The 114,043-nt window shown below is 55.5% G+C and carries 109 protein-coding genes (1 of these 109 only partly in view); 64 read left to right on the top strand and 45 right to left on the bottom strand.

Translation table 11 applies throughout. From position 1 onward, the window contains the following. A protein-coding gene (locus CTZ24_RS19025) for an APC family permease (protein ID WP_036626733.1) crosses the window boundary here: on the bottom strand, positions 1–153 show its 5' end (the start). 1,245 nt of this gene lie to the left of the window's left edge; the window shows 153 of its 1,398 coding nt (coding positions 1–153); the start codon lies at positions 151–153; its stop codon lies beyond the left edge, outside the window. A 149-nt stretch (positions 154–302) separates the two neighbouring features. Beyond that, the gene (locus tag CTZ24_RS19020; protein ID WP_208724345.1) at positions 303–1,136 is read right to left on the bottom strand and encodes a helix-turn-helix domain-containing protein; all 834 of its coding nucleotides are present in this window, start codon (positions 1,134–1,136) and stop codon (positions 303–305) included. Between the two features lie 178 nt (positions 1,137–1,314). Here CTZ24_RS19020 and CTZ24_RS19015 point away from each other — a divergent pair, with 178 nt between their 5' ends. Genes CTZ24_RS19015 through CTZ24_RS19005 form a run of 3 tightly spaced genes read left to right on the top strand, consistent with a single transcriptional unit; the run spans position 1,315 to position 4,204 of the window. Next, on the top strand, positions 1,315–2,454 hold the full coding sequence (locus tag CTZ24_RS19015; protein ID WP_208724344.1) for an ornithine cyclodeaminase family protein: 1,140 nt from the start codon (positions 1,315–1,317) through the stop codon (positions 2,452–2,454). A gap of 14 nt (positions 2,455–2,468) precedes the next feature. Beyond that, a complete protein-coding gene (locus CTZ24_RS19010) occupies positions 2,469–2,891 on the top strand; it encodes a RidA family protein (protein ID WP_208724343.1) in 423 nt (140 codons plus the stop codon). Positions 2,892–2,911: 20 nt separating this feature from the next. Continuing rightward, positions 2,912–4,204 (top strand): NAD(P)/FAD-dependent oxidoreductase, encoded by a 1,293-nt coding sequence (locus CTZ24_RS19005; protein ID WP_208724342.1) that lies wholly within the window; start codon positions 2,912–2,914, stop codon positions 4,202–4,204. A gap of 61 nt (positions 4,205–4,265) precedes the next feature. Here the strand turns inward: CTZ24_RS19005 and CTZ24_RS19000 are convergent, their stop codons facing one another. Continuing rightward, entirely contained in the window at positions 4,266–4,541 is a 276-nt protein-coding gene (locus CTZ24_RS19000; RefSeq protein WP_208724341.1) for a metal/formaldehyde-sensitive transcriptional repressor, read from the bottom strand. Positions 4,542–4,635: 94 nt separating this feature from the next. Here CTZ24_RS19000 and CTZ24_RS18995 point away from each other — a divergent pair, with 94 nt between their 5' ends. The 3 genes from CTZ24_RS18995 to CTZ24_RS18985 all read left to right on the top strand — a co-directional run bounded on the left by CTZ24_RS18995 (position 4,636) and on the right by CTZ24_RS18985 (position 6,519). Next, complete coding sequence (locus CTZ24_RS18995; protein WP_208724340.1) at positions 4,636–5,712, top strand: nickel/cobalt efflux transporter; 1,077 nt, start codon at positions 4,636–4,638, stop codon at positions 5,710–5,712. A 60-nt stretch (positions 5,713–5,772) separates the two neighbouring features. Further along, positions 5,773–6,123, top strand: a complete 351-nt coding sequence (locus tag CTZ24_RS18990) for a hypothetical protein (protein ID WP_021184898.1) — start codon at positions 5,773–5,775, stop codon at positions 6,121–6,123. 123 nt (positions 6,124–6,246) lie between these two features. Then, a complete protein-coding gene (locus CTZ24_RS18985; protein WP_021184897.1) occupies positions 6,247–6,519 on the top strand; it encodes a YdgH/BhsA/McbA family protein in 273 nt (90 codons plus the stop codon). A 75-nt stretch (positions 6,520–6,594) separates the two neighbouring features. Here the strand turns inward: CTZ24_RS18985 and CTZ24_RS18980 are convergent, their stop codons facing one another. Beyond that, entirely contained in the window at positions 6,595–7,089 is a 495-nt protein-coding gene (locus CTZ24_RS18980) for a helix-turn-helix domain-containing protein (protein ID WP_208724339.1), read from the bottom strand. 328 nt (positions 7,090–7,417) lie between these two features. Here CTZ24_RS18980 and CTZ24_RS18975 point away from each other — a divergent pair, with 328 nt between their 5' ends. Next, positions 7,418–8,425 carry an alpha/beta fold hydrolase gene (locus CTZ24_RS18975; protein ID WP_208724338.1) on the top strand — a complete coding sequence of 336 codons (1,008 nt, stop codon included), beginning with the start codon at positions 7,418–7,420 and terminating at the stop codon, positions 8,423–8,425. A gap of 84 nt (positions 8,426–8,509) precedes the next feature. Here CTZ24_RS18975 and CTZ24_RS18970 read toward each other — a convergent pair whose 3' ends face one another. The 5 genes from CTZ24_RS18970 to CTZ24_RS18950 all read right to left on the bottom strand — a co-directional run bounded on the left by CTZ24_RS18970 (position 8,510) and on the right by CTZ24_RS18950 (position 14,994). Next, on the bottom strand, positions 8,510–9,478 hold the full coding sequence (locus CTZ24_RS18970; protein ID WP_208724337.1) for a GGDEF domain-containing protein: 969 nt from the start codon (positions 9,476–9,478) through the stop codon (positions 8,510–8,512). A 114-nt stretch (positions 9,479–9,592) separates the two neighbouring features. Then, a complete protein-coding gene (gene hemB / locus CTZ24_RS18965) occupies positions 9,593–10,570 on the bottom strand; it encodes a porphobilinogen synthase (RefSeq protein ID WP_021184893.1) in 978 nt (325 codons plus the stop codon). A 122-nt stretch (positions 10,571–10,692) separates the two neighbouring features. Then, positions 10,693–12,198, bottom strand: coding sequence for a glycine betaine/L-proline transporter ProP (gene proP, locus CTZ24_RS18960; RefSeq protein WP_021184892.1), 1,506 nt, complete (start codon positions 12,196–12,198; stop codon positions 10,693–10,695). 257 nt (positions 12,199–12,455) lie between these two features. Further along, the gene (locus CTZ24_RS18955; RefSeq protein ID WP_208724336.1) at positions 12,456–13,415 is read right to left on the bottom strand and encodes a D-2-hydroxyacid dehydrogenase family protein; all 960 of its coding nucleotides are present in this window, start codon (positions 13,413–13,415) and stop codon (positions 12,456–12,458) included. Continuing rightward, the gene (locus CTZ24_RS18950) at positions 13,390–14,994 is read right to left on the bottom strand and encodes an EAL domain-containing protein (protein WP_208724335.1); all 1,605 of its coding nucleotides are present in this window, start codon (positions 14,992–14,994) and stop codon (positions 13,390–13,392) included. Before CTZ24_RS18950 ends, CTZ24_RS18955 begins: the two co-directional genes overlap by 26 nt. Positions 14,995–15,233: 239 nt before the next feature. On the opposite strand from CTZ24_RS18950, the gene CTZ24_RS18945 reads away from it, so the two are divergent. Next, positions 15,234–15,998 carry a class II aldolase/adducin family protein gene (locus tag CTZ24_RS18945; RefSeq protein ID WP_208724334.1) on the top strand — a complete coding sequence of 255 codons (765 nt, stop codon included), beginning with the start codon at positions 15,234–15,236 and terminating at the stop codon, positions 15,996–15,998. 11 nt (positions 15,999–16,009) lie between these two features. After that, a complete protein-coding gene (locus CTZ24_RS18940) occupies positions 16,010–16,969 on the top strand; it encodes an ABC transporter substrate-binding protein (RefSeq protein ID WP_208724333.1) in 960 nt (319 codons plus the stop codon). Positions 16,970–17,033: 64 nt separating this feature from the next. Here the strand turns inward: CTZ24_RS18940 and CTZ24_RS18935 are convergent, their stop codons facing one another. Genes CTZ24_RS18935 through CTZ24_RS18925 form a run of 3 tightly spaced genes read right to left on the bottom strand, consistent with a single transcriptional unit; the run spans position 17,034 to position 20,352 of the window. Then, a complete protein-coding gene (locus CTZ24_RS18935; protein ID WP_208724332.1) occupies positions 17,034–18,686 on the bottom strand; it encodes an ABC transporter permease in 1,653 nt (550 codons plus the stop codon). Positions 18,687–18,689: 3 nt separating this feature from the next. Next, a complete protein-coding gene (locus CTZ24_RS18930; protein ID WP_208724331.1) occupies positions 18,690–19,661 on the bottom strand; it encodes an ABC transporter substrate-binding protein in 972 nt (323 codons plus the stop codon). Next, positions 19,639–20,352: an ABC transporter ATP-binding protein gene (locus tag CTZ24_RS18925; RefSeq protein ID WP_208724330.1), complete on the bottom strand. Its 714-nt coding sequence runs from the start codon at positions 20,350–20,352 to the stop codon at positions 19,639–19,641. Before CTZ24_RS18925 ends, CTZ24_RS18930 begins: the two co-directional genes overlap by 23 nt. 234 nt (positions 20,353–20,586) lie before the next feature. Here CTZ24_RS18925 and CTZ24_RS18920 point away from each other — a divergent pair, with 234 nt between their 5' ends. After that, entirely contained in the window at positions 20,587–21,807 is a 1,221-nt protein-coding gene (locus tag CTZ24_RS18920) for an MFS transporter (RefSeq protein WP_021184884.1), read from the top strand. 69 nt (positions 21,808–21,876) lie between these two features. Here the strand turns inward: CTZ24_RS18920 and CTZ24_RS18915 are convergent, their stop codons facing one another. After that, positions 21,877–22,692, bottom strand: a complete 816-nt coding sequence (locus tag CTZ24_RS18915; RefSeq protein WP_208724329.1) for a TIM barrel protein — start codon at positions 22,690–22,692, stop codon at positions 21,877–21,879. A 293-nt stretch (positions 22,693–22,985) separates the two neighbouring features. On the opposite strand from CTZ24_RS18915, the gene CTZ24_RS18910 reads away from it, so the two are divergent. Together CTZ24_RS18910 and iolB are read left to right on the top strand one after the other, a co-directional pair. Continuing rightward, the gene (locus CTZ24_RS18910) at positions 22,986–24,491 is read left to right on the top strand and encodes a CoA-acylating methylmalonate-semialdehyde dehydrogenase (protein ID WP_021184882.1); all 1,506 of its coding nucleotides are present in this window, start codon (positions 22,986–22,988) and stop codon (positions 24,489–24,491) included. A gap of 23 nt (positions 24,492–24,514) precedes the next feature. Beyond that, on the top strand, positions 24,515–25,330 hold the full coding sequence (iolB, locus tag CTZ24_RS18905; RefSeq protein ID WP_021184881.1) for a 5-deoxy-glucuronate isomerase: 816 nt from the start codon (positions 24,515–24,517) through the stop codon (positions 25,328–25,330). Between the two features lie 91 nt (positions 25,331–25,421). Here the strand turns inward: iolB and CTZ24_RS18900 are convergent, their stop codons facing one another. From CTZ24_RS18900 to CTZ24_RS18880, 5 genes are read right to left on the bottom strand one after another with little or no spacing between them, the layout of a single operon-like run. After that, the gene (locus tag CTZ24_RS18900; protein WP_208724328.1) at positions 25,422–27,443 is read right to left on the bottom strand and encodes a CocE/NonD family hydrolase; all 2,022 of its coding nucleotides are present in this window, start codon (positions 27,441–27,443) and stop codon (positions 25,422–25,424) included. Beyond that, a complete protein-coding gene (locus tag CTZ24_RS18895; RefSeq protein ID WP_208724327.1) occupies positions 27,440–29,062 on the bottom strand; it encodes an ABC transporter ATP-binding protein in 1,623 nt (540 codons plus the stop codon). The genes CTZ24_RS18900 and CTZ24_RS18895 overlap by 4 nt, the downstream gene beginning before the upstream one ends. After that, positions 29,059–29,889 (bottom strand): ABC transporter permease, encoded by an 831-nt coding sequence (locus tag CTZ24_RS18890; protein ID WP_021184878.1) that lies wholly within the window; start codon positions 29,887–29,889, stop codon positions 29,059–29,061. Before CTZ24_RS18890 ends, CTZ24_RS18895 begins: the two co-directional genes overlap by 4 nt. A 3-nt stretch (positions 29,890–29,892) precedes the next feature. Next, the gene (locus CTZ24_RS18885) at positions 29,893–30,840 is read right to left on the bottom strand and encodes an ABC transporter permease (protein WP_021184877.1); all 948 of its coding nucleotides are present in this window, start codon (positions 30,838–30,840) and stop codon (positions 29,893–29,895) included. After that, entirely contained in the window at positions 30,840–32,429 is a 1,590-nt protein-coding gene (locus tag CTZ24_RS18880) for an ABC transporter substrate-binding protein (protein ID WP_021184876.1), read from the bottom strand. Before CTZ24_RS18880 ends, CTZ24_RS18885 begins: the two co-directional genes overlap by 1 nt. Before the next feature lie 194 nt (positions 32,430–32,623). Between CTZ24_RS18880 and CTZ24_RS18875 the strand changes: the two genes are divergently transcribed. Beyond that, the gene (locus CTZ24_RS18875) at positions 32,624–32,905 is read left to right on the top strand and encodes a CBU_0592 family membrane protein (protein WP_021184874.1); all 282 of its coding nucleotides are present in this window, start codon (positions 32,624–32,626) and stop codon (positions 32,903–32,905) included. Positions 32,906–33,029: 124 nt separating this feature from the next. Here the strand turns inward: CTZ24_RS18875 and CTZ24_RS18870 are convergent, their stop codons facing one another. The 3 genes from CTZ24_RS18870 to CTZ24_RS18860 all read right to left on the bottom strand — a co-directional run bounded on the left by CTZ24_RS18870 (position 33,030) and on the right by CTZ24_RS18860 (position 37,001). Beyond that, positions 33,030–33,944: a LysR substrate-binding domain-containing protein gene (locus CTZ24_RS18870; RefSeq protein WP_208724326.1), complete on the bottom strand. Its 915-nt coding sequence runs from the start codon at positions 33,942–33,944 to the stop codon at positions 33,030–33,032. A 107-nt stretch (positions 33,945–34,051) separates the two neighbouring features. Next, complete coding sequence (locus CTZ24_RS18865) at positions 34,052–34,894, bottom strand: MurR/RpiR family transcriptional regulator (protein WP_013510847.1); 843 nt, start codon at positions 34,892–34,894, stop codon at positions 34,052–34,054. Between the two features lie 193 nt (positions 34,895–35,087). Then, the gene (locus tag CTZ24_RS18860) at positions 35,088–37,001 is read right to left on the bottom strand and encodes a bifunctional 5-dehydro-2-deoxygluconokinase/5-dehydro-2-deoxyphosphogluconate aldolase (protein ID WP_208724325.1); all 1,914 of its coding nucleotides are present in this window, start codon (positions 36,999–37,001) and stop codon (positions 35,088–35,090) included. Positions 37,002–37,529: 528 nt separating this feature from the next. Here CTZ24_RS18860 and iolD point away from each other — a divergent pair. From iolD to iolE, 3 genes are read left to right on the top strand one after another with little or no spacing between them, the layout of a single operon-like run. Beyond that, the gene (gene iolD, locus CTZ24_RS18855) at positions 37,530–39,464 is read left to right on the top strand and encodes a 3D-(3,5/4)-trihydroxycyclohexane-1,2-dione acylhydrolase (decyclizing) (protein WP_208724324.1); all 1,935 of its coding nucleotides are present in this window, start codon (positions 37,530–37,532) and stop codon (positions 39,462–39,464) included. Positions 39,465–39,523: 59 nt separating this feature from the next. Then, positions 39,524–40,537, top strand: a complete 1,014-nt coding sequence (gene iolG, locus CTZ24_RS18850) for a bifunctional inositol 2-dehydrogenase/D-chiro-inositol 1-dehydrogenase (protein WP_021184870.1) — start codon at positions 39,524–39,526, stop codon at positions 40,535–40,537. A gap of 12 nt (positions 40,538–40,549) precedes the next feature. Next, the gene (gene iolE / locus CTZ24_RS18845) at positions 40,550–41,446 is read left to right on the top strand and encodes a myo-inosose-2 dehydratase (protein WP_021184869.1); all 897 of its coding nucleotides are present in this window, start codon (positions 40,550–40,552) and stop codon (positions 41,444–41,446) included. 178 nt (positions 41,447–41,624) lie between these two features. Here the strand turns inward: iolE and glpD are convergent, their stop codons facing one another. Further along, positions 41,625–43,133 (bottom strand): glycerol-3-phosphate dehydrogenase, encoded by a 1,509-nt coding sequence (glpD, locus tag CTZ24_RS18840; protein ID WP_021184867.1) that lies wholly within the window; start codon positions 43,131–43,133, stop codon positions 41,625–41,627. Positions 43,134–43,361: 228 nt separating this feature from the next. Between glpD and glpE the strand changes: the two genes are divergently transcribed. The 5 genes from glpE to malQ all read left to right on the top strand — a co-directional run bounded on the left by glpE (position 43,362) and on the right by malQ (position 50,070). Further along, the gene (glpE, locus tag CTZ24_RS18835) at positions 43,362–43,688 is read left to right on the top strand and encodes a thiosulfate sulfurtransferase GlpE (RefSeq protein WP_021184866.1); all 327 of its coding nucleotides are present in this window, start codon (positions 43,362–43,364) and stop codon (positions 43,686–43,688) included. A gap of 33 nt (positions 43,689–43,721) precedes the next feature. Continuing rightward, a complete protein-coding gene (gene glpG / locus CTZ24_RS18830; RefSeq protein ID WP_036626762.1) occupies positions 43,722–44,549 on the top strand; it encodes a rhomboid family intramembrane serine protease GlpG in 828 nt (275 codons plus the stop codon). A 48-nt stretch (positions 44,550–44,597) separates the two neighbouring features. Next, on the top strand, positions 44,598–45,356 hold the full coding sequence (locus CTZ24_RS18825) for a DeoR/GlpR family transcriptional regulator (protein ID WP_013510838.1): 759 nt from the start codon (positions 44,598–44,600) through the stop codon (positions 45,354–45,356). Between the two features lie 148 nt (positions 45,357–45,504). Then, complete coding sequence (malP, locus tag CTZ24_RS18820; RefSeq protein ID WP_208724323.1) at positions 45,505–47,910, top strand: maltodextrin phosphorylase; 2,406 nt, start codon at positions 45,505–45,507, stop codon at positions 47,908–47,910. A 99-nt stretch (positions 47,911–48,009) separates the two neighbouring features. Further along, entirely contained in the window at positions 48,010–50,070 is a 2,061-nt protein-coding gene (gene malQ, locus CTZ24_RS18815) for a 4-alpha-glucanotransferase (protein ID WP_208724322.1), read from the top strand. A 37-nt stretch (positions 50,071–50,107) separates the two neighbouring features. Here the strand turns inward: malQ and nfuA are convergent, their stop codons facing one another. Both nfuA and gntX read right to left on the bottom strand, forming a co-directional pair. Continuing rightward, positions 50,108–50,683: a Fe-S biogenesis protein NfuA gene (nfuA, locus tag CTZ24_RS18810; RefSeq protein WP_013510835.1), complete on the bottom strand. Its 576-nt coding sequence runs from the start codon at positions 50,681–50,683 to the stop codon at positions 50,108–50,110. A gap of 58 nt (positions 50,684–50,741) precedes the next feature. Next, complete coding sequence (gene gntX / locus CTZ24_RS18805) at positions 50,742–51,419, bottom strand: DNA utilization protein GntX (RefSeq protein WP_208724321.1); 678 nt, start codon at positions 51,417–51,419, stop codon at positions 50,742–50,744. A gap of 34 nt (positions 51,420–51,453) precedes the next feature. On the opposite strand from gntX, the gene bioH reads away from it, so the two are divergent. Both bioH and CTZ24_RS18795 read left to right on the top strand, forming a co-directional pair. Further along, on the top strand, positions 51,454–52,230 hold the full coding sequence (bioH, locus tag CTZ24_RS18800; protein ID WP_208724320.1) for a pimeloyl-ACP methyl ester esterase BioH: 777 nt from the start codon (positions 51,454–51,456) through the stop codon (positions 52,228–52,230). A gap of 114 nt (positions 52,231–52,344) precedes the next feature. Then, positions 52,345–52,614 carry a YdgH/BhsA/McbA family protein gene (locus CTZ24_RS18795; protein WP_021184860.1) on the top strand — a complete coding sequence of 90 codons (270 nt, stop codon included), beginning with the start codon at positions 52,345–52,347 and terminating at the stop codon, positions 52,612–52,614. On the opposite strand, the gene CTZ24_RS18790 is transcribed toward CTZ24_RS18795, so the two are convergent. Together CTZ24_RS18790 and CTZ24_RS18785 are read right to left on the bottom strand one after the other, a co-directional pair. Beyond that, on the bottom strand, positions 52,615–54,303 hold the full coding sequence (locus CTZ24_RS18790) for a sugar phosphorylase (protein ID WP_208724319.1): 1,689 nt from the start codon (positions 54,301–54,303) through the stop codon (positions 52,615–52,617). A gap of 125 nt (positions 54,304–54,428) precedes the next feature. After that, entirely contained in the window at positions 54,429–56,759 is a 2,331-nt protein-coding gene (locus CTZ24_RS18785; protein ID WP_036626759.1) for a Tex family protein, read from the bottom strand. Positions 56,760–56,966: 207 nt separating this feature from the next. On the opposite strand from CTZ24_RS18785, the gene greB reads away from it, so the two are divergent. Further along, complete coding sequence (gene greB, locus CTZ24_RS18780) at positions 56,967–57,470, top strand: transcription elongation factor GreB (protein WP_208724318.1); 504 nt, start codon at positions 56,967–56,969, stop codon at positions 57,468–57,470. Positions 57,471–57,570: 100 nt separating this feature from the next. On the opposite strand, the gene yjbE is transcribed toward greB, so the two are convergent. Next, on the bottom strand, positions 57,571–57,816 hold the full coding sequence (yjbE, locus tag CTZ24_RS18775) for an exopolysaccharide production protein YjbE (RefSeq protein WP_021184855.1): 246 nt from the start codon (positions 57,814–57,816) through the stop codon (positions 57,571–57,573). Positions 57,817–58,307: 491 nt separating this feature from the next. Here yjbE and ompR point away from each other — a divergent pair, with 491 nt between their 5' ends. Both ompR and envZ read left to right on the top strand, forming a co-directional pair. Further along, positions 58,308–59,027: an osmolarity response regulator transcription factor OmpR gene (ompR, locus tag CTZ24_RS18770; protein ID WP_001157751.1), complete on the top strand. Its 720-nt coding sequence runs from the start codon at positions 58,308–58,310 to the stop codon at positions 59,025–59,027. Beyond that, complete coding sequence (envZ, locus tag CTZ24_RS18765; protein ID WP_036626728.1) at positions 59,024–60,382, top strand: two-component system sensor histidine kinase EnvZ; 1,359 nt, start codon at positions 59,024–59,026, stop codon at positions 60,380–60,382. The genes ompR and envZ overlap by 4 nt, the downstream gene beginning before the upstream one ends. A gap of 78 nt (positions 60,383–60,460) precedes the next feature. Here envZ and pckA read toward each other — a convergent pair whose 3' ends face one another. From pckA to CTZ24_RS18740, 5 genes are all read right to left on the bottom strand, one after another. Then, positions 60,461–62,083 carry a phosphoenolpyruvate carboxykinase (ATP) gene (gene pckA / locus CTZ24_RS18760; protein ID WP_208724317.1) on the bottom strand — a complete coding sequence of 541 codons (1,623 nt, stop codon included), beginning with the start codon at positions 62,081–62,083 and terminating at the stop codon, positions 60,461–60,463. Between the two features lie 259 nt (positions 62,084–62,342). Continuing rightward, on the bottom strand, positions 62,343–63,209 hold the full coding sequence (gene hslO / locus CTZ24_RS18755) for an Hsp33 family molecular chaperone HslO (RefSeq protein ID WP_208724316.1): 867 nt from the start codon (positions 63,207–63,209) through the stop codon (positions 62,343–62,345). 25 nt (positions 63,210–63,234) lie between these two features. Further along, positions 63,235–63,636 carry a ribosome-associated heat shock protein Hsp15 gene (gene hslR / locus CTZ24_RS18750; protein WP_021184851.1) on the bottom strand — a complete coding sequence of 134 codons (402 nt, stop codon included), beginning with the start codon at positions 63,634–63,636 and terminating at the stop codon, positions 63,235–63,237. Between the two features lie 13 nt (positions 63,637–63,649). After that, positions 63,650–64,318 (bottom strand): GMP/IMP nucleotidase, encoded by a 669-nt coding sequence (gene yrfG / locus CTZ24_RS18745; RefSeq protein WP_208724315.1) that lies wholly within the window; start codon positions 64,316–64,318, stop codon positions 63,650–63,652. Positions 64,319–64,371: 53 nt separating this feature from the next. After that, on the bottom strand, positions 64,372–66,513 hold the full coding sequence (locus CTZ24_RS18740) for an intracellular growth attenuator family protein (protein WP_208724314.1): 2,142 nt from the start codon (positions 66,511–66,513) through the stop codon (positions 64,372–64,374). Positions 66,514–66,918: 405 nt separating this feature from the next. On the opposite strand from CTZ24_RS18740, the gene nudE reads away from it, so the two are divergent. Then, positions 66,919–67,485, top strand: a complete 567-nt coding sequence (gene nudE, locus CTZ24_RS18735; protein WP_208724313.1) for an ADP compounds hydrolase NudE — start codon at positions 66,919–66,921, stop codon at positions 67,483–67,485. Between the two features lie 89 nt (positions 67,486–67,574). Here the strand turns inward: nudE and mrcA are convergent, their stop codons facing one another. After that, entirely contained in the window at positions 67,575–70,124 is a 2,550-nt protein-coding gene (gene mrcA, locus CTZ24_RS18730) for a peptidoglycan glycosyltransferase/peptidoglycan DD-transpeptidase MrcA (RefSeq protein WP_208724312.1), read from the bottom strand. Positions 70,125–70,355: 231 nt separating this feature from the next. On the opposite strand from mrcA, the gene pilM reads away from it, so the two are divergent. From pilM to trpS, 12 genes are all read left to right on the top strand, one after another. Further along, positions 70,356–71,153 (top strand): type IV pilus biogenesis protein PilM, encoded by a 798-nt coding sequence (gene pilM / locus CTZ24_RS18725; RefSeq protein ID WP_208724311.1) that lies wholly within the window; start codon positions 70,356–70,358, stop codon positions 71,151–71,153. Continuing rightward, entirely contained in the window at positions 71,153–71,695 is a 543-nt protein-coding gene (locus tag CTZ24_RS18720) for a PilN domain-containing protein (protein ID WP_208724310.1), read from the top strand. Before pilM ends, CTZ24_RS18720 begins: the two co-directional genes overlap by 1 nt. Continuing rightward, on the top strand, positions 71,688–72,179 hold the full coding sequence (locus CTZ24_RS18715; RefSeq protein ID WP_208724309.1) for a HofO family protein: 492 nt from the start codon (positions 71,688–71,690) through the stop codon (positions 72,177–72,179). The genes CTZ24_RS18720 and CTZ24_RS18715 overlap by 8 nt, the downstream gene beginning before the upstream one ends. Next, positions 72,169–72,558, top strand: coding sequence for a HofP DNA utilization family protein (locus tag CTZ24_RS18710; protein WP_208724308.1), 390 nt, complete (start codon positions 72,169–72,171; stop codon positions 72,556–72,558). Before CTZ24_RS18715 ends, CTZ24_RS18710 begins: the two co-directional genes overlap by 11 nt. Further along, positions 72,494–73,759: a DNA uptake porin HofQ gene (gene hofQ, locus CTZ24_RS18705; protein ID WP_208724307.1), complete on the top strand. Its 1,266-nt coding sequence runs from the start codon at positions 72,494–72,496 to the stop codon at positions 73,757–73,759. The genes CTZ24_RS18710 and hofQ overlap by 65 nt, the downstream gene beginning before the upstream one ends. Positions 73,760–74,138: 379 nt before the next feature. Further along, positions 74,139–74,660: a shikimate kinase AroK gene (gene aroK, locus CTZ24_RS18700; protein WP_021184842.1), complete on the top strand. Its 522-nt coding sequence runs from the start codon at positions 74,139–74,141 to the stop codon at positions 74,658–74,660. A 38-nt stretch (positions 74,661–74,698) separates the two neighbouring features. Further along, the gene (gene aroB, locus CTZ24_RS18695) at positions 74,699–75,790 is read left to right on the top strand and encodes a 3-dehydroquinate synthase (RefSeq protein WP_021184841.1); all 1,092 of its coding nucleotides are present in this window, start codon (positions 74,699–74,701) and stop codon (positions 75,788–75,790) included. Between the two features lie 70 nt (positions 75,791–75,860). After that, positions 75,861–76,874, top strand: coding sequence for an SPOR domain-containing protein (locus tag CTZ24_RS18690; protein WP_208724306.1), 1,014 nt, complete (start codon positions 75,861–75,863; stop codon positions 76,872–76,874). Positions 76,875–76,970: 96 nt separating this feature from the next. After that, positions 76,971–77,783 carry an adenine-specific DNA-methyltransferase gene (gene dam / locus CTZ24_RS18685; RefSeq protein WP_021184839.1) on the top strand — a complete coding sequence of 271 codons (813 nt, stop codon included), beginning with the start codon at positions 76,971–76,973 and terminating at the stop codon, positions 77,781–77,783. 65 nt (positions 77,784–77,848) lie between these two features. Next, entirely contained in the window at positions 77,849–78,532 is a 684-nt protein-coding gene (gene rpe, locus CTZ24_RS18680; protein ID WP_021184838.1) for a ribulose-phosphate 3-epimerase, read from the top strand. Continuing rightward, the gene (locus CTZ24_RS18675; protein WP_208724305.1) at positions 78,516–79,193 is read left to right on the top strand and encodes a phosphoglycolate phosphatase; all 678 of its coding nucleotides are present in this window, start codon (positions 78,516–78,518) and stop codon (positions 79,191–79,193) included. The genes rpe and CTZ24_RS18675 overlap by 17 nt, the downstream gene beginning before the upstream one ends. Before the next feature lie 16 nt (positions 79,194–79,209). Then, on the top strand, positions 79,210–80,214 hold the full coding sequence (gene trpS, locus CTZ24_RS18670; RefSeq protein WP_021184836.1) for a tryptophan--tRNA ligase: 1,005 nt from the start codon (positions 79,210–79,212) through the stop codon (positions 80,212–80,214). Positions 80,215–80,270: 56 nt separating this feature from the next. Here the strand turns inward: trpS and cysG are convergent, their stop codons facing one another. From cysG to nirB, 4 genes are all read right to left on the bottom strand, one after another. Beyond that, on the bottom strand, positions 80,271–81,635 hold the full coding sequence (gene cysG / locus CTZ24_RS18665; RefSeq protein WP_208724304.1) for a siroheme synthase CysG: 1,365 nt from the start codon (positions 81,633–81,635) through the stop codon (positions 80,271–80,273). 79 nt (positions 81,636–81,714) lie between these two features. Next, positions 81,715–82,518 carry a nitrite transporter NirC gene (gene nirC / locus CTZ24_RS18660; RefSeq protein WP_208724303.1) on the bottom strand — a complete coding sequence of 268 codons (804 nt, stop codon included), beginning with the start codon at positions 82,516–82,518 and terminating at the stop codon, positions 81,715–81,717. Between the two features lie 30 nt (positions 82,519–82,548). Then, complete coding sequence (gene nirD, locus CTZ24_RS18655; protein WP_208724302.1) at positions 82,549–82,875, bottom strand: nitrite reductase small subunit NirD; 327 nt, start codon at positions 82,873–82,875, stop codon at positions 82,549–82,551. After that, the gene (nirB, locus tag CTZ24_RS18650) at positions 82,872–85,412 is read right to left on the bottom strand and encodes a nitrite reductase large subunit NirB (protein WP_208724301.1); all 2,541 of its coding nucleotides are present in this window, start codon (positions 85,410–85,412) and stop codon (positions 82,872–82,874) included. The genes nirD and nirB overlap by 4 nt, the downstream gene beginning before the upstream one ends. Before the next feature lie 214 nt (positions 85,413–85,626). Here nirB and CTZ24_RS18645 point away from each other — a divergent pair, with 214 nt between their 5' ends. Continuing rightward, a complete protein-coding gene (locus CTZ24_RS18645) occupies positions 85,627–86,910 on the top strand; it encodes a cytosine deaminase (RefSeq protein ID WP_208724300.1) in 1,284 nt (427 codons plus the stop codon). Between the two features lie 33 nt (positions 86,911–86,943). Here CTZ24_RS18645 and tsgA read toward each other — a convergent pair whose 3' ends face one another. Beyond that, on the bottom strand, positions 86,944–88,122 hold the full coding sequence (gene tsgA, locus CTZ24_RS18640) for an MFS transporter TsgA (protein ID WP_021184830.1): 1,179 nt from the start codon (positions 88,120–88,122) through the stop codon (positions 86,944–86,946). A 263-nt stretch (positions 88,123–88,385) separates the two neighbouring features. On the opposite strand from tsgA, the gene ppiA reads away from it, so the two are divergent. From ppiA to argD, 5 genes are all read left to right on the top strand, one after another. Beyond that, positions 88,386–88,958 (top strand): peptidylprolyl isomerase A, encoded by a 573-nt coding sequence (ppiA, locus tag CTZ24_RS18635; RefSeq protein WP_208724299.1) that lies wholly within the window; start codon positions 88,386–88,388, stop codon positions 88,956–88,958. A 99-nt stretch (positions 88,959–89,057) separates the two neighbouring features. Then, positions 89,058–89,228 (top strand): YhfG family protein, encoded by a 171-nt coding sequence (locus tag CTZ24_RS18630; protein ID WP_208724298.1) that lies wholly within the window; start codon positions 89,058–89,060, stop codon positions 89,226–89,228. After that, on the top strand, positions 89,218–89,811 hold the full coding sequence (locus CTZ24_RS18625) for a putative adenosine monophosphate-protein transferase Fic (protein WP_021184827.1): 594 nt from the start codon (positions 89,218–89,220) through the stop codon (positions 89,809–89,811). Before CTZ24_RS18630 ends, CTZ24_RS18625 begins: the two co-directional genes overlap by 11 nt. Before the next feature lie 41 nt (positions 89,812–89,852). Continuing rightward, positions 89,853–90,428, top strand: coding sequence for an aminodeoxychorismate synthase component II (locus CTZ24_RS18620; RefSeq protein ID WP_208724297.1), 576 nt, complete (start codon positions 89,853–89,855; stop codon positions 90,426–90,428). Positions 90,429–90,515: 87 nt separating this feature from the next. Next, complete coding sequence (gene argD / locus CTZ24_RS18615) at positions 90,516–91,736, top strand: bifunctional acetylornithine/succinyldiaminopimelate transaminase (protein ID WP_021184825.1); 1,221 nt, start codon at positions 90,516–90,518, stop codon at positions 91,734–91,736. Position 91,737: 1 nt separating this feature from the next. Here argD and CTZ24_RS18610 read toward each other — a convergent pair whose 3' ends face one another. After that, a complete protein-coding gene (locus CTZ24_RS18610) occupies positions 91,738–93,813 on the bottom strand; it encodes a YccS/YhfK family putative transporter (RefSeq protein WP_021184824.1) in 2,076 nt (691 codons plus the stop codon). Positions 93,814–93,871: 58 nt separating this feature from the next. Then, the gene (gene crp / locus CTZ24_RS18605; RefSeq protein ID WP_013510795.1) at positions 93,872–94,504 is read right to left on the bottom strand and encodes a cAMP-activated global transcriptional regulator CRP; all 633 of its coding nucleotides are present in this window, start codon (positions 94,502–94,504) and stop codon (positions 93,872–93,874) included. 302 nt (positions 94,505–94,806) lie between these two features. Here crp and CTZ24_RS18600 point away from each other — a divergent pair, with 302 nt between their 5' ends. After that, entirely contained in the window at positions 94,807–95,211 is a 405-nt protein-coding gene (locus tag CTZ24_RS18600) for an OsmC family protein (protein WP_021184823.1), read from the top strand. Positions 95,212–95,258: 47 nt separating this feature from the next. Here CTZ24_RS18600 and CTZ24_RS18595 read toward each other — a convergent pair whose 3' ends face one another. From CTZ24_RS18595 to CTZ24_RS18585, 3 genes are all read right to left on the bottom strand, one after another. Beyond that, the gene (locus tag CTZ24_RS18595) at positions 95,259–96,128 is read right to left on the bottom strand and encodes a phosphoribulokinase (protein WP_021184822.1); all 870 of its coding nucleotides are present in this window, start codon (positions 96,126–96,128) and stop codon (positions 95,259–95,261) included. A gap of 61 nt (positions 96,129–96,189) precedes the next feature. After that, positions 96,190–96,408, bottom strand: coding sequence for a YheU family protein (locus CTZ24_RS18590; RefSeq protein WP_036626752.1), 219 nt, complete (start codon positions 96,406–96,408; stop codon positions 96,190–96,192). A gap of 2 nt (positions 96,409–96,410) precedes the next feature. Further along, positions 96,411–97,427, bottom strand: coding sequence for a hydrolase (locus tag CTZ24_RS18585; protein ID WP_208724296.1), 1,017 nt, complete (start codon positions 97,425–97,427; stop codon positions 96,411–96,413). Positions 97,428–97,488: 61 nt separating this feature from the next. Here CTZ24_RS18585 and CTZ24_RS18580 point away from each other — a divergent pair, with 61 nt between their 5' ends. The 5 genes from CTZ24_RS18580 to tauD all read left to right on the top strand — a co-directional run bounded on the left by CTZ24_RS18580 (position 97,489) and on the right by tauD (position 101,685). Then, positions 97,489–98,091, top strand: a complete 603-nt coding sequence (locus CTZ24_RS18580; protein WP_021184819.1) for a LysE family translocator — start codon at positions 97,489–97,491, stop codon at positions 98,089–98,091. A gap of 168 nt (positions 98,092–98,259) precedes the next feature. Beyond that, the gene (tauA, locus tag CTZ24_RS18575) at positions 98,260–99,240 is read left to right on the top strand and encodes a taurine ABC transporter substrate-binding protein (RefSeq protein ID WP_437180265.1); all 981 of its coding nucleotides are present in this window, start codon (positions 98,260–98,262) and stop codon (positions 99,238–99,240) included. A gap of 11 nt (positions 99,241–99,251) precedes the next feature. Beyond that, positions 99,252–100,019 (top strand): taurine ABC transporter ATP-binding subunit, encoded by a 768-nt coding sequence (gene tauB, locus CTZ24_RS18570; protein ID WP_208724295.1) that lies wholly within the window; start codon positions 99,252–99,254, stop codon positions 100,017–100,019. Then, positions 100,016–100,849 carry a taurine ABC transporter permease TauC gene (tauC, locus tag CTZ24_RS18565; protein WP_208724294.1) on the top strand — a complete coding sequence of 278 codons (834 nt, stop codon included), beginning with the start codon at positions 100,016–100,018 and terminating at the stop codon, positions 100,847–100,849. Before tauB ends, tauC begins: the two co-directional genes overlap by 4 nt. Beyond that, complete coding sequence (tauD, locus tag CTZ24_RS18560; protein WP_208724293.1) at positions 100,846–101,685, top strand: taurine dioxygenase; 840 nt, start codon at positions 100,846–100,848, stop codon at positions 101,683–101,685. Before tauC ends, tauD begins: the two co-directional genes overlap by 4 nt. A gap of 46 nt (positions 101,686–101,731) precedes the next feature. Here tauD and CTZ24_RS18555 read toward each other — a convergent pair whose 3' ends face one another. Then, complete coding sequence (locus CTZ24_RS18555) at positions 101,732–103,639, bottom strand: ABC transporter ATP-binding protein (protein WP_208724292.1); 1,908 nt, start codon at positions 103,637–103,639, stop codon at positions 101,732–101,734. A gap of 116 nt (positions 103,640–103,755) precedes the next feature. Between CTZ24_RS18555 and kefG the strand changes: the two genes are divergently transcribed. The 4 genes from kefG (at position 103,756) to slyD (ending at position 107,101) form a co-directional block, all read left to right on the top strand. After that, a complete protein-coding gene (kefG, locus tag CTZ24_RS18550) occupies positions 103,756–104,307 on the top strand; it encodes a glutathione-regulated potassium-efflux system ancillary protein KefG (protein ID WP_208724291.1) in 552 nt (183 codons plus the stop codon). Then, positions 104,307–106,112 carry a glutathione-regulated potassium-efflux system protein KefB gene (kefB, locus tag CTZ24_RS18545; RefSeq protein WP_021184812.1) on the top strand — a complete coding sequence of 602 codons (1,806 nt, stop codon included), beginning with the start codon at positions 104,307–104,309 and terminating at the stop codon, positions 106,110–106,112. Before kefG ends, kefB begins: the two co-directional genes overlap by 1 nt. A 34-nt stretch (positions 106,113–106,146) precedes the next feature. Continuing rightward, positions 106,147–106,347 (top strand): YheV family putative zinc ribbon protein, encoded by a 201-nt coding sequence (locus tag CTZ24_RS18540; RefSeq protein WP_152521888.1) that lies wholly within the window; start codon positions 106,147–106,149, stop codon positions 106,345–106,347. Positions 106,348–106,543: 196 nt separating this feature from the next. Then, positions 106,544–107,101: a peptidylprolyl isomerase gene (gene slyD, locus CTZ24_RS18535; RefSeq protein ID WP_021184811.1), complete on the top strand. Its 558-nt coding sequence runs from the start codon at positions 106,544–106,546 to the stop codon at positions 107,099–107,101. A gap of 34 nt (positions 107,102–107,135) precedes the next feature. Here slyD and CTZ24_RS18530 read toward each other — a convergent pair whose 3' ends face one another. Then, positions 107,136–107,354: a protein SlyX gene (locus CTZ24_RS18530; protein WP_013510780.1), complete on the bottom strand. Its 219-nt coding sequence runs from the start codon at positions 107,352–107,354 to the stop codon at positions 107,136–107,138. A 271-nt stretch (positions 107,355–107,625) separates the two neighbouring features. Between CTZ24_RS18530 and fkpA the strand changes: the two genes are divergently transcribed. The 9 genes from fkpA to CTZ24_RS26760 form a co-directional block, all read left to right on the top strand. Next, positions 107,626–108,456, top strand: coding sequence for an FKBP-type peptidyl-prolyl cis-trans isomerase (gene fkpA, locus CTZ24_RS18525; RefSeq protein ID WP_021184810.1), 831 nt, complete (start codon positions 107,626–107,628; stop codon positions 108,454–108,456). Between the two features lie 168 nt (positions 108,457–108,624). Continuing rightward, entirely contained in the window at positions 108,625–109,347 is a 723-nt protein-coding gene (locus CTZ24_RS18520; RefSeq protein ID WP_013510778.1) for a helix-turn-helix transcriptional regulator, read from the top strand. Further along, complete coding sequence (tusD, locus tag CTZ24_RS18515; protein ID WP_021184809.1) at positions 109,347–109,733, top strand: sulfurtransferase complex subunit TusD; 387 nt, start codon at positions 109,347–109,349, stop codon at positions 109,731–109,733. Before CTZ24_RS18520 ends, tusD begins: the two co-directional genes overlap by 1 nt. Beyond that, a complete protein-coding gene (gene tusC / locus CTZ24_RS18510; RefSeq protein WP_021184808.1) occupies positions 109,733–110,092 on the top strand; it encodes a sulfurtransferase complex subunit TusC in 360 nt (119 codons plus the stop codon). Before tusD ends, tusC begins: the two co-directional genes overlap by 1 nt. A 9-nt stretch (positions 110,093–110,101) precedes the next feature. After that, complete coding sequence (tusB, locus tag CTZ24_RS18505) at positions 110,102–110,389, top strand: sulfurtransferase complex subunit TusB (RefSeq protein WP_208724290.1); 288 nt, start codon at positions 110,102–110,104, stop codon at positions 110,387–110,389. A 130-nt stretch (positions 110,390–110,519) separates the two neighbouring features. After that, a complete protein-coding gene (gene rpsL, locus CTZ24_RS18500) occupies positions 110,520–110,894 on the top strand; it encodes a 30S ribosomal protein S12 (RefSeq protein ID WP_003852912.1) in 375 nt (124 codons plus the stop codon). 96 nt (positions 110,895–110,990) lie between these two features. Continuing rightward, the gene (gene rpsG / locus CTZ24_RS18495) at positions 110,991–111,461 is read left to right on the top strand and encodes a 30S ribosomal protein S7 (protein WP_013510774.1); all 471 of its coding nucleotides are present in this window, start codon (positions 110,991–110,993) and stop codon (positions 111,459–111,461) included. A gap of 93 nt (positions 111,462–111,554) precedes the next feature. Further along, positions 111,555–113,669: an elongation factor G gene (fusA, locus tag CTZ24_RS18490; protein ID WP_013510773.1), complete on the top strand. Its 2,115-nt coding sequence runs from the start codon at positions 111,555–111,557 to the stop codon at positions 113,667–113,669. Positions 113,670–113,738: 69 nt separating this feature from the next. Then, positions 113,739–114,043: GTP-binding protein (locus tag CTZ24_RS26760; protein ID WP_244634053.1), on the top strand; the 305-nt coding region annotated here is incomplete at its 3' end.

Genomic DNA, 114,043 nt, shown 5'->3' with positions numbered 1-114,043 from the left:
GTAAAACACCGGAATGCCACCGCCATTGCCGGAAATAATCGCCACCGGCAGGCCACCGACCACGCCAGTCAGCGGCGACGCCGCCGCCACCACAAAAAAGACCAGAGAAAACAAGCCCAACGTATTTTTGCGTAAACCGGTATCGTTGTTCATCGCCAGCGCCTCTATGGAGAGAGTGAAATTTCTCAGGCGATCTGCGTCGCCTGAAGCAGGTAACTTCGCTGCATCATTTCTCAGCGATGACGATGACAGATAGAAAAAATCGGACAGAGCAACGGTGCAGAGTTGCACCGTTTTAGTGCTCAGTGATAGCGCAAGCGATGGAACAACGCGTCGTGGGCAATCCGGCGTTGATAGTCGCAGGGCGTGGTGCTGACGAACTTTTTAAATTCACGCAGGAAGTGGGACTGGTCGCTGAACCCGAGGTTAAACGCCAGATCGCTAAAGGAAATATTACCCTGCGCATGGATGCTGGTTAGCGCCGACTGGCAGCGCAGAATGCGGCTGAAGGCTTTGGGCGACAAACCGGTATCCTGGCGGAACTGCCGCTGAATGGTGCGGCAGGTATAACCGGTCAGGGCTTCCAGTTGATCGACGCGAATATTGCCCTTTTGCTGGCGCATCGCGTGGATGATAAAGGCAGTTACCGATGAGGCTTTGCGCACCAGCCGTGGCGTGAAGTGGGCGTTAAATAACGAAATTTGCTGTGAAAAGCTGTGGCTTTGCACAATTTGTTCAAACGCCAGTCGGGCATCAGGTACCACATCAAGAAAGCTGAATTCATGGTCGGGGATCTCCTCTGCCATCAGATCAAGGAAGTCGGGGATAACGCCTGGCGCGAACCGCACGCCAAAATAATGATGGTTGTGCAGCATGTCGGCGCCGCGTGCTTCCAGCGTGGTGCCGCACACGCGCCCTTTCGGGTTGAGCGGATCGCAATCAAACACGATATCGACGCAGCCATCGGGAATCGCCAGCGTCATGCCTGCCGATTGCGCGACATCGAAGCTGTAAAAGTGTGAAATCGCCGGGTTTTCTGAGGCGATCACGGAGTAATGTTGCGCGGCATTCAGCACGAAAAACGGCTGTTCCGGGTGAAAGCTGCCGCCATGACGATAAAGGGAATTCTCAGACATCGCGCGCTCCGCTACAGGCTGAACAGGGATAGCGGGATCATGCAAGCGCTGTGCCACGCGGATGTCGCAAATATTCAATACAGCCCGAATCCAGTCACGTATTCCTAAAGGCATCCACCTGCACGCCAGACGTACTGCGCTGGCGGGAATACGAACGAAGACTGAAAAGGGGTTAGCCATGACAGATTCAACCCGGATTGATTTTATCTACCTGTCGGAGCAGGACATGATCCGCGCAGGCGTCACCGACATGCCTGCCTGTGTCGATACCATGGAGGAAATGTTTGGCCTGCTGTATCAAGGCGACTACCGCATGGCCGGGGCCAATAACGATTCGCACGGCGCGATGGTGACCTTCCCGGAAAACTCGCCCTTTCCCACGATGCCGAAGCCCACGGCTGACCGACGTTTAATGGCGATGCCCGCCTATCTCGGCGGCAGCTTCTGTACCGCCGGGGTGAAATGGTATGGCTCGAATATCGCCAACCGCGAAAAAGGACTGCCGCGCTCGATTCTGATGTTCACCCTTAACGATGCGGATACCGGCGCACCGCTGGCGCATATGTCAGCGAACCTGTTGTCGGCATATCGTACCGGCGCAGTACCTGGCGTGGGCGCGCGCCATCTGGCACGCAAGGATTCCCGCGTAATTGGCCTGCTGGGACCCGGCGTGATGGGTAAAACCGCCGTCGCCGCGTTTATCGCGGTGTGCCCGCTGATCGACACCATCAAAGTGAAGGGGCGTGGGCAGCGTAGCCTCGATAACTTCCTCACCTGGGTGCAGGAGACGTATCCGCAAATCAAACATATCGAAATCGTCGATACCCTCGAAGCGGTGGTGCGTGACTCCGACATCGTGACCTATTGCAGTTCCGGCGAGGTGGGCGACCCGGACAGCTATCCACTGGTCAAACGCGAGTGGGTAAAGCCAGGGGCGTTTCTTGCCATGCCTGCGCTGTGCAACATCGACGTCGGGATGGAGCAACCCGACGTGCGCAAAGTGCTGGATAACACCGGCCTGTATCAGGCGTGGTTCGAGGAGGTGCCGAAACCCGCCCATAAAACCATCCCGGTTATCGGCGCGCGTTTTATGGACATGATCGCCGAAGGCAAGCTGGCAGCGGAGCAACTGGAAGATATTGGCAAAATCGTTGCCGGTGATGCACCTGGCCGCCAAAACAATGAAGAGATCATCATCATGTCCGTCGGTGGTATGCCGGTGGAAGATGTTGCCTGGGGCACGGTGGTGTATCGCAACGCGATCGCAAAAGGCATCGGCGTGAAATTAAACCTGTGGGAAACCCCGGTACTCAGCTAACCAAGGAAACCAGCATGACGCAGATTATTAAAGTAAAAACCGGTTCAAAATTTGAAGAGATGGGCAGTTATTCACGCATTGTCGCGGTGGATAACTGGATTTATGTCTCCAATACCGCAGGCCGCAACCCGGTCAGCAAGGAGATTCCGGCCGATGTCACGGAGCAAACCTTGCAGGTGTTTGCCAATATCGAAGCGGCGCTGGCGGCGATTGATGCCTCGCTCAAGGATGTGGTGTTCTCGCGGGTGTTTATTCAGGAACCGGACGATGTGCCGACGGTAATGGCCATCATCGGCGAGAAGTTTCGTGGCATCAACCCGGCCACCACCGTGACTTGCCCGCCGCTGGGTTCCACGGTTTACAAGGTGGAGCTGGAGGTTACGGCATACCGTGGGGCCGGTCAGGCCGCAATACAGGAAATCACCGTGGCGCTGTAAGGCATCACAGGAGGCGCGTTATGTCACCGCAAATTACCCCCGTTACCACCTCTGCCGCTTTCCCCTCCGCCACCACGGTGGTGATTATTGGCGGCGGCATTGTCGGTTTAACCGCCGCGCTAACGCTGGCGGAGCGCAGCATCCCGGTGGTGGTGCTGGAAAAAGGCCGCATCGCGGGCGAGCAGTCATCGCGCAATCTGGGCTGGATTCGTAAAACCAGCCGTGCTGCCGATGATATTCCACTGGCGCAGGCTGCCGATCGTCTGTGGGCGGGCATGGCGGCGCGTGTTGGCAGCGATGTGGGATATCGTCAGGCGGGCATTATGTTTATCGCCCGCAACGAAGCCCAGATGGCGCTGCATGAAAGCTGGTTTAAGGCGGTAGCGCCGCTGGCGCTGGATACGCAATTGCTGAGCAAAGCGGAGATTGCACAACGGGTGCCGGGAGGGCAGGGGCATTGGGCGGGGGGGATTTTCACCGCCTCCGATGGTCGGGCAGAACCGACGCTCGCTGCCAGCGCGATTGCGAAAGCGGCTATCGCGCGCGGGGCGATCATTGTTGAGCAGTGCGCGGTGCGCACGCTGGAAACCAGCGACGGCAAGGTTAGCGGGGTGATTACCGAACGTGGCGAAATTCGCTGTGACCAGGTGCTGCTGGCGGCGGGAGCCTGGTCGCGGCGTTTCCTTGGCAACCAGGGGATTGCGCTGCCGACACTGCCATTGATCTGTTCGGTGATGCGCACTAAACCGATGGAGGGGCCAACCCATATCGCCGTGGGTGCGCCGGATTTCTCGTTCCGCAAACACCAGGATGGTGGATTTGTTATTACTCAGCGTGGCGCGTTGGATGCGCCGCTGACCCTCGACCATCTGCTGCTGGGGACGCGCTATTTACCCCAATTGCGTCATGCGCGGGACAATCTGCGTATCTCGCTTGGCCGCTATTTTGTTAAAGACCTGGCGCTGGCTCGACGCTGGCGTGGCGATCGACGTTCGCCGTTCGAACGTGTTCGTACGCTCGATCCGGCGGCTAACCCGGCGCTCAATCAGGAGGCGATGCGTAACCTGTGTGCGGCCTGGCCGGTGTTTGAGCAAGCCGAGCTGGCGCAGGCCTGGGCTGGGGTGATTGATGTGACGCCCGATTCGAACCCGGTCATCGGCCCGGTTGCCAGCTTGCCGGGTCTGACGCTGGCGACCGGTTTTTCCGGTCACGGTTTCGGTACGTCACCGGCAGCCGGGCAACTGGCGGCCGATCTGGTCTCCGGTCATACGCCGCTGATCGACCCCACGCCGTATCGGTTTGAGCGATTTTGAGGAAAAAGGCGCGATAAATCGCGCCGCTACGTAATCCACACCTATTTATCGCGCGATGTTGTTACTTCATATAACTGCGCACCACCGCAATAATCTGTTCCATATCGGCGTTGCGCTCTTGCTCGCTGGCGTGTGGGTTCATCAGGTGCTCGCGAATATGTCCTTCCAGCAACTCACTCATTAATCCGTTAATCGCCCCTCGCACCGCTGCGACCTGCTGCAACACCTTCAGACACTCTTCCCCGCCCACCAGCGCTTTTTCCAGTGATTCGGTCTGGCCTTTGATGCGGCGTACGCGCGCCAGCAATTTCTTTTGGTCTTTCAGGGTATGAGACATGGCGTGACATCCGTTGATCAATACTATAGTGGGGTATAGTATATTCGCAGTGTCAGACAATTGCATCTGCCGCACCGTGACAATGAGAGAAAATATGACTGATTTTGCCGTCCTGATCAGCCAGGGCACCTCCAGCGCCTGGCTGTTTATCCCCAGTGCAATTTTGCTGGGGGCATTACACGGCCTGGAGCCGGGACATTCAAAAACCATGATGGCGGCGTTTATCGTGGCGATTCGCGGCACGGTTAAACAGGCAGTGATGCTGGGGCTGGCGGCAACCCTGTCGCATACCTTGATTGTCTGGCTGGTCGCGTTAGGGGGGATGTATGTCAGCCGCAAGCTGACGGCCGATACTGCCGAACCTTGGTTCCAACTGATCTCCGCCATTATCATTCTGGCAACCGCGCTTTGGATGATTTGGCGTACCTGGCAAAGCGAGCAGCAGCGCAAGCAACATCAGCACGAGCAGCGGGCAGATGCGCAGGTGCTCGACACCGGGCACGGCCATATTGAACTGGCGCTGCATCAGGGCCACTGGCAACTGCGTACTCTGGATGGCGCGGCATGGCAGGCCAGCCAGGTTAGCCTCGCGACCCGGCGCGGAATGGGGTTCTCGCAAATCTTTACCTTCGCCGCACAGGACGGTGTCCTGCAATCGACACTGGCGGTGCCACAACCGCATACCTTCAATGCGCGTCTGTCACTCGGTCATGCTGGTCATTCCCATGATTACGATGTGGCATGGCAGCAGGGGGAGGTCCAGCGCGCACCTGGCGAGCATGATGGCAGTTTTCAGGATGCGCATGAGCGTGCCCATGCCAGCGATATCAAAAAGCGTTTTGCCAGCCGTGAAGTGACCAACGGGCAGATTATCCTGTTTGGTTTAACCGGCGGCCTGATCCCCTGTCCGGCGGCCATCACGGTACTGTTGTTGTGCATTCAGGTGAAAGCCTTCAGCCTTGGCGCTGCGCTGGTGCTGTGTTTCAGCATTGGCCTGGCACTGACGCTGGTAGGGGTGGGGGCCGCTGCCGCGTTAAGCGTACAAAAAGCCACCCAGCGCTGGCAGGGGTTGGATACGCTGGCACGCCGTGCGCCCTGGTTCTCCGGCACCCTGATCGCGCTGGTGGCACTTTATATGGGTTATCACGGGTTAAGTGGCATCCTGCACTAAACCGCAACGCCGCGAATCTGTTAACATCGCGGCGTTTTTTTCCATTTGGTTATTTTCCCCATGTTAAAACTGAAATTTATCCTGCCGTTGCTGATCATTATCAGCGCTTTGGTCTGGTGGTTTACGCCGCATTACAGTGACGAGGACAAGGCGTATTACATCGCCATGTTTTGTACCTTAACCCATGATGGGCGCAGTAATTCGGTGCAGGATATGCAGCAGATTATTGAAGGCAGTAATTCAGACTATGCGCTGCAAAAAATTCACTTCCAGCGCGGTCTCGGTGAGCATCTGCAAATGGTGTGGCAAGGCTTGTCGCCTGAACTGCAACAGCAAGCCCATCAGGACCGTACCCAATGCCGCCGTTTGATGTCGGAAAAATTATTACCGGGTCAGGAATTACAGGGCTAAATGGTTTGGCGCGATAAATCGTTTAGCTACGAATAATAAGTGCTCAAAAAGATCAATGTCGGGTGGCGATTAATTGGACAATAGCCATAGAAAATTACCACGACAATTGAAGAGGACGAGCTGATGAAAAAATATATTCTGTCTGCGTTGCTGCTTGGTGCGAGCGTACCGGTTATGGCCGCCAATAATATTTCTGCGCAGGAAGCGGAACACTTTAAACTTGAGTCGCTGGGAAATATTAGCGTATCCGATACTGGCGGTGCCATCAGCTCGCCGATGGATCTGCATCAACGTTTGTCAGAGATGGCTGATGAGAAAGGCGGAAAATATTATGTGGTCGAGGCTGCACGCCAACACGGAAATAATTTCGACGCGGTAGCCCAGGTCTACAAATAATGCGAAAAGCCCCGGAAGGGGCTTTTTTTTGCCTGAAAGACACGATAAAAAAAAGCGCGATTATCGCGCTTTGTCTCATTGCATTACACAGTCAATACGGCGCACCGGAAACTGACCCGACCGCATCGGTGGTGGCAGAATCTCTGGCATCACTTTGCTGTTGGCGACAGATTCCAGGCGACACAAGACGCAAGGATCTTCACATTCTGTCAGTTGCTGTTGCCGTTCGCCGCTTAATTGTTTTTTACGACATGCAAGCGGGGTACAACCCATCATTTGTTTAAATGAACGGGTAAAAGATTGCTGGCTTTCAAAATGGTATTTTACGGCCAGGCTGATAATCGTTGCTTCGCTGTTTTTCAGCTCGACAACGCTGGCGGCCAGTTTCTTTTTGCGAATAAAACGTGCCAGAGTTTCATTATGACAACGGGCGAAAAGTTTCTGCAAATACCATTTTGAATAACCAGATTTTTGCGCAATATCATCAATGCTTAAGCGTTGATCTAAGTTTTCAACAATCCATTCAGTTACGGCGAGAATGACACCTTCATTGTATTTTCTCTCTTGCATATAGCACCTCCAGGTCAGTGCGCACAGTGTAATTTAACTTATCTTTCCGTGTGCCTTGTTACGTAAAGTTTTATCAGGAAGTTGAGGTTTATTTTTCTGCTATCAGACTATTCTCGCAACTCGTGAGATTTGACCGTTATATGTTGTTTATTTGTTGAGGGAATATCCTGATTTAACCCTAATTAGTTAACGTAAATCCCATAACCTGATTTTTTGCGCCACATCGGTTGCCATACATCAGGGAAATTTACTGATGGCACGGCCCATCAATACAGCGATACGCGTAACATGCCACACTCGATCTTTTGATCTGACAGGAGATGTCCTGATGGCGTTACGTTTTCCCGTGAAGTTATTGATCTCTTCGCTGATGCTGATGAGCAGCGCATCAGCGCTTGCCGCCAACGTCTATGGAGAACAACTGGAAGGATTCCAGTACCCTTATCCGTTGCAGCACTTTAACTTCGCCTCCCAGCAGCAGACGCTCAGCATGGGGTATATGGATGTGCAGCCCGCGCAGCATGCCAATGGGCAGACGGTGGTGCTGATGCATGGCAAAAACTTCTGCGGTGCCACCTGGGAAGACACCATCAAGGCACTGAGCCAGCAGGGCTATCGCGTGGTGGCACCGGACCAGATTGGTTTCTGTAGTTCCAGCAAACCCGCGAATTATCAATACACCTTCCAGCAACTGGCGCAGAACACCCATCAGTTATTGCAGCAACTGGGTGTCGATAAGGCGGTGATTGTCGGCCACTCGACCGGCGGCATGCTGGCTACGCGCTATGCGCTGATGTATCCACAGCAGACGCAAAAACTGGTGCTGGTGAACCCGATTGGTCTGGAAGACTGGAAAGCCAAAGGCGCGCCCTGGCGTTCGGTGGATCAGTGGTATCAACGCGAGCTGAAGCTCAACGCCGCCGGTATCAAAAAGTATGAGCAGCAAACCTATTACGTCGGCCAGTGGAAGCCGGAATATGACAAATGGGTGGATATGTTGGCCGGGTTAAACAGCGGTCCGGGGCATAAAAAGGTCGCCTGGAACTCAGCGCTGATCTACGACATGATTTTTACCCAGCCGGTGTACTACGAATTTAAAGATCTGAAAGTGCCGACCACCCTGATGATCGGCACCTCCGACACCACCGCCATCGGTAGCGATATCGCACCGCCAGCGGTGAAAGCGCAGTTGGGGCATTACAATGTGCTGGGTAAACAGGTGGCAAAACTGATCCCTGGCGCGCGCCTGATTGAATTCCCAGGCATGGGGCATGCGCCGCAGATGGAAGAACCGCAGAAGTTTAATCAGACGTTGATTGATGACCTGGCGCGGTAAGGTCAACACCGTGCGATGAATCGCGCCGCTACCGATTTCACCTATTCCGTAGCGGCGCGATTTATCGCGCAAGTTGTTTGCGGTTTATCGCGTCTGTTTACGCAGTTTTTTCGCGGCATACATCCGTTCGTCGCTGCTTTCCAGCAGTTGCTCCAGTGACAACGGGTGGTGTGGATCAAACTCGACGATGCCGGACGAAAAATGTAGTTGATAGCGCCGGTTCAGATCGCGCGTCTGTTTTTGCAGCAACCGATCAAAGCGCTCCAGTACTCCCTCGGCATCTGCTTGTTGCAGGCCGTTAAACAGCACCACAAATTCATCACCGCCCAGACGCGCGAACAGATCCGCATGACGGAAACTCACCTTCATTGCATCGGCAAAATCCATCAACGCCCGATCGCCTTCACGATGGCCGAGGGTGTCATTGATCTCTTTAAAGCGGTCGAGGTCGAGAAACGTCAGGCTGGCGGGCAACTGCTTCAACTGACATTCGTTCAACGCCAGTTGCCCCAGCGTCATAAAGCCACGGCGATTGGTGATTTGTGTCAGCTCGTCGGAGGTGGCGGTCTGGAAAGCCACCAGCTCAGCTTCCGCCATCGCCGCCAGATCGCGCAGCGTGTGGCAATCCTCGGCATCAAACGCACGGGCATGGTGGTCGACAATGCACAGGGTGCCGACTTTGGCACCGGCAGGGGTACGCAGCGGGCAACCCGCATAGAAGCGTACTGGGTTCTCGCCAGTGACTAAGGGATTATCGTGGAAACGTTCGTCTTCCAGCGCATTCTCCACCACCATCACATCATCCTGTAAGATGGCATGGCCGCAAAAGGAGGTATTGCGCGGCGCGGTTTCACCGGATTGTCCCGCGATAGATTTGAACCATTGATGGTCCTCCTCCAGCAGACTTACCAGCGCAATCGGCACGCCAAACAGACGACGGGCGAGGCGGGTCAGACGGTCAAAACGCTCTTCTGCCGGGGTATGCAGAATGTTGAGCGCACGTAACTGAGCCAGACGATATGACTCGTCTGCGGGCAGTGCAGGTGCTTTCATCGCGTTACTCTTCTTATAGGATGCAGGTGCTACAGAACTGGTGTTGTGCCACAACAAAAGATGGCCGTAATAACTTATCAGCCGCCAAACAACGGCTGATAAGCGTAACGGTGATCAGAGCATTTTTTGCTCGGCGAGATCAAGGGCAAAATAGCTGAAAATCAAATCAGCACCGGCGCGCTTAATGGCACCAAGGCTTTCCAGTACCACATTGCGTTCATCAATGGCACCGGCTTGCGCGGCGAATTTGATCATCGCGTACTCACCGCTTACCTGATAGGCAGCCAGCGGCAGCGTGGTACGCTCGCGGATATCACGCAGGATATCAAGGTAGGCTCCAGCCGGTTTCACCATCAGCGAATCGGCACCTTCCGCTTCATCAATCAGCGATTCGCGAATCGCTTCACGGCGGTTCATCGGATTCATCTGATAAGTTTTGCGATCGCCTTTCAGCGCCGTACCCGCCGCTTCACGGAACGGACCGTAGAACGAAGACGCGAATTTGGTGGAGTAAGACATGATGGCGGTATCGGTAAATCCGGCGGCGTCGAGCGCCTGACGAATCGCTTTAACCTGACCATCCATTGCCGCTGACGGCGCAATAAAATCAGCACCGGCCTGCGCGGCAACCACTGCCTGCTTGCCGAGGTTAATCAGGGTGGCGTCGTTATCGACACCGTGGTCGCACAGCACGCCGCAGTGGCCGTGGCTGGTGTATTCGCAGAAACAGGTGTCAGACATGACGATCATCTCTGGCACGGTGTCTTTGCAGATGCGCGACATACGCGCCACCAGGCCGTTTTCGTTCCATGCATCGCTGCCGGTGGCATCGGTGTGGTGCGAAATACCAAAGGTCATCACCGAACGGATACCCGCTTTGGCAATACGCTCGATTTCATACGCCAGACGTTTTTCGGGAATACGCATCACGCCTGGCATGGCGGTAATGGGTTTGTAATCATCCACCCCTTCTTCAACGAAGATGGGCAGCGCCAAATCGCTGAGGCTCAGGCTGGTTTCCTGGAACATTTCACGCATCGCGGCGCTTTTACGCAGCCTTCTTGGACGCTGGATAAGAGAAAAATCAGACATGCTCATTCTTACTTACAGGTGAAAAAAGTAGCGCCAGTCTACTCCTTTTCACGGCGGTGGATGAAGGTTTGTGTGCTGCGCAGCAAATGAAAACTCCCGCCGAAGCGGGAGTGGAGGGAGAATTACTCGTTGATATCCGGGTGCTGCTGCACCAGGTTTTTACGCTTCGCTTCCAGTTTCGCGATCTCGGCATCGATATCTTCGATTTTCTGCTCGATGTTGTCGTGATGTTCCTGGAGGATTTCACGCGCTTCTTCAATGTCAGATGCCGCAGGCGTTGCGCCAATCAACGGTTTATTCGCCGTCTCTTTCATATACAGGCCGGTGACCAAACCAATCACCGCAATCACCATCAAATAATAAGCCGGCATGTAGAGATTGTTGGTGGACTCCACCAGCCAGGCGGCGGCGGTCGGCGTCAGACCGGCAATCAGCACCGAGATGTTGAAGGCACTGGCGAGTGCGCTGTAGCGGATATGGGTCGGGAACATCGCGGGCAGCGAGGAGGCCATCACACCGGTAAAGGCGTTCAGGATCACCGCCAGCAGCAGCAGACCGGCAAAAATCAGCCCAATCACGCCGCTGTTAATCAGCATAAACGCCGGAATGGAGCAGATGAACAGCGCGATGCTACCAATAATGACAAACGGGCGGCGGCCAAAACGGTCACTCAGCATCCCCATCACCGGCTGGACAAACAGCATCCCGATCATAATGGCGATGATAATCAGCACACCGTGATCTTCCGAGTAGTGCAGGTTATGCGACAGGTAGCTCGGCATATAGGTCAGCAGCATGTAATAGGTCACGTTGGTGGCAATCACCAGACCTACGCAAGCCAGCAGGCTTTTCCAGTGTTTGCTGGCGATCTCTTTAAACGAGACTTTCGGGCCGTCACGTAAACCTTCACGATCGCCCTGTTCCAGCTTGTCCACATGCTGCTGGAAGGCCGGAGTCTCTTCCAACGCATGGCGCAGATACAGCCCGATGATGCCTAACGGCAGCGCAAGGAAGAACGGCAGACGCCAGCCCCACTCCAGAAAGCGGTCTTCGCCGATAATGGTGGAGATCAGTACGACCAGACCGGCACCCAGCACGAAACCGGCAATGGAACCGAAATCCAGCCAGCTTCCCATAAAGCCACGCTTACGGTCCGGCGAGTATTCGGCGACGAAGATCGACGCGCCGGTATATTCACCGCCCACCGAGAAGCCCTGCGCCATTTTGGCGAGCAGCAGTAACACCGGCGCCCAGATGCCAATAGACGCATACGAAGGTATCAGGCCGATACAGAAGGTACTGATCGACATAATGACTATGGTTATCGAGAGAATTTTCTGACGACCGTATTTATCCCCCAGCATGCCGAAGAACAGGCCACCCAGCGGACGGATCAGAAAGGGGACGGAGAAGGTCGCCAGCGCGGCGATCATCTGAATACCGGGCGTCGCGTCCGGGAAAAACACCTTACCCAGCGCATACGCCACGAAGCCATACACACCAAAATCGAACCATTCCATCGCGTTACCCAGAGATGCCGCGGTGATGGCCTTACGTAAACGGCTATCGTCGATGATGGTGACATCATCCAGCCCGATCGGTTTTACACGTTTCCTACGAATTTTCATGAGGTTACCCTGTCCTGGAATCAGAAAGTCCTCAACGGCGCGGACCGGGTTACAGCAGTCAGTCCGCGGCGTTGAGAAAATTAAAGCATAGCCGTAAAAAGTGCGTTTCTCCGGCTTGCTACAGCAATAATTACGCTGGCAATTATTGCATCCCGCGACAGAGTATACCGTTTTTGTGTGATATTTGTCATGTTTCAGCCAAAAACCAGCGAGTTTGTGGCTGAAACTATGGCTATGAATGGGCGTAAAACGCAGGTTTACAGCAGGGACCGCAGCGGTGCGCCTTTTACCCAACCATTGATATTTTCTACGGCTTCGGTGAAGTAGGTGCGGTAGTTATTATCGGCCACGTAACCCAGGTGTGGCGTGGCGAGGACGTTCGTTAACTGGCGCAACGGATGGTCGGCTGGCAGCGGTTCCTGATCAAACACATCCAGCCCGGCACCCGCCAGTTGCCCGCTTTGCAAGGCGGCGATCATTGCCGGCTGATCGACCAGGGCAGCACGCGAAGTATTGATCAGCAGCGCGCCCGCTTTCATCTGCGCCAGCGCGTCGGCATCCAGCAGATGGCGGGTGCGATCGCTCAGTACCAGATGAAGTGAGACGACATCACTCGCCTGCAACAAGGCGGGCAGCGTGCTCATCTTTTCTGCCCCACAGGCAGCCGCGCGCTCTGCGGTCAGATTCTGGCTCCAGGCGCATACTCGCATACCAAATGCCTGTGCCACCTTCGCCATCTCGCCGCCAATTTTCCCCAGCCCAATCAATCCCAGGGTTTTGCCCTGCAACCCGATGCCCAGCGTCTGCTGCCACGGCCCATTGCTGCGTAGCGCCTGATTCTCGCTGACGAGATGACGCGCCAGCCCCAGCACGAGTCCCCAGGTCAGCTCCAGCGGCGGTGCGCTGCTGCTGCCAGTACCGCATACCGCGATATAACGTTCGCGGCAGGCATCGAGATCGATAGAGGCGTTCCGCATGCCGGACGTGACCACCAGCTTCAGTTTAGGCAGGCGGCCAATCAGCTCAGCGCTGAGCGGAGTACGTTCACGCATCACCACCAGAATATCTGCGTGCTCAATTTGGCTGACCAGCGTGTCGGGATCGTCGATGTGGGTGGTGAGGGCGGTGGTGTGGACCAGGGGTTCCAGCGTCGCCCAGTCGGCAAGCGTCAGGGCGACATTCTGGTAATCATCAAGAATGATGCAGTTCAGACTCATGGGATTCCTCAGCAAGTAGCGGCTGCTGCCCCTGCTCATTGAGCCATGCGCGCAGCCGGTCATTATCCATTGGCCAGGCGTAATAATAGCCCTGAATAAATACCACACCACGCTGTTGCAGGTACTGGAATTGTAACGAGGTTTCAACGCCTTCGCCGAGCACCTCAAGCTGCAACTTGTGCGCCAGATTGATAATCGCGTCCAGTACCGGGGTTTCGCCATCCAGCCGTTCAATCGCGTTGATAAAGCCGCGATCAATTTTCAGATAATCGAGTGGAAAAGTTTGCAGATAACTGAGCGAGCAGTGACCAGTACCGAAATCGTCGATTGCCACCTTCATCCCTTGCAACTGTAGCAATCGCAACTTACGCGCCACATCCTCACCGTCGTGAATCAAACTGCGCTCGGTCAGCTCCAGGGTTATCTGCAATTTTTTGTTCTGCACGCGTCTGGCGAACAGCTGGATATCTGCGACAAACTCCGGGTGTTGCAAATGTTCTGCCGCCAGGTTCAACCCGATATGGAACCCCGGTTCCACTTGCCAGCTCTGAATGTCTTCCGCCATCAGCTCCAGCAAATGACGCGTCAGCGGCACAATCATGCCTTCCTCTTCTGCTGCGCTGATAAAAATGTCAGGCCGGATGGTATCGCCGTTTGGCAAATGCCAGCGTAGCAACGCTTCGACACCGTTGCAGTGCTGCGCGGCCATGCTGTAGACCGGCTGATAATGGACCGAAAACTGGCGGTTGCGCATCGCGCGACGAATTTCATCCCGCCAGGAGATACGACGACGCAACCAGTTGGCGGTGAGAATCATCAGCAAAATGGAAAAAATCGCCGCCATCGGCAGGAAAATAAACAACGCCTGCCGCCACGCCTTCAACAGTTCGCTGGGAGGGACCACCACTTCGACGCTGATGGGATAGCGGCTGGATTCTGCCCGCCAGGGTTCACTTTTCAGGTAGGTTTCCGGCAACTGCTCCGCCGGCCCGCTGGTGATGGGGGCACCGTCATTAAACCGCATGGTCATGCGATAGCCACGCGACTCGCCCAATGCGCGCATAAAATCCATCAAATACTGACCATCAATCACCGCCCAAAAGCCTTCACCATCAGGCAGTTGCCGCACAAAGATCACTGCCGGGCGGTTTGGCACGCCAAATGTCCCACGGATTGAGATACTCCACCAGGCTTTGCCGGTTACGGGGGGGTGACGCAGCATCATTTCGCTCAGGGAACCGGGATTCATCCCGTATGCCGAGGAGCAGGTCACGTTATCGCCTTCCAGCTTGCCGATGGAGCGAAAATAGGCGTTCAGGTTACCTTCACGTTGCAGCTTGTCTTCAATCGCCGAACAGGGTTGATAGTGGAACTGGCGCAACTCGGTGATCATGTCCCAGGCGCTGTCGCTCATTCTTTCTGCCTGAGCCAGTAGGGAGTTAGCAGTGGTGATTTGCTGCTGATGCACGGTGTGGCGTGCTTCAATGGCCGTGCAGAGGATGCCAAGCACCAGCGGCAGCAGCCCGGCACAAACAATCAACAGCCAACCAAAATCGCGGTTTCGTCTCTGCGGTGGCACCAGGCATCCCTCGTCAGGTTTAAGCAGCGGGAAGGGCGATAAGCTGCGGCTTCAGCAGCATAGCACTTCCCGGGGCCGTGCATGTTAGCGTTTTGATTTTCAACCAAACTGACCCAGGTCAATTATCGACTCCGCTTTGCGTTTATTGACATTGTTTTGCCGTTATTGGCATTTCCCAGGGTGAAAAGCGCTGTGTCAGGATGATTTGCAGGCAAACCGACCCGGCAAAGGAGCAGAAAATGAGTACGGCAATCCTGGATATCAGCGCATTACGGCAGCGCATTAGCGAGGGAGAATGGCAGGCACGCGTCAAACTGGCGCAGGCTTATCATCTGGCGGCAAAGCTGCGTTGGACGGATCATATTTACACCCATTTCTCACTGCGCGTACCCGGCGAAAAACCGCATTTCCTGATTAATGCTTACGGGCAGACCTTCGATGAAATCCAGCCGGAGACGCTGGTGAAGATCGACATCGATGGCAACATCATTGATGATCCGACCGGACTGGGTATTAACCCGGCCGGATTTGTGATTCACAGCGCGATCCATCGCGCCCGCCCGGATGCGCATGCGGTGCTGCATACCCATACCGCCGCGGGCATTGGGGTGTCGGCACAGAAGCACGGGCTGTTGATGATTTCGCAGCACAGCACCCGCTTCCATCAGCGCCTTGGCTATCACGATTACGAAGGTATTGCGCTGGATCTGGATGAGCAGCAACGTATCGTGGCCGATCTTGGCACGCGTAACGCGTTGATTTTGCGCAATCATGGCCTGCTCACCAGCGGCGGCAGCATCGAAGAGGCATTTTATAACCTCTATTATCTCGAACGCGCCTGTCAGGCACAGCTGGCGGCACAAGCGGGCGGTGCTGAACTGATTATCCTGCCGGATGCGGTGGCGGAGAAAGCTGCGCAGGCATTTGATAACAGCATCCGCAACCAAAAATATCTGCTGCACTGGGATGCCTACATCCGTCAGCTCAACCGCAACGCCCTCTGAGAGTCTCACCGATGAAATGGCAGAAACCCGTTGTTGCTGCGCTGCTGCTGTGCGCGGCGTTTGGCAGTCAGGCTGCGCCTGATTTAAGTCACGTCACGCTGGTGCTGGGCGATCAGGCGCGAAACCTGCGCTCGCTGGTTGAAGCGGCCGGAGTGATGAAAGATGCGCCTTATCAGTACCGTTGGGCGAATTTTCAGGGGGCGGCACCGTTGTTTGAAGCGCAACGCGCCGGGGCCGTGGACACCTCCTACGCCGGTGATTTACCGGTGCTGATGGCGGCATCTGGCGGTGTTCCGCTGAAAATCATCGCCACCAACGTCGGTGACGGCGGCTCCAACGGGCTGATTGTCCCGGCGGATTCCCCAATCCACAGCGTTAAGGATTTGGTGGGTAAAGAGGTGGTGGTTTCATCTGCGCGCGGCAGCATCTCACAGCATCTGTTGTATCAGGCTTTGCAGGAAGCAGATGTGCAACGGGATGCCGTACCGGTGCGTTTTGTGCTGCCAACCGATGCCAGCGCGGCGTTTAACTCAGGGCAGATTAGCGCCTGGGCCACCTTTGATCCCTATTTAGGTATTGCGGAGCAGCATGGCGCACGCCTGCTGCGTGATGGCAAAGGGCTGACCACGGCACTCTCCTTTGTCACCGCGACACAAAGCTCGCTCGATGATCCATTGAAGCGCGCGGCGATTGCCGATTTCACTCATCGTCTGGCACAGGCGCGTGAGTGGGCGCTGGCGCACCCGCAAGAATACAACCAGGTGTATGCGCAACTGACGCGTCTGCAACCGGCTGATGCCGGGAAAATCACCGCGCGTATCTCCCACGGTATTCGCGCGGTGACACCGGATGATATCGCCCAGGTGCAGCAGGTATCTGACCTGTTCAGCGCGCTGCATATTCTGCCGAATAAGGTAGATGTGCAGGCGATTACCGATACACAGGTGTTTGCTGACGGCGGGCAGTATTGATTGAAAGCGCAATAAATTGCGCCGCTACCTGACGTAGCGGCGTGATTTATCACGCAAAAACAGGCTAGCCCGATTTTCCGCGCAGCAACGCCAGCGCGGCGAGCATCAGGCTGAGGCTGGCGAGCAGCGTCAGGGTGGCCATTGCCATGCCCTGTCCGACGGAGCCTTGCTCAAACTGTCGCCAGATAAATATCGCTACGGTTTGCGTGCCTGCCGGAGCCAGAATCAGTGAAGTCACCAGTTCGCGCGAGGCGACGGCAAACACCATCATCATGGCCGCCAGCAGGCTCGGTGCCACCAGCGGTAACACAATCAAACGCAGCGCCTGGATACGCGTCGCCCCATGCACGCGGGCGGCGGGTTCCAGCGTTGGGCCAAGCTGGCGCAGGGCGCTGCTGACATAGCGCACCGGCCACGGCAGCAGTAGGCAGCTATAGGAAAGCAGCAAAATCGCCAGCGTGTTGTAAGGTGAAACTGGCCAGAAACCGCGATTCCACAGCAGAATCAACCCCACGCCAATCACCACCCCCGGCATGGCCGCCGGTAGCAGCGCCAGACCATCCATCAGCGCCAGCAGACGGGTTTTGCCCTCGGCAACGCGCCAGGCGATGAGAAAGCCAAGAAGCCCGGTCAGCAACGCCGCCCCCAGCGCCAGCCCGATGCTGGTGGAGAAGGCTGTCAGCGCATCCCCCTGCTGGCTGAACAGCGCGGCGAAATGGCGCAGCGTCAGGTTGCTGGTATGAATGCCACCGGACAAGGTATTTAACAGGCCGCTGAGCGTCATGGCCCCCAGCGGTAACGCTACTGCCAGCAACGTGGTCCCGGTGAACAGCAGCAGCATTGGCCATTGCCAGCCACCAGGATCGGCGGCGTCCTGTGACACCGGTTTGCCGCTCACTGCCGTGACATCGCTGCTGCCGGTCAGTTTGCGCTGGCAAAACCACGCCAGCAGCGCCACCACGCTTAACATCAGCGACAACGAGGCGGCCCCTGGCAAATCGATGGGCCAGTCGGCCAGCTTCTGTTCAATGCCCACCGTCATCAAGGTTAATCCGGCGCGTGCACCGAGCGCCGCCGGGACGCCGTACTCCTCAATCGCCAGGGTAAACGCCAGCAGCACACCACCCGCCAACGCCGGTAAGGTCAGGGGCAGGGTGATTTGCCAGAAAGCACGCCATGCGGAAGCACCATGCACCCGCGCCACCCAGGCCAGACGCTGCCCACTTGTCATCAGCGCACGCGACACCGCGAAGTAAACCACCGGAAAGATATTCAGCGTCATCACCAGCATCATGCCGCTGCTGCTGAACAGCAGGCTGTCAAAATTCAGCCCGGTGAGCTGGGCAACGTAACCATTGCGTTGTAGCGCCAGCGTCCAGGCCAGCGCGACGATGTAAGGTGGCGTCAGGAAGGGGATAAGAAACAACAGATCCCACAGCGCCGCGCCGGGCAGGCGAAACAGCCCACGCAGCGCGCCAAGGGGTAGTCCGAGCAGCAGGCTGCCGAGTGCCACTCCCAGGCCAATTTTCAGCGTACCCAGCCACATCGGGACTAACTGCGGGTCCTCCAGCAGGGTCGGCAGCGCGCTGAAAGCGCCACGCCACTCTCCCTCGCTCAGATGCGGAAACAGCGCCTGGAGCACGATAAACAGCAGCGGCAGCGCCACCAGCACCAGCAACGCCAGCAGGATCAAACCGTTAAACAGGGCACGCGCCATGACTTATTGCCCGAACAGCGTGGCAAAGCGTTTCAGCACTGCCGCGCGTTCGCTGCCCCCCTCCTGATTCACCGGCAACAGTTTAATCTCGGTGATCAGCGGGCGTTGTGCCTTGATATCGGTACGCGCTGGCATCAGCCAGGCCTTCGCCACTTGCTGCTGGCCCTCATCCGACAACACATAATCGATAAAGGCTTTGGCATCCGCAGCATGTTGGCTGGTTTTCAGGATCATCATCGGACGCGGCGCGACCACCGTGCCGTTTTCCGGGAAAATCACTTTCACCGCCTCACCTTGCGCGATGTTGTTGTAGGTCACGTAATCCACCGCACCAAATACCGCCGCCTTCGCACCCTGCAACACCGGCGTCACCGCCTGGGCGTTCGGGCCGCTGATCACCATACCGTTGGCTTTGAGTTGATCAAACAACTGCCAGGCTTTTTCACCTTCGCCGTTCTGCAAACCGATTAACAGATCGAGGGACGCCCCGGACAGCGCTGGATCGGGTGTAGTGACCTGATCTTTAAATGCCGGGCCGGTGAGGTCCTGCCAGGTTTTCGGTTCCGGGGTATGGCTATTGGTGTTCCAGACGATACCGAGCGCGGAAATGCCTTGTGCCACGTAAGCATCGGTTTTAAACGCCGCCGGGACGTTGGCCGCGTTGGGGCTTTGGTAAGGCAGCAACCAACCACGTTGTTGCAGGTCTTCGGCGGTATCCCAGGAGGCGGAGATCAGCACATCGGCCTGCGGATTTGCCTGTTCGGCTTCCAGGCGCGCCATCACCTTGCCGGTGGTGGCCTGGAATATATTCACCTTGACCCCGGTTTGTTTTTCAAACCCGGCGGCGAGGCTTTTTGCCAGCGATCCCGGCCCGGCGGTGTACACCGTCAGTGCCTCGGCATCGTTCATCATCATGGCGGAAGTCAAAATCATCGCGCTGATGGCTCCTGTTTTAACAGACTTGAGAGATGGCATGGTTTTCCCCTGAGAGGTCAGTGACTGAAACCATCTGGCCCTGCGCCAGATGGATAATGCGGTCGGCGAGGGTATTGGCCTCCTCGCGGTCATGGGTGACGTATACGGCGGTGATCCCGGCGGCGCGCAGCAACTGCGCCATATGTTGTGCGAGGGTTTCACGCAGTTCGCGGTCGAGATTGGATAAGGGTTCGTCGAACAGCAGAATCGCCGGTTGTGCGACCAGCGCACGCGCTAACGCGACGCGTTGCTGCTGACCGCCCGACAACATCGCGAGTTTACGATCGCCAAATCCGCTCAGTTCCACCTGCGTCAGCGCGGCTTGTGCCTGCTCCAGCGCCGTTGCTTTTTTTACCCCGCGCATACGCAACGGAAAGGCCACGTTCTGCGCCACGCTCATATGCGGCCACAGCGCGTAATCCTGAAACACCATGCCGAGGTTGCGCGCTTCCGGCGCTGCGCAGTGGGTGGCGGAGGCGACGCACTGGTCGCCCAGCCAGATTTCGCCGGACGTGGGTTGCAGCAAACCCGCCAGCAGTTTCAGCAGCGTACTTTTGCCACAGCCAGAAGGGCCGAGCAGCGCCAGCGTTTGTCCGGCCGGAATGGTCAGGGAGAGATCGTGCAGAATGGTCAGGTTACCCGCTGACCAGCTCAGGTTTTTCAGTTCGATGGGTTGCGCGACACGCGTCATTGACCACCTCCCGCTAACAACAGGAAGCGACAGCACGCCACGCGCACCCGATGGTCTATCAGGAGCGGCATCAGATTGTTATCCTCTTTGGGATTTCACTGGCGGCGAGTGTACGGTGGAGATATGACGGAATGATGACCAAATATCATCAGAGGCTATGATGCGCCGCGGCATAAAAGGCGTATAGTAAAGGTTCTGTTATAAAAACTTCGTCAAACACGAGCGCAATTACTCATGCCTGACCAGCCTGCTGCGGAACCTGCTTTAACGCCTTTCCGTCTGAATTTACTGATTCTCTCCATCGTGATGTTCAACTTTGCCAGCTATCTCACCATTGGTTTGCCATTGGCGGTGCTGCCCGGCTTTGTCCATGACGGCCTCGGCTATAGTGCCTTCTGGGCCGGACTGGTGATTAGCCTGCAATATCTCGCCACGCTGCTGAGCCGCCCCCATGCCGGACGCTATGCCGACCAGTGGGGACCGAAAAAAGTGGTGGTGATCGGCCTGTTCGGCTGTTTTATCAGCGGGTTATGCATTCTGCTTTCGGCCTTGACCGAAAGCTGGACGGTGCTCAGTCTTGGGTTGCTGTGCCTGGGCAGGGTGATTCTTGGTATCGGCCAGAGTTTCTCCGGCACCGGCACCTCGCTGTGGGGCGTGGCACGGGTTGGCTCATTGCATATTGGTCGGGTGATCTCATGGAACGGCATTGTCACCTATGGGGCGATGGCGATTGGGGCACCGCTTGGCGTGGTGATTTTCCACAGCGGCGGGCTGTTGCTGCTCTCCGGGGTGATCATCGCCATCTGTGTGCTGGCGATTGCGCTGGCGTTACCGCGTGCGCCGGTGAAAGGCAGCAAAGCCAAACCGCTGCCATTCCGTGATGTCCTGGGCAAGATTTACGGTTTTGGCCTGATCCTGGCGATGGGATCGGCGGGCTTCGGGGTGATCGCTACCTTTATTACCTTGTTCTATAAAGATAAAGGCTGGGATGGCGCGGCATTTGCCCTGACGCTATTCAGCGCTGCCTTTGTCGGCACCCGTTTGTTGTTCCCGAATGCCATCAACCGCCTCGGCGGCCTACGGGTTGCCAGCATCTGCTTTGCGGTGGAGGCGGTGGGCCTGTTCCTGGTTGCGGCGTCGTTTGATCCCTGGATGGCAAAGGTTGGCGCGTTCTTTACCGGCGCAGGCTTCTCGTTAGTCTTCCCGGCGATTGGCGTGGTGGCGGTCAAAGTGGTGCCGCAGCAGAATCAGGGCAGCGCGCTCGCCACCTATACCGCGTTTATGGATTTGTCGTTGGGGATCACCGGCCCGATTGCCGGTTTTATTATGAGCTTCGCGGGAGTGCCGCTGGTCTACTTCCTCACTGCGCTACTGGTGTGTCTGGCGCTGGTATGTACGCTGCGCATGAGCCGACGTCAGCCCGCCAGCCCGCCCATTGAAATCAAAGAGAATTAAAAAGAGGCCTCCGACCGAGGCCAATCACTACAAAGTTGTGTCAGAGACACAGATAAGGGTTCGTTTCGGTCAGGCTTGTAGCAATTCGATACTGGCGCGGATTTCACGTTCGATGTCTTGCGCGCTCCACTTCTCAAGCTCGGAAGAGAAGGGTTCAAAGGCATAGATGCCTTTGTAGCCCAGTCTCTCCAGACGCTTCACCTGCGCCACGCTGTTCAGGACATCTTTATCACTCAGCATGATGCGCTCTTCATCGGTGAGCTGCGCCGTCGGGCGACGATCTTCCACACCCGACAGGTGCACCAGACCGATCTGATTCACATCAATCTCCTGCGGGAACTCCAGCTCAGCGTTTTCGTACAGATGATGGTGGAAGGTATCCAGCAGCAGTTTGAAAGGTACCTGCGCATCGCGGATCAGTTGCTGGGTTTTCACCGCCGAACGCAGCGAGCTGACCGGGAAGCCAAGCGGTTCCACCAGTCCCTGAATACCGTAATGTTCAAAGCGCGGCGCTAGCGTTTGCAGCGCTGCCAACGTCTGTTCCGGGGAGATGGCGATCCCTTCGTTCAGTGGGCACATCACCAACGCTTTGGCCCCGATCTGCTGCGCTTCCTGCAACAGGGCTTCGGTTTTCGCCAGCAGCGCGTCATCAACGCGGTTGAACGGATAGAGCGCGTTGATGGTTTCGATTTCAATGTGGTATTTGTCGGCCAGCGCGCGCAGCGCGGCGGCGCTGAGGCCATCGGTGACGCTGCCACTCGGCATATCGTTACGCAGTTCGACTTTGTTCAGTCCCAGACGCTGCACCAGCTGGAAGAACGCTTCCAGCGACAGCGTTGGAGCAATTTTACGGTTAATACAGAAACGGGTGGGATCGATGGCCATGCTGCGGCTCCTGTAATGATGTGCGGGTAAGATGGAGCCAAAGAAAACATTTATTTCATTATTAGTGAATTATGAAATATCAGATATTGGATCTGCCTCGCAAAAATTTCATATTTCGTTTTGTATACCCGATCTGTGCGGCGGCCATCGTGGATGGGACGCGAGGAAAAATGCGATCCAGCCCGCTAAAAGGAAATTTTCCAAAAATAAGTATTTGAAAAATTTATTTCATTGTAATAGCTTCATATCACGCTTTTAGTCTTAGCTGGTTTACACATTAAAGAGGCAACGACATGAACATCGTAGGAAACTTTATCGGCGGCCAGATTACCCACAGCGCCAGCAACGAAACTATCCCTGTTTACGATCCGGCGACCGGCAAAGTGATACGCGAGCTGACGCAGAGCACCTCGGACGAAGTCGCTCAGGCGATTGAAGTCGCGCATGCGGCCTTCCCGGAATGGTCGAAGACCTCTCCGCTGCGTCGTGCCCGCGTGATGTTCAACTTCAAAGCTCTGATGGAACAACACCGTGAGGAGTTGGCGGCGTTGATTGTCTCTGAACACGGTAAAGTCTGGTCTGATGCGCTGGGCGAGCTGACGCGCGGTATTGAAGTGATTGAGTTTGCCTGCGGAATCCCGCATCTGATCAAAGGCGAAAATTCACCCAACGTGGGCGGCGGCGTTGATAGCTACTCGCTGATGCAGCCGGTGGGCGTGGTGGCGGGTATTACGCCGTTCAACTTCCCGGCGATGGTGCCGTTGTGGATGTTCCCGATTGCGCTGGCCTGCGGTAACACCTTTGTGCTTAAGCCACCGGCGCTCGACCCGTCAGCCTCTGTGCGCATGGCGGAGCTGCTGAAAGAAGCGGGTCTGCCAGATGGCGTGTTCAACGTGGTGCACTCCTCCAACGAAGATGCTGAGCAGCTGTATAAAGATCCGCGCATTGCGGCGGTGAGCTTCGTCGGTTCATCCGGCGTGGCCGAGCATATCTACAAAACCGCCAGCGCCCACGGCAAACGTGTTCAGGCGTTTGGCGCAGCGAAAAACCACGCCATCGTGATGCCGGATGCGGATCTTGATGCCACCGTGAACGCCATTATGGGCGGCGCATTTGGTTCGGCCGGTGAGCGTTGCATGGCACTGCCGGTGGTGGTGGCCGTGGGTGAAGGCACCGCCGATAAACTGATTGCACGCCTGACGCCGCTGATCAAAGCGCTGCGCGTCGGTCCGGGTATCCAGAAGGGTGCGGAAGAGAATGAAATGGGGCCGGTGGTGTCTGCCGCGCACCAGAAAAAAGTGCTGGGTTATATCGACAAAGGTGAGCAGGAAGGCGCGAAACTGGTGGTGGATGGTCGTAACTATCAGGTGCCGGGCCATGCGGAAGGTTATTACGTGGGCGGTACGCTGTTCGACAATGTGACCTCAGAGATGACCATCTGGCGCGAAGAGATCTTCGGACCGGTGCTGAGCATCATGCGTTCCCCGGATTTCCACAGCGCGCTGCAACTGGTCAATAGCCATGAATTCGGCAACGGTAGCGCCATCTTCACCAGCAACGGCCACACCGCGCGTGAGTTTGTGCAGGATGTGGAAGCGGGCATGGTCGGCGTCAACGTTCCGGTGCCGGTACCGATGGCGTTCCATAGCTTCGGCGGCTGGAAACGTTCGGTGTTTGGCGCGCTGAACGTGCACGGTCCGGACGGCGTTCGTTTCTATACCCGTATGAAAACCGCCACTGTGCGCTGGCCGAGCGGTCAGCAGACGGTGTCTGAATTCAGCATGCCGACCCTGGGTTAATCTGCCAACAGAGGAGGAGGGTGATGTCACTACTTGCGAAAGCGCAGCAGCCAGACAGCAATGGCCGTATCCAGCATGTTACGCCGGAAAGCGCGGGCTGGGGATATGTCGGTTTTGATGCTTATCTGCTGAAGAAGGGACAGACGCTGAAACTCAGCAGCGGCGATAAAGAGCTGTGTCTGGTGCTGGTGGCAGGTTTTGCTTCGGTGAAAACCCGTCATGCGGAGTTCCCCAATCTCGGTAAGCGTCTGTCACCGTTCGAGCGTATTCCGCCGTATTCGGTGTATGTGCCGCATAACGATGAGGTGGAAGTCTACGCCGATAGCGATCTGGAGCTGGCGGTGTGCAACGCTCCCAGCCAGGGCAACTTACCGGCGCGCCTGATTGCGCCGGAAGATGTCGGGGTCGAACATCGTGGCAAGGGACGCAACCAGCGTCTGGTGCATAACATTCTGCCGGACACTCAGCCAGCTGATAGCCTGCTGGTGGTGGAAGTCTACACCGACGAAGGCGCGACCAGTTCTTACCCAAGCCACAAGCACGACCAGAAGGACAGCCCGGACGAAACCTACCTGGAAGAGACGTATTACCACCGTTTCGATCCGGAGCCGGGTTTTGCCATGCAGCGCGTGTATACCGACGATCGTTCACTCGACGAATGTATGGCACCGTATAACCGGGATGTGGTGACGGTGCCGCGCGGCTACCATCCGGTGGCAACGCTGGCGGGGTACGATAATTATTACCTGAACGTGATGGCGGGTCCGGTACGTCTGTGGAAATTTACCTGGGAGAAAGATCACGCCTGGGTGAATAGCGACAAGTATCCGCGCGTTTAAATCGCGCAAACCGCGCGATGAATCGCGCCGCTACGATATTTGCATGTATTTGTAGCGGCGCGATTTATCGCGCTTTTTTTGATGTGCGGATTTAACGTTTAATCCGTCGATCCCAACGGCGATTAAACACCGCTTCACCGTTATGCTGCACCTTCATCTCGCCGCTGATGATGAAATGCGTCAAATCGCTGCGCATTTCCAGCTCAATATCGGTTTCCGTCCACCAACCTTCCCGGCCAATCTTCATGCTCTGCGTCAGCAGATAATGGGCTGACAGCGGATCATCGTTATGACAGGTCAACTGACGGCGCAGGCTGTGATCAACGGTGGTATCGATATCATCAAAACGATAGACGCCCTCACCGAACACCCCGCCGATACCGTGGGTGACACTTTCCCAGCTATCGTTGACCACGTCATAACGCAACTCACGTTCGACACGTCCCGGCGACAGTAACGTCAGTGGCGTATTGGCTGCGGTGGTCGGTTGCGGGTTGGGGCCGTCAATCGCTGTCACCTGACGACATACCGGCAGTTCGAGTGCGGCGCTCGCCAGATTCACCCTCAAGGTGGCGACTTCCGCCATCGGCCAGATCATTGGCCAGAAGGTGGTCGCCAGCGAAATGCGCAGACGATGTCCGGCGGCAAAGCGCCAGGCGATACCGTCCAGTTGCACCTGCACATCCACCACTTCACCCGGCGTCAGTGGCACGTTTTTATCCTGCCCCTGCAAATGGCTCAGGTTAACCCAGCCGTGTGTCACGCGGGTTGATGCGCCATCCGGTGCGATATCGGAGAGACGGACATACAGCATCGCCGCCGGTTTGTCGCTGCTCAGTTTGACGCTGAACTGCGGGAAACCGTAAATGCTCAGGCTTTCGCTTAACGGCGCGCTGTCAAAACTCTCTGCCAATCCGTCGTCCATACGTTGGTCGCTCGGGCTTTCGCCCAACACGCCCGCCCCCATCCACTCACCGGCAAACAGGCCGTGGTTCTGCTGGGTACAGATGGCTTGCCAGCTCTCCTGCGCCAGCGGCGTGGTGGTCAGGCTGCCTGGTTGCACATGCCAGCGTTGCGGCTGGGTCACCGCGTCGGTATCGCCGTCGATAGCAATCCACTCGCCAAACGCCTGGGGACGCTGTGATCCCGGACGCTGGCTGTCGTTCAGCCAGGCCTGCACACGCGGGCCAGCCAGTGCGTCATTATCCACCTGCTTCAGCCAGCGATCCCACCAGGTCACCGCTTCCTGGAGGAAACCAATTGCCGGTTCCGGCGTGCCATCCTGCGGATAGATATGCGCCCACGGGCCGATAATCGCCTTGCGCGGCACGTCGAGGTTGTCCATCAGACGGAACACCGCGTTGCTGTAGGAATCCGCCCAGCCGCCAACCGCCATCACCGGACACTGAATTGCCGACCAGTCTTCACCGACCGAACCGTGTTTCCAGTAAGCATCTTTCAGCGGATGATCCATCCACAGCGCCGGGAAGAATGGCATGTTTTCCAGCCGATTCAGCCAGTCCTGATACCAACTTTCCCCTACCAGGGCCGGGTCCTGCGGGCGACTCTGGTAAGCCAGCATGATGCCGCCCCACCACAGGTTGTCATTCAGCAGGCAGCCGCCTTTGTAGTGGATATCATCGTTGTAACGATCGTCGGTAGAACATACGGTAATGATGGCTTTCAGCGCAGGTGGGCGGCGCGCCGCCAGTTGCAGGCAGTTAAAACCACCCCAGGATTTGCCCATCATGCCAACCGCACCGCTGCACCAGGATTGCTGGCTAATCCAGTCAATCACCTCCAGCGCGTCTTCCTGCTCCTGCAACAGATATTCATCTTCCAGTAAGCCGTCTGATTCGCCGCTACCGCGCATATCGACGCGCAGCACCGCATAACCCTGACCGGCGAAATAACCGTGCATCGGCTCATCACGGGTACGTGTCCCGTCGCGCTTGCGGTAGGGGATGTATTCGAGAATGGCGGGCACCGGCTGCTGGCTGGCGGAGAGCGGCAGCCACATGCGCGCGGCCAGGCGCGTGCCGTCTTTCAGGGTAATCCAGAGATGTTCCGTCACGCTGACGCTGTGGGGGAATTGCGTTACGAAGGTTTTCATGAGGCTCCTGCCATTGCGTTGTTCTGACGCTGACCCAGCACCTCATCCAGCCAGGTGGTGCGCATTTCCGGCACTGAGGTCAGTAGTTTTTCGGTGTAGCTGTGCATCGGGGCGCTGAACACTTGCTCGGTCGGCCCCTGCGCCACCACGTTGCCCTGGTACATTACCGCCACCTGCTGCGCGATGCGCTTCACGGTGCTGAGATCGTGGGTGATAAACAGGTACGACAGCCCCAGTTGCTCCTGCAAACGACGCAGCAGATTCAGCACCTCTTCCGCCACCAGCGGATCAAGTGCCGAGGTGGCTTCATCGCAGATGATCAAGTCCGGCTCGGCGGCCAGTGCGCGGGCGATACAAACACGCTGCTTTTGACCACCCGACAGCGCGGCGGGGTAGCGATCGATCAGGGTGAGCGGCAGCTCGGTCAGGCGCAGCAATTCTTCCACGCGTGCCCGTACCTGGCGTTTATCCAGTCCGAAATAGAAGGCAATCGGGCGGCCAATCGCTTCAAGGATGGTCTGGCGTGGGTTGAGCGCCACATCCGGCAATTGATAAATCATCTGGATGCGGCGCAGCGTCTCTTTGTCGCGCTGCTGGTAGCGATTCGCCAGCACCTGACCGGCAAAGCTGACGTTGCCCGCGGTATCGCCCAGCAATCCACACAGCGCGCGTGCCAGGGTGCTTTTGCCACTGCCGGATTCGCCGATAATCGCCAGGGTTTCCCCTTTGGCAATGCTCATCGAAACGCCGTGAACCACGGTGTTGCCGTTGTAACCGGTGGAGAGATTTTGCAGGCTCAGCAGTTGACCCTGCGCGGTGTTCTCGGCGTGCACCGACGTCAGCGCATGGGCGCGCTCCGATACCAACCGTTGGGTATAAGTTTCCAGCGGATTTTGCAGAATGTCAGCGGTGCTGCCGCATTCCACTTCGCTGCCCTGACGCAGCACCATGATGCGGTCAGCGATTTGCGCCACCACCGCCAGATCGTGGGTGATATACAGCGCGGCGGTGTTGAACTCGCGTACCAGCTTGCGCAGCATCACCAGCACTTCAATCTGGGTGGTGACATCCAGCGCGGTGGTGGGTTCATCCATCACCAGCAGGTCAGGTTTGCAGGACATCGCCATCGCTGCCATCGCGCGCTGCAACTGGCCGCCCGACAACTGATGCGGATAGCGCTGGCCGATGGTTTCCGGCTGCGGCAGATCCAGCGCCCGGAACAGCGTCACTGCCCAGGCCTGCGCTTCTTCGGCGTTCATCAGGCCGTGACGGATCGGGCCTTCGCACACCTGTTTACCGATGGTCAGCGCCGGGTTAAACGCGGCGGCGGCGCTTTGCGCCACATAGGCCACGCGTCTGCCGCGAATTTCACGCTTCTCTTTGCTGGAGAGTGGCACGATATCCTGTCCGGCGATACGCACCTCGCCACCGGCAATACGGCAGCCGGAACGGGCATAGCCCAGTGCGGCGAGGCCGATGGTGGATTTACCGGCACCGGATTCGCCAATCAGTCCCAGCACCTCGCCGGGTTTCAGGCTGAGTGAAATGTTCTGTACCAGTGGAATGCCCTGGTCGGTTTCAATGCGCAGATTGCGCATTTCCAGAATCGGTTGAATCATCCTTCTTCCCCCAGCGAGAGGTTGTTGCGCACCAGCAGCCAGTCAACCACCAGGTTGACGCCAATGGTCAACAGGGCGATAGCGGCAGCCGGGTAAAGCGGGGCCAGTTGGCCGAAGTTAATTGCCTGGGCGTTGTCACGCACCATGCTGCCCCAGTCGGCCCACGGCGGCTGGATACCCAGACCGAGAAAGCTCAAACCGGCGATAAACAGAAAGGTGAAGCAGAAACGCATGCCAAATTCCGCCAGCAGTGGCGGGATGGCATTCGGCAAAATCTCCTTACGCACGATCCAGCCGAGGCCCTCACCGCGCAGACGCGCCGCTTCGACATATTCCTGGCAGACAATGCCCTGCGCCACCAGACGCGCCAGACGATAAACGCGGGTGGCATCCAGCAAGGCGATGGTGCCGACCAGCACCGGAATCGAGGTGCCGAGTACCGACAACACGATCAGCGCCAGAATCAGTACCGGGATCGACATCAGGGTATCGACGATGCGCGTCAGCACCACATCGACCCAGCGGCCATAAATGGCGGCGGTGAAGCCGGTGAGAATACCGATGACAAACGAGATGGCGGTGATGGCCAGCGCGATGGCGATGGTGGTACGTGCGCCAAACAAAATACGCGACAACATATCGCGGCCAAGGCTGTCAGTGCCGAGCGGCAGCGCGCCGGAGGGCAGCATCCAGATATCGCCCACCTGTGCGGTTTCGCTGTGCGGTGCCAGCCACGGCGCAAACAATGCGGCAATCAGGTTAATGGCGATGATCGCCAGGCCGAGCATGGCGGAAAACGGCACCGCGCGGCTTTTCAGTTTTTTCATTGCTTACCTCGCGTGGCGTAGTCGTGGGTTACACCAAATCGCCAGCAAATCGGCGGCGGTGTTGAGCAGAATGTAGGTGCCGCCAAACAGCAGCCCGCAAGCCTGCACCACCGGCAGGTCGCGCTTGGTCACCGCATCCACCATCAGTTGCCCAATGCCCGGATATACAAACACCACTTCGACCAGAATCACTCCCACCACCAGATAGGCGAGGTTGAAGGCGATGACGTTGATGATCGGTGCCAGCGCATTCGGCAGCGCATGGCCCAGCACAATGCGCCAGCGCGACAGGCCTTTCAGCAGCGCGGTTTCGATATAGCTGCTCGACATCACCGCGCCCACGGAGGCGCGGGTCATCCGCAACATATGCGCCAGCACCACCAGCACCAGCGTCAACATTGGCAGAGTGCAGGCGTACAGGCGTGAAAGGAAACCGGCATCCGGGTCGACCAGCGCCAGGCTGGGAAACCACGCCAGGCGGATGGCGAAGAAAATCACCAGCACATAACCGACAAAGAATTCCGGCACGGAAATACTCAGCAAGGTCAGCGAGTTAGCCAGACGATCAAACCAGGAACCACGCCACACCGCCGAGGCGATACCCAGCAGCACCGCCAGCGGAATGGCGATGATGGCGGCATAACCGGCGAGGAACAGCGTATTCGCCAGACGCGGTAATAGCTCCGCGCTAATCGGCTGGTTGTTCGCCAGCGAGTTACCGAGATCGCCGTGCAAAACGCCACCCAGCCAGTGCAGGTAGCGCCAGATGGCGGGCTGATCCAGTCCGAGCTGCGTGCGCAGCGCGGCGATGGTTTCCGGCGTACCGTTTTGTCCGAGAATTGCGCTGGCGACATCGCCAGGCAGCAATTCCGTACCGACAAAAATCAGTAACGACACCAGCCAGAGCGTGAGTAAGCCCAGCAGCAGGCGATGTAAAATCTGCTTTTTCATTACGACTCCAACCAGACGCGTTCAGCCAGGCGACCACCCATAAAGTTGAACATCGGATGTGGTTTTACGCCGCCCAGTTTTTTGCTGGTGGCATCAAGGTAGTCACCGAACAGCGGGATCATCGCACCACCATCATCGCTGGCGATTTGCTGCAATTCGCCATAGATCTCGGCACGTTTCTGCTCATCCAGCAGCGAACGTGCCTGAATCAGCAGGCTGTCGAATTTCTCGTTCTTCCAGTGGGTATCGTTCCACTTGGCGGTGGATTGCCATGCGGTGGAGAACATCTGGTCAGCGGTTGGACGACCACCCCAGTAACCCATGCTGAACGGGGCTTTCATCCACACGTCGTCCCAGTAGCTGTCGGCAGGCTGACGTTTGATGCTGACCTGAATCCCCGCCGGTGCGGCCTGACCCTGGAACAGCGCAGCAGCATCGAGCGCACCGGCAAAGGCGGCATCGGAAGAGGAGAGTTCGACCGGCAGGCTGGTCAGTCCGGCTTTCTTCAAATAGAACTTCGCTTTGTCGGCATCATAAGCACGCTGGGGCAGCGCTTTGTTGAAGAAGCGGTCAGTTTTCGGGATCGGATGGTCATTACCCAGTGAGCCGTAGCCACGCAGTACGGTCGCCAACAGTTTTTCACGGTCGATACCGTATTTAATCGCCATACGTACGTCGTTGTTATTAAACGGCGCAACGCGGCAATCCATCAGGAAGGTAAAGTGCTGGCCGCCAGACGAACGGATGATGTTCAGCGCCGGGCTGCGTTTCAGGAAATCAACGGTTTTGAAATCCACGCGGTTAATGGCATGGACCTGACCGGAGATCAGTGCGTTGGTACGTGCGGTGGCATCGTTGATCACCAGCACTTCGACCGCATCAACAAAGGCGCGATTCGGTTTCCAGTAATTCGGGTTACGTTTGAAGTAAGAACGCACGCCAGGCTGGTACTGATCAAAGACAAAGCCGCCGGTGCCGATCGGGTGTTTCCAGTCGGTGAAGCCGTCCGGCACCACCACCAGATGGTAATCCGCCAGCAGATAAGGTAAGTCGGCGTTGCCGCTGTCCAGCGTCAGGGTGATTTCGTTATCACCGCTTTTCTTCAGCTCGGTGATGCTCGCCAGTTGGGTTTTGATGGCGCTGCGCGACTGGTCGCCGCGATGCAGGTTAATGGAGTAGAGAATATCTTCTACCGTCAGGGTCTTACCGTTATGGAAGGTCACGCCCTGGCGTACTTTAAAGGTCCACTCCTGCGCGCCAGGTTTTGCCGACCAGCTTTCCAGCAGCTCTGGCGTCGCCTGGTTGTTCTCATCAATCTCGATCAGGCCGTTCATCAGCATGTAAGCCTGGTTGAGCGGCACCCAGTCACTGAACAGCGTTGGGTCCAGTGAATCGCTGGTATTGCCGCCGGACATACCGAGTTTCAGCACGCCGCCTTTTTTCGGGGTGGCCTCAGCCGCAAAACCGGCGAAAGGAGAAAGTGATAATGCCGTACCCGCACCAATCAGCGCGGCAGTATTGATAAATGAACGGCGGCTTAAATTCGCGCCCTGAAGATATTTGTTAAATTTGTCCTGCTCGTCTTTCATTTATTTTTCTCCGTTGTTATTCGCCCTGTTTTACTAATCACCCTGAGCCTTAGCGCAGTTATTTCTGATTTATATCAAAACCAATAAAACCTGATGTATGAGATTTTCGTATCAGACTATGCGAAAAACGCGCAGCAGAACACCCACAAAAAAGATAATTTCCTGATCATCAGGCAACACCAGGGAAAATGCATGTGGAACTGCATACGATAGTTGGGCTAATTGGCGTTTTTTGTTACTTACTGGCTTACGCACTGGTTCAGTTGCGTAAATTAGTCATTGATTCAGATATTTATGCTTGTCTGAATATCGCGGGAGGGGTTTGTGGCCTCTATTCATTGAGTCATGATTTTAATTTGGCGATGGTGATTTCCCAGTCGATGTGGTTAATTTTTACGCTGGTTGGTATGCATTCTTCACATCGTCGACGCGGCGCGCTAAAAAATAAACTTCCGCCGATGGATACCCAGCAATAAAGAAAGGGAAATAGCGGCATAGGCTTTTATTTTATATATAAGAAAAACCTATGGCGTGATATTAATTTACTTATGTTTTGTATAAACGGTGATGTGGCAAATAATCTGCTGCATCACCGTTTTTTTATAATGGCAACATTTCAGTCTGATGTTGGTGCTGGAGCCAGCTCATAACATGGCGCACAATCGGCTTGAGATAGCGGTCCTGCGGGATCAGCAGAAAACATTTGCCGTTGGCAGCCAGCTTGCCGCTATGGGCCGGCACCAGCTCACCCCGGTTGAGATGATCCTGCACTAAGCCTTCCCAGCCGAGTAATATCCCGTCACCCCGCACCGCCGCCTGCACCAGAAACGGATAGTTATTCGCCCGCCAGGTCTGGCGTGGTACAAAACTCAACACATTTTGCGAGGCGAACCAGTCACTCCAGCCGGTCCATTCACGTTGCGGGTCGTCCTGAATCAGCAACATATGGTGGAGTAATGATTCGGCGGAGGCATTATCCTCCAGCCTGGTCAGAAACTCAGGGGCGCACATCGGATAACAGATTTCGTCAAACAGCGGGGTGGCCTGAAAGCCTGGCGGGGCTTCGCGTAGATAGAAAATTGCCAGGTCAAACTCCGACGAGCGCATATCGGCGAAGCTGTCGGAGATTTTCATACGGATTTGCAAATCGGGTAATTCGCGGTGCAGCGCGGAGAGTCGTGGGGCTAACCATAGCGATCCCATCGCGCTGGTGCAGGCAATCGTCACCTGCGGCAGACCGTTCCAGCCCATCACTTCAGCGGTGGCATGGGACAGGGCGGAGAGCTGCTGACGTACCTGGGTGGCATAAGCCTCGCCGCGTGGCGTCAGTAACACCCGGCGTTGCGTGCGGGTGAAGAGTTTGCAACCGAGCATCTCTTCCAGCTGCAAAATCTGGCGGCTGGTGGCGCTTTGCGTCAGGTTAAGTTCTTCAGCCGCGCGCGAAATATTGCCGTAGCGCGCCACACACTCGAAGGCAATGAGCGTGTTGAGGGGCGGTAAAGGTTCGATCTGCATCAATCCTGCCTCGGTACGGGGGAGAATGCGCCGCCGCAGCGGTCGCGATCCTCACACACTAACCATCGCGGGGGAGGCTGGCAAGCGTCTCGCTGCCAGCCGCAGGGTCAGGCTTTTTCGACGTTATTCAGGGCCAGGGAAACCGCGAGGGTTTGTGCCAGGCACAGAGACGCCACCTGTGAGCGGAAGCCATCAACCTGCGCTTCGCGTACCACAAAGCAGACATCGCTGAAGGCCGCCAGCGGGCTGACCTGGCTGTCGGTGATGGCGATTTGGTGTGCGCCACGTTTGGCACCCAGTTCCACCAGTTCCACCGCTTCACGCGCGTACGGTGAATAGCTGATGGCAATCACCACGTCTTTCGGGTTCACCATGCTTAGCTGTTCGGTGAACATGCCGCCGAGGCCATCGATCAGGAACGCGCGACGCTCCAGATGGCGCAGCGCGTACACCAGATACGACGCCACGCTGAACGAGCGGCGCAGACCAATGATGTAAATATTTTCCGCTTCATTCAGCATCTTCACCGCTTTGTTGAGCTGGTCAGGGTTAACCTGCATCGCCAGCTGTTGCAGCGCCTGGCTGTTGACCATAGTGAAGACGTTGAGGATTTCGACCGGGCTTTCCGGCGAAGAGGCGCTGTCGTCGGTGGCGGTCTGACGGAACAGGCGGGCGCGTTCGGTGTAGTTCACCGTCTCTTCCATCAGGTGCTGACGGAAAACCTGCTTCATCTCGTTAAAACCACTGAAACCAAAGGCGTTGGCAAAGCGGATCAGCGTAGAAGGGGGGACATCCGCTTGCTGCGCGATTGAGGCCACGGTGTCGAAAGCGATGCTATTGCTGTTATCAAGAATATAACGCGCCACCTGTTTCAGGCGTTTACTCAGCGTCTCATAACGACGACGAATGTCGTCCTGTAACAAAGTCAGTTGGGTGGGGTTATTGGTCATTACTTCGGCCTGCTAATAAACATTGTGGCTGGATAATGAGCGCTATAGTACCAGATGGATGGAAAATTTCATTTGTTTGGCAGCATCGTGACGGTTATTTCATCGGTTTATGAAACGCCTCACAAAATGCAGGGGGTAATCGTAGCGGCGCGATAAATCGCGCCGCTACGTTCGTGCACTGTGCGGGTACTGTTTAACCGCGTGCCGCGCGCCAGTACTCAATCAGGCGCAGATAATTGCCTTTCACTGTTTCAATCAGCGCCTGGTCATCCAGCTCGCCCTGCAACCACTGGCGTGATGGCTGGCCGAAAATGGTGCGACCTACTGCAAAACCTTTCACCCACGGTGCCTGGGCCGCCGCCGCGAAACCGGCTTTCAGCTTCTCTTCTGGTGCATCAAGGCCGAGCAGCAGAATGCCACGGCAGTGAGGATCCTGCTGTTCGATCAGGCTGCTTACCGCCTGCCAGGTTTCTGCCGACAGCGGCGGTAACTTCCACCAGTCGGGCTGGATGCCGAGACTATAGAAGTGGCTCAACATATCGACATAGTAAGACTCTTCTTTATCCGGGTTACTCTCCGGCAAAATCACTTCCAGCAGCAGCTCGTGCCCGCTTTTGTTACAACCCTTCCACACATCCAGCAGCAGATCGTCCTGCTCTTTACGCAGTTCCGCGCTGTCATGTGGGTGGTAAAACACCAGGCATTTCACCACATGTTCCTGCGGCCAGTCGATCAACTGGGAGCCGATATTGCCGTGCTCCAGACGCAACGGGCGCGAACTGGGTAACTCAATCGGGCGACCAATCCACCAGCCTTTACCGGTGATGGCGTTCAACGCTTTCTGGCCGTAGGTGGTATCCGCGAGGATGCCGCTTTTGCTGTCCAGACCGGCCTGTTGCGACGCCTCTTGTGCTGCCTGCAACAACAGCAGCTTGAGTTGTGGGATGCGGCTTTCATCGACACCGGCCTCGCGAGCCATATCGGCTAACTGCTTACGATGGTCGAAAGCGAACACGTTCAGTTCCGGCCACTCACGGGTGCGCGAGGTGACACGGTGCAGGTGATTGAGACGGGTATCGAGGTCCGGGCGTTTTACCTCTTGATCGCGGCTGAGGAAATCATCAAGTTCCTCTTTGGTCGGCATCGCTGGCGCGCAGCCGTGGCGAGATACCACCAGTGCGCCGCAGGCATTGGCATAGCGACACGCCTGTTCCCAGCCTTCATCGTTCAGCCAACCACGCAGCAGGCCAGACATAAAGGCATCACCCGCGCCCAGTACGTTCAGCACTTCTACGCGCACGCCGCTGTGCAGTTTGGTCTGCTCCCAGCTATCCGGGATCGCGCCTTCAAATACCACGCAACCCAGCGGGCCGCGTTTGCACACCAGCGTCGCCTGGCTGGCCTGACGCACGTTTTTCAGCGCGGTCAGGGTATCGGTGCTACCACCGGCGATATGAAACTCTTCTTCTGTTCCGACAATCAGATCGAAATAGTGCACCACTTCCTGAAGCTGTTTTGTAACCTGGCTGGACTCGATGAAACGCGTTTCACCGTCGCCGAGTGAGGTCAGCCCCCACAGCACCGGGCGATAGTCGATGTCCAGCGCAGTGCGCAGGCCGTTTCGCCTGGCGATATCCAGCGCTTTCAATACCGCGGCACGGGTATGAGGATGCGACAGGTGAGTACCGGTTACTGCGACAGCGCGTGAGGAAGTAATGAAATTTTCCTGAATATCTTCGGGTACCAGCCCCATATCCGCGCAGTTGTCACGGTAGAAAATCAGCGGGAAGGTCTCTTCATCTTTAATACCGAGGATCACCAGCCCGGTCAGGCGATGTTTATCGGTAATCAACCCCTCAGTGCTGCAACCCACGCGTTGCAGGGTTTCACGCAGAAAGCGGCCATTATGCTCGTCCCCGACGCGTGCCAGCATGGCGGATTTCAACCCCTGGATGGCCGTGCCATAGGCAACGTTGCCGGAAGATCCGCCGAGGTATTTAGCGAAGGTGCTCATATCTTCCAGTCGCGCGCCAATTTGCTGACCGTAGAGGTCGACGGCGATGCGTCCGATACAAATCACATCAAGCCGCTTCTGTTGTGTACTCATACTTGTGGTTTCCTTCTGTGATAAGCAGACACTTCGGGCGCTGTGCTTCCGGGTTCTCAAGGTGCCTGATTGGCTATGGTCGCAGTATGGGGAATAAAAATTCCAAATTCAATATGAAATGAAATATCTGTCACGATTTTGTGAACCAGGTAAAACTCTGAACAACGTAGCGTGCAGGGGAGAGTGGCAAGACAAGTTTCACGGATGCTCTGGCTTGTGAGCCAGCTCTCAGGAAAACCCTGAAAAATAATGGAAGCTGCTGAAGTGAAATGAAATTTCTTTATGAGGCTTCTTTGCTTTATTGTTGTTCCACTTTTCCCCCTTTTTGGCCTGTGTCTGGGTCCGTTCCATCCCTGAATTTGATCTCCATCGCAAAATGAAATGTTTCTTCTGTAATCGTATTTTATGGAAAAAATATTTGTTTATAATCGCCTCACGTTTCACTTATCCGCGGTCGCCATTTCCGGTGCGTTGACGTCAACCGCGTTGTACCTGGTTCACAGGTACCAGCATGTAAAGGATGAGCATATGGGCACAATCAGATTAACCACGGCACAGGCGCTGGTGAAATTTCTTGATAACCAGTATCTGAACGTTGATGGCGTTGAAACCAAGTTTGTGAAAGGCATTTTCGCTATTTTCGGTCACGGCAACGTGCTGGGGCTGGGGCAAGCGCTGGAACAGGACAGCGGCGATCTGGTGGTGCATCAGGGCCGTAACGAGCAAGGTATGGCGCATGCCGCCATCGGTTTTGCCAAGCAGTCGCTGCGCCGCCAGATTATTGCCTGTACCTCGTCGGTCGGACCGGGCGCAGCCAACATGATCACCGCCGCCGCGACCGCAACCGCCAACCGTATTCCTTTATTACTGCTGCCGGGCGATGTGTTCGCCACGCGCCAGCCGGACCCGGTGTTGCAACAAATCGAGCAAAGCCACGATCTCAGCATCAGCACCAACGATGCTTTCCGTGCCGTCAGCAAATACTGGGACCGCGTCAGCCGCCCGGAGCAGCTGATGACCGCCTGTATAAACGCATTGCGCGTGTTGACCGATCCGGCGGAAACCGGTGCGGTGACCATTGCGCTGCCGCAGGATGTGCAGGGTGAAGCCTGGGATTTCCCGGAATATTTCTTCCAGAAGCGCGTACATCGTCTGGATCGCCGTCTACCCACCGTGGCCCAGTTGGAAGAGGCACTGGCACTGATTGTGCGTAAACATAAGCCACTGATTGTATGCGGTGGCGGCGTGAAATATTCCGAAGCGGGTGAAGCGCTGCGCCAGTTTGCTGAGCGTTTCAACATTCCGTTTGCCGAAACGCAGGCGGGGAAAGGCACCATTGTCTCTGACCATCCGCTAAATGTCGGCGGCGTCGGTGAAACCGGCTGTCTGGCGGCTAACCTGCTGGCGAAAGAGGCGGATTTAGTGATTGGCGTGGGGACGCGCTACACCGATTTTACCACCGCTTCGAAATGGATTTTCCAGAACCCGGACGTTAGCTATCTCAATATCAACGTCAACAACTTCGACAGCTACAAGCTGGATGCAGTGCAACTGCTGGCCGATGCCCGCGAAGCGCTGACCGCGCTGGATAAGGGTTTGCAGGGCTTTGAAAGTCACTGGGGCGGCCAGATCGATCAGGCGCAAAGTAAGCTGCTGAAAGAGACGCAGCGCGTGTATGCCGCGACCTATAACACCGACGATTTCATCCCAGAAATCGCCGACCATATCGACCGTGAAGCGTTGTTTGCCGAATTCCAGCGCCTGACGCAGTCGGTACTGACGCAGAGCAGCGTGCTGGGCACCTTAAACGAGCAACTCCCAAAGGATGCGGTGATTGTCGCGGCCGCGGGCAGTCTGCCGGGCGACCTGCAACGCGTGTGGCGCACCAAAGATTACAACTCGTACCACGTTGAGTATGGCTACTCCTGCATGGGCTACGAGGTGAATGCCGCGCTGGGGGTGAAGCTGGCTGAGCCGCAGCGTGAAGTCTACGCCATGGTCGGTGACGGATCTTTCATGATGCTGCACTCCGAGCTGGTCACCTCAGTTCAGGAAGGGGCGAAAATCAACGTCATCCTGCTGGATAACATGACCAACGGGTGTATCAACAACCTGCAAATGGAACACGGTATGGACAGCTTCACCACCGAGTTCCGCTTCCGTAACCCGGAAGGCGGCAAGCTGGACGGTGGCTTTGTTCCGGTGGATTTTGCGGCGATTGCCGCAGGTTACGGCTGCAAAACCTATCGCGTCACCAGCCTGGAGCAGCTGAAGGCCGCACTGGCCGATGCGCAGAAGCAGACGGTCTCAACGCTTATCGATATTAAAGTGCTGCCGAAAACTATGGTCCACAAATACTTCAGCTGGTGGCACGTCGGGGTCGCGCAAGCGTCCACTTCCGAGCGTACGCAACAGGTGGCTGACAACCTTAACGCGCATATCGAACAGGCGCGTAAGTACTGATCTTCAGGCCGGACTTCTCCGGCCTTTATTTACCCTTATCCGACTCTACAGGTGTAATTATGACGCTCAAACTCGGTGTTATCGGTACCGGTGCAATTGGTCAGGAACATATCCGCCGCTGCAACAATGTGCTACAGGGTGCGAAGGTGGTGGCGGTTTCAGATATTAATGTGGAAGGCGCGCGTGCTGCGCTGCAACGTCTGAATATTGATGCCGAGGTTTATCAGGATGGTCATCAGGTGATCAACTCGCCAGAAGTTGATGCGGTGCTGGTCACTTCATGGGATCCGACACATGAAGAATTTACCCTCGCGGCGATTGCTGCGGGCAAACCGGTGTTTTGTGAAAAGCCGCTGGCACTGAGCGCCGAGGGTTGTCGCCGCATTGTCGATGCAGAAATCAAACACGGCAAACGCCTGGTCCAGGTCGGGTTTATGCGCCCTTATGATGCTGGTTACCGCGCACTGAAAAAGGTCATCACCGACGGTGAAATCGGCGAGCCACTGATGCTGCACTGCGCGCATCGCAACCAGAGCGTTGGCGAGAACTACACCACCGACATGGCCATTACCAATACCCTGATTCATGAGCTGGACGTGCTGCGCTGGTTGACGGAAGACGACTACAAAACGGTGCAGGTGGTGTTCCCGCGCGTGACCTCGAAAACGCATGCGAAGCTGAAAGATCCGCAAATCGTGTTGTTTGAAACGCAGAAAGGGATCCGCATCGACGTGGAAATCTTTGTGAACTGTGCGTACGGCTACGACATCCAGTGCGAGGTGGTGGGGGAAGAGGGCATTGCGAAACTGCCGGAACCTTCAGCGATTCAGATGCGTAAAAACGCCCGTCTTGGCAACGCCATTCTGACTGACTGGAAAGATCGTTTTATCGAGGCTTACGACGTGGAGTTGCAGGCGTTTATCAATGATGTGAAAGCCGGCCAACTGACCGGGCCTTCTGCCTGGGATGGTTTTGCGGCCTCAGTGGCGGCGGATGCCTGTCTGAAAGCGCAGAACAGCGGGGCTATCGAAGCGGTTGAAATGCCACCGCGTCCGACTTTCTACAACAAATAATCAGGGCTTCCCATGAACAAAGACAATGTAAAACTGGCGATTGCGCCGATTGGCTGGACCAACGATGACATGCCGGAACTGGGCAGCGAAAACACCTTCCAGCAGACGGTCAGCGAAATGGCGCTGGCGGGCTTTACCGGTAGCGAAGTGGGTAGCAAATACCCGCGCGATCCGGCGGTGCTGAAACCCATGCTGGATATTCGCGGCATTCAGATCTGTAACGCCTGGTTTAGTACCTTCTTCGCTAATGGCGATAAAGCGAAAACTATCGACGAATTCACCAACCATATGAACTTCCTGCATGCTATGGGGGCGCGCGTGATTGGTTGCTCCGAGCAGAGCAAAAGTATTCAGGGCACCAGCTTGCCGGTTCTGGAGCAGAAGCCAATTTTTAGCGATGAAGAGTGGCGTCTGACAGCCGAAGGCTATAACGAGCTGGCGGAGATTGCGGCAAAGAAAGGGATGCGTGTGTGTCTGCATCACCATATGGGCACGGCGATTCAGACCCCGGCGGAAATCGACCGCTTTATGGCGTCGACCAATGAGAATGTTGGCTTGCTGTACGACACCGGCCACATCTACTACTCAGAAGGTTCGCAACAGGCGATGCTGGATGTGCTGACCACATACCTGCCACGCATTTTCCATGTGCATCTGAAGGACGTGCGCGACAGCGTGGTGGCGGAAGTGCGCGCGAATTCGTTGTCGTTCCTCGATGGCGTGAAGAAAGGCACCTTTACTGTGCCGGGCGATGGCGTCATCGATTTCCAACCGGTGTTCAAAATCCTCGATGATTTCGGCTATAAAGGCTGGATGGTGGTGGAAGCGGAACAGGACCCGGCGCTGGCTAACCCGTTTGAATATGCGGTGAAAGCGCGGAAATATATTCGCGAGAATACCGGTCTTTAAGGTAAAAACGCGCGATGAATCGCGCCGCTACAGACTGCGCCAGCGCGATGAATCGTGCCGCTACAGACTGCGCCAGCGCGATGAATCGTGCCGCTACAGACTGCACCAGCGCGATTTAAAGCGCAAAAAAAGGCCGTAACCCTGGAGAGGGTTACGGCCTGTTATCTGACTTTACGGCTTAGGATGCCAGCGACAGCGTCGGTTTCTGGCGGTGAGTTGCCAACCATTCGCGAATGCGCGCCTGCTCGGCGTCGCTCAGCCACATCCCCTGTTTGGTACGACGCCAGATGGCATCATCCAGTTCATACACCCATTCGTGTTTCACCAGATAACGCAGTTCGGCCTCATAAAACTCATGACCGAAATTCTCGCCGAGATCTTCCAGACTCTGTGCACCTTCCAGCAACACTTCGGTGTTGCTGCCAAAGGTGCGGGCATAATGACGCGCCATACCTTCGCTGATAAATGGATAGCGGCGACGCAGGCTGGCGGCGTAATCTTCGCGCGAACCGGCGATATTGCCTCCCGGCAGCACCGCATTTTTGGTCCAGGCCGGGCCAGCGTTCGGATAATACTTCGCCAGTTTTTCCAGCGCGTGTTCCGCCAGCTTACGGTAGGTGGTCAGCTTGCCGCCAAATACCGACAGCAGCGGAGCCTGACCATTATCGTCATGGACATCCAGCGTGTAATCGCGGGTGATGGCCTGCGGTGAATCGGATTCGTCGTCACACAACGGACGTACACCGGAATAGGTCCAGACGATATCTTCCTGCGTCAGCTGTTTTTTGAAGTGCGCGTTATACACCTTCAGCAAATAGTTGATTTCGTTATCGTCGATCTTCACGTCTTTCGGGTCGCCTTTATATTCGACGTCTGTGGTACCGATGATTGAGAACTCATCCATCCACGGAATGACAAACACGATACGATGATCTTCGTTTTGCAGGATATAGGCCTGTTTTTCACGATGTACGCGCGGCACCACAATATGGCTGCCTTTGATCAGACGGATGCCATAAGGCGATTTCAGTTTCAGGCCGTCGTCAAAGAACTGTTTAACCCACGGACCAGCAGCATTCACCAGCCCTTTGGCGCGCCAGGTGTAGGTTTTGCCGGTATCAATGTCTTCGGCTTCCACCATCCACAGGCCAGCCTCACGCCAGGCACGGGTTACGCGGGTACGGGTGCGTACTTCGCCACCTTGTTTCACCACTTCCTGAGCATTGAGCACCACCATGCGCGCATCATCCACCCAGCAGTCGGAATATTCGAATCCGCGCGTGATTTCAGACTTAAGTGCCGAATCCGCGCCAAAACGCAGACTTTTGCTACCCGGCAGGCTGGTGCGTTTGCCGAGATGGTCATACATAAACAAGCCCATGCGGATCATCCAAGCCGGGCGTAAATGCGGGCGGTGCGGCAGACGAAAGCGCATCGGGAAAGCAATATGCGGTGCCATTTTCAGCAGCACTTCACGCTCCGCCAACGCTTCGCCCACCAGGCGAAATTCGTAGTGTTCAAGGTAGCGCAGGCCACCGTGAATGAGTTTGGAACTGGCAGAGGAGGTTGCACAGGCCAAATCCCGCGCCTCCAGCATTAGCACCGACAGTCCGCGTCCTGCAGCGTCCACTGCAATGCCGGCACCGTTGATGCCGCCGCCGATAACGATCAGGTCTTTGGTTTCCACGTCATCTCCTCCGATGTTCGGAATCGTTCTTAAATGTTCGTTTTCGAGCATAATAATAATCGGAAACCAACATTGATGCCAGCGGTTAACCTAATAAAAACATCTTTGCGTGATACAGCTAACATTCCGGCAGGAAAAAAAACACAAAGCCACATGCTTTATCAGGTTATGGCGCTCGCAACTCAGGGTAAACTAGGCGTTAATTGTGACGATGTGATGAGAGAAACCATGGAAACCTTCGAATGTATTAACGTCCTACAGGCTCAGGAGCATCTGACACAAGGTGCGCAGCTGGTGGACATCCGCGATCCGCAAAGCTTCTCTCTGGGCCATGCCGCAGGTGCGCTACACCTGTCGAATGACAACCTCGCCGATTTTATCAGCCAGGCCAATCATGACCTGCCAGTGCTGGTGATGTGCTACCACGGCAATAGCAGCAAAGGTGCCGCGCAGTTCCTGCTGGGACAAGGGTTTAGTGCGGCCTACAGTATTGATGGGGGATTTGACGCCTGGCGTGCGGCGTTTCCGGCTCAGGTGACAACTGGTACGATGTGAGCCTTTTGATAAAGGTACGGAGAGCACCGCATGATGCGCATTACCCAGTTCAATAATCCGCGCATGGCCCAGGCGTTTGTGGACTATATGGCGACGCGTGGCGTCAGGTTAACGATTGAACGTGAAAGCCATTTTGTCATTCTGTTGGAAGACGAAAGCAAGCTGGATATGGTCGAAAACGAACTCGCGCAGTTCGTGCGTGATCCCAACCATCCACGTTATCAGGCCGCCAGCTGGCATACCGGCAGCACGGAAAGTGGGCTGCGTTATGAGCGAAGCCATATTTGGGCGAACATTCGCGAACGCGCAGGCCCGCTCACCATGACCATGATGATGGCCTGTGTCGCGGTGTTTATCCTGATGCAGATTTTCGGTGATGAAACCCTGCTTGGCTGGTTGGGCTGGCCTGATGGGCCGCAGCAATATTTCCAGGTGTGGCGCTGGTTCAGTCATGCGCTGCTGCATTTTTCCCTGCTGCATATTTTGTTCAACCTGATGTGGTGGTGGTATCTCGGCGGGGCAGTCGAAAAGCGTCTCGGGAGCGGCAAGTTATTTGTCATCATGCTCATTTCCGCGCTACTTACCGGCTGGATGCAGGCTAAATTTAGCGGCGTGCTGTTTGGCGGTTTATCTGGCGTGGTGTATGCGTTGATGGGTTATTGCTGGTTGCGAGGCGAGCGCGATCCCGAAAGTGGTATTTATCTCGAGCGCGGTTTGATGGGGTTCGCTATTGTGTGGTTGATTATTGGCTGGTACGGCGCATTTGGTCTGTCGATTGCCAATGCGGCACACGTTACCGGCCTGCTGGTTGGGTTAGCGATGGCGTTTGTTGATACGCGTAAGAAAGTGGTGCGCCGTTAATACCAGAAGAAGAAAAACGCGGCATCAAGCCGTGAACAGGAGAGAGATGTGAAGCAGACGCAACGTCATGACGCCATTATCGATCTGGTCCGGCGTCAGGGATATGTCAGCACGGAAGAGCTGGTGGATCACTTTGAAGTCAGCCCACAGACCATCAGGCGCGATTTGAACGATCTGGCCGATCAAAACAAAATTCAGCGTCATCACGGCGGTGCAGCGCTACCCTCCAGCTCGGAAAATACCGCCTGGCAGGACCGAAAAATGATGTGGTCGGCTGAAAAAGCGCGTATTGCCGAGCGCGTTGCCAGCCAGATCCCCGATGGGGCGACATTATTTATCGATATTGGCACCACGCCTGAAGCAGTGGCGCATGCGTTGCTCAATCATAGCAATCTGCGTGTCGTCACCAACAACCTCAACGTCGCGATGCTGCTGATGGCGAAACCGGATTTCCGCGTCATCATTGCCGGTGGCGAAGTGCGTACCCGCGATGGCGGCATTATGGGGGAAGCCACCCTCGACTTTATCTCCCAGTTCCGCCTGGATTACGGCATTCTTGGTATCAGCGGTATTGACATGGATGGCTCGTTGCTGGAGTTCGACTACCACGAAGTTCGCACCAAGCGCGCGATCATTGAAAACTCGCGTTGCGTGATGCTGGTGGTGGATCACTCAAAATTTGGTCGCAACGCGATGGTGAACCTGGGCAACATGAGCCTGATCGACTATCTGTATACCGACCTCACGCCACCTGCCAGCGTGATGAAGGTGATTGAGCAACACGAAGTACAACTCGAACTCTGCTAAATCTGCACGAGGCGGGTTTTTTTCTCTCCCGCCTTGTTTTTCTGTCGCTTTTTTCCCCTGACCCGTCTTTACTTATCCATTCAGGCCAGCATCCGGCCATGCGCTCCCCAATTTCGCTTCACCGTTACCGGACTCGGAAGGGATTGATATGTCGCAACAAAAATTCAATAAAGCGCGTTTTGACGCCGCACTTACCCGCCAGTGGCAATATCTTGGACTTTCTTCAGCACAACAAATGACGCCGCATCAATGGTGGCAGGCGCTAAGCGCTGCGCTGGCGGAGCTGCTGGCGACGCAACCCCCACTGACACCACGCAAAGGCCAGCGCCATGTTAATTATCTGTCGATGGAATTTCTGATTGGCCGTCTGACCGGCAACAACCTGATGAATCTCGGCTGGTATCAGGAGGTGCAGGAAGCGCTGGCGACTTATCAGGTTTCGTTAAGCGAGTTACTGGAAGAAGAGGTCGATCCGGCGCTCGGTAACGGTGGGCTGGGACGTTTAGCCGCTTGCTATATGGATTCAATGGCCACCGTAGGTCAGGCGGCGATGGGGCATGGCCTTAATTATCAATATGGCCTGTTTCGTCAGTCGTTTGATGATGGCCAGCAAAAAGAAGCGCCGGATGACTGGCAGCGCGATCGCTACCCGTGGTTTCGCCATAACGCAGCGCATGATGTGCAGGTCGGTATTGGCGGCAAAGTTGAGAAAACGGAAAACGGCGGTTGGTACTGGCAGCCCGCTTTCTGGTTAAAAGGGGAAGCCTGGGATTTGCCGGTGGTAGGCTATCGTAATGGCGTGACCTTACCGCTGCGGTTATGGAAAGCGACCAGCGATCACCCGTTTGATCTGACGCTGTTCAATGACGGAAAGTTTCTCCAGTCGGAGCAGTCGGGCATTGAGGCGGCCAAACTCACCAAGGTGCTCTATCCCAATGACAACCATCAGGAAGGTAAACGCCTGCGCCTGATGCAGCAATATTTCCAGTGTGCCTGCGCGGTGGGCGATATTCTGCGGCGGCATCATCTGGCCGGGCGTTCGGTGCATGACCTGCCAGACTACGAAGTGATTCAACTGAATGACACCCACCCGACCATTGCGATTCCAGAGATGTTGCGCCTGCTGCTGGACGAACATCAGCTGAGCTGGGATGACGCCTGGCACATCACCAGCCGCGTGTTTGCTTATACCAACCATACGCTGATGCCGGAGGCGCTGGAGCGCTGGGACGAGCGCCTGGTGCGCAGTTTGTTGCCGCGCCATATGCAGATCATCCGTGAGATTAACCGACGTCTGAAGAAACTGGTGCAACGTCAGTGGCCGGATGATGAGGCGGTGTGGCAGAAGCTGGCGGTGGTTGCGGAGGGTCAGGTACGGATGGCCAATTTGTGTGTGGTGAGTGGCTTCGCCGTCAACGGCGTGGCGGCGCTGCATTCCGAGTTGGTGGTGAAAGATCTGTTCCCGGAATATCACCAGCTTTGGCCGAAGAAATTCCATAATGTCACCAACGGCATCACCCCGCGTCGCTGGCTCCAGCAATGTAACCCACGGTTGTCGGCGTTGCTTGACGAGACATTGCAGGTGGAATGGGCCAACAATCTTGAGGCGCTAAAAGCGCTGGAGCCTTTTGCCGCTAAAAAAGCGTTCCGCCAGAAGTACCGCAAAATCAAGCAGGCCAATAAGCAGCAACTGACCGAGTACATCCGTCAGGTGACCGGCATTCAGGTGAATCCCGAGGCGCTGTTTGACGTACAGATCAAACGCCTGCACGAATACAAACGTCAGCATCTCAGCCTGCTGCATATCCTCCATTGCTACCGTCAACTGCGCGATGACCCAAAAAATCCTGACTTTGTCCCGAGGGTGTTCTTGTTTGGCGCGAAAGCCGCGCCGGGTTATTACCTGGCAAAAAATATTATCTATGCCATCAACAAGGTCGCTGAGGTGGTCAATAACGACCCGAAGGTGGGCGATAAGTTGAAGGTGGTGTTTATTCCTGACTATCGAATTACCGCCGCTGAACTGATGATCCCGGCGGCTGATCTCTCCGAACAGATTTCGACCGCCGGATATGAAGCTTCCGGCACCGGCAATATGAAACTGGCGCTGAATGGTGCGCTCACCATCGGTACGCTGGATGGTGCCAACGTTGAGATTGCGGCGGAAGTTGGCGAGGAGAATATCTTTATCTTTGGTCATACCGTGGATGAGGTTAAAGCGTTGAAGGCCGAGGGTTACCATCCGAAAAAACTGCGTAAGGCCAATAAACATCTCGACGGGCTGTTGAAAGAACTGGAAAAGGGCAAATTCAGCGATGGCGACAAACACGCCTTTGATTTGTTGCTCAACAGCCTGACGAAAAACGGCGATCCCTGGCTGGTGTTGGCCGATTTCGATGCTTACGTCGAGGCGCAACAGCGCGTTGAGGCACTGTGGAAGGATCAGGAAGCCTGGACCAAAGCGGCCATCCTCAATACTGCCCGCAATGGGATGTTCAGCTCCGATCGCTCTATCCGTGATTACCAGAAACGCATCTGGCAGGCGAAACGGTAAACCTGCACGTCTCGTAGCGGCGCGATCTATCGCGCTGATTGATTTTGCACGATAAATCGCGCCGCTACCGAATGTGCCTTACGCGATTCAGGAGCAGCAATGACGTTGAACAAGTTGGATCAAGCCGCACAGGCTGCGGGCATCGCACTGCGTTTTATCAATGCCAACGGCGAGCCTGCAACCATCAGTGATGACACCAAGCGGGCGCTGTTGGCGGTGATGGACGCGCCAACGGGCAAAGCACCGCCGTTACCGCCGGTCCAGGTATTCAGTGGACGGATGCAGCGCCAAGTGACGCCGCAAGGCAGTGGCGAATTCCACTGGCAGTTGACTTCCGAACAAGGTAAGCAATTTCACGGCAGCGTGCAGGGGGGCGAACCGTTGACGCTGCCTCCCCGGTTACCACAGGGCTACCATCAGCTTATCTTGCGTAAAGGCCGCCAGCAGTGGCAGACCCGTATCATCCTCGCCCCGCGCCGTTGTTACCTGCCTGCGCCATTGGAGCAAGGTGAAAAACGTTGGGGGGCGCTGGTTCAGCTCTATACCCTGCGTTCCGAACACAACTGGGGCATGGGGGATTTTGGCGATCTGGAGCGCATGCTGGAACAGGTGGCGGCACAGGGGGGTGATTTCGTTGGGCTCAATCCGCTGCACGCGCTTTACCCGGCACAGCCAGAGATGGCCAGCCCCTATAGTCCCACCTCACGCCGCTGGTTGAACGTGCTGTATATCGATGTCAGCCAACTGACAGATTTCCAGCAAAGCCACGCGGCGCAGCGCTGGTGGAACAGCGCCAAAACGCGGCGGATGCTGGAGAAAGCCCGCGTCAGCGAATGGGTGGACTACAGCACGGTGGCAGAGCTGAAAATCCACGCGCTACGTCTCGCATGGCAGGCATTTCGTCGGCATGGCGTCCAGCAGGATGCGTTTCAGCAGTTTGTGGTGGAGGGGGGCGAGCACCTGCGCTACCAGGCAGCGTTTGACGGCATTCAGGCAGAACGGCACACCGACGATCAACAGGCGTGGGGCTGGACGGGTTGGCCAGAAGGCTGGCGCAATGCGCAGCAGACCGAGGTCCAGCAATGGTGTATGCAGCATGAGGACGAGATTCAGTTCTGGAGCTGGTTGCAGTGGCTGGCGCAGCAGCAATTTGCGCAGTGCTGGCAGCGTAGCCAGCAGTTGGGGATGGCGGTAGGGTTGTATCGCGATCTGGCGGTCGGTGTGGCCCAGGGCAGTGCAGAAACCTGGCAGGATCCTCAGCTCTACAAGTTAGGTGCGTCGGTTGGGGCACCGCCAGACCGCCTCGGTCCACTCGGGCAAAACTGGTCGCTGCCGCCGCTCGATCCTCATGTAATGCGTGCGCGCGGCTATCAACCGTTCATCGATCTGCTGCGAGCCAACATGCGCGATTGCGGCGCGTTGCGTATCGATCATGTGATGGGGTTGCTGCGCCTGTGGTGGATTCCCTGGGGTGAGACGGCGGATAAAGGGGCCTATGTCGCTTATCCGGTGCAGGACCTGCTGGCGATCCTTGCGCTGGAAAGTCAGCGCCATCGTTGCATGGTCATTGGTGAAGATCTCGGTACGGTACCTGCTGAGATTGTCAGCCTGCTGCGCAACAGCGGCATCTTTTCATGGAAGGTGTTGTGGTTTGAGCAACATCGTGATGGGCGTTATCGTCAGCCAGAGGAGTATCCGCGCCAGTCAATTGCCAGTGCCAGCACCCACGATCTGCCAACCCTGACCGGATTCTGGGAGGCGGGTGACTTGCTGCTGGGAAATAAGCTCGGGTTGTATCCTGGTGAAAGCGTGTTGCAGTCATTGCAGCAGCAGCGGGAAAAACAGAAGCAGGCGCTGCTGGATGCATTGCATCAGGCCGGGGCGTTAGCCAAACCCAGCGGTAAACAGGCGGCCAAACGGGGGATGTCACCCGCGCTCAATCTGGCGATGCACCGTTTTCTGACGGCTACCGACAGCGCGTTGCTGGGCCTGCAACCGGAAGATTGGTTGGGTATGGACTCACCGGTGAATGTGCCAGGCACAGTTGAACAGTATCCTAACTGGCGTCGTAAGCTCAGTACCACGCTGGAGGCGATGTTTGCAGAGGGGGAAGTGCAACGATTGCTGAAGGCTGTGAGTATCGGCAGGAAGCGGGTTTAACGCGCGACAGCGTCGGGTCGCGGTCGCGCGTTGGGAATCAGTAGTAGGAGTGCTCGCCGCGCTGGTGCTCGGTCAGATCGCGCACGCCTTTCAGTTCCGGGAAGGCTGCCAGCAGCTCTTTCTCGATACCGTCTTTCAGCGTCACGTCAATCATCGAACAACCGTTGCAGCCGCCGCCAAATTGCAGAATGGCGTAACCGTCATCGGTGATTTCCATCAGTGAAACGCGACCCCCGTGGCCTGCCAGCTGCGGGTTGATCTGTGCCTGCAACAGGTATTCCACGCGTTCTACCATTGGCGCATCGTCAGAGACTTTACGCATTTTGGCGTTTGGCGCTTTCAACGTCAGCTGGGAACCGAGGTTGTCAGTGACGAAGTCAATTTCCGCGTCTTCCAGGTAAGGGGCGCTCAGCTCGTCAACATAGGCTGACAGCTTTTCAAACTTCAGCTCGGTATCCGTCGCTTCAACGGCATCGGGCGGGCAGTAAGATACGCCACACTCGGCGGTTGGTGTACCCGGGTTAATCACGAATACGCGGATCTGGGTGCCATCTTCCTGTTTTGACAGAAGTTTTGAGAAGTGCTCTTGGGCAGCATCAGTAATACGGATCATGGCGATTGCTCAATAGTTGACTAATTTAGTTGGTTATAATACGCCCAACGCCGACGCTCTACAAGGTACGGCAAAGGCATCCAATCTGTACGCTGGCCGCGCCTGCGGCCTGCAACATGCGGCTGATTTCAGCCACCGTACTGCCGGTGGTCACCACATCGTCGATAAGCAGGATATGGCGTCCCTCTACCGGGATTTCAAGCTGAAACGCGCCGCGCAGGTTCTTTTTACGCGCCGATGCGCTCAGCTCATGCTGCACCGCAGCCTGACGTACGCGACTTATGCCTTCCCTGTAGTCACAACTTAGCCAGCGCGCCAGCGGTTGCGCCAACAGCGACGCCTGATTGTAGCCACGTCGCCAGTGGCGACGCTGATGCAGGGGCACGCTGAAGATGATATCTGGTCGGGGAAGCCCATAACATCGCCGCATGGCTAACCACTTTAGCAAAAGTAGCCGCGCCAGCATCACCCTGAGTGCGGTGGCGCGGCAAAACTTCAACTGATGAACCCAGTGGCTGAGCGGGGGTTGATAACCGCTGACGCAGATCAGTTGTTGCCACGGTGGCGGTCGTTGCAGGCAGCGCCCACAAACCTGATCGGCACGGGCGGGCAGGCCACAGCGTGGGCAAAGTTCGGGTAACACCGGCAACTGACGCAAACACCCGTTGCACAGACCGTGTTGCGCCATGCGTAGCGGCAAACGGCATAGCCAACACAGGGCAGGGATTGATAGCATAGCGACCTCCTTTTCACTTTCAGGATAATAACCGATGAGTTCGATCTGGTGGCACACCACCGGCACGGGGGATTGCGATCTTGTGCTGCTGCACGGCTGGGGATTGAATGCCGAAGTGTGGCAAAACATCATTCCGCGACTCAGTCCGCATTTTCGCTTGCACCTGGTCGATCTACCGGGTTTTGGTCGCAGCCAGGGATTTGGTGCCATGACACTGCCCGCTATGGCACAGCATCTGGTGGAGCATTTGCCGGAACGCAGCCTGCTGCTGGGTTGGTCGCTGGGTGGTCTGGTCGCCAGTCAACTGGCGCTTACGGTGCCGGAATCCATTCGGGGGCTGATCAGTGTGGCTTCGTCGCCATGCTTTACCGCCAGCGAAGAATGGCCCGGTATTAAGCCGGAAACACTGCATGGCTTTCAGCAGCAATTAAGTAATGATTTTCAACGCACCGTGGAACGTTTTCTGGCTTTGCAGACGCTGGGAACGGAAAGCGCGCGCCAGGATGCTCGCCAACTGAAAGAAGTGGTGTTATCGCAGCCAATGCCGTCAGTGGCGGTACTGGAAGGCGGTCTGGAGATTCTGCGTCACTGTGATTTGCGTGCGTCGCTGGATGCTCTCCAGCTGCCATTCCTGCGCCTGTATGGCTATCTGGACGGACTGGTGCCTCGTCGTATCGCGGCAGAACTGGATGTGCGCTGGCCACAATCGCCATCGGTGGTGATGGAGAAAGCGGCCCATGCGCCATTCATCTCGCACCCGGAAGCATTTTGTCAGCATATTCTTAGCTTTAGTGACCGTCTGCCGCGCTAGCTGGCAATTCTCCCGGAAAGGTCAATACTTTCCGGGTGGGCAGGAATGCTTTACCTCTGCAATCAACTTCCTGCCGACATCTCTGCAAATCAAATAATAACTGAGGATGATTACATGAAAGTTATCAACACGGTTGTGGCGGCGATGGTGATGGGCGCGATTTCCTTTTCGGCACTGGCAGCCAAAGAGGTGACTAAAGAAGAAGTGCAGAAAATGAATCTGGAGAAAATCGGTACGGTGACCACCACGGCAGAAACCACCTCGCCGATGGATGCCAAAAAAGAGTTGTCAAAACTGGCGGATGAGAAGGGCGGAAAATATTTTCTGGTGATTGCGGGCCGTGAACATGGCAAGTTCAGTGCCGTCGCGGATGTGTATAAATAATTAACCCTTCAGCCACATAAATTGCCAGGCAGCCAGTCGCACCGACTGGTTGCCATCAATATTCCCACCATTGATTAAATCGTGAAATTGCCGAGCCTGCGGCAACATCGTCTCAATCTCGCGACCGCTAAGATTAAATACGCAAAGAACCGCTTCCTGGTTATCGGGCTGGTGACGACGCAGGACCAACAACGCGTTATCGCTGTCGAATAATGTCATCGGATTGTCGGGATGGAACGCAGGTTGACGTGTGCGCAGTTGAATCAGCGCGCTCAGGCGTTCAAACACCTGCTGACGAAGCGCATTGCCGCCGCTCAGCAACTGTTCCATATCACGCACACTGAACTTCTCGCGATTGATGGCACGGTTGTGCCCGGCGACATGCACGCCTTCGTTGTCGTTACGTGAACCGAGGATGCTTTGAATATAGATGGCAGGCACGCCGGGAAAGGCCAACAGGATGGCATGTGCCAGCAGGAAACGGCGTAGTCGCGTGTTGTCATCGTCGTCCTGACGATTTAGCGCATCCAGATAGGTAACGTTAATTTCATACGGGCTGGTGGTGCCATCCGGATTGTTTTTGTAAGAAACCAGCGCCCCTTCCAGCGCCAGGTCACGCACCAACGCCACAATTTCTACTTCCGATAAAATACCGCGCGCGGGATTGAGGCCAATGCCATCATGTGAGGCGAGAAAGTTAAAAAAGGTGGTATCACCGCTACCGGTGTCCAGCGTGCTGGCCCACTGACGCAGCGCGCGGCCGGAGCTGGAATGAATGGCATGCAGCACCAACGGCGGCAGGGAAAATTGATATACCATCTGCGCTTCGTCGTGGCCGTTGCCAAAGTAACTGATGTTGTCTTTGTGCGGCACATTGGTTTCTGTGACGATCACCGTACCCGGCGCGACCACGTTGGCAATCGCGCGAAATAATTTCACCAGCTGATGAGTCTTGGGCAGGTGGATACAGTTGGTGCCTGGCGTTTTCCACATATAACCCACCGCATCGAGGCGCACGTAGTCGGCGCCTTTCTTCAGATAATCGAGCAACACGTTGACCATACGGATGAGGACTTCCGGGTTGGCGAAGTTGAGGTCAATCTGATCAGCGCTGAAGGTGGTCCAGATATAGCGCGTTGCGCCATCCGCCATTTCGAATGGCGTCAGCAGCGGCGAGGTGCGAGGCCGGGTCACGGCACTGAGATCGGTGGCGGGTGGCATGCTGATAAAAAAGTCATCCCAGCCGGGGTCCTGCGCCAGAAAATGGCGAAACCAACTGCTGTGCGCTGACATATGGTTGCAAACAAAATCGAACATCAGCCGGGTATGGGTGTGTAGCGCCGCGACATGCTGCCAGTCGCCGCAAATCGGGTTGACCTGGTGATAGTCGATAACCGAAAAACCATCATCCGATGAATAAGGAAAGAACGGCAGCAGATGGACCAGAGAAAATGTGTCTTGCAAATGTTGCTGATAAAAACGCGAGAAGGTGGCAAGGGTAGGGACATCTGGTTCACGCAATTGGTCGGCGTAGGTAATCAGCACCACATCTTTCTCATCCCAGCGCGGTTTCCGTGGGATTTTGACCGTATCCCGTGCCGCACGTATGTGGGAAAGCAGACGCTCACGAGCCGCCACAGGGAAAGTGCCTGCATAAATCTCATCAAGTAAGGCGTTGATAATATCCATCAGATCGCTGTGCCACGCGGAGGGTCATTTTTTCACACGGATTTTTTCAGCGTAGCTGGATGGGACGATTTATCAACCTGATGTACGCGATGGCCTGGCGGCCACCGCGCTTTTTAACGCAGGGGTTAGCGTTTTTTGCCGAAGGCGGCAGCCAGTGCATCGCCCATTGCGCTGTTACCGGCAGGCTGACTGGCCGGTTTGGCCCGGCCCTTATTCGCCTGTGTCGGGCGTGCCGACTCTTTACCGGCACTGCGGTTGCCACCACCGCGCGCATTGTTCTCGCCCGGCTGCTCGTCCAGACGCATGGTAAGGGCAATACGCTTACGTTGCAGGTCAACTTCCATCACTTTAACTTTGACGATATCACCGGCTTTGACGACCTGGTGCGGATCTTCGACAAACTTATCCGACAGCGATGAAATATGAACCAGGCCATCCTGATGCACGCCAATATCGACAAAAGCGCCAAAGTTGGTGACGTTGGTGACAGCACCTTCCAGCACCATGCCGGGTAACAGGTCATTGAGTGTCTCCACGCCTTCTGCAAACTGCGCGGTTTTGAACTCAGGACGTGGGTCGCGGCCTGGTTTTTCCAGTTCTTTGATAATGTCGGTGACGGTAGGCAGACCGAAGCGCTCATCGGTGAAATCACGCGCGCTGAGATTCCGCAAGCTACCCGGATTACCCATCAGTTCACCGAGCGCCTGCTCGGTGGCTGCCAGAATGCGCTCAACTACCGGATAAGCCTCCGGGTGGACGGTGGAGGCATCCAGCGGGTTGTCACCGTGATTGATACGCAGGAAGCCTGCGCATTGTTCAAAGGCTTTCGGGCCGAGACGGCTGACTTTCAGCAACTGCTGACGGTTCTGGAAGCGGCCATTCTCGTCACGCCAGCTGACAATGTTCTGCGCCATCATGCGGGTTAAACCGGCCACACGGGTCAGCAGCGCCACCGAGGCGGTGTTGAGATCAACCCCCACGGCGTTCACGCAGTCTTCCACCACCGCATCCAGTTTCTTCGCCAGTTGGCTCTGGCTGACGTCATGTTGGTACTGGCCGACACCGATAGATTTGGGATCGATCTTCACCAGCTCAGCCAGCGGGTCCTGCAAACGGCGAGCGATGGAAACCGCACCACGCAGCGAGACGTCGAGGTCCGGGAATTCCAGCGCGGCCAGTTCTGAGGCGGAATAGACCGAAGCACCGGCTTCGCTGACAATCACTTTCTGCGCTTTGATCTGCGGATATTGTTTCTGCACATCAAGGAAGAAACGTTCAGTCTCACGCGATGCGGTGCCGTTGCCAATCGCCACCAGCTCAACCTGATGTTTGGCGCACAGCGCTGCGACAGCGGTCGCCGCTTTGGCGGTCTGTCCGGTATGCGGATAGATGGTATCGGTCGCGACCAGTTTGCCGGTGGCATCGACCACCGCCACTTTCACACCGGTACGCAGGCCGGGATCGAGGCCCATCGTGGAACGCATGCCTGCCGGTGCCGCCATCAGCAGGTCGTGCAGGTTACGGGCAAAGACGTTGATGGCTTCATCTTCGGCGCGTTCGCGCACGGTGCCCATCAGTTCAGTTTCCAGATGCAGCAATACCTTGATACGCCACGTCCAGCTCACTACCGCTTTACGCCAGCTGTCTGCCGGGGCGTTATTCAGACGCAGATTCAGGTGGCTGGCAATCAGCGTTTCACCGTGGCTTTCGCGCGGTGCTTCGTCAAATTGCGGGTCGGCATTCAGCGACAGTTGCAGCACACCTTCATTGCGGCCACGGAACATCGCCAGCGCACGGTGTGAAGGCACGGTGCTGAGTGCTTCGTGATGATCGAAGTAGTCGCGGAACTTCGCACCTTCTTCCTCTTTGCCTTCAACCACGCGTGAAACCAGGTGGGCGTTTTTCCACAGATAATCACGCACTTTCGCCAGCAGCGTGGCGTCTTCGGCGAAACGTTCCATCAGGATATAGCGTGCGCCATCCAGCGCGGCGCGCACATCGGCGACACCTTTGTCGGCATCGACATAGCCGGCAGCCAGTTGCTCAGGATCGTGCGACGGGTCTTGCCACAGCGTGTCGGCCAGCGGTTCCAGACCGGCCTCAATGGCTGCCTGTCCACGGGTGCGACGCTTCGGTTTATACGGCAGGTAAAGGTCTTCCAGCTCAGTTTTGCTGAGGGTGCCATTAATGGCGCTGGCGAGGTCGGCGGTGAGTTTGCCCTGTTCGTCGATAGATTTCAGAATCGACTGGCGGCGCTCTTCCAGCTCACGCAGATAGCCAAGACGGCTCTCCAGCTGACGCAACTGGGTATCATCCAGTCCGCCGGTGACTTCCTTACGATAGCGCGCGATAAACGGCACGGTATTCCCTTCGTCAAGCAAGCGGATGGCGGCGTCAACCTGTTCGTCACGCGCCTTCAGCTCACTTGCGATAATCTGGCTCAGCGAATCTTTCATCATCAGTTACTGTCTTGCTTACACGGGGTTAAGAAACAGGGGACAGTTATACGGGCTGAGGCTGAAAATTGCCAGACGGCAGCAGGTGAATCCGTCATTTTCTGAATGCGGCGCGCAGAACATCGCGCTTACCTTGCTGATGTTCGGCTGGTCGCATATTGTTAGCCTCCACTATGCTAAATCAGACCTGTATCACGAGTTGACGCTATGAAAACCCAACTGATTACCCGCGAGGGCTATAACAAACTGCGTGCTGAGCACGATCATTTGTGGAATGAAAAGCGTCCGGAAATCACCAAAATTGTCTCCTGGGCCGCCAGCCTGGGCGATCGCTCGGAAAATGCCGATTACACCTATAACAAACGTCTGCTGCGGCAAATCGACCGCCGCGTGCGCTATCTGCGCAAATGTTTGGCAGAACTGAAGATCGTCGATTACGCCCCGCAACAGGAGGGGAAGGTGTTTTTTGGCGCCTGGGTCGAGGTGGAGAATGAGCAGGGCGAAGTAAAACGCTTTCGTATTGTCGGCCCGGATGAAATTTATGGTGAGGTAAAGGATTACATCTCGATTGATTCGCCAATGGCGCGCGCCTTGATCAAGAAAGAAGTCGATGACGAAGTGACGGTGAATACGCCGGAAGGCCAAAAGTTGTGGTTTGTGAACCGTATCGAGTATCTGCGAGACGCGGAAGAAAAAAGAGGCGGAGAATAATAGCTTTTGTAAGAAAGCCGGGGGTGACACTTATTCTCCGGTGGCGAAAGGGCTGGTAAACAACAAGGAAGGCGCCGCGTTCCTGCCGCGCCTGATTTCATTACTTAGCGGGCATCGTGGTTGTGGTGGTCGAAGTCGAGGTGTTGGTGCCATGACCTCCGCCGCCTGCGGAGGCTAAGGCAACACCCAATAATGCGGCAAGGGCACCAACCCCGATCGCTTCTGAGGTGCCTTTTGCGTTTGTGGATGCCTGCGTACCGGCGGCTTCACCGATGGCAGTTGCGGCCTTAGCCTGGGTGAAGCCCGTCAGGATCAATATGCCCAGCAGAACGGCGATTTTTTTCATCTTCTTTCTCTCCACATGAACGCAATTTCACCCGCCATGAGGGCAGTGTCGGAGATTGTGTCGGGAGAAGAAAGTGGATGTTAATGATTGATTTTTATTGCTTTATTTAATGATGGTCTTTATTTCATATTCGGGGTGGGATTCATCCGAGAGCGTAAGGGCGGCGTAATAAACAAACGCCACATTTTATCCCCCCGGCAGGGTTCGATGGCCTATTCTCAACAGGAATGTGTACAAAAAAGGCCGTCAGGAAGGCAGAGCCAGCAACAATCATAAAATGCGCTGATTTTTCAGAGATCCCTTAAACATATTGATCAGCCGAGCAAAAAGCGCGAAATGCGCCACAATTATGCGGTGAAATTAAAGATAAGCTGCTGTTTAATATGCTTTGTAACAATTTCGGCTAGAATATAAACCATTAATGACTGTCACTGTAAGGCATCTTTTTTTAACAATATTGGCTCAGGCAATGGCGCCTTTGGGAGTTGAACATGCAAGAGAACTACAAAATTCTGGTCGTCGATGATGATATGCGTTTGCGCGCGTTGCTCGAACGCTATCTCACCGAACAGGGCTTTCAGGTGCGCAGCGTTGCCAACGCCGAGCAAATGGATCGTCTGTTAACCCGCGAATCTTTCCATCTGATGGTCCTTGACCTGATGCTGCCGGGCGAAGATGGCCTGTCAATTTGCCGCCGCCTGCGTAGCCAAAGCAACCCGATGCCGATCATTATGGTTACGGCGAAAGGGGAAGAAGTGGACCGTATCGTTGGGCTGGAAATCGGCGCTGACGACTATATTCCGAAACCTTTCAACCCGCGTGAGCTGCTGGCGCGTATCCGTGCCGTGCTGCGTCGTCAGGCCAATGAATTGCCGGGCGCACCGTCTCAGGAAGAAGCGGTGATTGCGTTTGGTAAATTCAAACTGAACCTTGGTACGCGTGAAATGTTCCGTGAAGATGAGCCGATGCCGCTCACCAGTGGGGAATTCGCTGTGCTGAAAGCGTTGGTTAGCCATCCGCGTGAACCGCTGTCCCGCGATAAGCTGATGAACCTGGCGCGTGGTCGTGAATACAGCGCGATGGAACGTTCTATCGACGTGCAGATTTCCCGTCTGCGCCGCATGGTAGAAGAAGATCCGGCGCATCCGCGTTACATTCAGACCGTTTGGGGTCTTGGCTACGTCTTCGTTCCGGACGGCAGTAAAGCATGAGGCGATTGCGCTTCTCACCTCGCAGTTCGTTTGCCCGCACCCTGTTATTGATCGTTACCTTGCTGTTCGTCAGCCTGGTAACGACCTATCTGGTGGTGCTCAATTTCGCCATTCTTCCCAGTTTGCAGCAGTTCAACAAAGTCCTCGCTTATGAAGTTCGTATGCTGATGACGGACCGCCTGCAACTGGAGGATGGTACCCAGCTGGAGGTGCCACCGGCCTTCCGGCGTGAAATCTATCGTGAACTGGGCATTTCGCTGTATACCAATGCGGCCGCGGAAGAGAGTGGGTTGCGCTGGGCACAGCATTACGAGTTTCTCAGTGAGCAGATGGCGCAGCAGCTTGGCGGGCCAACTGATGTGCGGGTTGAGGTAAATAAAAACTCCCCGGTGGTGTGGCTGAAAACCTGGTTGTCTCCCGATATCTGGGTTCGCGTGCCGTTGACCGAAATTCACCAGGGCGATTTTTCACCGCTGTTCCGCTACACGCTGGCGATTATGCTCCTGGCGATAGGTGGAGCCTGGCTGTTTATCCGGATTCAGAACCGACCGCTGGTTGACCTTGAACATGCCGCTTTGCAGGTGGGTAAAGGAATTATTCCCCCTCCATTGCGTGAGTATGGCGCATCCGAAGTGCGTTCGGTGACACGGGCCTTTAACCAGATGGCCGCGGGTGTGAAGCAATTAGCCGATGACCGCACCTTACTGATGGCGGGTGTCAGTCACGATCTGCGCACCCCGTTGACGCGTATTCGTCTCGCCACCGAGATGATGAGCGAGGAAGATGGCTATCTGGCGGAGTCGATCAACAAAGATATCGAGGAGTGCAATGCGATTATCGAGCAGTTTATCGACTATCTGCGTACCGGCCAGGAAATGCAGACTGAGCGCGCCGATCTGAATAGCGTGCTGGGTGAAGTGGTTGCAGCGGAAAGTGGCTACGAGCGCGAGATTGAGAACGCGGTGATGCCAGAGGAGTTGATACTGGATATCAATCCGCTGTCGATTAAACGGGCAGTGGCGAATCTGGTAGTGAATGCGGCACGCTACGGCAATGGTTGGATTAAAGTCAGCAGCGGTCAGGAGCTGAATCGCGCCTGGTTCCAGGTCGAAGATGACGGTCCGGGGATTAAGCCGGAACAGTTGCAGCATCTGTTCCAGCCTTTTGTTCGCGGCGACAGTGCCCGAAGCACCAGCGGCACCGGTCTTGGGTTGGCGATTGTGCAACGTATTATTGATGCGCATGACGGCTCGCTGGAGATTGGTGTCAGCGAGCGCGGGGGCCTGCGCATCCGCGCCTGGCTGCCCGTACCGGGAACCGGAACCGCGCTGGTCAACAGCAACCATAACGTCTGACGCAGCGGCGCGATTCATCGCGCGCCTTTGACCTTTACTGTCAACGTGCGCGATAAATCGCGTCGCTACGAGTACGTTTTACGGCAGTTGTGGACCCGCCTGCACCAACGTGGCCCCGGCAGCGTTGTCTGTGTATTTTCCGAAGTTGTTGATAAAACGCTGTGCCAGATCCTGTGCCGCTTCCTGCCATGCGTTCGGGCTGGACCAGCTGGCGCGAGGATCCAGAATCTCGTCGCTCACCTGGGCCAGGGTGGTGGGGATTTGCAGATTAAAGATCGGCAGCGTCTGCGTCTCCACATCATCCAGTTCACCCGCCAGAATCGCATTGATGATGGCGCGCGTCTCCTTCAGCGAAATACGTTTGCCACTGCCGTTCCAGCCCGTATTCACCAGATACGCTTGTGCGCCTGCTGCTTCCATACGTTTTACCAGCACCTCGGCGTACTGCGTTGGATGCAGGGTGAGAAATGCGGCACCAAAACAGGCAGAAAAGGTGGGGGTCGGCTGAGTGACGCCGCGTTCCGTACCGGCCAGTTTGGCGGTAAAGCCTGACAGGAAATGGTACTGCGTCTGTTCTGGTGTTAAACGCGAGACTGGCGGCAGCACCCCGAAGGCATCGGCGGTGAGGAAAATCACCCGCTTCGCATGGCCCGCTTTGGAAACCGGACGCACGATGTTTTCAATATGCTCAATCGGATAGGAGACGCGGGTGTTTTCGGTTTTGCTGGCGTCGGCATAATCGACACTGCCATCACCGCGTACCACCACGTTTTCCAGCAACGCATCACGGCGAATCGCGTTGTAGATCTCCGGCTCGGCCTGGGCCGACAGGTTGATGGTTTTCGCGTAGCAGCCCCCTTCAAAGTTGAAGACGCCGTCATCATCCCAGCCGTGTTCATCATCACCGATCAGTTGACGATCCGGATCGGTCGACAGCGTGGTTTTTCCTGTGCCAGAAAGGCCGAAGAATACCGCCACATCGCCGGATTTGCCCACGTTGGCTGAGCAGTGCATCGAGGCAATGCCTTTCAGCGGCAGCAGATAGTTCATGATGGCAAACAGGCCCTTCTTCATCTCACCGCCGTACCAGGTACCGCCAATCAACTGCATGCGTTCGGTCAGGTTAAAGGCGACAAAGTTTTCTGAATGCAACCCCTGAGCCTGCCAGTTCGGGTTAGTGCATTGAGCGGCGTTCATCACCACGAAGTCGGGCGTGAACTGTGCCAGCTCTGCGTCGCTCGGGCGGATAAACATGTTTTTGACAAAGTGCGCCTGCCACGCCACTTCCATCACGAAGCGCACGCTGAGGCGCGTATCCGGATTGGCACCACAGAATGCATCAACCACAAACAGACGCTTGCCCGATAACTGTTCAGTTACGCACTGCTTCAGCGCCTGCCAGGTTTCTGTTGAGAGTGGCTGGTTGTCATTCTTGCCTTCGCCGGTGTCGTTCCACCACAACGTGTCGCGCGTGGTGTCATCACGCACGATGTATTTATCTTTGGGGGATCGACCGGTGAAAATACCGGTATCGACAGCGATAGCCCCGCTTTGCGTCAGGATGCCCCGCGCAAAACCTTCCAGTTCGGGGCGCGTTTCCTCCTGAAACAGAGTATCGAAATCAGGGTTGTACACCACTTCCGTAGTGCCATTGATGCCCAAAGCGGCAAGATCGTGCGATGTCAGGCCGTTAACGCGCATGTGAATGCTCCTCATCGGGGTCTGTTCTATTTGTAATTATGAAAGATGATCCTGCAGGTCGGCCCGGTCAGGGGCCGAGGATGATCGCGCGCAGTGTACCCGAGTTGGCGGGCCGGAAAAGGCTTGTCAGTCAGAAATGCGACTCAAGGCGTGTTAAGCGGATAAATATGCCACTTATGAAACTAAAGTTAGGGAAAAGAAGGTAATTTCTTTGAAAATGAAGGGGATGTAAAAGGGCGGCTGGCCGCCCGGATAACCCTTAATGCAGTTGATCGCTGCTGCCCGTCGGCGTATTGCGGATGGCTGCGATATCGACCGCATCGTAAACGTAATGTGCGCCGCAATAGTCGCAGTGCATGTCGATCTCACCGTCTTCTTCGAGGATCTCATCGACCTCTTCAATTGGCAGCGTTTTCAATACTTCGCCGCAGCGTTCGCGTGAGCAGGTGCATTTGAAACTGACCGTGGTCGGATCGAACACCGTCGCTTCTTCCTGGTGGTAGAGACGCCACAGAACGTCAGTCGCAGACATCTCAATCAACTCTTCACTTTTCACGGTTTCGGTCAGGGTTGCCAGATGGTTGAAGTCGTCGAGATGCGGTTCCTGGGCAGGCAGTACCTGCAACAGGATACCGGCGGCACCTTTTTCATTGGTACGAATAAACAGGCGAGTCGGCAACTGCTCAGAACGCATAAAGTAATCTTCCAGGCAACCGGCCAGCGTATCGGCTTCCAGACCGACGACGCCCTGATAACGCTCACCTTTCTCCGGGGAGATGGTGATCACCAGATAACCATTGCCAACCATCTGCTTCAGGCTGCTGCCAGGGGCGATCTCTTCCTTCACGCGAGCCACGCCGCGCAGCTCCTGACGGTTGTTACCGTTGATCACTGCCAGCGACAATGGGCCATCGCCCTGCAACTGCACGGTAATATCACCCTCGAATTTCAGCGTTGCGGTCAGCAGGCTGGTGGCCACCAGCAGTTCGCCCATCAGGTTTTTCACCGGCTCAGCGTAGTCGTGGTTTTCCACGATGTCGCGCCAGGTTTGGGAGACATTCACCAGCTCGCCGCGCACGGCCACATTTTCAAACAGATAACGATGCAGTTGATCTTGAACAGACATAGGTTTTCTCTCGTTGGGGCGCGACTTATTCATCGCCCGACAATTTAAATTTCATCAGATCGCGGCGCTCCTTCTTATCCGGGCGGCGATCCGGGTGCGGCATACTGAGCGCGTTCATCTTGCGTGCCAGCGCCAGCTTTTCCCGTTTCTCAATGCTGACAGCCGTTTCAGCATACAGCGCCTGGGCTTCAGTGGCCGGGCGACGCTGATCGCTGATGGCGGTGATAATGACGGTGCGCTCATCATTGCCCTGACGTAGCGTCAGCTCTGCATCCAGCTCCACCAGCTTACTGGGTTTACTGCGCTGGCCGTTGTAATGCACCTTACCGCCTTCAATCATCTCGCGTGCGATGGCACGGGTTTTGTAAAAGCGCGCCGCCCACAGCCATTTGTCGAGGCGCACGCCTTCGCTGATTTTTTCTTTCATTGCGGCTCCTGATTTAACGCAGCGTCTCCAGTAGCTCCCGATAATCTCGCACTGCCGGATGACGGCTGAAAGATTGATCCGGCTGGCCTGAGTCCGGATTGCTGACGCCTAAACACCAACCGATGCCCCAACGCGTTGCGGCATCCAGAATCGGTTCGCTGTCGTCAATAAACAGCGTGCGCGCATTATTGAAGCCGGTTTGCTGCTGTACCGCTTGCCAGAGACGCTGGTCCTCTTTCGGATACCCAAAGGTATGGGTAGAAAGTAATAAATCAAGGTGGGCAGCCAATCCGGTCTGCGCCAGTTTGACGTCCAGATTGTAAGGATGGGCATTGGTCAGCAGGATGGTACGTTTTCCTGCCGCACGCAGAGCCTGCAAAAACGGCAGCGTATCCTCGCGCAAAGCGGCGCGATCGCGCTGTGCGAAGGTCATGGCGCGGATATCCAATGCCAGTTCCTGCGACCAATAATCCAGACAGTACCAGTTTAGCGTATGCGCAACGGCGTGATATTTTTCCCGAATCAGTTGATGCGCTTCGGTCAGCGTGATGGCGCGCTGGCGGCTCAGGGTTTCCGGGACATGTTCCAGCCAGAAGTGGCGATCAAAAGCGAGATCGAGCAAGGTGCCGTCCATATCCAGCAGCACGGTATCGATACCGGTCCAGTTAAGCGTAACTTGCATGTTTTTTCCCCGCCCTGAAAACAGGGCGACAGGGTAGCACAGAAGGGAAAGGCTCAGAACAGTGAGCGCACGCTCTGCATAGTACTGAGATTGTGGTTAAAACATTTGTCGTAGTATTGCTGAATCTCGGCCATCCGCAGGCGATTGCGATGGACGCGACGCATCGCCAGCAGCCCATTAATCAATGCGCAACCGGCCAGGACCACCATCAACAAGGCGGTGCCGAGATAGCGCCACTGCGCCAGGGCATCCGGTTCATTATGCAGCGCGATATGACGGGTGCCATTGGCATCGGTGGTGATGCTGGTAATGATGCCGCTGGCGGTGAAGGGGGTGTGCAGCAGCATGCCGGACATATGTTGCAGCTCGCGCCATTGCGAGGGGGCATCCAGATCAAACAAGGGAACGGATGGCTGTGGCTGATTGACCAACTGACGACCTTCATCGCTGATGATCAGAAAACCACCCGGTGGCGGGCTGTTAAGGTTTTCCGCTGCGCGGCGTGTTTCACGCGAGAAGAAGGTGGAGGTAGCGGTGTTAACCAGGTTTTCCAACGCCTCAGCGCTAACCGGGCGCAGCAACACGTTCATGCCATTCAGGCGACCGGAATCCGCACGATGAATCAATGTATCCCAATCTTTCGCATTACCCAGATTGACCAGCGCGTTTTTCAGGCGCACGCAATCCTGCTGCTGGCTGCACAGGTCCTGGGTTTTTAACACCAGGTCGGAGAAATCATCCAGCAAAATCATCCCCGATTTCTGAATGGCTGAGGCGAGCTGCGGATTCAGTTTCGGATCGGTATTGGTTTCGGGATGCAGCTGACGTGTGGTGGTGTCGAGCAGTGCGGCTGCTTTATCGATAATATCGGACTGCGGTTGTGGCAGCGGTGTGGCGTTGTTCCAGTAAATAGCGGAGCAGTCGAACGGCATAAACGCGTAGCTGCGATTGCTTTGATAGTTGCCGGGTACAGAACACATGCCGGTGCCGCTGACCTTCAGGCTGTCACCAATATGCAGTGGCATCGCATTGAGTTTATCGACGCTATTCACTTCCAGGCTTTCGGTGCCTTTGACCCAGGCAAGGCTGAGTTTGATCGGCATGCTGAGAGGTATCCAGCTTACCAACATCACCAACACCAGTAGCGAACCACAGGCCAGTACCAGATTCTTGCGCCAGCGCTGTACCGGGAAGTTACGAACTTCATCCTGTAACGACAGAAAGCGTCCCTGGCGTACCACCTGACGGTTCAGGTAAATATCGACATCCGTGACCTGGCCTAAATCATGCGCTACATAGGGCTGCCAGTGTGACGGGTAGATCAAATCGATAATGCCCAGCGAGATGTTGCTCTGTTCCTGATTTGACTCACCAAACAAACCCCAGCGTTTCGGTGCGCCGCGCAGGCAGTGCACCTCGCGCAGGCCATTTTCGCCAGGGAAACGGTACAGGAACCACAGGCTGACGGCGATCAACGCGCTACCCAGCAGAACCATCCAGATCATCATGCTGCCGGGTAATATCAGACTGAGGAAGAACAACAAAAAGGCGAAACAGATGGTGGCGGCTTCGCGGGTGCCATCGGGGCGTGACAGTTGGTACTCTTCCGATGTCTCTTTCCGTACGCGAAGTAACTCGACGTTTTCACTCTCTTCTTTGCGAATCGAAGCGTTGGTCGACATGGTTCGCACCAGCGGAGGCAGGGCGGGTTGCTCGACCACGTAATTCACCAGGGAATGGCCATTGAGTGAAATGACCAGTGGCATGGTCTGAGTGCGGATCAGTTCAACATAGTTTTCATCGGCAATGTACTGTTCCCACAGCGGTGGCAGATGAACTTCGACGGCATCCAGATAGTAGCGCCACTTTTGTGGATCATCGGTGGATAAACCATAACGGGTGATAGCGCGGGTGACGGGGTAGACGTTATTACTTTGCGCGGTCAGCGTCAGGCCTTCCGGTTCCTGCTGCTTTTTACCTGGCCGGGCTGCGGGCTGCTGACGCTGTTTTGTCAGGGCAGCAATATACTTTTCAACGGCAGCGCGTTCTTCATCGGTGAGTTTTCGGTAGGGCGGATTAATGAACGGCAGAGGTTTCGCCAACGGCGGACGATGCCGCATAGCGTACCAATAACCTATGCCCGCGAGCATGGAGCAAGCCATCACAATGGCCAAAATAATGATAATTGTGCTCATGCTCTGCTCAGTTCAGCCAAAAAACTGCCTTCACGTTAACGATCCGCTCCCGATGAATGATCAATACAGGTCAATTTTGGCGAGCTGATGTCATTCTGACAAGTGAAATGTCAGATAAAATAACGCGCAAAATCATTGAATTATAAATTATTAGATTATTCCTTACTGGAATGTTATCGGGACTCCACTCAATTAAATATCGGTATTTTCTGAATTTCCCCTGCTGTCATTGACTTATTGTGAGAATTTTAATGCAGAAATAACAATATGTTGTTAGTACCCGTTAGCAAATATATGACAGCATAGTTTACCTGCGCTGTTTGTCGCACAATTGTTTGGGCTTCGGTATGCTGTGCCGATGCTGGCATTATCGCATCACAAGGTTGTGTAAAGTTTGAGGTTGATATGAAAACTCCACAGAAAAAACCTGACATCCTCAACGTCGAGACGGTGGCTCGCTCCCGGTTATTTACCATTGAAGCTGTCGATCTCGCTTTCAGTAATGGCGCGCGGCGGGTGTATGAACGGATGAAACCGTCCGAACGCGAGGCGGTGATGATTGTGCCGATTCTTGGCGATGACGTAATCCTGATTCAGGAATATGCCGTTGGACTGGAAAGCTATGAGTTGGGATTCCCCAAAGGGTTGATTGATCCCGGTGAAAACGCGTTTGAAGCGGCGGATCGCGAGTTAAAAGAAGAAGCGGGGTTCGGTGCCGCTAAACTGGAAACGCTTGGCAAACTGACCATGGCGCCCTCTTATTTCTCCAGCAAAATGAACATTGTGGTGGCGGAAGGCTTGTATGAAGAAAAGCTGGAAGGGGATGAACCTGAGCCGTTGATTGTGCGTCGCTGGCCGCTGAATAATCTGCTGGCGTTGCTTGATGAGCCTGATTTTCGCGAAGCCCGTAATGTCAGCGCGCTGTTTATGGTGCGCGAGTGGCTGGTGAAGCAGGGGCGTTTGACTTATTGATGAAGGTGTCATCTGTAGCGGCGCGATTTATCGCGCCAGTTTTATTCGATGACCATAAAAAAGCCGGCAATCTGTGCCGGCTTTTTCGATCAGAACAATTCGTGACTTTGTCCGTTGTCCATGATGGTGGTGCCCACGTCATGCACCGAGTATTCCGTCGGCTGGGTGCCGTTGATGAAATACTCCTGACGCGAATTACCGCCGCCATTGGCTAACTTGCCGGTGCTGCGATCAATGGTCACTGTCACCACGCCATCAGGTGGTGTGAGCGGTTGATCCGGCACACCATCCAGCGCGATTTTCATATACGCATCCCACGCCGGTTGCGCACTCTTCGCGCCACCTTCATAGCCAGAAATCTGGTCCGGGATAGCACCGGAAACGGTGGTGCGGCCCAGCGCGCGTGAATCATCAAAGCCGATCCAGACCGAGGTCACCACACCTGGACCATAACCGGAGAACCAGGCGTCTTTCGAGCTGTTGGTTGTACCGGTTTTACCACCGATGTCGTTACGTTTCAGGTCACGACTGGCGCGCCAGCCCGTTCCCATCCAACCCGGTTCACCAAAGATGTTGGTGTTCAGGGCGCTTTTAATCAGGAACGACAGCGGTGTGTTGATCACATGCGGCGCATACTGCTGGTCGCCTGCCGGTTGCGGCTGAGCGGGTACTTGCTCCAGCTCAGGCTGCGGCACGGTCTGGTTTTGCGCCTGATTAGACACCGCAACGTTTTCAACGCTTTCTTCGTTCAGGGCGAGGGATTTCTGCGTGTCGCCATAAATCACAGGCAGATTGCACTGCGGGCAGGCGATCTTCGGTTTGGCTTCAAACACCGTGGTCCCCTGTTCATTCACAATTTTGGTGATGAAATAGGGATCAATCAGGAAACCACCGTTTGCCATCACTGAGTAGCCGCGCACCACCTGCATTGGAGTGAACGAAGCTGCACCCAGCGCCAGCGATTCGGTATGCATAATATTCTGCGCCGGGAAGCCGAAACGTTGCAGATACTGTGCAGCGTAATCAACGCCCATCGCACGCATGGCACGCACCATTACCACGTTTTTCGACTGGCCTAAGCCCTGGCGCAAACGAATCGGTCCGTCATAGGTTGGCGGCGAGTTTTTCGGTCGCCAGTCGGTGCCGGCACCCGCATCCCAGCGAGAAATTGGGACATCGTTGAGAATTGACGCCAGTGTCAGACCACGGTCCATCGCTGCGGTGTACAGGAACGGTTTAATGTTGGAACCGACCTGACGCAGTGCCTGGGTAGCGCGGTTAAACATGCTCTGATTAAAGTCAAAACCACCCACCAGCGCGCGAACCGCACCGTCTTCAGGATTGAGCGACACCAGTGCGGAGTTCACCACAGGTACCTGACCCAGCCACCAGTCGTTGTCGACTTTGCGCACCCAAATCTGCTGACCCGTTTGCAACACCTGCGACACGCTACGCGGCGTAGGGCCTTGCAGCATGTCGGATTTGTAAGCACGCGCCCAGCGCACACCTGCCATCGTCAGTGACACGCTGCTGCCATCTTTCAGCATCGCAGTGGCTTCATCATTGCTGACGTTGGTGACAACCGCCGGGTTAAGTGGGCCATACAGCGGCAGGTCTTTCAGGGCATTCTGAATGCGGGTTTTATCCCAACTGGCTTCACCCACTTTCCACAACACGTTGGTGGGGCCGCGATAACCGTGGCGCATGTCATACGCCATCACGTTATTGCGTACCGCCTGCTGTGCCGCTTCCTGTAAACGACGCGTCACGGTGGTGTAGACCTTGTAACCATCTTCGTAGGCACTGTCACCGTAACGTTTCACCATTTCCTGACGCACCATCTCACTCAGATAAGGTGCAGCAAAGGCGATTTCCGGGCCGTGATAGCTGGCCGCCAGCGGGGTGTTACGGGCGTCGTCATACTGCTGCTGGGTGATGTATTTCTGATCCAGCATACGCGACAGCACCACGTTACGACGCGCCAGCGCACGTTGGTGCGAGTAAAGCGGGTTGAAAGTGGAGGGCGCTTTCGGCAGACCGGCAATCATCGCCATCTCACTCAGCGACAGTTGATCGACTGACTTGCCAAAATAAACCTGAGCGGCAGCACCGACGCCGTAGGCGCGGTAACCGAGGTAAATTTTATTGAGGTACAGCTCCAGAATTTCATCTTTGCTCAGCAGCTGTTCGATGCGAATCGCCAGAAACGCTTCCTTAATCTTACGCATCAGTGTGCGTTCCGGACTGAGGAAGAAGTTACGTGCGAGCTGCTGGGTAATGGTACTGGCACCCTGAGAGGCATGGCCGGACACCAGCGCAATGCTGGCAGCACGGAAAATACCCACTGGATCAACGCCATGATGCTCGTAGAAACGGCTATCTTCGGTGGCAATGAACGCTTTGATCAGCTCAGGCGGCATTTGTTGCAGGGTGAGCGGCACACGGCGTTTTTCACCGTACTGGGCGATAAGCTCGCCATCCGCACTGTAAACCTGCATCGGGGTTTGCAGGCGCACATCTTTTAATGTGTTCACGTCGGGCAACTGCGGCTCTATGTATTTGTACAAACCATAAATCGAGCCGGCTCCCAGCAAGATGCAACACACTGCAAGGATTAATAAATACTTTACGAACTTCACCTGAGATTTCCCATCTGTTGTCGTTTGGGCAGTTTATAAACAATCGCGCGGTAGTATAAAGGCAAGCCTGACGCTTTGATATACCCGGCATACTTCAAGTCCTCCAGGGGACGACTTTTGAGACAGGCGCACTGGCCCCTGACGGCTAACCTGAGAGTTTAGGCAGCAGCGCCCCTCCGAGGACACGAGATATTTCGGCTATTTACCTCTAACGATAAGGAGATCGCGCGCATGGCTTTTCAGCGCTGGCAAATTGGCCTGGATATTCAGAATGGGAAATTTTGTGCGGTGGCGATCCAGCGCCGCCGCCTGGGTTGGCAGCTCAGGTCCTGGCAACAGCGGACGCTGCCTGAAGATACGTTGAAAAATGGCGTGCTCCAGTCATCCCCCGCGTTATTGGCGGCGCTGAAGCAGTGGCGATGTCAGTTGCCAGGTCGATATTCATTGCGCGTTGGCTTGCCGCCACAGCTGGTTTTGCAACGCTCGTTGCCGCTACCTGACGTCACGCTACGTGAACCGGCGCTAAATCGTTATGTTCAGGCATCGGCGCAGCGCTTATTCCCGGTAGAACCGGCATCGTTGGCTCTGGATTATCGTGCATCTTCCGCATCAACCCAGTTATGCATCACTGCGGCACGGCGTGAAGTGATCACGCAATGGCTCGAACCATTGCAGCAGGCCGGTTTGCAACCTGATGTGTTCGAATTAAACAACCTCGCACTGGCACAGGTGGCATGGCGTTTACCTTTGCGTCATCAGCAATTATTGATTCACCCATTAACCGACCACTGGCTGTGGTATCTGGCAGGCTCTACGGCTACTTCGGGGGCGAGTACGGAACCCCTCTCTCTGGCGTATTTGCAAGCGACATTTCCAGAGATGGAGTCCGCGTTAAGTACCACACCCATGACGGGATTCACCGCGGTTCAACCCTTTTCGCTGCTGCATTATTTGCAGTTACCCCTCCCGGACAACGAAGGGGATTACACTCTCGCACTCGGTCTGGCATTACGCCCGGAGGATGCCTGATGCTGACGGTTAATCTACTTCCCTGGCGTCTCCAACAGTGGCGGCGTCAGCGTCAACAGAGCCTGATGTTCCTGGCGAGTGGTTTTGGTATCAGCCTGCTGATTTTACTGCTGTGTGGCTGGCGCGGATATCTCGTCAGTCAGCAGCACCAGGCTGAGCAACAACAACTCGCACAACGACTTGGCGAGCTTGATCAACAGCTAAGTGATCAACAGCGGTTGCGGCTGCAACGTGATGCTTTAATACAAACGCAACGCCAGCAACAGACGCGGCAATTGCAGCATTTGGCCTGGCAGCAGTTCTGGCAGCAATTACCCGAACTGATGCCGGAAACGTTGTGGCTGAGCCGCATGGAGCGCAGGCAAGGGCAACTGGTGCTGGAAGGGCTGGCGTCGAGCATGGCGGCGATTGGCGATTTTCGCCGCCTGCTGGCGAAAGTGCCACTGTTCCCGGTGATTCGTCAGGGGAACGTGCAGCGTCAGCCAGATGGCCATTACCGTTTTACCTTACGCGCACAGGTGGTGGAGGTGAAAGGTGAATGAAGGGCTTCAGCGCCTGATGCATCTGGCGCTACCGTGGCGTGCCGCCTTGCTGTTGGCGTTGCCACTGCTGGTTTTGGCGCTGGGGTGGTTGGTGGTGCTATTACCGCAACAACAGACGCGTGCCGGGCAAGAGCGCCAATTGGTACAGCAGGCACAACTTGAGCAGCAGCGCTTGCAACAACTTGCGTTGCATCCGACCGTTGCTGAGTTGCTGGTTGAGATCAGTGAGCTGCAACAACCTGCCACCTTCAGTCCACCCCAATTACTTGAAACTCTACTGGCGGCAAGGGGAACGCAACTGGAAGCCTGGCAGCCGGAAAACCAGCCGCAGCATATTGTCCTCAAACTGAACTGGCAGCAATTTACGCCGCTGTTTGCTGAACTGGCGCATACGGCGTTGCCCGTGCCGGAACGTTTTCAACTTCAGGCAGATCAGGGAACACTGATGACGCAACTTTGGCTGGAGAGCCGCGATGAGGGTTAGCGTGCTGCTGTGTTTCCTGTTGGGCAGTCCAGCGGTACTGGCGCGGGACCCTTTCCAACCGATGGCACCTGTATTCTGCCAGTCCACGATAGACCCACCGCAAGGGTGGCGGTTGCAAGGCATCGTCGGTATCCCTGATCACTATGTTGCCTGGCTGCGCTCACCACAGGGTAAAAATGTCAGATTGGAGCAACAGATGCAGTTGCCCCAAACGCCCTGGCGTGTGCAACACCTCACGGCACGCTCATTACTATTGCTGGCTGAACAGAGTTGTTCACCACAGCAAATACAGTTTCGTATAAAAGGAGGTTTCTATGTCACGGAAGACGCTATGGATGCTGGTGGTGCTGTGTCTGAACGCGCCATTGCACGCCAGTGAACAGAGATTGAGTCTGGTTTTTGACGATGCCCCAGTTGAAAACATTTTTCAGGCGCTGGCGGATTATCAGCAAACTAATTTGCTGATTGCTCCGGGGGTTGAAGGGCGGCTCTCCCTACGACTGGAAAATGTCGACTGGCAACGTGCTCTGGCGCTGGTTGCCCGACTGGCGCGACTGAGTGTGGTACAGGAAGAAGACGTGCTGCTGGTTTATCCGGAAAGCTGGCAGCAGTGGCAGGCGCAAAAAATCCAGGCGGAACGTGAGGAACAACAGCAACACATCGCATTGACACAGCAGACGGTCACTTTTTATTACGCCAATGCCAGTGATGCTGCACGTAGCTTGCAAACCGAGCGCTCGCTAATGACCTCGCGCGGCAGTGTCACCGTGGACAGCCGCACCAACAGTTTGTTGCTGCGCGACACGCCCGAGGCGTTGCAGAACACCGTAAGCTGGCTCAAAGCGCTGGACCTGCCACTGGAGCAGGTCGAGTTATCAGCCCATATCGTGACCATCAGCGAGGAGCATTTGCGCGAGCTGGGGGTAAATTGGGGGATCTCACCGGCGGAAGAGGTCACGCAAGCCCTGCGTAATCCGCAGTTGGCGATTCCGCTGGCGGTAAGCAATCCCGCCTTTCGCATGGGGGTGACACTGGGACAGGTGGGAGGTGAGTTGCTCAATCTTGAACTGAGTGCGCTGGAGCAGGAAAGCCAGATTGAAATCATCGCCAGCCCACGGCTTTTTACCTCGCATCAGCAAACCGCCACCATTAAACAGGGAACGGAAATTCCTTATGAGGTGAAATCCGGTAACAGCGGAGCGACTGCCATCGAATTTAAGGAGGCGGTCCTGGGTATGGAGGTGACGCCGGTGGTACTGGGCAATGGCCGTATTCAGTTAAAACTTCGCCTGAGCCAGAACATGCCGGGCCGCAGTATCAACACGGGTGAGCATCAAACCTTAAGTATTGATAAGCAGGAAATCGACACCCAGGTCACGCTGCGTGATGGTGAAACCCTGGCTCTGGGGGGAATTTTTCAGCAGCAGCGGGCGCAAAACGAAAATCGCGTCCCCTGGCTGGGTCAGTTACCGGTGGTGGGAAATCTTTTTCGTCATCAAACGGATGAGCGGAAGAAAAAGGAACTGGTGATCTTCATTACTCCCAGACTGGTCAGGGAAGCAGCGCTTACGACCGGATAAAGAGGAAAATTCGCTCTGTGATGCCAACTGCGTTGACGCAGGACAGGAATTAGCTTACAAGGTTTAGCGATTTTTAAACGGTGTAACGGAACGCGACAAAAAATCTCCCGATGGGCGTCAGTCACAAGCGATACTGGCGTCAGATGAACATATATCCTGAAGTTCAAGGGGTAGCGGAGGTGCGTTACCGTCTCGCGAACCACAGACCGGTCCTGTTATGAGGTCGCCGGGGGCAATTTATTCGGTTGCCAAACGGCCATGAGTGTTGAGATAATTTTTCGTCTGACTCTTGCTAACGCTCATGAGGTCTCAGTTCCTGTCCCGCCAGCTAAAGCTGAACGCGGGGTATCATCAACGAATTCTTAGTAATACCGACAAAATGGCAGAGAAACGCAATATCTTTCTGGTTGGGCCGATGGGTGCCGGCAAAAGCACTATTGGTCGTCAGTTAGCTCAGCAACTCAATATGGAATTTTTCGATTCCGATCAGGAAATTGAGCGACGTACCGGAGCGGATGTGGGCTGGGTGTTTGACGTTGAAGGCGAAGCGGGTTTCCGCGATCGTGAAGAAAAAATTATCAATGAACTGACCGAGAAGCAGGGCATCGTGCTGGCTACCGGTGGCGGTTCCGTCAAATCCCGAGAAACCCGTAATCGTCTCTCCGCCCGCGGTGTGGTCGTCTACCTCGAAACCACCATCGAAAAGCAACTTGCTCGTACGCAGCGTGATAAAAAGCGCCCATTACTGCAAGTTGACTCGCCGCCGCGTGAAGTACTGGAAGCGCTGGCAGACGAACGTAACCCGCTTTATGAAGAGATCGCTGATGTCACTATCCGCACTGACGATCAAAGTGCAAAAGTAGTGGCAAATCAGATCATCAATATGCTGGAAAAGAGTTGATCCAGCGCCTGAGGGCTAAGTCATAGGTATCGGTCATCATGGAGAAGATCACTGTCTCGCTCGGGGATCGTAGTTATCCCATCACCATTGCTGCTGGGCTGTTTAACGATCCGGCTTCTTTTTGGCCGCTGAAAGCCGGTGACAATGCGATGCTGGTCACCAACCAGACGCTGGCGCCGATCTATTTGCAGAAGCTGTCGGCACTGCTGAGTGCAGCAGGGGTGAAAGTGGATCAGGTGATCCTGCCCGATGGTGAGCAGTATAAAACGTTGGCGGTGATGGATGAGGTGTTTACCGCCTTGTTGCAGAAGCCGCATGGCCGCGATACCACGCTGATTGCGCTGGGCGGTGGTGTGATTGGTGATCTCACCGGTTTCGCTGCGGCCAGCTATCAGCGCGGCGTGCGTTTTATTCAGGTACCGACGACCTTGCTTTCTCAGGTGGATTCTTCCGTTGGTGGTAAGACCGCCGTTAACCATCCGCTCGGCAAAAACATGATAGGCGCGTTTTATCAGCCTGCCTCCGTGGTGGTTGATACCGATTGCCTTGCCACACTGCCGCCGCGCGAACTGGCGTCAGGTCTGGCGGAAGTGATCAAATATGGCATCATTCTTGATGGTGATTTTTTCCAGTGGCTGGAGCAAAATCTTGATGCTCTGCTGGCGCTGGATGAAAAAGCCATGGCTTACTGTATTCGCCGTTGCTGCGAGCTGAAAGCCGAAGTCGTGGCCGCTGATGAACGTGAAACCGGTCTGCGCGCGTTGCTGAATCTGGGCCATACTTTTGGTCATGCCATTGAAGCCCATATGGGTTACGGCAACTGGCTGCACGGTGAAGCGGTTGCCGCAGGCATGGTGATGGCTGCGCGTACCGCTGAACGTCTTGGTCAGTTCAGTGCGGCGGATACCGATCGCATTATTGCGTTGTTGCTGCGTGCCGGTTTACCGGTGCATGGTCCGGAAAGCATGGCGGCGGAAGAGTATTTGCCGCATATGATGCGTGATAAAAAAGTACTGGCGGGCGAACTGCGTCTGGTGCTGCCTCTCGCTATCGGTCGCTCTGAAGTGCGTGCAGGCGTAGCACATGATATGGTGCTGGCTGCAATTAACGATTGTCAGAAATCATTATAATACCCGCCGGGTAAAGAAAAGAGTGGTGATGCGGCGCGTCGGATGCGTGCCGTTTTACGGAGGAGGCTAAATGGATGAGTTTAAACCGGAAGACGAGTTAAAACCTGATGCCAGTGACCGTCGCCCCACACGGCCCCGCAAATCGTCGTCTGCGCCAAAAGTAAAAGTACCGGTTTCCCGTCAGCATATGATGATGGGTATCGGGATTCTGGTTCTGTTATTGCTGGTACTGGGTATTGGTTCGGCACTGAACGGCCCGGATGAAAGCAAGCCAGCGAATACCGCAGGAAGTAACAGCCCAGCTCCGGCTTCTGGCGGCGCGGAAAAGAATATTGATCTCTCCGGTTCCACCTCCATGAGCGGCCAGCAGAACACGACACCAGCGCCGGAAGGCAGCGCGTCACAACCCGCCGCGAATGCGCCAACCGCTGACAACGGCTCACAATCCATCACTATGCCTCCTGTGTCATCAACGCCGACGCAGGCTGCACCGGTAGACACGCCGGCGAATCAGCAACGTGTGACCCTGCCAGGCGATCTCAATACTGCACTGAATAATCAGCAGGGCCAGGTGGATAGCGCAGCACAGGGTGCGCAGGGCAACAGTTCATTGCCTACGGCTCCCGCGACGGTAAGCGGCAGTGGTAAAGCCATTTCCCCGCCGATCGCGCGTGAAGAAAAGCCGCGTGCCAGCAGCCAGCGTGAAACCCATACCCCAACGCATAAAGCCCCGACGGCCAGCAAGCCAGCCGTACGCGAGAGCAAACCGCAGTCGACAGTCACGCATAACGCCGCACCGGTCAGCAGTGGAGCCAGTAAGTCTCTGCCTGGCGGTAACTATACGTTGCAGTTGAGTGGCGCTTCGAAAGCGGAAAGCTTGAATGCCTGGGCGAAGAAACAGAATCTGAGCGGCTATCATGTGTATAAAACCACCCGTAATGGTCAGCCTTGGTATGTGCTGGTAAGTGGCTCCTACGCTACCCCCGCAGATGCCAAACGTGCAGTCTCTTCGCTGCCTGCCGAAGTGCGCGCGCAGAACCCGTGGGTGAAACCCCTGAGCCAGGTGAAAAAAGAAAGCGAGTAATCATTGTGGGGCCGCGTCACTGTGGCCCCGTTTTAAGCGCAAAGCTGCTGTCGGTACCGCCACAGCCAATAATTAAGATGTAATAACCACGACAGCATGAAAAAAAATCGCGCTTTCCTGAAATGGGCCGGAGGGAAATACCCGCTCCTTGATGACATTCGTCGTCACTTGCCGCAAGGCGACTGCCTGATTGAGCCATTTGTTGGTGCCGGTTCTGTGTTTCTCAACACGGATTATGACCGTTATCATCTGGCTGACATCAACAGTGACCTGATCAACCTGTACAACATCGTCAAAACCCGCACCACGGAATTTATCGACGATGCGCGTAAGTTATTCACACCGGAAGTCAACAACGCAGAGTTCTACTACGCGCAGCGGGTGGCCTTTAACGCCAGTCGTGATGTGTATCAGCGCGCCTTGCTGTTTCTGTATCTCAATCGTCACGGTTATAACGGCCTGTGCCGCTACAATTTGCGCGGTGAGTTTAATGTGCCTTTTGGCCGTTATCGCAAACCTTATTTTCCTGAAGCGGAACTGCTGTGGTTTGCTGAACGGGCGCAAAAAGCCACTTTTGTCTGCGAATCGTACGATGTTACTCTGAACCGCGCACATAAAGGCTCGGTGGTGTACTGCGATCCGCCGTATGCGCCCTTGTCGGCGACGGCCAATTTTACTGCCTACCATACCAACAGCTTCAGTATGCGCGAGCAGCAGCATTTGGCAGAACTGGCGGCCCAGCTGGCAAAAGAGAATCAGATTCCGGTATTAATTTCCAACCACGATACCCTGCTGACGCGTGAGTGGTATCGGAATGCGGTATTACATGTTGTTAAAGCCCGGCGTTCCATCAGCCGAAGCATAAGTGGTCGCACTCAGGTTGACGAACTGCTGGCGCTTTTCCGCTAGCCTGTTTCGTCCGCGACCAACGCATTACGCCAGCTCGTGCTGGCGCACAAAATTGGGAGAATCGGATGAAACAATTTTTACTGGCCCCTTCAATCCTGTCTGCTGACTTTGCCCGTCTGGGTGAAGACACCGCCAAAGCGCTGGCGGCAGGCGGCGATGTGGTGCATTTCGATGTGATGGATAACCACTACGTTCCCAATCTGACGATGGGGCCGATGGTGCTGAAAGCATTGCGCGATTACGGCATCACCGCACCGATCGATGTGCATCTGATGGTTAAACCGGTGGATGAACTCATCCCGGCCTTTGCCAAAGCCGGTGCCAGCTACATTACTTTTCACCCCGAAGCCAGCCAACATGTTGACCGCACGCTGCAACTGATCAAAGAACACGGTTGTAAAGCGGGTCTGGTGTTTAACCCGGCAACGCCACTCAGCTATCTCGATTATGTGATGGATAAGCTGGATATCATCCTGCTGATGTCGGTTAACCCTGGCTTTGGCGGTCAGTCTTTCATTCCCGGTACGCTGGATAAACTGCGTCAGGCGCGTCGTCTCATTGATCAGAGCGGCTACGATATCCGTCTGGAAGTGGATGGCGGTGTGAAGATCGACAACATCGGTCAGATTGCCGCAGCCGGTGCGGATATGTTTGTCGCCGGTTCCGCCATTTTTGGTCACCCCGATTACAAAAAAGTGATCGATGCGATGCGCAGCGAACTGGAGAAGGTAAATGGCTCATTTCACTGATATTCGCGCCCTGGCGTTTGATCTGGATGGTACGCTGGTGGACAGCGCGCCGGGCCTGGCCCAAGCCATCGATCATGCCCTGGGTGATTTGCAGTTGCCGCCGCCAGGTGTAGCGCGTGCCTCAACCTGGATTGGTAACGGTGCCGATGTGATGATGACCCGTGCGCTGACCTGGGCACTGGGCCGCGAACCGCAGGAAAATGAACAGCGTGATGCGCGCACGTTGTTCGATAAGTATTACGCCGAAACCGTGGAAGCGGGCAGTACGCTGTTCCCCCAGGTAAAAGCCACACTGGCAAAATTGGCAGATAAGGGCTTGCCGCTGGCGATCGTCACCAATAAACCGACGCCGTTTGTTGCCCCTCTGCTGGCTTCGCTGGGCATCGCTGACTACTTCTCTCTGATTATTGGTGGCGATGATGTGGTAGTGAAAAAACCGCATCCGGCAGCGATTTTCCTCGTACTGGGACGATTTGGTGTGTTGCCACAGCAATTGCTGTTTGTTGGCGATTCACGCAATGATATCCTCGCAGCCCAGGCAGCAGGCGTACCGAACATTGGCATGACCTTTGGTTACAACTACGGCGAACCCATCGCCAGCAGCCAACCCGATTTAACACTCGACTCTTTTGACGAACTTTTGCCCGCACTCGGGCTGTGATTATCAGGATATAAGCATGAGCAAACCCATCGTTTTCAGCGGCGCCCAGCCTTCCGGTGAACTGACCATTGGCAACTACATGGGTGCGCTGCGTCAGTGGGTGCAGATGCAGGATGATTTCCACTGCATTTACTGCATCGTCGATCTGCACGCCATTACCGTTCGCCAGGACCCCGCCGCGCTGCGTAAAGCGACGCTGGATACTCTGGCGCTGTATCTTGCCTGTGGCATCGATCCGAACAAAAGCACCATCTTTGTTCAGTCGCATGTCCCGGAGCATGCTCAGCTGAGCTGGATCCTCAACTGCTACGCCTACTTCGGTGAGTTGAGCCGCATGACGCAGTTCAAAGACAAATCTGCACGCTATGAAGAGAACATCAATGCCGGTCTGTTTGACTATCCGGTGCTGATGGCGGCCGATATCCTGCTGTATCAAACCAACCAGGTCCCGGTGGGTGAAGATCAGAAGCAGCATCTGGAGCTGAGCCGTGACATCGCCCAGCGTTTTAACGCGCTGTATGGCGACATCTTCAAAGTGCCGGAGCCCTTTATTCCGAAATCGGGTGCACGCGTGATGTCGCTGCTGGAGCCAACTAAGAAGATGTCGAAATCCGACGACAACCGTAACAACGTGATCGGCCTGCTGGAAGATCCGAAATCGGTGGTGAAGAAAATCAAGCGCGCGGTGACCGATTCTGAAGAGCCGCCAGTGGTGCGCTACGACATCAAAGAAAAGGCCGGGGTATCGAACCTGTTGGATATTCTCTCGGGTGTAACGGGCAAACCCGTCCCGGAACTTGAGCAGGAGTTCGAAGGTAAGATGTATGGCCACCTGAAAGGTGCCGTTGCTGATGCGGTTTCAGGCATGCTGACCGAGTTGCAGGAGCGTTACAACCGCTACCGCAATGATGAAGAATTCCTCAATCAGGTGATGCGTGATGGTGCGGCCAAAGCCCGTGCACATGCGCAGGAGACGCTGAAGAAGGTATACGAAGCGGTTGGCTTTGTTGCTCAGCCATAAGCACTAACGCAGCAAAGGTGAAACGGCGGGCCATGAGGATCCGCCGTTTTTGTTTCTCAGAACCAGCGTAGCCGATCGCGCAGTCCGACCACGCGACCGACAATAATCAGCGCCGGGCTGGTAAACTGCTGCGCCAGCGCGGCCAGTGCACCCAGCGTGCCGGTGGCAACGCGCTGCTGTGGGGTGGTACCGTTTTGCACCAGCGCTACCGGCATCTCCGCGTCCATGCCATGTGACATCAATTGGCGCTGGATCTCAGGTGCCTGCGTCAGACCCATATAAAACACCAGCGTTTGCTGCTCGGCGGCCAATTTTTGCCACTCAATGTCACCATGCTGCTGCAAATGGCCGGTGACAAAACGCACGCTCTGCGCATGATCGCGGTGGGTGAGCGGGATGCCGCTGTAAGCCGCACAACCCGATGCTGCGGTAATCCCTGGCACCACGCTAAACGGGATATGATGCTGCGCCAACACCTCCAGCTCCTCGCCGCCACGACCAAAGATAAAGGGATCGCCACCTTTGAGGCGCACCACGCGTTTACCACGCTGCGCCTGGTCCAACAGCAACTGATTAATTTCCGCCTGCGGCACACAGTGGTGACCGGCGCGTTTGCCGACAAAAATACGCTCCGCATCGCGTCGTACCAGATTGAGTATCGGATCGGATACCAAACGGTCATACACCACCACATCCGCCTGCTGGATATGTTGCAGGCCTTTCAACGTCAGCAGTCCCGCATCGCCAGGCCCGGCACCGACCAGCACCACCTCACCTTGTTGTGACAGCGGCGCATCAAACAGCGTCTTGACCAGCGCCTCCGCGCGGGGATGATCACCGTTTGCCAGCGTTTGCGCCAGACGATCGCTGGCAAAGAAGCGTTCCCAAAAATGACGACGCTGAGCGATGCTGCTAAAGCGATTTTTCACCCGCTGGCGCAGTGAACCGGCCAGTGTAGCCAGTTGGCCCAGATGCTGTGGCAGCATCGCCTCCAGCTTCTCTCGCAACAGACGAGCCAGCACCGGTGCGCGACCACCGCTCGATACGGCGATCATCAACGGTGAACGGTCGACGATGGAGGGCATGATGGCGCTGGCCTGCTCAGGGGCATCGACCAGATTGCAAAAGATACGGCGAACTTCGGCGGCTGCGCCCACCTGTTGATTCACTGCATCATCGTTGGTGGCGGCAATCACCAGCCAGCAGTCTGCCAGCCACTCTTCAGTGAACGCGCCTTGCCATAACACCACTTTCCCCTGTTGTTCCCACTGTAAGAAAGCAGGGGAAAAATCCAGCGCGCCAACGTGCAAATCAGCACCGGCCTCCAGCAGCAAGCGTGCTTTGCGTTCCGCGACATCACCGCCGCCGACCAGCAAACAACGTTTGCCCTGAAGACGGCAAAATAGGGGAAAGTAATCCATAGCTCATCCTAAAAGAGTGCTGCTGTGATCCGTAGCGGCGCGATTTATCGCGCCGCTACGGACATTGGTGTGAAAAATATTATGCGGATTTAAGTTCACTGGTCTGGGATGCTGCCCGTGGTCGTTGTGCCTGCGGCGTGGCGTACCAGTAACCGAGCCCCATCAGCACCATGCCGGAGAACATATTACCCAGCGTTACCCACAACAGGTTGTGACCGATACCCGCTAAAGTCAGGTCGGCATTATGCTGACCAAACCATGACAACGCAAAGAGCGTCATATTCGCGACAGAGTGTTCATAGCCAGAGGCGATAAAGGCCAGCAGACACCACCAGATAGCGAGGAACTTCGCGGTCCCCTCGGTGCGAACTGCCATCCAGATCGCGAGGCAAACCAGCCAGTTACACAACGCACCCTTAAAGAACAATGCGCTGGCGGTTTGCGTGGTTTTCGCCAGAGCCGCGCTGTGGATCAATGAACCCGCATTGGGCAATAGCGCGCCCGCCGCGTAGTAATACATCAACGCTACGGCCACCGAACCGATCAGGTTGCCGAGCCAGGTTTGCGGCAGAATACACCACATCTGACCGGCGCGAATGCTGCCTGCTTTGACGCCAATGGTGAGGAACATGGTGTGACCGGTAAACAACTCCGAACCGGCGATGATGACCAGCGTCAATGCCAGGCCAAAGGTCGCCCCCATAATCAGTGGTCGCCAGGCCGGATCGGCGAGATTGCCCAGAGTGAAGATCAGGATAATCGCCAGCCCGACGTAGGCACCTGCCATCGCAGCACTGATCCAGAAGGCCAGTGGATTGTGTTGGGTGGTGCGCGCAATGCGCGCCGCATTGGCGGCGCATTTTTCCAGGGTGTCAGTAAACATAGTCATGTCTCAGAAAGTAAAAGAATTTTTTCAGACGCAGATTTCAACCCGGCCCTGGCTGACGCGCACCGGATAGCTCACCACTGACCGCGCTTCATCCTCAAGACACAATCCGTCGCTCAGGCGGAAACGTTGTTTTTTCAGCGGGCTGGCAACCCATAGCGTCTGCTGATGCTCAGCAATGATGCCGCGCGACAATACGCTCGCTGCGGCAAAGGGATCGATGTTGCTCAGGGCAAACAGTTGCTCATCATCGTGGGGACGGAAAATGGCAATTTGTTGCCCTCGCACCAGTGCGCATACGCCAGTGGCGGGCAGAATTTGGTTAAGTTCACATACGGCATGCCACTGGCTCACAGATCGGCCTCCTCAATCAGGTTAACGGCAATGCGTTCGGCAGGGCGCGCCGGGCGATGTTGATCGCGCAGGTTGATATTCTGTATCAACGGATCGCGTTGGCTGCTGTTGATAAAGGTGGCGAAGTGCGCCTGCGGCTTCGCATCCCTGACCGTTGCGGCCCATTCGCATTCCACCAGGCTGCGCAGACGCGTAATTTCGCTCTCCAGTTGGCTGTTCAGGGCGAGCTTGTCATCGACGATGACGCTGCGCAGATAATCAATGCCGCCTTCCATATTTTCCAGCCATACCGAGGTTCGTTGCAGGCGGTCAGCGGTGCGGATGTAGAACATCATAAAGCGGTCCAGATAATGCAGCAGCGTGTCACGATCGAGGTCAGCGGCCAGCAGGTCGGCATGGCGTGGTTTCATGCCGCCGTTGCCGCAGACATACAGGTTCCAGCCTTTTTCAGTGGCGATCACACCAACGTCTTTGCCCTGGGCTTCAGCGCATTCGCGTGTGCAACCGGAGACGCCGAACTTCATTTTGTGTGGGGTACGGATGCCTTTGTAGCGGTTTTCCAGTTCGATGCCGAAGCCAAGGCTGTCACCGACACCGTAGCGGCACCAGGTGCTGCCAACGCAGGTTTTCGCCATACGTAACGCTTTAGCGTAGGCTTGCCCGGTTTCAAAGCCTGCGGCGATCAGCTGTGTCCAGATAGCCGGAAGATCGTCGCGCTGTGCGCCGAACAGGCCAATACGCTGTGAGCCGGTGATTTTGGTGTAGAGATGGTACTGACGCGCCACTTGGCCAATTGCCATCAACCCATCCGGGCTGATTTCCCCGCCGGGTGAGCGCGGGATCACTGAGTAGGTACCGTCTTTCTGGATATTGCCGAGGAACAGATCGTTGCTGTCCTGCAAGGGGGTCAGCTGCGGCTGAAGGATGTGCTCATTCCAGCAGGAGGCCAGCAACGAACCGATGGTGGGTTTACACACTTCACAACCATAACCCTGCCCGTACTTCGCCAGTAGCGCGTCGAACGAGGTTATCTCTTCCACGCGGATCAGGTGGTACAACTCCTGGCGTGAGTAAGGGAAGTGAGCGCACAGATGGTTTTTCACCTCGACGCCCTGACGGCTCAGCTCGGCATTCAACACCTGGGTGATCAGTGGAAGGCAGCCACCGCAACCGGTTCCTGCGCGGGTTTCTGCCTTGAGTGCTGCCACGGTGTGACAGCCCTTTTTCACGGCGCTGACAATATCGCCTTTGCTGACGTCGAAGCAGGAGCAAATCTGTGCGTTATCAGGCAGTGCATCGACCCCAATGGCCGGTTTTTCACCGCTACCTGCGGGCAGGATTAGCAACTCAGGGCGCGCTGGCAGGGGGATTTTATTCAGCGCCAGTTGCAGCAGGTTGCCGTAGTCGCTGGTGTCACCCACCAGCACCGCGCCGAGCAGGGTTTGGTTATCTTCGCTGACGATCAGGCGTTTGTAGATGGATTGTTGTTCGTCGAGCCAGACATAGCTGCGTGCGCCTGGCGTGCGGCCATGCGCATCGCCAATGCCGCCGACATCTACCCCCAACAACTTGAGTTTGGCGCTCATATCGGCACCGGTGAAGGCATTGTCGCGGCCCAGCAAGGTATCGCTGGCTACCTGGGCCATTTTGTAGCCTGGTGCCACCAGGCCAAATACCTGATTCTGCCATGCCGCGCATTCGCCGATGGCAAAGATGGCCGGATCGCGGGTCTGACAGCGATCGTCAATGGCGATACCGCCGCGTGGGCCGAGTGGCAGGCCACAGTGCTTCGCCAGTTGGTCCTGCGCGCGAATACCGGTCGAGAACACAATAAAATCGACGTCCAGTGAGCTGTTATCCTTGAAGTGCAGCGTTTTACCCCCGTGGCTGTGGTGGACAATTTCGTGCGTATTCTTACCGGTGTGCACCTTTACGCCCATCTGCTCAATCTTATGGCGCAACTGTTCGCCACCCTGACGATCGAGCTGTTCTGCCATCAGCACTGGCGCGAATTCGATCACATGGGTTTCAATACCGAGAGTTTGTAATGCGCCAGCGGCCTCCAGTCCGAGCAGGCCACCGCCAATCACGGCCCCGCGTTGACTGCGCTGTGCACAGGCTGCAATCGCATCGAGGTCTTCGATGGTGCGATAAACAAAGCAGTCGCTGCCATCCGCTCCCTGAATCGGGGGGATCCACGGGTAAGAACCGGTAGCGAAGATCAGCGTGTCATAGGGCACAACACGGCCAGTACTGGAATGAATCCGCTGCTTGTCGCGGTCAACAGCAATGGCGCGCTCACCCAGCAGCAGGTTGATCTGATGTTTTTCGTAGTAGCCTGCACTGACCAGCGAAAGCGCTTGCGCGCTGTGGTGGGTGAAATAAGCGGACAAGTGGACGCGATCATAAGCGACCCTCGGTTCTTCACAAAAAACGGTGATGGCAAATTGACTGGGTTCTGCCTTATCAATTAATTCTTCTATGTAGCGGTGACCGACCATGCCGTTGCCAATAATGACGACCTGATGTTTGCTCATATTTTCCCCAAAACGAAGGTGTATGCGGCTACCTTAGCCGTTACAAGAATGGGGTTATTGATGCATATCAAATACCCCTTTATATACTCATTTAGAGGTATGTTACTGATATTAAAAACATTCACCTCTGGGCGGTAAATCGTGCGGCCAGGGGATGTGCAAGGGACGGGTATTGACGCTATTTTAAGATGTCGCGTTTCTACAGGAGAAGGGCATGGCTAAGACGTCGCTGCAATGGATCAACAATCTGCGTTTACCCGGCCAGCAGGGGTTGTGGCAAATCGAAATCGGGCAGGGGAAAATTTCCCGTATTGTCCCACAATCGGCCGAGTGCAGCGCCCAGGAAGGTGTACTCGACGCCGAAGGCGGCCTGGCAAGCGCCCCCTTTATTGAACCGCATATCCATCTCGATACCACGCAAACCGCGGGTGAACCGGCGTGGAATCAATCCGGAACGCTGTTCGAAGGCATTGAACGCTGGGCCGAGCGTAAGGCTTTGCTGAGTCATGATGACGTAAAGCAGCGTGCAAAGCAGACGTTGAAATGGCAAATCGCTAACGGTATCCAGCATGTGCGTACCCATGTGGATGTTTCAGACCCGACGCTGACCGCGCTGCAAGCCATGCTGGAAGTGAAAGCGGAGATGGCGCCGTGGATTGATATCCAGATAGTCGCCTTTCCGCAGGAAGGTATTCTCTCTTATCCCAATGGCGAAGCCCTGCTGGAAGAGGCACTGCGCCTCGGCGCAGACGTGGTGGGAGCGATCCCCCATTACGAATTTACCCGTGAGTATGGCGTTGAGTCATTACACAAGGCCTTTGCGCTGGCGAATCGCTACGACCGGCTGGTGGATGTGCATTGCGATGAAATCGATGATGAGCAGTCGCGTTTTGTAGAAACCGTCGCGGCACTGGCTCATCGCGATGGCATGGGGGGCAGAGTGACCGCCAGTCATACCACGGCGATGCATTCCTACAACAATGCCTATACCTCACGTCTGTTCCGTCTGCTGCGCCTGTCAGGTATCAACTTTGTCGCCAACCCGTTGGTAAATATTCATTTGCAGGGCCGTTTTGACAGCTACCCCAAACGGCGCGGCATTACCCGGGTTAAGGAGTTGCTGGAGGCGAATATCAACGTCTGTTTTGGTCACGACGATGTGTTTGATCCCTGGTATCCGCTCGGTACCGCCAGCATGTTGCAGGTGCTGCATATGGGGCTGCATGTCTGCCAGTTGATGGGTTATGAACAGATTGATGCGGGGTTGCAGCTAATCACCACCAACAGCGCCAAAACCATGCAACTTAGCGGTTATGGCCTGGAGCCGGGTAATGATGCCAGCCTGATTATCCTGCCAGCCGAAAGCGGATTTGATGCGGTGCGACGTCAGGTGCCGGTGCGTTATTCGTTGCGTAAAGGCGAGCTGGTGGCAGCAACAGAGCCTGCAAGCAGTGAGATCTATCTGGGGGAAACGGAAGCGGTAACCTTTCGGCGTTGAGTTGCAGGGCGGACTGACGTCCGCCCGCGCAGGTTAGTGCGTAATATGGCCGTGCTGGCGATGTTTAGTGACAAAGCCGAGCAGTACACACATCACAAACACCACGGCGTATAAGCCGTTAGCAGTCGCCAGTGCCGCATGCGCACCGCCTTTCGCCACAATCGGACCGGTGACCACAAAGGTCAACATGGTACCGACGGTACCGCAAGTCAGGATAAAGTTGACCAGCTTCGGTGATGAGGCTTTGGTTTGCAGTGAACCCAGGGTGATGATGGTGGTGTAGATAGCGCTGGAGCTGAAGCCGAGTGTCATGATGATCCAGTGCAGCATATTGGCGTCATTGGTGCTGACAAACCAGTACATCAACACGGTGGCAATCGCCGCCAGTACCATCAGGATACGTTGCAGATCGAAGAAGCGCAGCAGGAAGCTGAACACCCACATGCCGACCATATAGGCGGTCCAGAAGTTACCTACTAACTGGCCGGCAGCAGCGATATCCATCCCCATGGTTTTGGTGGCGTATTCCGGCACCCAGGAGATGAAGCCCAGTTGGCCGAGGATGTAGCACAGCGCGGCAATCGACAGGAACAGCACGCCGATACCCCATTTCTCTTTTTCCGCCGCCTGCGTTTCGGTGTTGTTTTTCAAAACCGGGAACTCAACGCACAGCGCCAGCACGAAGATGGCGATATAAATAACGCCAATGCAGGCGTAAACCCAGTACCACGGCAGGGCGCGCGCCAGCAGGATGCCAGCGATAATCGGGAACAGCGTACCGGCCATGCTGAAGAAGGAATCAGTAAACAGCAGGCGTGAACCGCGCTGGCGACCATCGTACAGATGGGTAATGAGGAAGGTGCCGATCGACATGGTAATGCCGCTCACCACACCAAGCACAAACATGCACAGTGAGAACACCGACAGGTTGTGGCTGGTCATCAGACCAAACACCGCCAGTACCATTAGCACGAAGCCAAAGATCAACTGACGTTTTAACGGCACAATCACCATCAGCCAGGCGTTAAGGAATACCGCGACCAGAATACCGGTATTGAGAAAGGTGAAGGTGTTACTCATTTCCGAGATCGGCAGCTGGAAATACTGTGCAATATTGTCCAGTACCATCCCGGTCACAATCACCAGTGCGCCCGTCAGCGCATAAGAGAAAAAGCTGATCCAGGTAAGGCCAATACGATTACGGTTTGTCATGTGGGGGACCTGTTTTGAGCACCGAAGTTGGCAAAAAGTGTCATGAATTGTAAATGCAACTGTGATCTTAATAAACAAAGAGTGAAATAAGGTTATTAGATTTCACTAATAGTGTGATTTGCGTCACGCAAATGATTGCGTAGCCCCGAATTTCGGGCATTTGCCGCTGCCGCGTAAATATAGGTAAAACGCTGGCTCTTGTATTACATGCTCTTTACAATCAATCTCGTTTTGAGCTTGCACTTCATGGTAAGGAATCTTTCATGTTTAAACGTACTTTGACAGCGGCAGTTGCCCTGTTAGCGCTCTCATCTGTTTCCGTTTCTGCCCTGGCGGCAAAAGGCGATACTCACGTTCTGCTCACCACCTCTGCGGGTAATATCGAACTCGAACTGAATAACCAGAAAGCCCCGGTGTCGGTGAAAAACTTTGTTGATTACGTCAACAATGGTTTCTACAACAACACCATTTTCCATCGCGTGATCCCTGGCTTCATGGTGCAGGGGGGCGGTTTCACCACGGATATGCAGCAGAAGCAAACCAACGCGCCAATCAAAAACGAGGCAGATAACGGCCTGCGTAACCTGCGCGGCACCATCGCGATGGCGCGTACTGCGGAGAAAGACAGCGCAACCAGCCAGTTCTTTATTAACGTTACCGACAACGCCTTCCTTGATCACGGACAGCGTGATTTTGGCTATGCCGTATTTGGTAAAGTTGTGAAAGGAATGGACGTGGCCGATAAGATTTCTCAGGTGCCGACCAAAGATGTGGGTCCGTACCAGAATGTGCCGTCAAAACCGATCGTTATCCTCTCCGCCAAAGTTCTGCCCTGATTTTTTTGCGCGCCATTTTGCGATGGCGCCTCCTGCCGCTCTCCGGCAAAGCGAATATTTGCTGCTTATACTTAGGGCAAATTGCTTGCCGGAGGCTCTATGACCAGCAAACTGACCGACAAACAGAAAGCCACGCTGTGGCAACAGCGCCGTGCTGCCAGCTATCAGGCCAGCTGCCGTCTGGCGGGCTATATGCTGAGCGAACCGGCCATCACGCTTGAACAGGCCGACGAACGGCTGACCTCGTTAAGGAGGCAATATGGCGGATAACTCACTGGCGGTACGCGATCCCTATCTGTGGCATAACGACAGCGTGCTGAAGAATCGCCTGGATATTCACGACAGCGCCCAATTGCGTAAAGCCGAACTGGCGTTCAGCGCGGCACGGCTTGCCACCCTGGAGTTGGGGCCGCAGCGCAGGGGGATGCCATGGCTGTGTCATATTCATCGCACCCTGTTTCAGGATCTCTACAGTTGGGCCGGTGAGCTGCGCACGGTAGATATCTGGAGCGACGAGACGCCATATTGTCACTGCGCCTACATCGAGAAAGAGGGTAACAACCTGATGAGTGCACTGGCGGATGAAGACGGGTTGAGCCATCTGGCGCAGGATGAATTTGTCAGGCGTCTGGCACATTACTACTGCGAGATTTATGTGCTGCATCCGTTCCGGGCCGGGAATGGCCGCGCACAACGCATCTTCTTCGAGCAACTGGCGTTGCACGCAGGCTATTTGCTGACGTGGGATAAACTGGACCGTGATAGCTGGCGTGCGGCGATTCGCGAGGCGGTAGGTGGCGATTTAACTCTGCTCAGTGCGCAGTTTGCAAAAGTGGTAAGCCCCGCCCGCTAAAATGCGTAGAATAGCGGCGGTTTGACCTGCCTGAGGGCGCTATGCTGCTGTTAATCGATAATTACGACTCCTTCACCTGGAATCTCTACCAATACTTTTGCCAATTGGGTGCTGACGTCAGGGTGGTGCGCAACGATGCCATCACCCTCGACGAAATGGAGGCGCTACCGCTCACTCATCTGGTGATTTCGCCTGGCCCCTGCACTCCGGATCAGTCCGGCATCTCGTTGGCGGCGATCCGCCGTTTTGCTGGCCGCTTACCGATCCTTGGCGTATGCCTTGGCCATCAGGCCATTGCCCAGGTGTATGGCGCGCAGGTGGTACGCGCGCGTCAGGTGATGCACGGCAAAACGTCGGCGATTCGCCATAACGACAGCGGTGTCTTTCGTGGGTTAAATAATCCGCTCAACGTCACCCGTTACCATTCGCTGATTGTGGCGCGCGCGACCCTCCCTGAAGAGTTCGAAATTACCGCCTGGAGCCTGCGTGATGGTGAACCGGATGAGATCATGGGATTCCGCCATAAAACGCTGCCACTCGAGGGGGTGCAATTTCACCCGGAAAGCATCCTCAGCGAGCAGGGCCATCAGCTTCTGGCGAATTTCCTGAAGACTTAAGTTGTGTTTGCCTTTGTGTGATTTTTTATGCATATTTTGTGATTATAATTTCACGTCAGCTCAACAAATAATCCGATGAGGTAGGCAATGGCAGCAGAAAAGCTAGCGGTAACCCGGGAAACGTTCGATAACGTTATTTTGCCTGTTTATGCACCAGCGCAGTTTGTGCCGGTAAAAGGCAAGGGCAGCCGAGTCTGGGATCAACAGGGCAAAGAATATATCGATTTCTCTGGCGGCATCGCGGTGACTGCGCTGGGCCACTGCCATCCGGCGCTGGTGGAGACACTGAAAACCCAGGGGGAAACCCTGTGGCACACCAGCAATGTGTTCACCAATGAACCGGCGTTGCGTCTGGCGAGTAAACTGATTGCCGCGACCTTTGCTGATCGCGTGTTCTTTGGTAACTCCGGTGCCGAAGCTAACGAAGCCGCGTTTAAGCTGGCGCGCTACTACGCCTGCAAAAAACACAGTCCGTTCAAAAGCAAAATCATCGCCTTCCATAACGCTTTCCACGGGCGCACGCTGTTTACCGTATCAGTGGGTGGTCAGCCGAAATACTCCGACGGCTTTGGCCCGAAACCGGCTGATATCGTGCATGTTCCCTTCAACGATCTGGCGGCGGTAAAAGCGGTGATCGACGATCACACCTGCGCCATCGTGGTCGAACCGATTCAGGGCGAAGGCGGTGTGATGCCTGCCACTCCTGAGTTTATGCAGGGCCTGCGTGCCTTGTGTGATGAGCACAACGCGCTGCTGGTGTTGGACGAAGTGCAGAGCGGCATGGGCCGTAGCGGCAAGCTGTTCGCTTACGAACACTACGGCATCACCCCGGATATCATCACCACCGCGAAAGCGCTGGGCGGCGGCTTCCCGGTAAGCGCGATGCTGACCACCAATGAAATCGCCTCGGTGATGGCTCCCGGCGTGCATGGCACCACTTACGGCGGCAACCCGCTGGCCTGTGCGATTGCCGAAACGGCGCTCGACATCATCAACACCCCTGACGTGCTGGACGGTGTTGAATCACGCCGTCAGCAGTTTGTGGAAGCCTTGAAAGCGTTGGATAGCAAATTTGACCTGTTCACGGATATTCGTGGCAAAGGTCTGTTGATCGGTGCGGCATTGAAGCCGCAGCATGCCAGCAAGGCGCGTGACATTCTGCATGCCGCTGCCGCCGAAGGTCTGATGATCCTGACTGCTGGCAATGATGTGATCCGTTTTGTACCGTCACTGGTGATTGAACCGACCGATATCGAAGAGGGTATGGCGCGGTTCGCAGTGGCTATCGAGAAGGTGCTGGCGGCGTAACTCAGTTTTTCACCCGTAGTCCGGTCAGCCAGCGGCCATGATGTGGTCGCTGGCTCCATGCCAGAGAAGAGATGGTGTGCATCACGTTCAGGTGTTGCAGAATGCGCTTCACATGCTGCTCGACAATCGTTACCGCCCCCTCATTGATGTTTTCCGGTGCTTCCAGAATATTGCTGTCGTTACCGGGGCCATCATGCTCCAGCCGCTGCTGACAGCGTTGCAGCGCGATCTCACAGGATTGCAGATACCTTTCCGCCAACTTAGGCGTCAGCATGGTATGTTCGCGTGCCAGGATAGTCATGGCGTTGATGTGTTCGACAATAAACTGACTGTGCGTCACCCAGAGCCGCATATCTTTCAGGTACTGCGAATTGAAGCCCGGCTCGGTCATCGCCTGATTCAGCGAGTTAAACATGGCGTTATGCGCCTGGTTGACCTTGATGCGCTGATACGCCAGTTTCTCCGGTGACTGCTCCGGTCCGAGCAATAATTGCATCGCTTCCTGGTCGGCTTCCAGCGCATCGTGCGCATTCTTACGCAGTAAGCCGCTCTGCCACTGCGGCCACAGCCAAATCATGCCGCCAAAGGCAATCAGACATCCCATTAGCGTATCCATCATGCGTGGCAGCAGGAACTGCGCGCCATTCAGTGACAGCAACTGGAGCGAATACACCGCCGTCACCGTAAAGCCAATCATTGACCAGCCGTAATATTTACGTGTCACCAGATAGCTGGCGAGGGTGATCGCCAGCATAAACAACAGGGTGATGGATTCCGGTACGTCAAAGCGTAACGAGGCGGCAGCAATCAACAGCCCGGCAAAGGTGCCGAGCGCTCGGTGTTGAATTCTTACCCGAGTGGCGCTGTAGCCATTCTGGCTGACGAACATGGTGGTCATCAGAATCCAGTAAGGTTTGGGGATGTTGAAGAACAGCGCCAGCGCGCTACCAAACATCAGCATCACGGCAAAACGTGCAGCGGTGCGTAAGGCGGGGGATTTCAGCGACAGATAGCTGCGCAGCGCCGGAAAAAACGGCAGACGCCGTTGGCGATCGGCCATCAGATCACGGGTATACAGCGGTTTCTGGGTGCGCAGCACGCGCGCAATGCGGCTGAAGTGATACAGGCAGAAATTCCCCACCGGATTGTCCGGGTGCTGGCGGGCAATTTTTTCCAGCGCACCCAGCTGCTTATCCATTTGAAACCGTTCCGGCAGCTGGTGATACAAAATGGCATCGGCCAGCAAGCGCAGACGGGCGGAGATGGTCTTGGCATTCCAGCGAATCACCGCTTCAGCATGGCTCTGCTCCACCAGCTTTTGCACTTCTTCCGGCTGATGCAGGCTGACGGAGATATGTTCCTGCAAATCGAGTGCCACCTGAAAGGCACGCGTCAGGCGTTTATGGCTGTTATCGCGGCTGGCCGACAGCATATGCATTTGCTGGTAGCAGGTGGTGATCAGATCTACCGCTTTTTGCTGGCGTGCCAGCAACGGCGGCAGCGCTTTCTCCGGGTCGGTCAGCTGCGTCAACAGGGTATATTTGGCATCGCAATAATCCGCCAGCTCACGGTACAGCAGGCTCAGCGACTCGCGCATCGGCTGCTCTTTCCACAGCCAAAACCAGAACCAGTTGAACAACCCATACCACAAGGTCCCGCCGATATAGAGCAGCGGAGGCACCCAGATCGGCATACGTCCCACCAGGCTCAGGGTAAAGATGGAGGCAATCAGCGTGGCGGGTAACAAGCGGCCATGCAACGGGCTGATCTCACCCGTCACGCCCACTAATAGTGGCAGCACCAGCAGAATCAGCGGCAGGGGGACGTGATAATCCGTCAGCCACTGGATCAGAAAGCTGCCGGTCGCAAACAGGGAACCGCCAATAATCAGGCGTTTAAAAAAGCGTTTATGGGGCGTATCAAGACCGGCGATGTTGCAACAGGCGGGCACTAAGGAGAACAGCAAGCCTTTTTGCAGGTCGCCAAACAGCCAGCCGAGGGCCACGGGCAGGCACAGCACCAGCGTTTGCCGCAGGGCATAGTTCACTTCGGGATGATAGATGATTCGACGCCACATCAGCTCATCGCAGACAAAAACGGCGTGATGCTGCCATCACGCCGTGGGTGAGAAGAAATTAGCGGGTGCCGTAAACGACGATGGTTTTACCATGTGCGGAGATCAGGTTTTGATCTTCCAGCATTTTCAGAATACGGCCAACTGTCTCGCGTGAGCATCCGACGATCTGACCAATTTCCTGACGGGTGATTTTGATCTGCATCCCGTCCGGGTGGGTCATGGCATCGGGCTGTTTGGCCAGATTGAGCAGCGTCTGCGCAATGCGACCGGTCACATCAAGGAAGGCAAGGTTGCCCACTTTTTCTGATGTCACCTGTAGGCGACGCGCCATCTGCGCCGAAAGACGCATTAAAATATCCGGGTTTACCTGAATCAGCTGACGGAATTTTTTGTAGGAAATTTCAGCCACTTCGCAGGCAGTTTTGGCTCGTACCCAGGCACTACGTTCCTGACCTTCTTCAAACAGGCCAAGCTCGCCGATGAAATCCCCCTGATTGAGGTAGGAGAGAATCATCTCTTTGCCTTCTTCATCCTTGATCAGCACCGCAACGGCACCTTTCACGATGTAGTAGAGCGTTTCCGCTTTCTCACCCTGATGAATCAGGGTGCTTTTGGATGGATATTTGTGAATATGGCAATGGGACAGGAACCATTCGAGTGTAGGGTCTGTTTGCGGTTTGCCGAGAACCATTCGCTATTATCCTCTGTTGTAATCGTGCCCAAAACACAGGGGGCAGTTTTCCCTGTCAGGCGGTGAAATCGTAGAGCGCTTCCTGTTAAGGAAAATTATTCGGGTGGACTCTTAAGCCAGGCTTCTGATTCTTCCCGCCTTCGTCTATTGCGACGAAAATATTTTCAGCTCTGTTTGTAGCACAGCTTTTGCTAGCTGTCTTCTGTTGTCTCGCTTCAGCAAAAGGGCGATTAGTCTGGATTGCTGTTTCTCAGGTGAAAGCGTACTCTGGCGGCAAATCAGCCTATTCAGGAGAAAGAATAATGCAGGCACGGGTTAAATGGGTGGAAGGGCTTACCTTTCTCGGAGAATCCTCATCAGGTCACCAGATATTAATGGATGGCAATTCGGGCGACAAAGCACCGAGCCCGATGGAGATGGTGCTGATGGCGGCAGGCGGTTGCAGCGCGATTGACGTCGTGTCGATCCTGCAAAAAGGGCGCAATGATGTGAAGGATTGTGAGGTCAAACTGACCTCGGAACGTCGTGAAGAAGCGCCACGCATTTTCACACATATCAACCTGCATTTTATTGTTACCGGCAAAGCGCTGGGCGATAAAGCAGTGGCGCGGGCGGTTGATCTGTCGGCTGAAAAATATTGCTCGGTAGCGATTATGCTGGGCAAAGGGGTAGAAATCACCCACAGCTACGAGGTTATTGAACTCTAGCCCGGTCGTAACGGCGCGATAAATCGCGCCGTTACGGTTATGTTTGATTATTCGATGCGTTTGCCTTCAATCAGTCGCTGCACCAGCGGCGTCATAATCAGCTCCATCGCCAGACCCATTTTGCCGCCGGGCACCACCAGGGTGTTCATATGCGAGATAAAGGAATCCTGAATCATCGCCAGCAGATAGGGGAAGGCAATACCTTCCAGACCACGGAAATGGATCACCACAAAGCTTTCATCAAGTGATGGAATTTCACGCGCAGCAAACGGGTTAGACGTATCGACGGTGGGTACGCGCTGGAAGTTGATATGGGTGCGTGAGAACTGCGGGGTGATGAAGTTGATGTAATCTTCCATCGAACGCACCACCGAATCCATCACCGCTTCGCGTGAATGGCCGCGCTCGCTGGTGTCGCGAATCAGCTTTTGAATCCACTCAAGGTTGACGATCGGTACCACACCTACCAATAAGTCGACGTGTTCAGCCACGTTGTGCTGCTGCGTCACCACCCCGCCGTGCAAGCCTTCATAAAACAACACATCGGTGTTTTCCGGCAGCGGCTGCCACGGGGTGAAGGTACCCGGCACCTGATTCCACGGCACGGCCTCGTCATAGGTATGCAGATATTTGCGCGACTGACCAAGACCGGTTTTACCGTATTGCTTAAAGGTTTGCTCCAGCAGGCCAAAATCGTTGGCCTCCGGGCCGAAATAGCTGATATGACGGCCAAGGTCGCGCGCTTTGCGGATCGCCATGTCCATCTCAGGGCGCGTGTAGCGATGAAAACTGTCACCTTCGACCTCCGCCGCATGCAGGTTCAACTGCTGGAATATTTTGCGGAAGGCAAGGCTGGTGGTGGTGGTTCCGGCGCCGCTGGAACCGGTAACGGCAATGATCGGATGCCTGGCTGACATAACAAAGCTCCCTGTGAAGTCCGGCGATGAGCATTGTTAGCACGAAAAGCCGGGATGTGCATTAGCCGCGAAATTCACCGCGTGCCATGATATTGACGGTTTCGTGCAGTTCTGACCACACCAGTACTGCGTCACCGCGTTCCAGCTGGCGACGCACATCAGCGACTTTTTGCGCCAGACTGCGCTCCTGTTCACCGTAGTCGGTGCCTTCGCGTAATACAAAGGCTTCGATCAGGTTTTCCAGCGTTTCAGCTTCAAGTTGTTGCCACGGAATAATCACGATCATACATCCAGGTAAGTTGATAGCCACTGCGGCACGCGTTGTTCCAGCCACATTTGCGGTCGTAGCAGCGTACCGCCAACAAAGCCGACATGGCCGCCTTGCTGCGTCAGCTGATATTGAATCGAGGACGACAGTTGCTCCGGCTTCGGTATTACTGCGTCGGTCATAAAGGGATCGTCCTTAGCATGGATGATCAGCAGCGGTTTGCGTACCCCGGTCAGCAGCGGCATCGCGCTGGCACGATGATAATAATCGCCTGCGTCGACAAAACCGTGTGCTCTGGAGGTGACGGCATCGTCAAAGTCGCGCAGGCGGCGCAGGGCGCGCAGTTCGCGTAAATCGACCGGCAGGGTGCCAGGCCAGGCTTTCAACTTACGTTTAGCGTTCTTTTTCAGCTGCGTCAGCAGGTAGTGCTGATAAAAACGTGAGAAACCGTTCTCCAGCTTCTGGCTACAGGGTTCCAGCAGCAGGGGCGCAGAGATGGCGACTGCGGCATCCAGCGGCGCATCATGTCCCTCCAACCCGGTCAGACATGCCAGCATATTACCGCCCAGCGACACGCCGACGGCGGTGGTGGGGACATCGCCCCATTCCCGCTTTAACCAGCGCAGAAAGTAGCTGGCATCTTCGGTTTCGCCGGAATGGTAAATCCGGTGCAGGCGGTTCGGTTCACCGCTACACCCGCGAAAATGCATCACCACTGCCAGCCAACCGCGTGCCTGACATGCCTGCATCAACCCATGCGCATAGGGGCTGTGAAAGCTGCCCTCTAAACCATGAAACAGCACCATGCGTGGTTTGTGCGCGGCCTGAATAGGGTCTTCACTCCACGCAAGATCGACAAAATCGCCGTCCGGTAAATCGAGGCGTTGCCAGTGTGGGCGCAGAGTCACGCGCCGCCTGAGCAGACGCGGCAGCAGAGTTTGCAGATGCGGATTGCGAAAACCGCTGAGAGGAATGAAGTCCTCTTCGGGCGGGGAGTCAAAATTACTGTGGTAAACGCTTGTCTGATGCATATCTCGCTGATAGTTTCGATGGGTTTTTTGGCTTTCCTGGGTGAGGAGCACCCGAATCAACATGGAACTGAGTCTGTTTTTGTCAATGCTGGGCTTTCTCTGGGTCGCTGCGATCACGCCAGGGCCTAATAATATGTTACTTACCGCCTCCGCTGCCAACTTTGGCTTTCTGCGTTCTTTCCCGTTGTTAATCGGCATCATGATCGGTATGCAGGCGATGCTGCTGATGGTGGCCTTTGGCGTGGGTGGCCTTATCCTACTCTATCCTGCCTTACATCTGGTTCTGAAAATCGCCGGTAGCCTTTATCTGCTGTGGCTGGCATGGAAAATCGCCACGGCGGAGTATGAGCAACTGGATACGGATTCGGCCCCGCCGGTTCCAACGCCGTTCTGGCAGGGCGGGTTACTGCAACTGATTAATCCAAAGGCGTGGCTGATGGCGTTGGGGGCCGTAGCCAGCTTTAGCCTGGCGGGGGCCGCTTACCTGCACTCGGTGGTAGCAATTAGCGTCGGTATGGCGTTGGTGAATGTGGTTTCCGGGGTGATCTGGATGGGCTTCGGCTCACTGATTGGTCGTTTGCTGCGAAGCCCGCGTGCGTGGAAAATCTTTAACCTGGCGATGGGAATCCTGACCGCCGCCTGTGTGCTGTTGATTTGGCACTAAGTCAATCCGAGGCGCGTCTGACGCGCCTTTTTTGTATTTGCGTATTCTGCATAGTCTTGCCCGATGATTGCCTAAGAACCGATTTTCATTAGGGATAATTTTTAATTCCTTTATGAAACCATTACTGCTGGCGACACTGCACCCAACATAAAAATATTGGGGTGTACGATGATGGCAGTGAAGAAAACCATAACCACATTGGCAGCAGCGCTGGCGTTGCTGACCTTCCAGGTCGAGGCGGTTAACGTCACGGTGGCGTACCAGACTTCGGCGGAACCGGCCAAAGTGGCGCAGGCCGACAACACCTTCGCCAAACAGAGCGGCGCGACCGTTGACTGGCGTAAGTTTGATAGCGGAGCCAGCGTGTTGCGTGCGCTGGCGTCTGGCGATGTCCAGATTGGCAACATCGGCTCCAGCCCGCTGGCGGTAGCGGCCACTCAGCAACTGCCGATCGAGGCCTTCCTGTTGGCTTCGCAGCTCGGAAATTCCGAAGCGTTGGTGGTGAAGAAATCCATCAACAATCCCAAAGATCTCATCGGTAAACGGATTGCCGTCCCCTTTATCTCCACCACCCATTACAGCCTGCTGGCGGCGCTGAAACATTGGGGTATCAAACCCACGTACGTCCAACTGGTGAACCTGCAACCCCCCGCGATCATTGCCGCCTGGCAGCGTGGCGATATTGATGGTGCCTACGTCTGGGCACCGGCAGTTAACGAACTGGAGAAGGATGGCAAGGTGCTGACCGATTCCTCGCAGGTGGGCAAATGGGGCGCGCCGACGCTGGATGTCTGGGTGGTGCGTAAAGACTTTGCCCAGCAGCATCCAGAAATTGTCACCGCCTTTGCCCGCAGCGCCCTGGACGCGCAGAGAGCCTACATCGACAACCCACAACAGTGGCTGAAGCAGCCGGATAACCTCAGCAAGCTGTCACGTCTGAGCGGCGTGCCGGAAGCGCAGGTGCCGGGACTGGTGGAAGGCAACACCTATCTGACCGCGCAGCAGCAACTGGAGCAGCTCGGCAATCCGGTGAACAAGGCGATTGTCGATACCGCGCACTTCCTGAAAGAGCAGGGCAAGGTGCCGGACGCCGCCAGTGATTACAGCAGCTTCGTGACTACCCGCTTCGTTGCCCCCTTAGTGAAATAACCGGAGGTCCTATGCTCAGCATCACCCATCTTAATGCGCGTTACGCCGGACAACCTGCGTTGCAGGATATCAATCTGCAACTGGATCAGCGTGAACTGCTGGTGGTGCTGGGACCGTCAGGCTGTGGCAAAACCACACTGCTGAATTTAATCGCCGGATTCCTGCCGCTGGAGTCAGGCAGCATCACGCTGGATGGCAAATCGGTTAACGGGCCGGGCGCTGAACGTGGCGTGGTGTTTCAGAACGAAGGGCTGCTGCCGTGGCGCAATGTGATCGACAACGTGGCCTTTGGTCTGCAACTGGCGGGGATGGCAAAAGCGGAGCGTTATAGCATCGCGCGTCGTCTGATTCGCAAAGTCGGGCTGGAGGGAGCGGAAAAGCGTTTTATCTGGCAGCTCTCTGGGGGTCAACGTCAGCGCGTGGGGATTGCGCGTGCGCTGGCGGCTGACCCTCAGCTGCTGCTGTTAGATGAACCCTTCGGCGCGCTTGATGCCTTTACCCGTGAACAGATGCAAACCCTGTTACTGACGCTGTGGCGCGATACCGGCAAGCAGATCCTGCTGATTACGCATGACATTGAGGAAGCGGTGTTCCTCGCCAGTGAGCTGGTGCTGCTGTCGCCAGGGCCAGGACGCGTGGTGGAGCGGCTGAAGCTCGATTTTGGTCAACGCTTCGCTGACGGGGAACCCTGCCGCAGCATCAAATCCGATCCGGCGTTTATTGCACGCCGCGAATACGTGCTGAATCAGGTGTTTGCCCAGCGGGAGGCGTTTGCATGAGCGCATTAATTGATGACAAAGCACGGGCGGCGCGCCGTCGCCGTGGCCTGCGTTGGCCGTTTTCCCGTCAATTGTCGCTCAGTTTGCTGAGCGTCGCGGTGCTGTTGCTGGTGTGGTGGGGCGTTACGGCATTGGGATTGATTGCGCCGCTGTTTCTGCCTGCGCCGCAGCAGGTGCTGAAAAAGCTGCTGTTGATTGCCAGCCCGCAGGGTTTTATGGATGCCACGCTCTGGCAGCATCTCGGTGCCAGCCTGACGCGTATGCTGGTGGCGCTGTTTTTTGCGGCGCTGATCGGCATTCCGGTTGGGATTGCGATGGGGCTGAGTCCGGCGATTCGTGGGCTGCTCGATCCGTTGATTGAACTCTACCGCCCGGTGCCGCCGCTGGCTTATCTGCCGTTGATGGTGATCTGGTTCGGCATTGGCGAAAGCTCAAAAATCTTACTGATTTACCTGGCGATTTTCGCGCCTGTCACCTTGTCCACGTTGGCCGGGGTGAAAAATGCGCAGCAGGTACGTATCCGTGCCGCACAGGCGCTGGGTGCCACGCGCTGGCAACTGTTGCGCTGGGTGATTCTGCCGGGGGCGTTGCCGGAGATCCTGACCGGGCTGCGTATCGGCCTCGGAGTGGGTTGGTCAACGCTGGTCGCCGCCGAGTTAATTGCCGCCACGCGCGGCCTCGGTTTTATGGTGCAGTCAGCCGGGGAGTTTCTGGCGACGGATGTGGTGCTGGCGGGCATCCTGGTGATTGCGTTGATCGCGTTTAGTTTAGAACTGGGCCTGCGCGCTTTGCAGCGCCGCCTGACGCCGTGGAATGGAGAGCAACAATGAACGAACGTGTGACTTTAAGCGCACTGGGGCCGAATATCGGTGCGCAAGTGAGCGATGTGGATCTCAGTCGCCCGCTGAGCGATGCGCAATTTGAACAGCTTTATCATGGCCTGTTGCGGCATCAGGTGTTGTTCCTGCGTAATCAGGTGATTACCCCGGAGCAGCACCGTGCGCTGGCGATACGCTTCGGTGATTTACATATTCATCCCGTCTATCCCCATGCGCCGGGCGTGGAGGAAATCATCGTGCTGGATACCCATCAGGATAATCCACCGGATAACGACAACTGGCACACTGATGTCACCTTTATCGAAACACCCCCGGCGATTGCCATTCTGGCTTCTAAGCTGTTGCCGGAAAGCGGCGGTGATACGTTGTGGGCCAGCGGCATTGCGGCGTATGAGGCGTTATCGGAACCCTTTAAGACGTTGTTGGCCGGGTTGCGGGCCGAGCACGATTTTAAAAAGTCTTTTCAGGAGTTCAAATATCGCAAAACCGCCGAGGAACATCAGCGCTGGCAGCAGGCGGTGGCGAAACATCCGCCGGTGACGCATCCGGTGATCCGTACTCACCCGGTTAGCGGGCGTAAGGCGTTATTCGTCAATGAAGGATTTACCACGCGGCTGATTGGGTTGAGTGAGAAGGAGAGCGATGCCCTGCTGGGCTTCCTGTTCGCCCATATTACGAAGCCGGAGTTTCAGGTGCGCTGGCGTTGGCAGGAGAATGATGTGGCGATTTGGGATAACCGTGTGACGCAGCATTACGCTAATGCGGATTATTATCCGGCGCGGCGGGTGATGCAGCGCGCGACGGTTTTAGGCGATGTTCCGGTGTAACACGTCCGTATCGGCGCGATAAATCGCGCCGATACGGAATGGGCTGTTATGGTGCGGCCAGCATTTGCTCCAGCTGCTCTTGCGCATCCAGCCACGCCATTTCCACCTCTTCCAACGCCGATTTACTCTCTGCCTGGCGCTGAAGCGCAGCGGTCAGATCCGCTTTGCGGCTCTGATCATAAATTGCGCTGTCTGACAGCAGCAGCTCAGCTTCACTCAACTGGCTCTGCCACTTGGCCATCTGCTTTTCGAGTTTCTCAATCTCTTTACGCAGCGGCTGAGTCTGGGCGCGCAGTTCGGCGTCACGGCGCTTCTGATCTTTACGAGCCTGGGCGCTGTTGCCGCTATCCTGCCTGGGAGCGGCATCCTGTTGCGCCTGCTGTTTTTGCAGGTCGCTCAGCCACTGCTGGTAATCTTCCAGGTCACCTTCGAAGATATCCACTTTACGATCGTGTACCAGATAGAGGTCGTCAGTGGTGGCGCGCAGCAGATGGCGGTCATGCGACACCACCACCAGGGCGCCTTCAAAATCAATCAGCGCTTCGGTCAGAGCCTGACGCATATCGAGATCGAGGTGGTTGGTCGGTTCGTCGAGCAACAACAGGTTGGGACGCTGCCAGACGATCAACGCCAGTACCAGACGGGCTTTCTCACCACCGGAGAAGCGTTCGGTCACTTCACTGACTTTATCACCCTGGAAGCCAAAACCACCCAGATAATCACGTAGTTGCTGCTCCAGCGTTTTCGGCGCGATACGTGCCAGATGCTGCAATGGTGACTCATCGGCACGTAAAAATTCCAACTGGTGCTGCGCGAAGTAACCCAGTTTGATGCCTTTCGCCAGACCAATTTCGCCATCGATGGGGGATAGCTCACCGGCCAGCAGTTTGATCAGCGTCGATTTACCCGCGCCATTCCGCCCCAGCAGGCCAATACGCGAACCCGGCACCAGGTTAAGTTTGATGGCGTCAAGAATGATGCGATCGCCGTAGCCCGCAGTCACTTTTTCCATTTTTAACAATGGATTCGGCAGGCTTTCCGGTGGACGGAAGCTAAAGCTGAACGGGTTATCAACGTGTGCCGGGGCAATCAGTTCCATGCGCTCCAGCATTTTGATACGACTCTGCGCCTGTTTGGCTTTAGTGGCCTGCGCGCGGAAACGATCGATATAACTTTGCAGGTGCGCCACTTTTTCCTGCTGGCTTTGATACAACGCTTGCTGCTGTGCCAGTTTGGCGACGCGCTGACGTTCAAACGAGCTGTAGTTACCGGTGTACTCAAACATCGTTTGCTGTTCGATGTGGATGATCTTATCCACCACCGGATCGAGGAAGTCGCGGTCGTGCGAGATCAGGATCAGGGTGCCTTCGTAGCTTTTCAGCCAGCGTTCCAGCCAGATCACCGCATCGAGATCGAGGTGGTTGGTCGGTTCATCAAGCAGCAGCAAATCGGAACGGCACACCAGCGCTTGCGCAAGGTTGAGGCGCATACGCCAACCACCGGAGAAGTCACTCACCGGGCGTTGAAGCTGTTCCTGGTTGAAACCCAGACCGTGCAACAGGCTTGATGCGCGGGCATGGATACTCCATGCCTGTACGGCATCCAGCTTGCCATGCAGCAGCGCGATGGCATTGCCGTCATTGCGTGCGTTGGCATCGGCTAATTCGGACTCCAGCTGACGATATTCGCGGTCGCCATCGATAACATATTCCAGCGCGGCTTTGCTCAGCGCCGGGGTTTCCTGATTGACCCACGCCAGCGCCCAGTTGCCCGGGAAGGTGGCGCTACCGGCATCGCTGCTCATTTCACCTTTGAGCAGCGACAACAGCGTGGATTTGCCGCAGCCGTTTTTACCCACCAGGCCCACTTTCTGGCCAGGGTTAATGGTCGCAGTTGCGTTATCCAGCAGCACATTGGTGCCGCGACGAATTTGTAACGAGGAGAAGACAATCATAAGCGCCGTATCGTCAGAATATGTTAATTTACTGGCAACATAATTAGATGAACTGTTAGTTGCGTCGAGCATGGTAGCGGAATTCCTGCGCTATGACGACGCTTTGGAGGGGAACGATGTCGCAGCCACCCAAAATCCTGCTGCTTTACGCCCATCCGGAATCACAGGATTCGATTGCTAATCGGGTTTTGCTGCAGTCGGCTATGGAACTGGACCACGTCACGGTGCACGATTTATACGCCCACTATCCGGATTTTTTTATCGATATTCACTATGAGCAGCAACTGCTGCGTGAACATCAAATCGTGGTTTTCCAGCATCCGCTTTATACCTACAGCTGCCCGGCGCTGCTGAAGGAGTGGCTGGATCGCGTGTTGTCGCGTGGCTTTGCCAGCGGCGTGGACGGCAATGCGCTGGAGGGGAAATACTGGCGTAGCGTGGTCACCACCGGTGAGCCGGAAACCGCCTATTCGCAACAGGGACTGAACCGCTACCCGATGAGTGACATCATGCGGCCGTTTGAGCTGACGGCACAGATGTGCCGTATGCACTGGATGACACCGATGGTGATCTACTGGGCGCGGCGTCAGACACCGGCAGTGCTGCGTAATTTTGCGCAGGCTTACAGCGACTGGCTTTCTGCGCCGTTGCCGCAGGGAGGTGTCTGATGGAAGGTCAAACGTTGCTGACTGCGGGTGTCATCTATCTGGTGGCGGCGGTGCTGATTGTGCCGATCGCCGCGCGGCTGGGTATTGGCGCGGTGCTGGGTTATCTGCTGGCGGGTATTGCCATCGGCCCCTGGGGGCTGGGTTTCATCAGCGATGTGGATGAGATTCTGCACTTCTCCGAACTTGGCGTGGTGTTCCTGATGTTTATCATCGGCCTTGAGCTGAACCCGGCAAAACTCTGGGCGCTGCGGCGTTCGATTTTTGGTGTGGGTGCGGCCCAGGTGCTGATTTCTGCGGCGATTCTCGGTGTTCTGCTGTGGCTGACCGATTTCTCCTGGCAGGCGGCGGTGATTGGCGGTATCGGTCTGGCGATGTCATCCACCGCGATGGCGTTGCAGTTGATGCGCGATAAAGGGATGAACCGGAGTGAAGCCGGGCAGCTCGGTTTCTCGGTGCTGTTGTTCCAGGACCTGGCGGTGATCCCGGCGTTGGCGCTGGTGCCCCTGCTGGCGGGTGGCGACAGCGGCCATGTGGACTGGCTGAAGGTTGGCATGAAGGTGCTGGCCTTTGCCGGGATGCTGATTGGTGGCCGTTTCCTGTTGCGTCCTATTTTCCGCTTTATCGCTGCCTCCGGTGTGCGTGAAGTCTTCACGGCAGCTTCGTTGTTGCTGGTGCTCGGCTCCGCACTGTTTATGGATGCCCTGGGCCTGTCGATGGCGCTCGGGACCTTTATCGCCGGTATCTTGTTGGCAGAAAGTGAGTATCGCCATGAACTGGAAGTGGCGATCGAACCGTTTAAGGGGCTGCTGCTGGGGTTGTTCTTTATTTCCGTCGGCATGGCGCTCAACCTCGGCGTGCTCTACACCCACATCCTGGAAATTCTGCTGGGCGTGGTGATCCTGGTGATGGTGAAAACGCTGGTGCTGTATGTGCTGGCGCGGGTATATGGCCTGCGCAGTTCGGAGCGTCAGCAGTTTGCCGGGGTGCTGAGTCAGGGCGGGGAATTTGCCTTTGTGCTGTTTTCGGCGGCCGCGTCGGCGAAGCTGTTTAGTGGCGATCAACTGCCGTTGTTGCTGGTGACGGTGACGCTGTCGATGATGACCACGCCGCTGCTGATGCAGGGGATTGATCGTCTGCTGGCGCATCGCTTTAATGAGGCGGAAGACGATAGCGAGAAGCCCTTTGTTGAAGATGATCAGCCGCAGGTGATCGTGGTCGGTTTTGGTCGTTTCGGACAAGTGGTGGGGCGTTTGCTGATGGCAAACAACAAACGCATCACGGTGCTGGAACGCGATATCTCGGCCGTCAGCCTGATGCGTAAATATGGCTACAAGGTTTATTATGGCGATGCAACCGAGCTGGAGCTGCTGCGAGCGGCGGGTGCGGCAACGGCGCAATCGATCGTTATCACCTGTAATGAGCCGGAAGATGCCATGACTATTGTGCATCTCTGCCAGCAGCATTTCCCACAACTGAAGATTTTGGCGCGGGCGCGTGGTCGTGTGGAAGCACACGAGCTATTGCAGGCGGGCGTGACGCTGTTCTCGCGTGAAACCTTCTCCAGTGCGCTGGAATTGGGACGCAAGGCGCTGATCTCGCTGGGTATGCATCCGCATCAGGCGCAGCGCGCGCAACATCATTTCCGTCGTCTGGATATGCGTATGCTGCGTGAGTTGATGCCTAACCAGCAAACCGATAGCGCGACCGTTTCACGCGTGCGTGAGGCGCGGCGCGAGCTGGAAGATATCTTCCAGCGCGAAATGCAGCATGAGAAGCGTCAGTTTGATGGCTGGGATGATGAGTAACTACACTTACCTTATCCGTGTGTAACGGGCAGGAATCAGTATGCGTAAACGTTTTATTGCCGGTGCGGTGTGCCCGCACTGTCAGCAGAAGGACACGCTGGCGATGTGGCGTGAAAACAATGTGGACGTGGTGGAATGCGTGAAGTGCGGGCATCAGATGCGCGAAGCCGATAAGCAGGTGCGCGATCAGGTACGCAGTCAGGAGCAGGTGATCGGCATTTTTCATCCCGAGTAGCGTGATGGCGCAGCTTTTTTTAAGCTTAAACTTACAGCGGGATTGAATTCCGCTACAATCGGCGCCATTAACGCTGAGCAGTATGCGGCATTGCGTTGTCAGCATCCTCAGTCTTGAACCTTTCTGGTTGGTGTTTTTGCTCGCAAAAATGGACCAATGAGACGGGATTCGCAGTTCTCAACGGTTAGGAGATATCATGAAAGTAGCAAAAGACCTGGTGGTGAGCCTGGCGTATCAGGTTCGTACCGAAGACGGTGTGTTGGTTGACGAGTCACCGGTGAGTGCACCGTTGGACTATCTGCACGGTCATGGTTCCCTGATTTCTGGTCTGGAAAAAGCGCTGGAAAATCACGCGGTAGGTGACAAGTTTGACGTGCATATCCCGGCAAACGACGCTTACGGTCAGTACGATGACAATCTGGTGCAGCGTGTACCGAAAGATGTCTTCATGGGCGTGGACGAATTGCAGGTTGGCATGCGCTTCCTGGCAGAAACCGACCAGGGTCCGGTACCGGTTGAAATCACTGAAGTTGAAGACGAGCATGTTGTGGTTGATGGTAACCATATGCTGGCGGGTCAGAACCTGAACTTCAACGTTGAAGTGGTCGCGATTCGTGAAGCGACGCCGGAAGAACTGGCGCACGGTCATGTTCACGGTGAACACGGTCATCACCACGATCATGATCACGACCACGGTCATGATCACGGCCAGGGCGGCTGCGGCGGCCACGGCGGTTGCGGTTGCAACCACTAAGTATTTCAGGGCCACCTTCGCGGTGGCCTTTTCTTTAGTAGTGCGGTGGTGGGGTTTCTTCAGATTGCGATGCAATCATGGATGGCGCGGCTGCCTTCACTTTATCGACCAACAGACGCACCTGCTCGCGCAGTTTGCTCATCTCCAGTTCATGTTGAACCACCGTCTGATTGAGCTGATCAATGGTGTGTTCCTGAAAAGCCAGTTTGCTTTCCAGCGCCTCAAGGCGTTGCTCCCATTCTGCTTGTTCCATCACCACTCCTCATATTACGGTGCTTGCGTATTGCGGGCGAGATTCTACGTGTTTTACCCCGGAATCGTCTGGTTTTTTGCGTAAATCCACAGGGGTGCTTGAATCTGGACATTATGCCACCATCTCTGATGAAACTTCCTGATGCAAAAAAGGTCAGAGGTTGACCGGATAATTACGTTGTGGGAGTGTTCGCCGCTGCCACGTAAAGTTATAGTGTGGGCCACAGTCCGCAATGATTCCCGAGGCGAGAGGCTTCGGTTTTGGAGAAAGGATGAAATCACTGTTTAAAGTCACATTGTTAGCTACCACAATGGCCATCGCACTGAATGCCCCGCTGGCAATGGCCGCTGAAGCGACCACCGCCCCGGCTGATGCTGCTCAGGCTGCGCCGCAGGCACCGAAAAATGCTGCCTTCAAAAATGAAGATCAGCAATCAGCCTATGCGCTGGGTGCTTCTCTGGGTCGCTACATGGACAACTCTCTTAAGGAACAAGAGAAACTGGGCATCAAACTGGACAAGCAACAGCTGATTGCTGGTGTTCAGGACGCGTTCGGCGGCAAGAGCAAACTCTCTGATGAAGAGATCGAGCAAACTCTGCAGGCGTTTGAAGGCCGCGTGAAAGGCGCTGCTCAGGCGAAGATGGAAAAAGACGCGAAAGAGAATGCTGATAAAGGCACCGCTTTCGCTGACAAATTCGCCAAAGAGAAAGGCGTGAAGAAAACTGAGTCTGGCCTGCTGTACCAGGTTGAGAAAGAAGGTACTGGCGACGCACCGAAAGACAGCGATACCGTGGTGGTGAACTATAAAGGCACCCTGATTGACGGTACCGAGTTCGACAACTCCTACACCCGTGGCGAGCCGCTGTCATTCCGTCTGGATGGTGTGATTCCAGGCTGGACCGAAGGTCTGAAGCATGTGAAGAAAGGTGGCAAGATCAAGCTGGTCATCCCACCGCAGTTGGCCTACGGTAAAAACGGCGTGCCGGGTATTCCGGCGAACTCTACGCTGGTGTTCGATGTTGAGCTGCTCGACATCAAACCGGCGCCGAAAGCCGATGAAAAAGCACAGGCTCCGGCCGCTGCTGATAAGAAAGCGCAGTAATCTGCCTACCGCCGCCTCAGTGCGGCGGTTTCATTTCTGATGGATGACAAAGCTCTGGCATAACCCGGCGACATTTGCCAGACTAACGCCTGCACAACTACTACTATCAAAATGAGTCTGCCCCAGAGCTGCCGTGACAGGCTCCAGCCATTTAGGGTGATGTCTTCGATGTCTAATCCATTCAATCCCGGTGAACTGACTGACTTCGATTTACTGGAGCAACGTCCGTTTGAGCAAGCAGACTACGATATCCTGAAATCCTATGAGGCTGTCGTCGATGGCCTGGCGATGCTGATTGGCTCGCACTGTGAAATCGTGCTGCATTCACTGGAAGATTTAAAATGCTCCGCTGTGCGTATCGCCAATGGCGAACACACCGGACGTAAAGTCGGATCACCGATTACCGACCTGGCGCTGCGCATGTTGCATGACATGCACGGTGCGGATAGTAATGTCTCAAAAGCCTACTTCACCCGTGCCAAAAGTGGCGTACTGATGAAGTCGGTGACGATTGCTATTCGTAATCGCCAGCAGCGGGTCATTGGCCTGCTGTGTATCAACATGAACCTTGATGTGCCTTTCTCGCAGATTATGTCGACCTTTATGCCGCCAGAGATGCAGCAGGTCGACTCTAACGTAAACTTTGCCAGCTCGGTAGAAGACCTGGTGATGCAAACGTTGGAGTTCACCATTGAGGAAGTGAGCGCCGATCGCAATGTATCCAACAATGCCAAGAATCGGCAGATTGTACTTAACATGTACGAGAAGGGCATTTTCGATATTAAAGACGCGATTAATCAGGTTGCCGATCGCCTCAATATCTCCAAACACACGGTGTATCTCTATATTCGTCAGTTTAAAAGCGGCGATTTTCAGGGACAGGATCGTTAATGCGCTACACCCTGCTGGTCACCGGCCCGGCTTACGGTACCCAACACGCCAGCAGCGCGTTGCTATTCGCCCGTGCATTGTTACAGGCCGGGCATCAGCTTGAGAGCGTGTTTTTTTATCGTGAAGGTGTGCTGAATGCCAATCAACTGACGGCACCCGCCAGTGATGAAGTCGATATGGTGCGCGAGTGGCAGCAGCTTCAGCAATCGCACGGTGTAGCGTTGAATATTTGCGTGGCTGCGGCGTTGCGGCGTGGTGTCACTGACGCTCAGGAAGCTGCGCGCTTGCAGTTGGCAGGCAGTAATCTGCAACCCGGATTCGTATTAAGCGGGCTTGGCGCATTGGCGGAAGCCTCACTGACCTGTGACCGTTTGGTGCAATTCTGATGAACCGTGTGGCTTTTCTTTTTACTCAACCTCCCCATGGCAGCAGCGCAGGCAGGGAAGGGCTGGATGCGGTGCTGGCTACCGCTGCACTCAGCGAGGATATTGCGCTGTTTTTTATTGGCGATGGGGTACTGCAACTTAATTGCGATCAACAGCCTGAGCCGATTCTGGCACGTAACTATATCGCCACCTTTGGCGTGCTGGCGCTTTATGATATCGACCAGTGTTTTGTCTGTGAGGAATCACTGCACACACGCGGATTCAACGCTGCGTCACCGCGTGTGATACCCGCTGAGGTGCTGGACGCGGCTGCGCTACGCCAGAAACTGGCGACTTATCATCGCATCATTCGCTTCTGAGACTTCACCATGCTCTACACCCTTATGCATTCACCCTGGCAATGCGATATCGATACCTTATTGTTGCTGCTGGAGCCGCAGGATGATCTGTTGCTGCTCCAGGACGGCGTGACGGCCGCGTTATTGGGTAGTGCCATGCTGGAAAAGTTACAAAACACCCCGGCAAAACTTTGGGTGTTGCAGGAAGATGTGGTGGCGCGTGGCCTGGTTGAACAAATTTCGACCAGCGTAACCTGCGTGGACTATACTGAATTCGTTGCTTTAACGGCGAAGCACCAGCAGCAAATAGCCTGGTAGTACGCTAAAACCTGGTTATTTCTTGACACCCTTTTGACACAGCCCTAAAATTCTGCCTCCTCGTAGTAATACGAGGCGATTTATTACGTGTTTACGAAGCAAAAGCTAAAGCAAATCCAGGAGCTATTTAATGGCAACAGTTAACCAGCTGGTTCGCAAACCACGCGTCCGCAAAGTTGCAAAGAGCAACGTGCCGGCGCTGGAAGCTTGCCCGCAAAAACGTGGTGTTTGTACTCGTGTGTACACCACTACCCCGAAAAAACCTAACTCAGCGCTGCGTAAAGTTTGCCGTGTGCGTCTGACTAACGGTTTCGAAGTGACTTCCTACATCGGTGGTGAAGGTCACAACCTGCAGGAGCACTCCGTGATCCTGATCCGTGGCGGTCGTGTTAAAGACCTGCCAGGTGTGCGTTACCACACCGTTCGTGGCGCGCTGGACTGCTCAGGTGTTAAAGACCGTAAGCAGGCTCGCTCCAAGTATGGCGTGAAGAAGCCAAAGGCTTAATGGTTCTCCGTTAAGTAAGGCCAAACGTTTTAACTTAAATGTCAAACTAAACTCGTAGAGTTTTGGACAATCCTGAATTAACAACGGAGTATTTCCATGCCACGTCGTCGCGTCATTGGTCAGCGTAAAATTCTGCCGGATCCTAAGTTCGGATCAGAGCTGCTGGCTAAATTTGTAAATATCCTGATGGTAGATGGTAAAAAATCTACCGCTGAATCAATCGTTTATACCGCTCTTGAGACCCTGGCTCAGCGTTCTGGTAAAAACGAGCTGGAAGCCTTTGAAGTAGCCCTCGAAAACGTACGTCCGACTGTCGAAGTTAAGTCACGTCGCGTTGGTGGTTCTACCTATCAGGTACCAGTAGAAGTCCGTCCGGTTCGTCGTAATGCTCTGGCAATGCGTTGGATCGTAGAAGCTGCTCGTAAACGCGGTGATAAATCTATGGCTCTGCGCCTGGCGAACGAACTTTCTGATGCTGCAGAAAACAAAGGTACTGCAGTTAAGAAACGTGAAGACGTTCACCGTATGGCAGAAGCCAACAAGGCGTTCGCTCACTACCGCTGGTAACAGCCACGTAGTTGTTGTTAAACCAGCGGGCGCTCAAACGGCCAACCCGCTGGGGTCGACTAACTTTGAACGTCCGAAAAACCGAGGAATAAAATGGCTCGTACAACACCCATTGCGCGCTACCGTAACATCGGTATCAGTGCACACATCGACGCCGGTAAGACTACCACTACCGAGCGTATCCTGTTCTACACCGGTGTTAACCACAAAATCGGTGAAGTACACGATGGCGCAGCAACAATGGACTGGATGGCGCAGGAGCAGGAGCGTGGTATTACCATCACCTCCGCAGCGACTACTGCGTTCTGGTCAGGTATGGCTAAGCAGTTTGAGCCGCACCGCATCAACATCATCGACACCCCGGGACACGTTGACTTCACCATCGAAGTAGAACGTTCCATGCGTGTGCTCGACGGCGCAGTAATGGTTTACTGTGCAGTAGGTGGCGTGCAGCCGCAGTCTGAAACCGTATGGCGTCAGGCTAACAAATACAAAGTTCCGCGTATTGCGTTCGTTAACAAAATGGACCGCATGGGTGCGAACTTCCTGAAAGTTGTAGGTCAGATCAAAACCCGTCTGGGCGCGAACCCGGTTCCGCTGCAGCTGGCTATCGGTGCAGAAGAGAACTTCACCGGTGTTGTTGACCTGATCAAAATGAAAGCTATCAACTGGAACGATGCTGACCAGGGTACTACCTTCGTTTACGAAGATATCCCGGCTGACATGCAGGACCTGGCTGAAGAATGGCGTTCAAACCTGATCGACTCTGCTGCCGAAGCTTCTGAAGAGCTGATGGACAAGTACCTGGGCGGCGAAGAGCTGACCGAAGAAGAGATCAAAGGCGCTCTGCGTCAGCGCGTACTGAACAACGAGATCATCCTCGTGACCTGTGGTTCTGCATTTAAGAACAAAGGTGTTCAGGCGATGCTGGATGCGGTTGTTGAGTTCCTGCCAGCTCCGACCGACGTACCGGCAATTAACGGTATGCTGGACGATGGTAAAGATACTCCGGCCGAGCGTCACGCTAGCGATGATGAGCCTTTCTCTGCACTGGCGTTCAAAATCGCAACTGACCCGTTCGTGGGTAACCTGACGTTCTTCCGCGTGTACTCTGGTGTGGTTAACTCCGGTGACACCGTGCTGAACTCAGTGAAATCTGCGCGCGAGCGTTTTGGCCGTATCGTTCAGATGCACGCCAACAAGCGTGAAGAGATCAAAGAAGTTCGTGCGGGCGACATCGCTGCAGCAATCGGCCTGAAAGACGTGATCACCGGTGATACCCTGTGTGATCCAAACGCGCCGATCATCCTGGAGCGTATGGAGTTCCCTGAGCCGGTAATCTCTATCGCCGTTGAGCCGAAAACCAAAGCTGACCAGGAAAAAATGGGTCTGGCTCTGGGTCGTCTGGCGAAAGAAGACCCGTCATTCCGCGTATGGACTGACGAAGAGTCTAACCAGACCATCATCGCTGGTATGGGTGAGCTGCACCTCGACATCATCGTTGACCGCATGAAGCGTGAATTCAACGTTGAAGCGAACGTGGGCAAACCGCAGGTTGCTTACCGCGAAGCGATTCGCGCGAAAGTTACCGATATCGAAGGTAAACACGCCAAGCAGTCTGGTGGTCGTGGTCAGTATGGTCATGTCATCATCGACATGTACCCGCTGGAGCCGGGTTCAAACCCGAAAGGCTACGAGTTCGTCAACGACATCAAAGGTGGTGTGATTCCTGGCGAATACATCCCTGCGGTTGACAAAGGTATCCAGGAACAGCTGAAATCAGGTCCGCTGGCTGGTTATCCGGTAGTTGATCTGGGTGTTCGTCTGCACTTCGGTTCATACCATGATGTTGACTCCTCAGAACTGGCATTTAAACTCGCTGCTTCTATCGCCTTTAAAGATGGCTTTAAGAAAGCGAAGCCGGTACTGCTTGAGCCGATCATGAAGGTTGAAGTTGAGACGCCGGAAGAGAACACTGGTGACGTCATCGGTGACCTGAGCAGCCGTCGTGGTATTCTGCGCGGTCAGGAATCCAACGTAACTGGCGTTGTGATTCACGCTGAGGTTCCGCTGTCTGAAATGTTCGGATACGCGACTCAGTTGCGTTCTCTGACCAAAGGCCGTGCTTCTTACTCCATGGAGTTCCTGAAGTACGATGATGCGCCGAACAACGTCGCTCAGGCCGTTATTGAAGCTCGTGGCAAATAAGGCTACGGTTTAAAAATTGTGAACTGATGCCTTCATCACTGATGAAGGCATAACGTAAGGATTATCGCCATGGCGAAAGAGCAATTTCAACGTAACAAACTGCACGTAAACGTGGGCACCATCGGTCACGTTGACCACGGTAAAACCACTCTGACTGCTGCAATCACCACCGTTCTGGCTAAAACCTACGGCGGCCAGGCTCGTGCATTCGACCAGATCGACAACGCGCCGGAAGAGAAAGCTCGTGGTATCACCATCAACACTTCTCACGTTGAGTACGAAACCCCGACTCGCCACTACGCGCACGTTGACTGCCCGGGCCACGCCGACTATGTGAAAAACATGATCACCGGTGCTGCTCAGATGGATGGCGC

Origin of the sequence: Pantoea phytobeneficialis, assembly GCF_009728735.1 — a bacterium.
In the GTDB taxonomy this organism is placed as follows: Bacteria; Pseudomonadota; Gammaproteobacteria; order Enterobacterales; family Enterobacteriaceae; genus Pantoea; species Pantoea phytobeneficialis.
This window is presented reverse-complemented; position numbering and strand designations above follow the sequence as displayed.

Excerpts from the sequence above, each read along its gene's own strand:
- CTZ24_RS18900 (WP_208724328.1), bottom strand. The coding sequence starts at position 27,443 with ATGAAAACCTTCGTAACGCAATTCCCCCACAGCGTCAGCGTGACGGAA.
- CTZ24_RS18785 (WP_036626759.1), bottom strand. The coding sequence starts at position 56,759 with ATGAAAGATTCGCTGAGCCAGATTATCGCAAGTGAGCTGAAGGCGCGT.
- CTZ24_RS18630 (WP_208724298.1), top strand. The coding sequence starts at position 89,058 with ATGACCAGCAAACTGACCGACAAACAGAAAGCCACGCTGTGGCAACAG.
- iolB (WP_021184881.1), top strand. The coding sequence starts at position 24,515 with ATGTCACTACTTGCGAAAGCGCAGCAGCCAGACAGCAATGGCCGTATC.
- hslR (WP_021184851.1), bottom strand. The coding sequence starts at position 63,636 with ATGAAAGAAAAAATCAGCGAAGGCGTGCGCCTCGACAAATGGCTGTGG.
- dam (WP_021184839.1), top strand. The coding sequence starts at position 76,971 with ATGAAAAAAAATCGCGCTTTCCTGAAATGGGCCGGAGGGAAATACCCG.
- CTZ24_RS18580 (WP_021184819.1), top strand. The coding sequence starts at position 97,489 with ATGGAACTGAGTCTGTTTTTGTCAATGCTGGGCTTTCTCTGGGTCGCT.
- fusA (WP_013510773.1), top strand. The coding sequence starts at position 111,555 with ATGGCTCGTACAACACCCATTGCGCGCTACCGTAACATCGGTATCAGT.
- hofQ (WP_208724307.1), top strand. The coding sequence starts at position 72,494 with ATGTCACGGAAGACGCTATGGATGCTGGTGGTGCTGTGTCTGAACGCG.
- iolD (WP_208724324.1), top strand. The coding sequence starts at position 37,530 with ATGGGCACAATCAGATTAACCACGGCACAGGCGCTGGTGAAATTTCTT.
- CTZ24_RS18865 (WP_013510847.1), bottom strand. The coding sequence starts at position 34,894 with ATGACCAATAACCCCACCCAACTGACTTTGTTACAGGACGACATTCGT.
- rpe (WP_021184838.1), top strand. The coding sequence starts at position 77,849 with ATGAAACAATTTTTACTGGCCCCTTCAATCCTGTCTGCTGACTTTGCC.
- trpS (WP_021184836.1), top strand. The coding sequence starts at position 79,210 with ATGAGCAAACCCATCGTTTTCAGCGGCGCCCAGCCTTCCGGTGAACTG.
- CTZ24_RS18710 (WP_208724308.1), top strand. The coding sequence starts at position 72,169 with ATGAGGGTTAGCGTGCTGCTGTGTTTCCTGTTGGGCAGTCCAGCGGTA.
- CTZ24_RS18885 (WP_021184877.1), bottom strand. The coding sequence starts at position 30,840 with ATGAAAAAGCAGATTTTACATCGCCTGCTGCTGGGCTTACTCACGCTC.
- CTZ24_RS18945 (WP_208724334.1), top strand. The coding sequence starts at position 15,234 with ATGAGTACGGCAATCCTGGATATCAGCGCATTACGGCAGCGCATTAGC.
- CTZ24_RS18985 (WP_021184897.1), top strand. The coding sequence starts at position 6,247 with ATGAAAAAATATATTCTGTCTGCGTTGCTGCTTGGTGCGAGCGTACCG.
- CTZ24_RS18870 (WP_208724326.1), bottom strand. The coding sequence starts at position 33,944 with ATGCAGATCGAACCTTTACCGCCCCTCAACACGCTCATTGCCTTCGAG.
- CTZ24_RS19010 (WP_208724343.1), top strand. The coding sequence starts at position 2,469 with ATGACGCAGATTATTAAAGTAAAAACCGGTTCAAAATTTGAAGAGATG.
- CTZ24_RS18920 (WP_021184884.1), top strand. The coding sequence starts at position 20,587 with ATGCCTGACCAGCCTGCTGCGGAACCTGCTTTAACGCCTTTCCGTCTG.
- aroB (WP_021184841.1), top strand. The coding sequence starts at position 74,699 with ATGGAGAAGATCACTGTCTCGCTCGGGGATCGTAGTTATCCCATCACC.
- ppiA (WP_208724299.1), top strand. The coding sequence starts at position 88,386 with ATGTTTAAACGTACTTTGACAGCGGCAGTTGCCCTGTTAGCGCTCTCA.
- gntX (WP_208724321.1), bottom strand. The coding sequence starts at position 51,419 with ATGCTATCAATCCCTGCCCTGTGTTGGCTATGCCGTTTGCCGCTACGC.
- CTZ24_RS18890 (WP_021184878.1), bottom strand. The coding sequence starts at position 29,889 with ATGAAAAAACTGAAAAGCCGCGCGGTGCCGTTTTCCGCCATGCTCGGC.
- bioH (WP_208724320.1), top strand. The coding sequence starts at position 51,454 with ATGAGTTCGATCTGGTGGCACACCACCGGCACGGGGGATTGCGATCTT.
- CTZ24_RS18995 (WP_208724340.1), top strand. The coding sequence starts at position 4,636 with ATGACTGATTTTGCCGTCCTGATCAGCCAGGGCACCTCCAGCGCCTGG.
- tauD (WP_208724293.1), top strand. The coding sequence starts at position 100,846 with ATGAACGAACGTGTGACTTTAAGCGCACTGGGGCCGAATATCGGTGCG.
- tauA (WP_437180265.1), top strand. The coding sequence starts at position 98,260 with ATGATGGCAGTGAAGAAAACCATAACCACATTGGCAGCAGCGCTGGCG.
- CTZ24_RS18935 (WP_208724332.1), bottom strand. The coding sequence starts at position 18,686 with ATGGCGCGTGCCCTGTTTAACGGTTTGATCCTGCTGGCGTTGCTGGTG.
- ompR (WP_001157751.1), top strand. The coding sequence starts at position 58,308 with ATGCAAGAGAACTACAAAATTCTGGTCGTCGATGATGATATGCGTTTG.
- hslO (WP_208724316.1), bottom strand. The coding sequence starts at position 63,209 with ATGTCTGTTCAAGATCAACTGCATCGTTATCTGTTTGAAAATGTGGCC.
- CTZ24_RS18610 (WP_021184824.1), bottom strand. The coding sequence starts at position 93,813 with ATGTGGCGTCGAATCATCTATCATCCCGAAGTGAACTATGCCCTGCGG.
- CTZ24_RS18720 (WP_208724310.1), top strand. The coding sequence starts at position 71,153 with ATGCTGACGGTTAATCTACTTCCCTGGCGTCTCCAACAGTGGCGGCGT.
- CTZ24_RS18895 (WP_208724327.1), bottom strand. The coding sequence starts at position 29,062 with ATGATTCAACCGATTCTGGAAATGCGCAATCTGCGCATTGAAACCGAC.
- proP (WP_021184892.1), bottom strand. The coding sequence starts at position 12,198 with ATGAAAATTCGTAGGAAACGTGTAAAACCGATCGGGCTGGATGATGTC.
- pckA (WP_208724317.1), bottom strand. The coding sequence starts at position 62,083 with ATGCGCGTTAACGGCCTGACATCGCACGATCTTGCCGCTTTGGGCATC.
- CTZ24_RS18600 (WP_021184823.1), top strand. The coding sequence starts at position 94,807 with ATGCAGGCACGGGTTAAATGGGTGGAAGGGCTTACCTTTCTCGGAGAA.
- CTZ24_RS18925 (WP_208724330.1), bottom strand. The coding sequence starts at position 20,352 with ATGACGCGTGTCGCGCAACCCATCGAACTGAAAAACCTGAGCTGGTCA.
- malQ (WP_208724322.1), top strand. The coding sequence starts at position 48,010 with ATGACGTTGAACAAGTTGGATCAAGCCGCACAGGCTGCGGGCATCGCA.
- CTZ24_RS18860 (WP_208724325.1), bottom strand. The coding sequence starts at position 37,001 with ATGAGTACACAACAGAAGCGGCTTGATGTGATTTGTATCGGACGCATC.
- envZ (WP_036626728.1), top strand. The coding sequence starts at position 59,024 with ATGAGGCGATTGCGCTTCTCACCTCGCAGTTCGTTTGCCCGCACCCTG.
- crp (WP_013510795.1), bottom strand. The coding sequence starts at position 94,504 with ATGGTTCTCGGCAAACCGCAAACAGACCCTACACTCGAATGGTTCCTG.
- nirC (WP_208724303.1), bottom strand. The coding sequence starts at position 82,518 with ATGTTTACTGACACCCTGGAAAAATGCGCCGCCAATGCGGCGCGCATT.
- CTZ24_RS18940 (WP_208724333.1), top strand. The coding sequence starts at position 16,010 with ATGAAATGGCAGAAACCCGTTGTTGCTGCGCTGCTGCTGTGCGCGGCG.
- yjbE (WP_021184855.1), bottom strand. The coding sequence starts at position 57,816 with ATGAAAAAAATCGCCGTTCTGCTGGGCATATTGATCCTGACGGGCTTC.
- CTZ24_RS19020 (WP_208724345.1), bottom strand. The coding sequence starts at position 1,136 with ATGTCTGAGAATTCCCTTTATCGTCATGGCGGCAGCTTTCACCCGGAA.
- CTZ24_RS18880 (WP_021184876.1), bottom strand. The coding sequence starts at position 32,429 with ATGAAAGACGAGCAGGACAAATTTAACAAATATCTTCAGGGCGCGAAT.
- iolE (WP_021184869.1), top strand. The coding sequence starts at position 40,550 with ATGAACAAAGACAATGTAAAACTGGCGATTGCGCCGATTGGCTGGACC.
- CTZ24_RS19005 (WP_208724342.1), top strand. The coding sequence starts at position 2,912 with ATGTCACCGCAAATTACCCCCGTTACCACCTCTGCCGCTTTCCCCTCC.
- CTZ24_RS18740 (WP_208724314.1), bottom strand. The coding sequence starts at position 66,513 with ATGAGCACAATTATCATTATTTTGGCCATTGTGATGGCTTGCTCCATG.
- CTZ24_RS18520 (WP_013510778.1), top strand. The coding sequence starts at position 108,625 with ATGTCTAATCCATTCAATCCCGGTGAACTGACTGACTTCGATTTACTG.
- rpsG (WP_013510774.1), top strand. The coding sequence starts at position 110,991 with ATGCCACGTCGTCGCGTCATTGGTCAGCGTAAAATTCTGCCGGATCCT.
- CTZ24_RS18645 (WP_208724300.1), top strand. The coding sequence starts at position 85,627 with ATGGCTAAGACGTCGCTGCAATGGATCAACAATCTGCGTTTACCCGGC.
- CTZ24_RS18990 (WP_021184898.1), top strand. The coding sequence starts at position 5,773 with ATGTTAAAACTGAAATTTATCCTGCCGTTGCTGATCATTATCAGCGCT.
- pilM (WP_208724311.1), top strand. The coding sequence starts at position 70,356 with ATGGCTTTTCAGCGCTGGCAAATTGGCCTGGATATTCAGAATGGGAAA.
- argD (WP_021184825.1), top strand. The coding sequence starts at position 90,516 with ATGGCAGCAGAAAAGCTAGCGGTAACCCGGGAAACGTTCGATAACGTT.
- CTZ24_RS18915 (WP_208724329.1), bottom strand. The coding sequence starts at position 22,692 with ATGGCCATCGATCCCACCCGTTTCTGTATTAACCGTAAAATTGCTCCA.
- tusC (WP_021184808.1), top strand. The coding sequence starts at position 109,733 with ATGAACCGTGTGGCTTTTCTTTTTACTCAACCTCCCCATGGCAGCAGC.
- tsgA (WP_021184830.1), bottom strand. The coding sequence starts at position 88,122 with ATGACAAACCGTAATCGTATTGGCCTTACCTGGATCAGCTTTTTCTCT.
- CTZ24_RS18795 (WP_021184860.1), top strand. The coding sequence starts at position 52,345 with ATGAAAGTTATCAACACGGTTGTGGCGGCGATGGTGATGGGCGCGATT.
- CTZ24_RS18910 (WP_021184882.1), top strand. The coding sequence starts at position 22,986 with ATGAACATCGTAGGAAACTTTATCGGCGGCCAGATTACCCACAGCGCC.
- CTZ24_RS18930 (WP_208724331.1), bottom strand. The coding sequence starts at position 19,661 with ATGCCATCTCTCAAGTCTGTTAAAACAGGAGCCATCAGCGCGATGATT.
- CTZ24_RS18790 (WP_208724319.1), bottom strand. The coding sequence starts at position 54,303 with ATGGATATTATCAACGCCTTACTTGATGAGATTTATGCAGGCACTTTC.
- tusB (WP_208724290.1), top strand. The coding sequence starts at position 110,102 with ATGCTCTACACCCTTATGCATTCACCCTGGCAATGCGATATCGATACC.
- greB (WP_208724318.1), top strand. The coding sequence starts at position 56,967 with ATGAAAACCCAACTGATTACCCGCGAGGGCTATAACAAACTGCGTGCT.
- CTZ24_RS19000 (WP_208724341.1), bottom strand. The coding sequence starts at position 4,541 with ATGTCTCATACCCTGAAAGACCAAAAGAAATTGCTGGCGCGCGTACGC.
- fkpA (WP_021184810.1), top strand. The coding sequence starts at position 107,626 with ATGAAATCACTGTTTAAAGTCACATTGTTAGCTACCACAATGGCCATC.
- nirB (WP_208724301.1), bottom strand. The coding sequence starts at position 85,412 with ATGAGCAAACATCAGGTCGTCATTATTGGCAACGGCATGGTCGGTCAC.
- yrfG (WP_208724315.1), bottom strand. The coding sequence starts at position 64,318 with ATGCAAGTTACGCTTAACTGGACCGGTATCGATACCGTGCTGCTGGAT.
- kefB (WP_021184812.1), top strand. The coding sequence starts at position 104,307 with ATGGAAGGTCAAACGTTGCTGACTGCGGGTGTCATCTATCTGGTGGCG.
- CTZ24_RS18690 (WP_208724306.1), top strand. The coding sequence starts at position 75,861 with ATGGATGAGTTTAAACCGGAAGACGAGTTAAAACCTGATGCCAGTGAC.
- nudE (WP_208724313.1), top strand. The coding sequence starts at position 66,919 with ATGAAAACTCCACAGAAAAAACCTGACATCCTCAACGTCGAGACGGTG.
- CTZ24_RS18980 (WP_208724339.1), bottom strand. The coding sequence starts at position 7,089 with ATGCAAGAGAGAAAATACAATGAAGGTGTCATTCTCGCCGTAACTGAA.
- malP (WP_208724323.1), top strand. The coding sequence starts at position 45,505 with ATGTCGCAACAAAAATTCAATAAAGCGCGTTTTGACGCCGCACTTACC.
- nfuA (WP_013510835.1), bottom strand. The coding sequence starts at position 50,683 with ATGATCCGTATTACTGATGCTGCCCAAGAGCACTTCTCAAAACTTCTG.
- CTZ24_RS18955 (WP_208724336.1), bottom strand. The coding sequence starts at position 13,415 with ATGAGTCTGAACTGCATCATTCTTGATGATTACCAGAATGTCGCCCTG.
- cysG (WP_208724304.1), bottom strand. The coding sequence starts at position 81,635 with ATGGATTACTTTCCCCTATTTTGCCGTCTTCAGGGCAAACGTTGTTTG.
- CTZ24_RS18970 (WP_208724337.1), bottom strand. The coding sequence starts at position 9,478 with ATGAAAGCACCTGCACTGCCCGCAGACGAGTCATATCGTCTGGCTCAG.
- CTZ24_RS19015 (WP_208724344.1), top strand. The coding sequence starts at position 1,315 with ATGACAGATTCAACCCGGATTGATTTTATCTACCTGTCGGAGCAGGAC.
- tauB (WP_208724295.1), top strand. The coding sequence starts at position 99,252 with ATGCTCAGCATCACCCATCTTAATGCGCGTTACGCCGGACAACCTGCG.
- tusD (WP_021184809.1), top strand. The coding sequence starts at position 109,347 with ATGCGCTACACCCTGCTGGTCACCGGCCCGGCTTACGGTACCCAACAC.
- iolG (WP_021184870.1), top strand. The coding sequence starts at position 39,524 with ATGACGCTCAAACTCGGTGTTATCGGTACCGGTGCAATTGGTCAGGAA.
- aroK (WP_021184842.1), top strand. The coding sequence starts at position 74,139 with ATGGCAGAGAAACGCAATATCTTTCTGGTTGGGCCGATGGGTGCCGGC.
- CTZ24_RS18530 (WP_013510780.1), bottom strand. The coding sequence starts at position 107,354 with ATGGAACAAGCAGAATGGGAGCAACGCCTTGAGGCGCTGGAAAGCAAA.
- CTZ24_RS18585 (WP_208724296.1), bottom strand. The coding sequence starts at position 97,427 with ATGCATCAGACAAGCGTTTACCACAGTAATTTTGACTCCCCGCCCGAA.
- CTZ24_RS18595 (WP_021184822.1), bottom strand. The coding sequence starts at position 96,128 with ATGTCAGCCAGGCATCCGATCATTGCCGTTACCGGTTCCAGCGGCGCC.
- glpE (WP_021184866.1), top strand. The coding sequence starts at position 43,362 with ATGGAAACCTTCGAATGTATTAACGTCCTACAGGCTCAGGAGCATCTG.
- CTZ24_RS18975 (WP_208724338.1), top strand. The coding sequence starts at position 7,418 with ATGGCGTTACGTTTTCCCGTGAAGTTATTGATCTCTTCGCTGATGCTG.
- tauC (WP_208724294.1), top strand. The coding sequence starts at position 100,016 with ATGAGCGCATTAATTGATGACAAAGCACGGGCGGCGCGCCGTCGCCGT.
- hemB (WP_021184893.1), bottom strand. The coding sequence starts at position 10,570 with ATGTCTGATTTTTCTCTTATCCAGCGTCCAAGAAGGCTGCGTAAAAGC.
- CTZ24_RS18555 (WP_208724292.1), bottom strand. The coding sequence starts at position 103,639 with ATGATTGTCTTCTCCTCGTTACAAATTCGTCGCGGCACCAATGTGCTG.
- rpsL (WP_003852912.1), top strand. The coding sequence starts at position 110,520 with ATGGCAACAGTTAACCAGCTGGTTCGCAAACCACGCGTCCGCAAAGTT.
- CTZ24_RS18620 (WP_208724297.1), top strand. The coding sequence starts at position 89,853 with ATGCTGCTGTTAATCGATAATTACGACTCCTTCACCTGGAATCTCTAC.
- glpG (WP_036626762.1), top strand. The coding sequence starts at position 43,722 with ATGCGCATTACCCAGTTCAATAATCCGCGCATGGCCCAGGCGTTTGTG.
- CTZ24_RS18675 (WP_208724305.1), top strand. The coding sequence starts at position 78,516 with ATGGCTCATTTCACTGATATTCGCGCCCTGGCGTTTGATCTGGATGGT.
- CTZ24_RS18625 (WP_021184827.1), top strand. The coding sequence starts at position 89,218 with ATGGCGGATAACTCACTGGCGGTACGCGATCCCTATCTGTGGCATAAC.
- slyD (WP_021184811.1), top strand. The coding sequence starts at position 106,544 with ATGAAAGTAGCAAAAGACCTGGTGGTGAGCCTGGCGTATCAGGTTCGT.
- kefG (WP_208724291.1), top strand. The coding sequence starts at position 103,756 with ATGTCGCAGCCACCCAAAATCCTGCTGCTTTACGCCCATCCGGAATCA.